This is a genomic window from Devosia oryziradicis (assembly GCF_016698645.1).
Lineage (GTDB): Bacteria > Pseudomonadota > Alphaproteobacteria > Rhizobiales > Devosiaceae > Devosia > Devosia oryziradicis.
This window is the reverse complement of the sequence record NZ_CP068047.1, coordinates 2,101,727-2,211,869: the sequence shown is the minus strand read 5'-3', so window position 1 is coordinate 2,211,869 and position 110,143 is coordinate 2,101,727. Positions and strand designations below refer to the sequence as shown.

Here is a 110,143-nt window from a genome sequence, read left to right as displayed (position 1 = left end):
ATCGATCACCCACGACCGCGCCAGCGGGGTGCCGCCGATCTCGCCGAGATCGAAGGGCGTCTGCTCAAGGGCATTTTCAAGTAGGAGGCGACGATGTTTCCCCTGTTCGGTATTCTCGACCCCGGTCCGGTCCCCGCTGTTGAAACCGAGGACGCCCCGCGCAAAAAGTCATTCTTTGGCCGATCGCTTGTCCCGGTCGAAGCGACGGCAGGACGGGACACCACCCTTGATGACGACCAAGCCGGCGACAACCGGCCAATTGCCCGGCGCCTGCGCCAGATCGGCAAAATGCTCACGCACCTGTTAGGGAAACGCAGATAGGCCGCGTGCATTGTGCTTCCATAGACCCGCGCCACGACGCGGGGCCCAGGGTGAAAGCCCCGAAATGCGAGGGAGGAAGGGCCAAAAGCTCGCCTCCCCCGCGCATTTTGGGCGTCCAGGACGAACTCAGTGCAGCCGGACGTCCGTCACCCCATCGAGCGCCTTGATGCCGCCGGCGACTTCGGCGGTGATGCGATAGGCGCCGGGGAGTTCGATCTCGTATTCCCGCGCCCCGCCATCCCGGATGACCACGAAGTTCACCTTGCCCTCGCCCCCGCGCTTGAGCTGGGCGCTGATGGAACCGAGCGCCTTGGCGTCTGCGGCAAAGACCGTGAGGCGGCGTTCGATCGTGTCTTCGATGCCATCGATGGCCTGGGCCGACAGCAATCGCAGGCTGATGCCCTCGGCGCGCTCGTCGGCCCCAACCTGGAGTATGACGGACTTGCCCGGCTGCAGCAGGGCACCGAACTCGTTGATCTGCTCTGAAAAGGCAACGATTTCGAAGCTGCCGCTCTGGTCGCTCAGCGTAAGAATCATCATCGGCGTACCCTTGCGGGTGCGCCTGTCCTGCCGGGCGCTGATCGTGCCGGCCAAGCGGCCAGCAGAGGCCCCGTCCTTGACCGCGCGCTCGAAATCGCTCCAGCGCTGCACGCGCAGCTTCTCGAACAGGTCCGAATAGGCATCCAGCGGGTGGGCCGAGAGGTGGAAGCCAATGGCACTCAGCTCGCGATCAGCCCGTTCCGTGGTCGTCCAGGGCGGCACGCCAGCCGGCAGGCGCACCGGCTCGGGCTCGCCCATGTCGAACATGTTCCACTGCCCCTCGTTGCGCTCGGCAGTCAGCGACTGGGCCATGCCCATGACCGCCTCGATTGCCGCAAAGGCCACTTCGCGGCGCGGCACGATATCGTCGAAGGCTCCGGCATTGACCAGGGTTTCCAGCGTCCGCTTGGAGAGGATGCGCGGATCGACCCGCCGGGCGAAATCGCCCAGGTCCTTGAACGGCTTGTCGCCGCGCGCCTCGACGATATGCTCGGCAACCTGTCGGCCCACGCCCTTGACGGCGCAGAGGCCATAAAGAATGCGCTTGTCCTTGACCGAGAACACCACCTGGGACTTGTTCACGCAGGGCGCAACCAGTTCGATCTTGTGCTTCTTGGCCTCGCTGCGGAACTCGGCCAGTTTATCCGTATTTCCCATGTCCAGCGTCATCGACGCGGCCAGGAATTCGTGCGGGTGGTGCGCCTTGAGCCAGGCCGTCTGGTAGCTGACCAGCGCATAGGTCGCCGCATGGCTCTTGTTGAAGCCGTAATTGGCGAACTTGGCGAGGAGGTCGAAGATGGTATCGGCCAGACTCTGCTTGAGCCCATACTTGACGGCACCCTCGCGGAAGCGCTCGCGCTGCGCGTCCATCTCGGCCTTGATCTTCTTGCCCATGGCGCGGCGCAGCATATCGGCTTCGCCCAGCGAATAGCCCGACAGCAGCTGGGCGATCTGCATCACCTGCTCCTGGTAGACGATGATGCCATAGGTTTCGTCCAGCACCTTGGAAAGATCGGGGTGGGGATACTCCACCTCTTCGCGCCCGTGCTTGCGGTCGTTGAACAGCGGGATGTTGTCCATCGGCCCCGGCCGATAGAGTGCCACGAGCGCAATGATGTCCTCGAAGCGGTCCGGCTTCATGTCGACCAGTGCGCGCCGCATGCCGGCGCCTTCCACCTGGAACACGCCGAACGTGTCGCCCCTTGCATAAAGATCGTAGGTGGCCTTGTCGTCGATGGGGATGTCTTCGATGCGCAGGTTCCCGCCATCGAGGTTCACCATTTCGACGGCATACTGCACCGTGGTCAGCGTCTTGAGACCCAGGAAGTCGAACTTGACCAATCCGGCAGCCTCGCTCCACTTCATGTTGTATTGGCAGACCGGCATATCCGAGCGCGGATCGCGGTAGAGCGGCGCCAGGTCCTGCAGCGGCCGGTCGCCGATGATGATGCCGGCGGCGTGGGTCGAGGCGTGCCGGAACAGGCCCTCGAGATTGCGCGCGATGGCGACGAGGTCGGCGACCGTCTCGTCTTCCTCGGTCATCTGCTTGAACTGCGGCACTTCGTTCATGGTCCGCTCGATGGACCATGGATCGGCCGGGTTGGCCGGCACGAGCTTGCAGATGCGGTCGACCTGGCCATAGGGCATCTGCAGCACGCGGCCGACGTCGCGCAAAACGGCGCGCGCCTGCAGCGTTCCGAAGGTGATGATCTGCGCCACCTGGCTCGTGCCGTATTTGCGTTGCACGTAGCGGATCACCTCTTCGCGGCGATCCTGGCAGAAGTCGATATCGAAGTCCGGCATCGAGACGCGTTCCGGATTGAGGAAGCGCTCGAACAGCAGGTTGTATGCGAGGGGATCGAGGTCGGTGATGGTGGTGGCGTAGGCGACCAGAGAGCCGGCACCCGAGCCGCGCCCCGGCCCTACCGGGATGCCCTGGGATTTCGACCAGCGGATGAAATCAGCCACGATGAGGAAGTAGCCGGGGAACTTCATCGACTGGATGATGCCCAGCTCGAATTCCAGCCGCTCCCAATAGTCCTGTTCCGTCTTGCCCGGCGCGGTTCCCACGGTAGCCAGGCGCTCGCGCAGCCCGTCCTCGGCCATTGTCCGCAAGGCGGCAGCCTCGGCGGCAACCGCGTCGGCGTCGCTGAGATCGGGCGCTGCTGCGAACTTGGGCAGGATCGGATTGCGCGTCCGCGGCCGGTAGGACACGCGCCGGGCGATTTCCACCGTCGAGTCGAGCGCCTCGGGCAGGTCCGAGAACAGCTCGGTCATCTCCGCGCGCGTCTTGAAATAGTATTGGTCGTTGAGCTTTCGCCGCTCCGTCTGGGCCAGCACCGTACCGCCGGCAATCGCCAGCAAGGCATCGTGCGCCTCGAATTCCTTCACCGACTTGAAGAACGGCTCGTTGGTGGCCACCAGGGGCACGCCCTTGCGGTAGGCATAGTCGATCAGTCGCGGCTCGACATTGGCTTCCTGGATGCGGCCATGACGCTGCAATTCGATATAGAAGCGGTCCCCGAACAGCTCGGCCAGCCGATCGAGCCGGCGGATGGCATTGGCATCCTGCCCTTGTGCCAGAGCCATGTCGATGGCGCCTTCGGGCCCGCCACTAAGGCAGATCAGTCCCTCGAGCCGTTCGCGGCTGAGCCAGTCGAGGCGCGCCTTGGCTGCGCCCGAGCCGTCGCCCTCGAGATAGGATTGCGACACCAGTCGCGAGAGGTTGGCAAAGCCCGCCTCGGTTTGCGCCAGCAAGACCACGCTGGATTTGCCGGCCCAGGCGATATGTCCCCGTTCGCTGACCCGCTCCTCGGCTGCCGCGAAGTCGATCGCGAGTTCCACCCCGACCAGCGGCTGGATGCCCTTCTTGCTGGCCTTCTCCGAGAATTCCAGCGCGCCAAACAGGTTGCCGGTGTCAGCAATGCCAAGCGCCGGTTGGTCGTCATCCTTGGCCAGCTTGAGGATCGTTTCGAGCTGGAGGGCTCCCTCCAGCAGCGAATAGGCAGAATGGACGTGAAGATGGATAAAGCCGGGACCGCTCATGGTTGACCTTTAGCATCGGTGCACCGTGATCCCCACATCACGGAAGTGGCAATCCACAGCACGTTGGTCACACCAGCCGCGTGATCACATCCATCCAGGTCAGTGAGCCGATGGTGAAGGCACCGAGCGTAACGAAGGCGGCGAAGTCCTTGATGAAAGTGAGCATCTGCATCTCCCGTGTTGCTATAATGTTCTTATAAGTTCGCTATTTGTTCTTGTCGAGGAGTAAGTACGGGAACAGCGGGGATTGTAGTCTCTTGGTTAGCGAAGTGTTAGGAAAGGTTCGCGCCGCGTTAACGAGCGTGGGCCGTCGCTGCCGCTCTTGCTTCCCCATGGAAGGCTTGCAACTCTTGCTGACCCCCTTCGGAATCACCCATGACGCCCACGCCTCAACTCAGCCTCGGCCTGCTGCTGACGGCGTCGGCTGGGTTTGCCGATGTCATCGGCTTCATTGAACTGGGCGGGCACTTCACTTCGTTCATGAGCGGCAATACCACCCAGCTTGGAGCCGGGATGGCCAATGGTGGTTGGCCGGTAATCCTGCTGCCGGCATCGTTGGTCGCACTGTTCTTTCTGGGCAGCGTGTTGGGATCGCTGCTGGCGCTGCTGGCGGGTCCACGCTGGGGGGCCAGCGCCGTCACAGCTTTCGTCGTGGCCAGTTTTGCGGCAACGCTCGGCCTCGCTCTGGCCGGTTTTGCCCCCAGCCAGTTCATGCTGATTCTGGCCGCAGGTGCCGGCGCCCAAAACGCCATCCTGCCATCGACAGGATCTGTGCGGCTGGGCACGACCTTTGTCACGGGCACCCTTTTTGCCGCCGGTCAGGATCTGGCGCGCGCCCTGCGGGGAGTGGCTCCACCTTGGCGTTGGGCTCAGCATATGCTGGTCTGGGCCTCGCTGCTTGTCGGCGGCCTGCTGGGCGGCTGGGGCTATGGCGTGGCCGGCGTGAATGCGCTTTTGCTGCCGACCGCCCTCTACGCCGCCTTTTGTCTTGCTTTCATACTGCGCCGACCGGCGCGCGTGATTCCAGGCTGACCAACGCTCGGCTCGTCGCGTTCGGCCTTGAACACCAACCCAAACTGGGCTCTAGTAGCGTGAGGTACGTACCTCACAACATGAGGCGACCGACGGGAGGACCAAATGTCCGAGTTTCAGCTCGATCCGAAGTTCGCCATTGCAGACGAGCAGTCGCTACGCAGCTTGTTCGAGGCCACCCACGCCCTGGCCATCCAGAAGTTCCAGAGCGCACTGGGCGAGCACGCCCAGGCCTTTATCCGGCGCTCGCCTTTCCTCTGCCTGGGCACGCAAAGCCCCGACGGCCGGGCCGATGTCAGTCCACGCGGCGATCCGCCGGGCTTTGTGCAAATCCTTGATGCCCGCACCCTGGCCATCCCCGACCGACCCGGCAACAACCGGCTCGACAGCCTCTCCAACATCATCGCCAATCCCAGCGTGGCCTTGCTGTTCATCATCCCGGGCTTCGACGATACCCTGCGCGTAAACGGCCGGGCCAGTCTCACGACCGATCCGGCGATCCTCGAAAGCATGCGGGTGAACAACCGTGTGCCCACCCTCGCCATCATCGTGCGGGTCGGCGAGGTGTTCATGCACTGCGCCAAGGCATTTCGGCGATCGCATCTTTGGGACCCCAACCACTTCCAGGATCGCACCGAAATGCCCTCGCTCATCAAGATCATCCTCGAGGAAACCTCCGTCGCCCCCGCCGATGACGAAATGCGCAAGATCGATGATGGACTGGAAGAGGACTACAAGCGGACGCTGTACTAGGAATGCATCGCCGCAGGAACCGAATGCTGGCTACGCTTGCTTGAGGCGTGCGCCGGAATAGTCGTAGGCGATGGCCGTCTTGAAGCCTTCGATCCTGGCCAGGACGAGGTCGCGGTAGTCGGCGAGCGATATGCTTCGGTCCTCCACACGGCTCAAGCCACGGGACACCGGGACCAAGAGATCGCCGGGCGTATTGCCCCGCAGCGAATGGATGGCGGCCGGATCGCCGCCCTGCGCGCCGAGGCCTGGGGCCAGGATAACCGTGCGTGGCAGCAATTGCCGCAGCCGACGCCCTTCCTGGGGTACGGTGGCGCCAATCACGGCGCCGACGACGCCCAGCGCCGACGAAGACGGGTCGCCCTTGCCATAGCCACCGATGAGATCGGCCAGGCGATCCGAGATCAGGCGATTGCCGGCCATCCTGTCCTGCAACCAGCTGGCGCCGGGATTGGAGGTGCGGCACAGGACGAAAAGCCCCTTGCCGAAGCGGGTCGCGCAGTCGACGAACGGTTCGAGCGTGTCCGGCCCCATCAGCGGATTGATCGTGAGGCAGTCGGCCTCGAAGTCGCCGCTGCCGCCCTCCGATACCGGGGTCAGGTAGGCGCGGGCATAGGCGGCGGCGGTGGCGCCGATATCGCCGCGCTTGGCATCGAGGATGACGGCGATCCCTGCCTCCCGCGCGCGTTTCATGCCCGCGGAGAGTGCCGTCAGGCCCGCAAGGCCGCTTGCCTCGAAGTAAGCCGACTGAAACTTCACGAACCCGACCTGCCCTTCGACTGCGTCGAGGGTGAAATCCACGAAGTCAGAAATCCAGGACTCGGCAGCGCCGAAGACCTTCGGAATATCGGCCAAGGCGGGGTCAATGCCTGCGACCAGATCGCCAAAGTGCTCGACATTGTTCTGGACTAGGTCACTCCAGCTCGAACTATTCATGCGTCGACTCCCTTGGGGTGAGCGGCCAGCTAGGCCCTTGACGGTCTTGTCACATTCCGCCGGATGAATAAAAGGCCCGGATCGCTCCGGGCCTTTTGCGTCAGTTCTTGTCGGCGGTTGCCTTGGGCTTCTTCGGCTTGGGCAGGGCCTTGGGCTTGGCCGGACGCGGTGGCACCGCGATCAGCTCGAGCTTGGCTTCGCTGCCTTCGCCGACCACCGCTACGGTGACCGTGCCGCCATTGACCAGCTCGCCGAACAGCACCTGGTCGGCCAGCGGCTTCTTGATGTGCTCCTGGATCACCCGGCCCAGCGGGCGGGCGCCCATGCGTTCATCATAGCCGCGCTCGGCCAGCCAGTCGGCGGCTTCGGGCAGCAGGTTGATTGTGACGCCACGTTCGGCCAGCTGACCTTCGAGCTGCAGCACGAACTTCTCGACCACGCGACGCACGACTTCGCGCGGCAGCGGGGCAAACGAGATGATCGCGTCGAGCCGGTTGCGGAATTCGGGCGTGAACAGGCGGTTGATCGCCTCCTCGTCATCACCCTGCTCGCGCTTGCGGCCAAAGCCGATCGGCGACTTCTGCAGCTCCATGGCGCCCACATTGGACGTCATGATCAGGATGACGTTGCGGAAATCCACCGACTTGCCGTTGTGGTCGGTCAGCTTGCCGTGGTCCATCACCTGCAACAGGATGTTGTAGAGGTCCGGATGGGCCTTTTCGATTTCGTCGAGCAGCACCACGCAATGCGGATGCTGGTCCACGCCATCGGTGAGCAGGCCCCCCTGGTCGAAGCCGACATAGCCCGGCGGGGCGCCGATCAGCCGGCTGACCGTGTGGCGTTCCATATATTCGGACATGTCGAAGCGCAGCAGTTCGACGCCAAGCGTGTCGGCGAGCTGCTTGGCGACTTCGGTCTTGCCGACGCCGGTCGGGCCGGTGAACAGGTACGAGCCGATCGGCTTTTCCGGTTCGCGCAGGCCCGCACGGGCCAGCTTGATCGCCGAAGTCAGCGCCACGATGGCATTGTCCTGCCCGAACACCACGGTCTTGAGGCTCTGCTCGAGTCCAGCAAGCAGCTCGGCATCGGACTTCGAGACCGACTTGGGCGGGATGCGCGCGATGGTGGCGATCGTGGCCTCGATGTCCTCGACATCGATCACCTTCTTGCGCTGGTCCTCGGTCACCAGCATCTGGCTGGCGCCCGTCTCGTCGAGCACGTCGATCGCCTTGTCGGGCAGCTTGCGGTCGTTGATATACCGCGCGCTCAGCTCCACCGCCGCCTTGAGGGCATCGTCGGTGTACTTGATCTTGTGGAACTCTTCGAAATACGGCCGCAGGCCCTTCACGATCTCGATCGCATCGGGAACGCTGGGCTCGTTGACGTCGATCTTCTGGAAGCGACGCACCAGCGCCCGGTCCTTCTCGAAGAACTGGCGATATTCCTTGTAGGTGGTCGAGCCGATGCAACGGATCGCCCCGCTCGCCAAAGCCGGCTTGAGCAGGTTCGAGGCATCGAGCGCGCCACCCGAAGTGGCGCCCGCACCGATCATGGTGTGGATCTCATCGATGAACAGCACTGAATTGGGGAGCTTTTCGAGCTCCTTCATCACGGCCTTGAGGCGTTCCTCGAAATCACCGCGATAGCGGGTGCCGGCCAGCAGCGAACCCATGTCGAGCGCGTAGATCACCGCTTCCTTGAGCACTTCGGGCACGTCGCCCTCGATGATCTTGCGGGCCAGGCCCTCGGCAATGGCCGTCTTGCCCACGCCGGCATCGCCGACATAGATCGGGTTGTTCTTGGAGCGGCGGCACAGCACCTGGATGGTGCGGCGCAGCTCGGCGTCACGGCCGATCAGCGGGTCGATCTTGCCCTGGCGGGCCTTCTCGTTGAGGTTGACGCAGAAATCGGCCAAAGCCGAACTCTTCTTGGCCTCGGCACCGCCTTCGCCATGGTTCTCGCCATCCTCGGCACCACGCACCTTGCGCTCCTCGCTGGGACCGGACTTGGTGATCCCGTGGCTGATGAAATTGACCGCGTCCAGCCGGCTCATGTCCTGCTGTTCGAGGAAGTAGGCGGCGTGGCTCTCGCGCTCCGCAAAGATCGCAACGAGCACATTGGCACCCGTAACCTCTTCGCGACCCGACGACTGCACGTGGATCACCGCGCGCTGGATCACGCGCTGGAACGCGGCGGTCGGCCGCGCATCCTGGCCGGAGGCCACGATCAGGCTGTCCAGCTCTTCGTTGATGAAATCTTCGAGGTCGCTCTTGAGCGCGTCGATATCGACATCGCAGCCGGTGAGCACGGCGATCGTCTCGCGGTCGTCGGTCAGGGCCAGCAGCAGGTGTTCGAGCGTAGCGAACTCGTGGTTGCGCTCGCGCGCCAGGTTCATCGCCTGATGCAGAGCCTTTTCAAGTCCGCGGGAAAATGAGGGCATATGATGTTCCTATTGCTTTTCCATCACGCATTGCAGCGGATGCTGGTTCTTGCGTGCCGTATCCATGACCCGTGTGACCTTGGTCTCGGCCACTTCGTATGGATATACGCCGCACTCACCCACCCCCTTCTGGTGTACGTGCAGCATGATCTGCATGGCGTCTTCGCGCGATTTGTTGAAGACATCCTGCAAGACCAGAACGACGAATTCCATCGGCGTGTAGTCGTCGTTGAGGAGCAGCACCCGATAAAGGCTCGGGCGCTTGGTCTTGGGACGCGTCTTGGTGATCGTCCCGGTTTCGGTGCCGCCTTTGCCGTCCCCACCCTTGCCCGGATCATCCTCCTTGGGCCCCGCATGGGCGGGCACAGGCACCAGCCGCAACACGGCCGGGGCCTCATCGGTCAAAGCGAGGAGGTCATTGGCAATCATGGAAGACATCTGTCGTAGAGGAAAACGAAGCAGCATGGTGAGGACCATTATGTAGGCAAAAGATCGCCCGTGTTAAGGGGCAATGGTTCTCGATTTTGTGACCCGCACAAAGCACCGGGAATGTTGGGCGCAGCACGCCACCGGCTCTGCACAATCCTAGCCTCGATCGTCACCCTCGGGCTTGACCCGAGGGGTCTACACTGACCGAGCGCGTCGTAGTGTAACGCCCTCGGGTCAAGCCCGAGGGTGACGGCCGGTGGGTGGGTACCGCGGCGTCTTCTCGCCCCTCACCCATCCGTGACCATCCTTCCACACCCTCGCCAAATTCGCTCGCATTTTACGGAATGGTAACGGCGGGTCCGTATTCTCCCAGCGTTAGTGGATCGTCCGGGCGCGTGGGGCTCACCTGGATTTCCATCCTTCGTAGTTGCGTACGGGCACAGAAGTGCCCGGGTAAAAAAGTTGGAGTACCGGGTGGCTTCCCAGGCGAAAACCCCATGGCGCGTCGTATTTTCCCGCGCCTTTGCCGCAATCGTCATCGCCCTCGCGGTCAGCGCCCATACGGCAGCGCCCGCCCAGGCCATCGAAAATCTCCGCAAATATGCCGGCATCGTGGTCGACGCCAAGTCGGGCCAGGTGCTCTATGAGGAAGCCGCCGACAGCAAGCGCTACCCGGCCTCCGTCGCCAAGGTGATGACGCTCTATGTGCTGTTCCAGGAGCTGAACGCCGGCAATCTCAAGCTTTCGACCAAGATGACCGTGTCGCGCCATGCCGCCGCAGCGGTTCCCACCAAGCTGGGCCTGCGCGCCGGCGCCGAAATCACGGTGGAAGACGCCATCAAGTCGCTGGTGACGCTTTCGGCCAATGACATGGCCCGCGTCATCGCCGAGCACATTTCCGGCTCGGAATCCAAGTTCGCCGAGCGCATGACGGCCACTGCCCGCGCCCTGGGCATGCGCAACACCACCTATCGCAACGCCTCGGGCCTGCCCGATGGCGGCCAGGTGACCACCGTGCGCGACCAGGCGATCCTGGGCATCGCCATCTACCAGCACTTTCCGAACTACTACGAATTCTTCCAGACCCGCAGCTTCAGCTACGGCCGCAATACCTACGGCAACCACAACCGCGTGCTCGGCTATATGGGCGCCGTGGACGGCATCAAGACCGGCTACATCAACGCGGCCGGGTCCAACCTGTTGACCGCCGCCCGCAAGGATGGCCGCCACATCGTCGTGGTCGCGTTCGGTTTCAATTCTGCCGGCGCCCGCGACCAGAAGGTGCGCGAGCTGGTCGCCGCCTATCTGCCGGAAGGCCGGCGTGGCGACTACGTTGCCATGATCCCGGTGCCGGGCCGGCAGGGCAGCGGTAACGTGCAGGTTGCGGTTGCCCAGCCCAGCCAGCCGGTCTTCGTCATGCCCATGCCCCTGCCCGGCTTCCGCCTAGCCCAGCTCGTCGCGGCCAATGGCGCACAGCCGCAGGCCCCGGCCATCCAGCCGATGCCCGAAGTCGTCGTGGCCAGTGCTGCGCCGCAGCCGGTCCCCATGCCGGCCGATCTGGGCCTGCAGCCGGCGGTACAGGCGGCCAATATCCTGGCTGCCCCCTCGCAGGCGCCGCAGCCGGCCTATCCCAGCCAGGACATTATCGGCGCCTGGCTTTCCGAGAGCTACAATCTGGGCGCACCGCCCGCCGCCCTTGGCCAGACCGCCCCATCGGCTCCGCTCGGCTTCGTGCCGCCGCCCGCCGACGTCGGTGCCCAGCAGGGTGGCCAGCCGGTCGACCTGATGACATCAGGCGCCGTCGACACGGCCGATGCCGGCGCGACGCCCGGCGGCTGGATCGTCCAGATCGGTGCCGGTCCGTCAGAAGACAGCGCGCGCAGCATGCTGGCCGATGCCGCCGGCAAGGTCGGTACGCTGGGCGACTTCCGTTCCTACGTCGAGCGCTTCGAAAAGAACGGCCAGGTCTTCTTCCGTGCCCGCTTCGTCGGTTTCGGCGGACGCGATGACGCTACGGCCATGTGCAACCAGCTCAAGCAGCAGGATATGACCTGCCTGGCCTTGCAGAGCTAGCCAGCGTCACCAGGAACCGGTTTTCCGGTGCGGTAACGCGACTAGGAGACGACACGACAAATGAGCCGACGCCACGAGCGCCGGCCGCCCGGGGAAGCAAATTGGCGCCTGTGTTTGGAGTAGCCCAATGAGCGAAAATACTGCCCTTATAGAGCTGGCCAATTTCGTCGGCCGCTCCAGCCTTGCCTCCCCCGATATGGCGGTGCGCAATCGCGCCCTGTCGGGAATTACCCAGCGTATGCTGCCACGCAAGCGCAGCGTCGGCGATCTGCTGGGGGTGGTGCTGGCACTGTCGGCCCGTACACGCCGGATGGTGCAGGACCCTGTGACCATCGACATCGACGTCTTCGCCCCCGGCGGCGCCCGAGCGGTCGACCTGATCTTCGGCGAACGGGACGCCTAGGATTCAGACTGCATCATGTGAATGAAGCGCCGGGTCGAATCCATGGGATCGGGCGCTGCCTTGGCCTGTTGTGCGGCAGCGATTTCAGCGGTCGGCAAGTGCAGCGCCGCCACCAGGCTCCGATACTCCTGCCGCGCACTCATATGCGACATCGATGGCAGGCCCCCGAGCAGATCGTCGTCCAGCGGATCAAACACCGTCATTCCGGTCGGAAACAGCGAGCGGAAGATGACCCGCTCGGCAATGCCATCGGCAACCCGGCAGCCCAGCCGCAACGCCACCCGCTCCAGCATCGTCTGCACCTGCCGCATATTGCGGGACGACAGCATGGAGATGCGGTTGCGCACCAGCACCCAGTCGATGGTCTTGCCGTCGATCGACATCCGCTCCGACCGGGCGCGCTGCACCAGGCGCGCATAGTGGCTCATCTCGGTGGGATCGCCGGTCACCGGGTCGAACCGCGCCATCACATTGAGATCAATGAGGCTGTCGTTGACCGGCGTCACCAGCGTGTCGGCCAGCGAATGCGCCAGCCGCGTCAGGTTGGTATCGAATCCGGGCGTATCGATGACCAGGAAGTCGGCGTCGTGCTCGACCTCCGAGATCGCCTGCCGGAACAGGTCGAATTCAACACGGTGGTTCTCGCGGATGGAATCGCCGCGTGAAAGCGGCAGGTGGAAGTGGGTGGTGTGGGGAATGCGCAGACCACGGCTGCGCGCCCATTCGCGCCGGTTGCGCACATAATGCGTCAGGGTCTGCTGGCGGCTGTCCACGTCGATGGACGCCACCTTGAAGCCTTCGTAGAGCAGGTGAATGGCCAGATGAAAGGCGGTGGTCGATTTGCCCGACCCGCCTTTCTCATTTCCAACCACGATGACATGCACGCCACGCCGAGGCATCGTCCACCCTTTGTCGTTGCGGCGGACTGTCGGTGGTTACGCGAATACTGGCAAGGTGCTCATGGTGATTAATTTGTTAATGCCTTAACGGGCCGCAGACGCGTCATGCCTCCGTCAGCATCGCCCCGCTTTCGCGCAACCGCGCGATGTCACGCAATGGTGGCGCACCAAACATGCGGGCATATTCGCGGCTGAACTGGCTGGGGCTATCATAGCCGACATTGTGTCCAGCCGTCGCCGCATCGCAGGTCTTGGTGAGGATCAGCCGTCGCGCCTCCTGCAGGCGCAGCTGCTTCTGGTACTGCAGCGGGCTCATCGCCGTCACGGTCTTGAAATGCTGGTGCAGGGCCGAGGCGCTCATACGGGCCTCCTCGGCCAGTGCATCCATGGAGAACGGCTGGTCGAAATTGCGCCGGATCCAGCCGATGGCGCGGTTCACCTGCTGCATGCGGCTGCCGCCCCAGGCGATCTGGCGCAACGCCGCGGCCTGCGGACCGCGCAGCAAGCGATAGAGCAGTTCACGCTCTAACAGCGGAGCCAGTACACGGATATCTTCGGGTGAGCCCAGCAACCGAACCATGCGGGTGGCGGTCTCGACGATCTCGACCGTGGCATCGGCAACCGTCAGCCCTTCGGTGGCGCCATACGCATCGCCACCCAGCAATTCAGGCCCCACATCGAGCAGTACCGAACCGAGCAGCGTCAGGTCCAGGTCAAGGCGAATGCACAGATACGGTTCCTCGGGGCTGGCGACCATCACCTGCCCGATCACGGGGACGTCCACCGAGACGACGAAGCTGTTGCCGGCGCCATACTGGAATTGCCGATCGCCCAGCAGCACCTGCTTGCTGCCTTGGGCGATGATGCAGATGGTCGGGTTCTGCACGGCATGCAGCGGCAGCGTGGGCTGGCTGGTGCGCACCAGTGTCATGCGTGGCACAGCCGTTGCATGAACACCATCTCCGTCGGAGAATTGAACAATTGACCTGGCAAGTTCAGCAAGCACATTTTGCATGGGAACACCTCATTTCGTGGCTCCATACATACCGCCCGTAAGACCCAGCGACCAGGAGAAAATTGGGTCCGAGTAGGATTGTGCAATAATTCCGGAGGTCCATTCTATCGCCCGGGTGCTCTTGGGGTGCATAAGGTCTCCACACCGACACGGAAGGAGACCTCAAATGCCCAAGGCAATCACCGCACTCGCCAAGCTGGTCCAGCCTCTCTCGGTCGTGGTCCAGTTCTTCACCGCCGATGATGGCTACCAAATCAACAGTCGCCCCCGCCGCGCGCAGCGCGGGCGCCGGAGCCTCAATGGCTGAGGAGGATTAGGCCTCGTCAGGCGGAAAGCCGCACCGGCTCGGCGGCGTGGCCGCGCAGCGGCAGGTTTAGCGCCGCCACCAGGTTGCGGTATTCCTGCCGCGCGCTCACATGCGACACCGACGAGGATTCGCCGCTCCCCTCTTCGTCCAGCGGGTCGAACACCGTCGTCCCGCTGGCGAACAGCGAGCGGAAGATAACGCGCTCGGCGATGCCGTCGGCCATGCGACAGCCGAAGCGCGCCGCAATTCCCTCGAGCGTGGCGTGCACCTGCTTGGCGTTGCGCGATGCCAGCATGGAAATGCGGTTGCGCACCAGCACCCAGTCGATGGTTTCACCACCCACGGCCATGCGTTCCGACCGTGCCCGCTGTACCAGCCGGGCATAATGGCTGGTCTCGACCGGTATGCCGGTCTCGGCGTCGACCCGCGCCAGCACGTTGATGTCGATCAGGCTGTCATTGACCGGCGTGACCAGGGTGTCGGCCATGGAATGCGCCAGGCGCGTCAGGTTGGTATCAAAGCCGGGCGTGTCGATGACGAGGAAATCCACCTTGTTCTCGACCTCTCCAACCGCACGGCGGAACACGTCGAATTCGGCCTTCTGGTTTTCCTTGATCGAGTCGCCCCAGGCCGACGGCAGGTGAAAATGCAGGGTGTTGGGCAGGCTGCGCCCGCTGTCGCGCGTATGGGCCCGCCGGTTGCGCACATAGTGCGTAAGGGTCTGCTGGCGTCCGTCCACATCGATGGTCGCGACACGGTGACCGGCATAAAGGAGGTATATGGCCAGGTGGAAGGCCGTGGTCGACTTGCCCGACCCGCCCTTCTCATTGCCCACCACAATGACATGCGCCCCGTCACGCGCCATCGCCGCCCCCCAAATCAGTGAAATGCACCACTGCTGCTAACAAGGGCCGCTATGGTTAACAGGGGCTTAACACCCGGTGCTTGTCAGGACCGCAGCAGCCGGTCGCGTGCCGCATTGATCTTGGCTGCCAGGTAGCTCGAGCCACCGCGGTCAGGATGAACGCTTTTCAGCAGCTCGTGATGGGCAGCGCGGATATCCGCCTCGCTGGCACCCGGCTGCAGGCCGAGTATGGCATAGGCCTCGGCATCCGAGCCCTCTTGTGGCTGCTGCTGCTCGTCTGCAGTTTCGGCGAAATATTCGCGCCAGCCGCGGCGGTTGGCATCCAGCCAGCTTTCGAGAAGGCTCATGCTGTCGGTATCGCCGTCGACTTCGGCAATGAGCAGCCGTGTGTCCATTTCACCCAGATCCATCAGGTCGGCACCGGCAAACTGCCCCGCCAGCACCTTCCCCACCACCGCCCCTGTATCGTGGTCGAGCTCCATGGCGAAATACCGGCTCCGGATGCGCGACACATTGCCCTGCGCCGGCCCGATGCTGTCGAACGAAAATGGACCCAGCCGACCCGAGCGCAGGATCGAGATGGCAGCGGCTCCGGCAAAGAGCGCAATGTCATAGCGCCGCACGAGAAGCAGCAAGCCGGCAACCACTGCAGCCGCGCCACCCGCGATCCACCGCAGGCTGCGCCGTAGCCGGCTCGGATTTAGGCGGCGGAACCACTGGTAGGATGCCAGCGCGGCCAGCAGGGCCAACCCCGCGACAAAAACATAGGTCATCGCGGCAATTGCGCCAGGAGCGCCTGCGCCGGCCCGCTACCTTGAACTTTCAGCAGGTCTCGCCCACCACTGGCATAAGCGGCAACGGCTCTGAGCAAGGCTGCCAGTTCCTGTGGCGCGTAGGCATCGAACCGGGCATAGGCGCCCTCGGTCAACCGCGCGAAGTCCCGGAATGCGGCCTCGACGCGACTGTCCCGACCTTCCTGGAACAGGAATATCGGGCAATTGAACAGCCCCAATTGCCCCGCTTTCTCGGCCAGTTCGTCGACACTTTCTTCGATCGCATCGCCCACATAGACCACGGCATTGATGCGCCGCTTGCCATGTTCAGTCCGTGCATGGGCGAAGACTTTGCCGATCTGGGTATTGCCGCCCCGGCAGTCGATGCCAGTCATCAGCCGTGCCAGATCAGAGGCATCGGCCACCCATTTCGAAGCCCGGCACTCACCGAAGCCGCGGAAATAGAGCAGTTGAACCTGGAGCGCCGCCTCCTTGGGAATCGCCTTGAACATTTCCGCCTGCAGCGAACAGGCCAGGTCCCAGGTCGGCTGCCGGCTCATGGTGGCATCGAGCGCAAAGAGCAGCCGTCCATCCTGCGCTGCATCGGGTCGCGCCACGGCCGCGACCTTGCTGACGAAAGCAGCCACATCGGCGCTGACCTTGCCTTGCCGCGGCACGCCGCCGGTGGTTCGGGCAATTGGATCCTTGTTTCCCATCGCCACAATATGAGTGCCGTGGGCATGCCCGGCAAGTGGCAGCACCTTGCGCCTCACTCACCCGGTCGGCGGCCTAGATCAGTCCTAGCTTGGCCAGGTCCGCCGCCAGTGCCAGCGACTCCGCATTCTCGTTTGCACCAAGATCGGGCGGCGCATCCTCCGGGCGCAGGTAGCGCCAGCCCTGGAAGGGTCGCTTGGGATAGGGCACAGTGCGCACCATGTCGGGCGCCATTATGATATCGCAATAGTCGATGCCTTCGGCATTGGTGAACCTGGCGAGCCGCAGGATGGGCTGGCGGCACACCACCTGCCCCGATATCACCCAGTAGATCGATGACACCCCTTCCATCTCCGCCGCGCGCTTGGGCATCATGCGGGTGCGGTGGACATGTACGTCCTCGCCGTAATCGGCGTCCCACCAGTGGGCCCGCTCGTCGCGATAGTCTTCGAGCTCCTGCAGGGTCGCCACGCCGACGCAGAGCTTGATCATATGGATCATGCAAGCGTCCCCGGCTTGACGCGGCCCTGGATCACATCAATCTCGTCATCGTCAACGATCCAGGGTTCATGCCGCGCCTGGGTCAACCAATCCTGGAAGGCGGGCAATGCGTAGATCGCGTCGACATAGCCGGCGGCCAGGTCCGATACCGGCAGTTCATAGGTGCGTATCCGTGTCGCCACCGGGGCGTACATTGCGTCGGCAGCCGTGAAAGCCCCGAACAGGAAGGGGCCGCCTGACCGCCGCAGCAAGTCTCCCCATAGAGTTTCGAGCCGGTGCAGGTCCTTGGCTACCGCGTCGATATTAACCTTGCCCGGATGGGATGCGCGCAGGTTCATGGGCGCGTGGTTGCGCAGCGCCTGGAACCCGGAATGCATCTCGGCCGCCGCAGCTCGTGCCAGGGCGCGCTGGCCAATATCTGCCGGCCAGATGGCTTTGTCGGGGAAGCGATCGGCAAGATATTCGATGATGGCGATGGTCTCGACGACGACCAGATCCCCGTCCTGCAATACCGGTACTCTTCCGCTAGGCGAGCGCTGCGGCAGCACGTCACGAAAGCCCTCGCCTTGCAGTTGCAGCACTTCGTCCTCGAACGGAATGTCGAAGTGCTTGAGGACCAGCCAGGGTCGCAGAGACCATGAGGAATAGTTCCGGTTACCGATCAGAATCTTCAAGCTGTATCTCCCGGGAAAGAAGAAGGGCGCCCCAGTGGCCCGGGCGCCCTTCCGAATTGCTGTTAGTGAAGAACTCTAGCGTTTCAAACTAAACGCCAGCAACGACGGAGAAAACCAGTCCCATTGAGAGCAGGCAGACCAAGGTCCAGGTCGCTGCTCGCCACATCGTGGCGGTGGTCTTCGGTTGACTTCGCATGATCGCTCCTTGTCAGCCGTTCACTCCGGGCCCGAGCGGTGTACCCCACCTGCCGCACCCGGTAGCAAATCGTTAACCGCGTCATAAATGCTTTGCAAGCGGCGAAGTTGCCACAGTCCACAACAGCGTGATCGCCCAGCCCTAACGTCAGGTCACCACGGAAGCTCGCATTTTACCGGCCTAGAACAGCCCGAACCACAGCCCCGCGATGCCCAGGAACGCAAAGAAACCCACCATGTCGGTGACGGTGGTCACAAACACGGCCGATGCGATGGCCGGATCGGCCTTGAACTTGTCCAGCATCAACGGAATGAGAATACCTGCCGTGCCGGCAACGATAAGGTTGATGACCATGGCGAGGGCAATGACGATGCCAAGCTGGACGTCGTTGAAACGCAGCCAGGTCACCACGCCAATCAGGATGGCAAAGATCACGCCATTGGCGCAGCCAACCACCATTTCGCGTGTGATCAGCCGGCGCAGGCGGCGCCCATCCAGTTCGCGCATCGCCAGGGCACGCACGGTCACCGTCATGGTCTGCGTACCGGCATTGCCGCCCATCGAGGCAACGATGGGCATCAGCACCGCCAGGGCCACCATCTGGTCGATGGTTGCGCCGAAGAGCCCGATGACGAAGGAGACCGCCACTGCCGTGATCAGGTTGATCACCAGCCACGGCACGCGGCTGCGCACCGTATCGACCGTGGAATCGGAAATATCCTCGTCGCCCACGCCGGCGAGCAGCTTGATGTCCTCGTCGGCTTCCTCGTGAATGACGTCGACGATGTCGTCGATGGTCAGCACGCCCACCAGCCGCTTGCTTTCATCCACCACGCCGACTTCGACAAGGTCATAGCGCTCGAAGTCGCGGGCCGCTTCCTCCTGGTCCTCATTGGCGTCGACCAGCACGAAATTGGTGTTCATCAACGCTTCGATCGAGGTCGCCCGCGCCGCGCGAAGAAACTTGTCCAGCGCGATCGTGCCGAGCACCTGGTATGACGCATCGACCACATAGATCTGGAAGAATTCGTCGGGCAGGTCCGGCTCGCGCCGCAGGTAATCGATGGTCTGCCCCACCGTCCAGAAAGGCGGAATGGCAATGAAATCGGTCTGCATCCGCCGCCCGGCGGAATCCTCGGGAAAGTCGAGGCTTCGCTTGAGGCTGAGCCGCTCGAAGGTCGGCAGCTTGGCCAGGACCTCGTCGCGGTCCTCCTGCTCCAGGTCCTCCAGGATTGCCACGGCGTCGTCATTGTCCAGGCCGGCGACGCCGCGGGCGATCGCGGCATTGGGCAGCTCGTCCATCAGCTCGACGCGAACCGACTCGTCGACTTCGGTCAGCGCCGAATAGTCGAAGCGATCCCCGAGCAGCTGAACCAGGTGCAGCCGCTCCTCGGCATCGAGCGATTCGAGAACGTCACCCACGTCGGCCGCATGCAGCGGCCCCATGACGGTGGCGACATCGTCATCCCTGCCCGCAGCCAGATAGGCACGCAGCCGCTCCAGCCAGAGCGGACTGATCCGGTCTTCTGCGTCGCGTAGCGCGTTGACGTCGATCCCGGCGTCTTCGCCGGGCACTGTCTCGGGATCTGTGCTCATCGGGAGCCCTTTGTGTGTCCGGGGTTTCGGGGGCGGTTCAGCTGTAGCCAATCGGGTCGGGATGCGCCAGACTGCAAACGGGATTTGCGTTGATTAGGCACACAAGATGGCGACCGATCTCGACCAGATATTCAGCCGCATTGAACAACTGGCGGCCGCGCGCGGCCTGCCCGAGGTGAAGCGAACCACCAAGCTTGGTACGCCCGCGCTCCAGGTGCGTGACCAGTCCTTCGTGCGGCTCAAGGACGCCGATACCCTGGTGATGCGCTGCCCGCCCGAGCAGAAGACGCTGTTGATGGAGATTTCGCCCGACATCTACTTCGAGACCGACCACTATGTCGGCCATGCCGCCGTGCTCATTCAGCTGGCAGTCATCTCCGATGAGGAACTATCGTTGCGTCTCGAAGACGCCTGGCGCTTCAAGGCTCCCAAGCAACTCGCCGCACAGCGACCGACGGCAATACCGGACCCTGACTGAACTCATGCGTATTACCATCGCCCTGCCCTTGCTGCTCGCGCTGGCAATGCCGGCCTTTGCCCAGAGCACGAGCATCGACCTGACCGACAATGTGCCCGGCGCAACAGGCGTGACCTATCTCGATCTCGCGCGCGCCATTGCGCCCGATCTGGAAGCATCGGACGGTCTCTACGGCGGTACCCTCGCCATGGCCGTGCGTAACCTCGTCTTTGCCGAAGACCCGCCGGTCAGCCACCTTCCCCTGTCCTTCTACAGTGCCAGCGCCGTGGCATTCACCAGCGGCGGCGCCGAACTGGTCGCGCTGCTGCTGGATGCCGACGCCGAAACAACCGGCGCCCTCGGCGCTTCGGTCCTGGCCATCTTCGATCCCGCCCATCCCGAGGCGCCGGTCGACATCGCCGACGTGGCAAGCGACCAGCATACCAGCTTCGACGAAGCAGCCCTGCTACCCCTGGGGACCGGCGACGATGCTCTGGTGGTTTCCAGCAGTCACTTCAACTCCAGCCAGGGCTACCGCAACACGTCCGTGCTGGCGATGCTGGATGGCAAGCTCGTCGAGCTGGCATCGATCTTCACGCTGAACGAAAGCTATTGCGGCCTCGAGCGCGAACAGATCCCCGCCCTGGCGCCGGTACCGGCCGCCGGAACTGATCGCTGGGCACCGTTCACCGTCACGGTCACGGAAACGACCAGCCTGGAAACTGCTGAATGCGATTTGCCCGGCGTCACCGCCGGGACGCGTGCGGCATCTGCCACCTTCAGCTGGAACGCGGCCACCGGTGGCTATGAGCCTGATTCCACCGCGCTTGAGGATCTCATGGCTGAAACCGAGGCGCGCTTCTGAGCGAGAGCGGCAGCCCTATCTTTGCCCCATTGGGGCTCTTAGTTCACAGGTGTTTGAAGACCAAGATCAATCAATGGTTCGATCCAAAGGAGATCCCATGTCCCGAATCCTGCTTGCGCCGCTGGCCATCGCCCTGACGCTCGCCTTGGCCGCCTGCGGTGGCAGCACCCCCGATAACAGTGCGGCCCCGCCCGCCGACAGCGCCCCGGCCGATCCGGCTGCCCCTGCCGACCCGGCGGCACCACCCGCCACCTAAGACAAAAGGCCGTCCCGAGGGACGGCCTTTTCTGTCTCATCCAGAAGATGAATGGTGCGGTCGAGAAGACTCGAACTTCCACGTCTTGCGACACAGCGACCTCAACGCTGCGCGTCTACCAATTCCGCCACGACCGCACGCTTTGGTAGAGCCACGCCCGGAGGCGAAGCGAGTGGGGATGTAGCAAAGGTCTACCGCAACCTCAAGCGCTTAAATCGAGATTTGCGAAAGGCTGTAGAGAGGCCTCGACGCCGACCCCCCCGGACGCCCCTAGCCCCTCCGGAACACCTTCTCGGTAATCAGCACCCGCAGGTGCCCGTCCTCGACGCTCACTTCGCCATGGGCGATCATGGTATTGTTGGCATAGATGTTGAGCGGATCGTTCTCGTTGGCATCCAGCTCGATTACCGCGCCGCGGCCCATGCGCAGCAAATGGTGGATCGGCATGGTGGTGGCACCCAGCTCGACCGTGATGTCCACTTCAATATTGTCTAGAGTGTTCATAGATAGATAGCGAACCTCGACCCGGCCGACAGGATGCGGCCGCTGAATCTTTCAACGGTAACTCTCTGGCAAGCATGGTTATGGAAGCGTTAACTTTGGACGGTGATGCGTGCGAAACCAGTAACAAACTGATACGTGCCGATGCCCGTCCGGTGGAATGGATCATTTCAGCCGATCCCGTGCCCTACCCATTCGCGCTCGAAGCCATGCGCACCCGCGCGGCGGCGATTGCAGCGGGCGAGGCTCCCGAGGCAATCTGGCTGCTCGAACACCCACCGCTCTATACGGCCGGCACCTCCGCCCTGCCGCAGGACCTGCTCTCGGATCGATTCCCGGTCTACGACGCCGGGCGTGGGGGCCAGTATACCTATCATGGCCCCGGGCAGCGGGTGGCCTATGTCATGCTTGACCTGACCCAGCGCGGCCGCGATATCCGTTGCCTGGTCAGAGGGCTTGAAGGCTGGGTCATCGACACGCTGGCAGCCCACAACATTTCCGGCGCACGCCGCGATGGCCGCATCGGCGTCTGGGTCAAGCGCCCCGACAAGGGCCCGCTGAAGGAAGACAAGATCGCCGCCATCGGCGTGCGCGTCTCCAAGTGGGTGACATTCCATGGCATTTCGCTCAACGTCATGCCCGATCTCGGCCACTACGACGGCATCGTCCCCTGCGGCATCACCGATCAGGGTGTCACCAGCTTCGAGGATTTGGGACAGCTCGTTTCCATGCCGGAGGTCGATTCCGTGCTCCGCCGCGCCTTCGAGGGCCGCTTCGGCCCTACGGTTTCTGCATCGGAGGAAGGCCTTGTCAGCTCTGGTGCGCATAGCCAAGTTGCGTAACTATCGAATCGAGCCTCGGAGGACGCGATGACCCTGGACGACCTGAAGCGCCTGTTCACCCGCCAGACCCTGTTCCGGCTCGACGCAATCCTCTCGCCCCGCCTGGTGCCCATCCTCTACGCGCTGGGTCTGGCCGGCATCCTGCTGTGGGCGGTGAGCCACCTGTTCTGGAGCTTCGGCTTCGGCTTTGGCACCGGCCTTTGGGGCCTGCTCGAAATCCTCGTCTTCGGCCTCTTGTCGCTGATCGGGCTGCGCATCGTCTGCGAGGCCCTGCTGGTGTGGTTCAAGGCGCATGAACAAAGCGGCGAGACGGTCAACCGCTCGCGCTACTCCGCCTCGTTGCTCGACGAAGTGCGCGAGGCCATCAGGGACCTGGCCGAGGAAGGCGACGACCTCGACTATGCCGAGGCCGACGAATACATCACGCCCGCGACCGAACCAGCGCCCTATGTGCCGCCGGTAACCGATGCGCCACGCAGCCCCGCCACTGCATCCGGGGAAGTCTTCAAGGCTCCTCGCCGCACCGCCAAGCGCACGCCACCCCCCAAGTCCGTGACCTGAACCAAACAAAAGGGCCGCCGAAGCGCATTCGCCGGCCCTTTCGATTTTGGGGTCAAGATTACTGCTTGTTGACGCTCCAGGCACCCGGACCGGCAAAGACCAGGTAGCCAAAGATGAAGCAGAACAGGATTGCCGCATCGCCGAAATTGGCGACCGGCCAGACGCCCATCGGCGCATGAACCATCCAGTAGGCGACGGCCATCATGCCGCACAGGACGAATGAAACCGGGCGGGTGAAGAACCCGATGAGGACCAGCAGGCCGCCCACGACCTCGAGTATGCCGGCAACCAGCATCAGGCCTTCGGTAGCGCCATCCGCGGGAACCGGGAAGCCGAACAGCTTTTGCGTGCCATGCTCAATGAACAGCAGCGCGGTGACGATGCGCAGCACGGCAAGGGCCTGCGGCGCATAGGCGGAGAGACGATTGAACATGTGTGCTCCTTGGGCTTGAGACGCGGCGCCGCTTCAGCCGGGCACCGGGCGATCTGACCTAGGACAATCCATTGAGACGCAAAACCGTTCACTTGCGCACACACTGTTCGCAAAATCGCGCCTCCGCGCGCCCCGCCTTCGCCACAAACGCGATCTCGGCCCGCTCTCGCACACCTGACCCGCGCTATGCGGGAGGCAGTAACATTGCGTAACCGTCAAACTTTCTGTATGACGCCGCCAACAAAGGTGCGCTGAGGTTTTCGTCAGGGTGCGCCGAAAACGGTGTTTTCCGAGAACCGGCGCGCAGCGTACGTTTGGTACGTGAGCACCGGAAGCGCAGGAAAGCGCCGTTTGCAGGCCGACCTGACGGAAACCTCGAGCACCGTCATCCAACATTGGAATTCCCGCTCTCATGAGCCAAGCGCCAAAAATTGGCCTCGTCAGCCTCGGCTGCCCCAAAGCCCTCGTCGACAGCGAGCGCATCATGTCGACCCTGCGCTCGCAGGGCTATTCGTTCAGCCGCGACTATGCCGGCGCCGACATCGTGCTCGTCAACACCTGCGGCTTCCTCGATTCCGCCAAGCAGGAATCGCTCGAGGCCATTGGCGAAGCCCTCAATGAAAACGGCCGCGTGATCGTGACCGGCTGCCTGGGCGTCGAAGAAGAGCTTATCCGCCAGACCCATCCGTCAGTGCTCGCGATTTCCGGCCCGCATCAGTACGAAAACGTCGTTAGCGCCGTGCACGAGCACCTGCCGCCCGTGCCGAACAAGTTCGTCGACTTGGTGCCCGAAACCGGCCTCAAGCTGACGCCGCGCCATTACGCCTATCTCAAGATTTCCGAGGGCTGCAACAACCGCTGCTCGTTCTGCATCATCCCGCAGATCCGCGGCGACCTGGCCTCGCGCCCGGCCGCCGGCATTCTTGGCGAGGCCGAAGGCCTGATCCGCTCCGGCGTCAAGGAACTGCTGGTCATCAGCCAGGACACGTCGGCCTATGGCGTCGATATCAAATTTGCCGAGTCCATGTATCGCGGCCGTCCGGTCAAGGCGAAGTTCTACGACCTGGCCAAGGAACTGGGCCAACTCGGCGCCTGGGTCCGCCTGCACTACGTCTATCCCTACCCCCATGTCGACCAGGTGATGGAGCTGATGGCCGAGGGCCTGGTCCTGCCCTATCTCGACATTCCCTTCCAGCACGCCTCGCCCAAGGTGCTCAAGGCCATGCGCCGCCCCGCACACCAGGAAAAGACGCTGAATCGCATTCTCGACTGGAAGCGCCAGGTCCCTGACCTGACTGTGCGCTCCAACTTCATCGTCGGCTTCCCCGGCGAGACCGAAGAAGATTTCGAGATGATGCTCGACTTCATCGAGGAAGCCGAGATCGACCGCGCCGGCTGCTTCAAGTACGAGCCCGTCACCGGCGCTCCGGCCAACGAACTCGAAGGCATCGTCCCAGACGACGTGATGCAGGACCGTTGGGAGCGCCTCATGGAAGTGGCCCAGAACGTCTCCACCGGGCAGCTCGCCAAGAAGGTCGGCCGTACCATCCAGGTGCTGGTCGACGACGTGCAGCCGGAGGCCAACAAGGCGATCGCCCGCTCCAAGTGGGACGCGCCCGAGATCGACGGCCAGGTGATCATCGCCAATGCATCGGGGATCAAGCCGGGCGACATGCTCGACGTGCTGGTCACTTCAAGCGACGAATACGACCTCTTTGCTGAACCGGTAAACGCTGCAAAATCAGCAGCTTGATGGATTTTCTGGAATCTGACTGAGAGGGCGCCGCACCAACGGCGCCCTTTTCTTTCTGCGCCGCCTAGAGCTCGGACTTCGCCGCCACCGCGAACATCGCCGCCATCACGTCCGATTGGGTCACCATGCCCACCAGGTGCCCTGCCTCGTCCACGACCGGCAGGTGGTGCAGCCCGGCATCGGCCATGAACGGCACGATCTGGGCGATGTGGGTGTCTGGCCGTGCCGCCTTGACGGGCGCGCTCATGATATCCTCCACCTGCCCCTTGAGCCGGCGGTCCGAATTGCTGATCGAGCGTAGCCGCCAGCCAAGACCGGAGCCCGTGGCCGACATGCCCCAGTCCGCTTTGTCGAGCAGATCGGTCTGCGTCAGGATGCCGATTACCCTGTTGTCCAGGTCAACGACTGGCAGTGCCTTGATGTGATGCTCGCGCAGGTGCCGCAGGGCCTCGCGCAGGCTGGTCTTGGGCCCCACCGACTGCACATCGCGGCTCATGATATCGGCACAGGTCACTCCGCCCGAGCGCCGATCATAGGCGCGAACCTCGGCGCGATGCAGGATGTCCTCGAGATCGTCGGTAGCCACCGGCAGCACGATGTCATACTGCGCCAGAACGGCCCCGATATCTTCGGCCGTCACGCCCAATCGCCCGCTCGGCAGCGGATCGGCCGTCTTGTGTGGATTGCCGGGCACCGGCGCCAGGTGCGGATAGCGTCGGCCCGTGAGGTTGTTGAACAGCAGCGCCGCAACCAGCAGCAGCACCGAATTGACTAGCACGGGCCAGACCACGAATCCGTAGCCCGCCGCCTGGATCGCCGGGCCGCCCAGCACCGCGGTCAATGCGACGGCCCCGCTGGGCGGATGCAGGCACCGCAGCGCCATCATGACCGCAATGGCCAACCCCGCCGCCAACGCGGCGGCCAGCATCGGGTCGCCGATATAGCGTGCACAGGTCACCCCGATCAGCGCCGCGATCGTATTGCCGCCGATGATGGACCACGGCTGCGCCAGTGGGCTCGTCGGCACGGCAAATAGCAGCACTGCCGAGGCACCCATGGGCGCGATCAGCAGCGGCACATCTGATGACCCACCCAGCGCCAGCCCGGCCACCGCTCCGGTAACCAGAATGCCGATCAGCGCGCCAATGGACGCCCGCAGCCGCTCGCCCAGGCTGACCGGAGCCAGGCCAGGCACGAAACGTTTGATGAAGGGAAAGACCGAGGACATCGCACGCCGATGTATCAGGCCGCCCAGGGCCAGCCAACGGCCTGCGCGCGCTGGACATTCCGAAGAAGCCCGCTCCACTGGAATTTTCTTGCTTAGACCTTGCCTGGCCGCACTAGCGCGCAAAAGCCTCGAACGGATTGATCTCGGTCAGTTGCCGAATGACACGCTCTTCGACACCCGCCGCTCGCAGCTGGGGCAATATGCTCGCCACCAGATGCGTGTAGGGCCGCGGCTCACCGCCGCCGGGCTTGGCTGGATCGAACCAACCCATATCGTGGCTGAGCAGCAATTGCCTTTCGAGGCCTGCCTCCAACGCCCTCAGGATCAACGGCACGCTCTCCTCGTCCGGCACCCAGCCCAGATTGTCGTATTCGATCCAGGCCCCCCGCGCCGCGACAGCCCTGTGCATTTCGAAGTCCGGCTCGGCCTGCGTGTGAATCGAGATGAACCGGCTGGCCGAATATCCTTCGCCCTCGATGATATCGAGCTGGTCCATCACCACCCGCCCCTTGATTGTGTGGGAGCCGATTACCGCGCCCGTGGCCCTGGCCGCGCGCGCCGCGGCCCGCAGGATGCGAGCTTCAATCGGCGTAATCCCATCATCTCCCGCGCTGACCTTGATCCAGGCCGCCTTGACCCCGGTATCGCCGACCCCCACGGTCAAGTCGTGCAAGAATGCCGCCTCGAGCTCGGCTTCGTCAGCCTTGCTCACCCAGTCCGGAATCCACGGCTCACGGTAATTGCCCGTCGGCACCACGATAGGGAAACCTGTGGCCTGGGATACGGCTAGGTCGAGGTCCACCCGCAGGCCCACGCCGCCGGTCGAGCATTCCACCAGCGCCGTGATTCCCTGCGCCTTGATCGCCTCGATCTGCGGCGCCATCAGCGCCACCACATCTGCGGCCTCGGCCTGGGCATAGCCAGGCTGGTCCGGTGTACGCAGGTCGACAAAGACATGTTCGTGCGGAAGGATCATACCCAGATCGCCCTTGGAGCGCGGCCCCAGCGTGGTGAAAAGCTGCTTCATTCGGTCTCCTCCGCCGTTCGGCGCGATTTTGCTTTGGTTCCATACCCATAACGACAAAGACGCGATTTTGGCACTTGCCGATACGACCCGTTCTGCGTTGTGTTGCGTGGCGCCAAGCGTGGAACCTCGATGACCCTGCCTCAAATCTTCGTCTTCCTGACAATCGGTCTCATGATGCTGGCCTTCATCTGGGGACGATGGCGTTACGACGTCGTCGCCGTCGGGGCCCTGATCGCAGCCATCGCACTGGGAATCGTCCCGCCCGCCGAAGCCTTCACCGGCTTCTCCGACGATATCGTGATCATCGTCGGCAGCGCCTTGGTAGTCAGCGCCGCAGTTTCCTATTCCGGCATCATGGAAGCGGCAGTCCGCAGGTTCGCGCCAGGTGTCAGTTCACCCCGCGCCCAGCTCATCCTGCTGGTGATAACGGTCACGGTGCTGAGCGCCTTCGTCAAGAATATCGGCGCCTTGGCGATCATGATGCCCATCGCCTTCCAGATGGCACGCAGGTCGGGCGTTTCGCCGTCGCTCTTCCTGATGCCCATGTCGTTCGGATCGCTGCTGGGCGGGCTGATGACCCAGATCGGCACCTCCCCCAACATCATCGTGTCCCGCATCCGCGAGGAAATGACGGGGCAGGCCTTCGCCATGTTCGACTACACGCCCACCGGCCTGGCCCTTTCGGTGGTGGGCGTCGTCTTCCTCGGCCTCTGCTACCGGCTGCTGCCTGAGCGCCAGCGGCAGGAGACCGGCATGGATAGTGCCATCGAGATCAAGAACTACACCACCGAGGCGCGCGTCGCGGAGGATTCTCCTGCCATCGGCAAGACGGTGGCAGACATCCAGCGCAATGCCGATGGCCGTGCCATGGTCATCCGCATTCTTGGCGCGTCCGGCCAGCGGCGGACACCCCTGCCCGACATGAAGCTGCGGCTTGGCGATATCCTGGTGATCGAGGGCGCAGCGGACGCGCTGGACAATATGGTGAGCCAATCGGGCCTGGTCTTTTCCGAACGGCGTGGCGCCGCAACCAAGGACGCCGCCGATATGGGTACCATCGAGGCGGTCATCGGCGAAAGTTCGGCGCTGATTGGCGCCACGGCGCGGGAACTCACCCTGTTCGACCGGACGGGCCTCAACCTGCTGGCGGTCAGCCGGCGCGATCAGCGCTTCACCGAGCGGCTGGGTCAGATTCGCTTCCAGAATGGCGACGTCATCCTGCTGCAGGGGCACATGAACCGCCTGCCCGAACTGCTGCGCGAGTGGGACTGCCTGCCGCTGGTCGAGCGTGGCCTGCGGCTGGGCAGCGTGCGCAACGGCCTGGTGCCACTGGCCATCTTGCTGGTTGCAATGGGCGCCACGGCCTTCGGCGTGGTGCCGGTCGCCTCCGCCTTCTTTGCCGCCGCCGCCGCCATGGTGATCAGCCGCTCCATCCCGCTGCGGGACGTCTACTCGGCGCTCGACGCGCCGATCCTCATCATGCTGGCCTGCCTGATCCCAGTCTCGGATTCGCTGCGCAGCTCGGGCGGCACCGACCTGATCGCCAACTGGCTGTCGGCCACTGCCGCCACCATGCCCGGTTGGGGTGCCCTCGCACTCATCATGGTAGCCGCCATGGCGGTGACGCCGTTTCTCAACAATGCCGCGACCGTGCTGGTCATGGCGCCCATCGCTGCCACCTTTGCTACCGATCTCGGCTACGCCCCCGAGGCTTTCCTCCTTGCCGTGGCCATCGGCGCCGGCTGCGATTTCCTCACGCCGATCGGCCACCAATGCAACACCCTCGTGATGGGGCCAGGCGGCTACAAATTCGGCGACTATTGGAGGCTCGGCGCGCCCTTGTCGCTGCTTGTCGTGCTGGTTGGCGTCCCGATGCTCATGCTGGTGTGGCCGTTCTAGCCAGCACAACCTCCGTCATGGCTTGCGCCGCTCCGCACAATCGGTAGACCTCTTGGTGAGCCTGCCGAACCATGAGGTCGTGCCACCATGCACACCCAGCACACCATTCCCCTGCCCGGTCGCGCGCCGTTGACCTTTGGCCAAACGCCGCTGGTCATGGGAATTCTCAACGTCACGCCCGACAGTTTCTCCGATGGTGGCCAGCACAATCTTGTCGACAGCGCCCTCGCTCATGCCCGGCAGATGATTGCCGAAGGTGCCGCCATCATCGACGTGGGCGGCGAAAGCACGCGACCCGGATCGCAACCGGTGGGAGTGCAGGAAGAACTCGATCGCGTCATGCCGGTCATCGACGCCCTGATCGCCGCTGGCATCGAGGTGCCCCTTTCCATCGACACCTACAAGCCCCTGGTTGCCGACCAGGCCATCCAGGCCGGCGCTTCCATCATCAACGACGTTCATGGGCTGCAAGGCGCGCCCGAAATGGCCGAGGTCGCCGCCCTGCACCAGGTTCCGGTCATCGCCATGCACTGGCAGAAAGACCGCGACCACCGCACTCCCTTGCTCGATGATATGGTCCGCTATTTCCAGGCCAGCGTCGCGCTGGCCGAACGGGCTGGGCTAGGTCGCGACCGCCTCATCCTCGATCCCGGCTTCGGCTTTGGCAAATCACTCGCCGAAAACTACCAAGTCCTGCAGCAACTCGCCGGCATTGGGCAAGCAATCTCCCGGCATGCTTGCCCTATTCTTGTCGGCACGTCGCGCAAGTCCATGATCGGCAAGCTGCTCGACAACCAGCCCGCCGAACGCCTCGCCGGAACCATCGCAACAACCATCATTGGTTACATCAATGGCGGCCACGTCTTCCGCGTCCACGACGTCAAAGCCAACCGCGACGCTCTTCGCGTCGCCCAGGCGACCCTGTATGGTCTGCCCGAGGACCGTTAGGGAGGAGAGTGGAAGTGGGTCAGAATTTCACGGGCGACCGTATCATTTTGAAAGACCTCGGCTTTTATGGCTACCACGGCGTATTTGCCGAAGAGGCCAAGCTGGGCCAGCGATTCTTCGTCGACCTGGAACTTGGCGCCGACCTCTCCGCCACTGCTACCACCGACCGCCTCAGCACCGGCATTTCCTATGCCGACATCTACGACGTGGTGAAAACCGCCTTCGACTCTCGGCGCATGAAATTGATCGAGGCCGTGGCGCAGAACATCGTCGACGAGATCTTCGACAAATTTCAACGGGTAGAGTGGGTCATCATTCGCATCCGCAAGCCGGAGGCGCCCATTGCCATGGTGCAGGGTGAGGCCGGCGTGGAACTGCATCGGCAGCGGAAAGCCCAATGACGTCAAAGGCCTGGCTAAGTCTTGGCGCCAATCTGGGAGACCCGCCGACGCAGCTTGCCGAAGCGGTGCGGCGCATAGGCGACCATCCGGCAATCACGGTCATCGCCCAGTCCGGCATCTTCGCTACCAAGCCTTGGGGCAAGACTGATCAGCCCGACTTCGCCAACATCGCCATCGGCATCGAAACCACGCTCAAGCCCATTGAATTGCTTGATGTTTTGCTCGCCATCGAATTGGCGATGGGCAGGGTACGCACCGAGGTCTGGGGCCCGCGCCTGATCGATATCGACATGATCGCCTATGATCGGTTCGAGATCAAAACCGCCAGGCTGACCCTGCCCCATCCCTATGCACACGAGCGCGACTTCGTGCTCGATCCGTTGCGACAGATCGCTAAGGATGTGGCCGATTGGGTCGTCATGTGCGCGGCCAAGCCGCGTTAGGCGCGCAGCGCGTTCAGCACCGAGACAGCTGTATCGAACTCGGCCCGACGCTTGGCGCGACGCTCTGCGGCTTCCTCGTCCTCGCCCCACTGACCGATCTGGTAATCCTCGTCGACATGCGCCGCCTTCCACACGCGGTCGGGCGAAAACAGCTTGTGCCACAAGCCCATGGCGAGAAGTCCTGATCCAGTTAGTCCAGTGATCGAGACCAGCGCCGTCAGAACGAACAGATTCTCTCCCGACAGCGCATCAGCCAGCCGATCAAGCGTCGCCTTGGGCTGGGACTGGTGCATGATGCCCATCGTGGGCTGGAAGGTGACGCCAAAATGGCCTGCAAGAGTGGTAAGCGCGCTGTCCCAGGCCAGCTCCTGCTCGGAAACCAGTTCCTGCGGACTCTCGGCGCGATAGAGCAGGAGGTCGCTGCTGGCGAACTTCACCACCTCTTCGCGAAAAGCCGGAATCATCTCCTCGCCGCTTTCGACTGCAGAGTTGATCAGCCGCACCATGGGCATGGTCGAGGGGTCGATGAACTCGCCCTGCGCGGCCCACTCGGCCGCCATGGCGGTGGCGATAGGCGCAGCCGGGACGACAACAGCCAGCTTCTTGCCCGGTGTCCGCACCGGCCTGCCGTCGAGCGTTACCACGAACCCGCCATCGACCGGCCCCGCGGCCACGTCCTTGTAGAAGCGCTTGGGCAGTTCGACCCTATTGAGATGCTGGGCCCTGCCATAGCCGTCATCGCGATGCTGGTGGGCTTCCTCGAGCTGATCACGCATGGGCTTTGTCCTCCAGCAGGGCATCGATGAGGTCGTAGAGATCCTCGAAGCGGGTAACGGTGGCCGTGGCTCCCGCTGCCGCCAGGTCCTCGACCGGCTGCAGGCCCCAGGCGACACCGATAGACCGCACGCTGGCGGCCTTGGCCATTTCGATGTCGAAGACGGCATCGCCTATCATCAACGTATTATGCGGCAGTGCACCGCAGGCCGCCATGGCCGAATGCAGCATGCCCGGATGCGGCTTGGACGGGTTGGTGTCCGGCGTTTGAAGGCTGGCGAAATAGGACGTCATGTCATTCTGCGTCAGCGTCTTGTCGAGGCCCGCCCGTCCCTTCCCGGTTGCAATCGCCAATTGGGTATCGGGCCGAGTTTTCAGTCGCTCCAGCAAGCCGCGTGCACCATCGAACATCGGCATCTGGCCGGGCGGCGAGGCGGCGGCGGCCGCCCGATACGCGTCGAACAGTGCCGAGATCACCTCGGGGTCATCACTGCCGGACACCGCGCTGAGGTAGATCGGCAGCGACAGTCCGACATTGGCGCGAATGGTCTCGCGCGACGGCGCCGGTAGGCCTACCGAAGCAAAGGCCTTGAGCACGCGCGCGGTGATCTCGGCGCCGCTGTCGATCAGCGTGCCATCCATGTCGAAGACGACCAGGCTCACGCCCCGTCCTCCGGATCGCCGCTGACATCGTAGCGATCGGGATCGAAGCCCAGGGCCTCGAAGCTCTGCCGTATATGCGGTGGCAAGGGCGCGGAAATGTCGAGGCGCTTACCGTTGCGCAGCGGAATGGCGATGCGGCGGGCATGCAGGTGCAGGCCTTCGCTGAGGCCCGGCGCGCCCTGCCAGTTCTCGATGTTGAAATAGCGCGGGTCGCCGATGATCGGCGTGCCCAGCTGCGCCATATGCACGCGCAACTGGTGGGTGCGGCCGGTCACGGGCTTGAGCGTCACCCAGGCAAAGCGCCGGCTGGCGGTGTCGGTGGTCGAATAGTAGCTCATCGAATGCTGCGCGCCGGGCGTGCCGTTCTTGACCACCACCATCTGCTCGCCATCTTCGGTGCTCTGGCGCGCGAGGAAGCACGAGATTTCACCCTGCTGCGGATGCGGATTGCCGGCGACGATGGCCCAATAGATCTTGCGCGCCGAGCGTGAGCGGAACACCGTGCCAAAGTGGCTCGCTGCTGCCTTGGTCTTGGCGACGACCAGACAGCCCGACGTATCCCGGTCCAGCCGGTGAACCAGGCGTGGCGGCTCGCCCTTTTTGTTGGGCAGGCTCTTGAGCATCCCGTCGATATGGCGCTTGGTGCCGCTGCCCCCTTGCACCGCAAGACCATGCGGCTTGTTGAAGACATAGATGTCGTCGTCTTCGTAGAGGATCAGCTCCCGCAGGAACTGGGCATCCGCCTCACTGACCTTGGGCGGGCGCACCACGTCGGGGTCGTCGATGGGGGGAATGCGCACGGTCTGCCCACCGACCAGACGGGTGCTGGTGGTCACCTTGGCCTTGTCGACTTTGACCTCGCCGTTGCGGATCAGCTTTTGCAGGCGCCCGAAGCCGAGCTGGGGGAAATGGGTCGCAAACCAGCGATCCAGACGCATGCCGTCTTCATCGCTTTCCACTTGCCGCTGTTGAACGCCACTCATGCCACGCCTCGGGTCACCAAAAGCCCGAGATAAAGCCCTATGAGGCAGAGCACAACCGACAACAGCACATAGGCGCCAGCCGCAACCACTTCGCCGCGCTCGATCAACACGATCGTATCCAGCGAGAAGGTCGAGAAGGTCGTGAAGCCGCCCAGGATGCCCACGGCGACGAACAACCGTGCATCGCTTTGCCAGGTTGGGAGCCAGCGGGCCATCAGCCCGACGAACAGACCCATGGCGAGCGAGCCGACGAGGTTGATCAGCAGCGTGGCGAGCGGGAACGACATCGGCCACAAACGGCCGATTATCTGCCCCACGCCGAAACGTGCCATGGCGCCCAGCGCGCCACCCAGGCCGACGAGAAAGAAGGGATACATCTAGCCTTCTGCCTCGTCTCGCTTGGCTGCCCGCAGCCGTTCGAAATAGTCGATGCGCTTTCTCAGGTCCCGCTCGAAACCGCGCTCGACCGGATGGTAGAATTTCTTCCGACCGATCTTTTCGGGAAAGTACTCCTGCCCGGAAAACGCTTCCGGCGTATCGTGGTCATAGATGTAACCCTCGCCATAGCCCGAGCCCTTCATCAATTTGGTCGGGGCGTTGAGGATCACCATGGGCGGCATCGGCGAACCGGTTTCCCTCGCTACGCTCATGGCAGCCTTGAAAGCGGTGTAGACGGCGTTTGACTTGGGCGCCAAGGCCAGATGCACCACGACCTGGGCCAGCGCCAGTTCGCCCTCTGGCGAGCCGAGCATCTGATAGGCATCGCGCGCCGCGACGGCCATGGGCAGCGCCTGCGGATCGGCCTCGCCAATATCCTCGGAGGCCATGCGGATCAGCCGGCGCGCAAGAAACAGGGGATCCTCCCCAGCTACCAGCATGCGGGCGAAATAATAGAGGGCGGCGTCTGGGTCGGAACCGCGGATCGTCTTGTGCAAAGCCGAGATCAGGTTGTAGTGCCCGTCCTGCGCCTTGTCATAAATCGGGGCCCGGCGCTGCACCACGGTGAGGAGCCCCGCCGCGTCGAGCACTTCACCCGCCTTGGCTGAAGCCAGCACTTCCTCGACAAGGCCAAGCAGCGCGCGCCCGTCGCCATCGGCCAGCGTCAGCAGCGTCTGTCGCGCCTCGGGCGCGAGTGGCAGTGCCGCGCCGGTCAGTGCCTCGGCCCGCTGGACGAGCTTTTCGAGGTCGTCGAGGCCAAGGGACTCGAAGCGCAGCACCTGGCTGCGCGACAGCAGAGCCGCGTTGAGCTCGAAGGAAGGGTTCTCGGTGGTGGCGCCAACCAGCACCACGGTGCCATCTTCCATCACCGGCAGGAAGCCGTCCTGCTGCGCGCGATTGAAGCGATGGATTTCGTCGACAAACAGCAGCGTCCGATGACCCGACAACCGCTGGAAGCGGGCCTTCTCGAACACCTTCTTGAGGTCGGCCACGCCGGAAAACACCGCCGAAATCTGCTCGAACGTGTACCCGATCTGGTCGGCCAGCAGCCGCGCCACGGTGGTCTTGCCCGTGCCTGGCGGGCCCCACAGGATCAGCGAGCCCAGCCGGCCACTGGCAATCATCCGCCGCAGGGTGCCATCGGGCCCCAGCAGGTGCGGCTGGCCGATCACCTCGTCCAGCGAACGCGGGCGCAACTGATCCGCCAGCGGGCGGGCAGTATCGTTGTCGGCGGGATCGGCGGCGAAGAGGTCGGACATGAGAGCGTTCTAGCGGTAATCGACAGCGTCAGCAAACTAGGCTCTAGTCAGAGCGAAACCTGTCAGGATGCCTTCATGTCGATGTTTCGCTTCGCCGCCGCCGCCGCTATCGCCCTTGGACTCATCGCGCCCGTCATGGCACAGGAGAAAGTGGAACGTCTCGGCATCCCTGGCCCCATTATCTTTGAGGGCACCAAGTTCGAGCTCGCCTGGACCAGCCACCCGGCGCCGACTTACTACAAGCAGGAATACGTGCCGGCAGGACAGGTCGTGGAATCCTATGACGAGATGTTCATGGTGGACCTGCTGACCGAAGGACAGGATCCGGAAAGCGCCGCGGCGACCATGATCGCAGGGTTGGACGAGCGCAAGGCGGGCGGCGACCCGGTGGTCAACTACGACATGATCTCCAACGAGGCGACCGGCGAACTCATCCTCGATTTCCTGCTCAGCGATACCAGTAGCGGCCAAATCATCGTCGAATGGAATGCCTACCGTTACTCGCCCACCGCGGATGGCGCGGGCGTCACTCTGTTCGCCATCAGTCGTCGCGGCTATGGCGAGGACGGTGCAACGCAGTTCCTGGAGAGGCTGACTACTTGGCGGCAGACATCCATCCAGGAATTGGCCGTGATGGAACTGCCGCCGGTCACGGTAGCGGCCGAATAGGTCAGTAGCAGCTGTCCACCAGCTCGTCGATGCGCAGCGTCGTGCCCTCTTCCTCCATGATCAGGTCACCACGGATAACCCAGCACATAGGTCCGTCGGCGAGGTTTTCCATCGCCGCAAGGATTTCTCTTGAGGCAACAATCTCAGGGGGGATTTCGTCGCTCCAGACGACGACGCCATCCGCCGTGGGGGTATCGGCGGCGAGCACGAAGTAGTTCGGGCATGGCGCGGTCACGCACTGAACCGCCTGGAACTCATAGCGCAGATATTGCGGAGCATCCAAGGCGACCGACCTAATCTCGCCATCCGCATTGACGTAGACAGTTGCGTCCTCGGCCATGGCTGGCTGCGCGACGCCGGCAAGGGCGATGATGATGGCGATCCGTCTCATGAGGTGTCTCCGCAGATGCAGTTCCCGATCACCCACATGTAGGGCGTGTGGATGTACGCAGGCTGAACGGGCCGCCGCCCTAGCCGCTGACGATGCTGCGCGTCACCCGCCCGTCCCGCTGCAGGATGATTTGCCATGTCCGCACGCGGTTGGACGCCGTGTCGGCGAAGGCCCTTGCCGTGTCCATCGGCTTGTCGTTCAGCGACAGGATGACGTCGTCGACACGCAGGCCCATCTGGTCGGCCGGTGAGCCCGGCTCGACGGCGGTAACGATGACGCCCTTGGCGTCGTAAGGCAGTCCCTTGGCTTCGGCCAGTGCAGCATCGATCTGGCGCACACTGGTGCCGGCAAAGCGCGAATTGCCCGATATGGACGCGACAGCATCGTCGCCAACCGCCGGTGCAGCCTCGACTTGAAGGCTGACATCTTCGGTAACGCCCGAGCGCTGCCGGGACAGCACCGTGGTTTCCCCGATCGGCTTGGTGGCAAGGCGGAAATTGAAGGCGCTGGGGTCATTCACGGCAGTGCCGTCGACCGCCAGGATCACGTCGCCGGATGCAAAGCCAGCCCGGGCGGCCGGGCCATCGGGCGCCACCTCGGTGATGAGCGCACCATGCGGAGCCGCCATGCCCAGGCTCGCGGCGATATCGGAATTGACCGCCTGCATCTTTGCGCCGAACCAAGGCCGGATGATCTCCCCGCCCTTGACGCCAGCATCGGCGACGAGGCGCGCCATATTGGCCGGGATGGCGAAACCGATACCGACCGAGCCACCGGTCTGCGAATAGATGGCGGTGTTGATGCCGACCAGCCTGCCATCGAGATCGACCAGGGCGCCGCCGGAATTGCCGGGGTTGATGGCGGCGTCCGTCTGGATGAAGAACTCGTAGTCCGAGCTCTCGACCCCTGTGCGCGCCAAAGCCGAAACGATGCCAGAGGTAACGGTCTGTCCCACGCCGAAGGGGTTGCCGATGGCAAGGACGAGATCACCCACCTGCAGGGCGTCGGAGTCCGAGAACGTGATGGCGGGGAAGTTGGTGCTGCCGGGATCGCGGACACGCAGCACGGCCAGGTCGGTCTGCGCATCCTCAATGACGATATCGACGGCGAACTCGCGACCGTCGGAAAGGGCGATACGGACATCGGTGGCGCCCTCGATGACGTGGCGATTGGTGAGGATCACGCCGCCGGCATCGACAATGACACCGGAACCCAGCGACCTGGACTCCCGGGGCCGGGTTTGCAACTGGCCCTGGCCGAAGAAGCGCGAGAAGAACGGATCATTGGCAAAAGGCGAGGCCTGCGCCTGCTCGATCCGGGTGGCATAGACGTTGACCACCGAGGGCGACACGGCCTTGACCACCGGAGCGAAGCTGAGCTTGACCTGCTCGTCGCTCCGGGGAACGACGCGGGGCGCGGGCTGCGGAGGGGCAACCGCCACGGCGACCTGCGCCTGGCTAGGCCCATTCCATGGCGAGAACGCCAACGTGCCGCCAATAGCCAGGGCAGCAACAGCGACACCTGCCAGAACCAGTGTGCGCATCGACATCGAACCTACCTCCGTCTGGCGCGTTGAATGCCGAAACCGGTCCACGCGCGGACGAGAGGCAAACGCCCGGATTCTGGCGCGAAAATGGCGTCACGCAGCCGTCGCAATTAGCCGTCAAATAATCGTTTGCGCGAGGGGTTGCATGGCCCTATATGCAGCGCTTCTTTTCCGCATTCTTAGCCCCGAAAGGCCAGTCGTCGATGACCACCGAGCCGAAGCACGTCTATCCGAACACCTCCGCCCTGATAGCGGCGGAAGAGCCGGACTTTCCGGCATTCCTGTTCTCCGAGCGCGAGCTTCACAAGGCTACCAAGGTCTTCCGGAAGGGCTTTGACGGGCTGCTGACCTATGCCGTCAAGTGCAACCCGTCCCCGCACATCATCGCCCAACTGCACCGCGAGGGACTCAAGGCCTTCGACGTTGCCTCCAATACCGAGATGGAACTGGTGCGCGACCACGCCCCCGGCGCGGTGATGCACTATAACAACCCCATCAAGAACAAGCGCGAGATCGAACGCGCCTACGAAGAGTTCGGTGTCCGCAGCTTCACTATCGACCATCCGCAGCAGCTCGACCAGCTTGCCGCCGTGGTGTCGCCCAGCCGCGACGTGGAGGTAACGACCCGCTTCAAGGCCGGCAAGGCGCTCAAGTCCTATGACTTCGGCATCAAGTTCGGCGTCATGGAACAAGGTGCGGCCGAAATCGTCAGCGCCGTCGAGGCCATGGGCTTCACGCCGAGCCTCTGCTTCCATGTGGGCAGCCAGTGCGAGGATGCCTACGCCTATGAGCGCCACATCGCCGCCGCCGCGCGCATCGTCGAAGAAGCGGGCATCGAATTGAAGCGCCTCAATATCGGTGGCGGCTATCCGGCCCCCTACCCGACCAGCGAGGCGCCGCCGATGGACTACTATTTCGAGACCATTGCTACGGCCGTGTCGGACCATTTCGGCGACAAGAACAAGCCCGAACTGATCATCGAGCCCGGCCGAGCCCTGGTGACTTCGTCCACCTCGCTGCTGCTGCGCGTCAAGCATCAGCGCGGCGGCCAGTCGGTTTATGTCAATGACGGCGCCTATGGCAGCCTCATGGAAGTCAAGTTCATGCACTTCACCCCGCCGGTCCGCGTCTGGCGCGGCCCCCGTGTGCACGACAACAACCAGGAATTCTCCGAATTCACCATCTGGGGACCCACTTGCGACAGCTATGACGTGCTGCCACAGGTGTTCACCCTGCCCGCCGATATCGATGAAGACGACTGGATCGAATTCGGCCTGATGGGCGCCTATACCCAGGCGTCCCTGACCCCGTTCAACGGCTTCGACCGCCGCGACCAATACTGGGTCGAGGAAGTCTACACCGGCAAGGACCAGCAGCCGGAATAGAGCTTACGGACACTCGCAACAGCGCGGCCACCCTCGGGTGGCCGCTATTGTTTGGAGATGGTCGTGGTCGGCCGGAGATATCCTGTCGGCTTACGCCCGTTTGGACTTCAGCAGACCCAGCCTGATCGCACTTTCCGCTGACGCCAGGATCGCATCCCGCCCCGATATGAATGGCCGACCGAGCAGCGCCTCGCCCTTCTCCCGCGAAAAATGCTTTTCGTTGCCGATGTCGTTGATGATCTGGCGGGTCGGTCCGCCAAAGCGGGCAAGTAGCTTGATGATCCAGTCCGGCACAATCTTGTTGGTGATCTGGCGGTCGGGATAGGCGTCGGCCAGCACCCGCGCCACCTGCGGGAATGGCACGTAATCCGAGGTCGCCAGATAGCGATGTCCGATGGACGTCGGCTGCTGCAAAGCAGCGACATGCAACGCGGCCACGTCGCGGACGTCGATGACCGAAAAGCCGTTGCTCGGCATGGCCGGCGTGGACCCGTCAAGAAGGCCGGTGACCATGCCCAGCGAGATGCTCGCATCCTCGTCGAGAGCTGGGCCCAGGATGGCGCCGGGATGGATCGTGGTCAGTTCCAACCCTTCCGAGCGTGCATAGGCCCAGGCAGCCTGTTCGGCCAAGGTCTTGCCGACACAATACGCCCAGGTGAAGCGCATGCCGTCGAGGTCGGTAAAGTCATCCTCTGTGTAAATGCGCTTGCCCCGATCGTGCCCCAGCCCATAGCCGACGGTCGCGATCGACGATGTCATGACGACGCGCCTGACCCCGCCAGCGACCGCATGGCGCAACACCCGCTCCGTGCCCTCGACGGCCGGGCCGATGACCAGTTGCGGATCTTTGGGCTCTTCGGCCACGATCTGCGCCGCCACATGGGCAACCGCCGTTACGCCTTCCATGGCTTCCAGCCAGCCGCGGTCCTGCATCAGGTCCAGTCGGACGAAGCTCAATCGCGTAAGAGCAGCATCACCCAATTGTCCTGCCACCGCAGAACGTACGGCTTCCGCCCTGCCCTCGGACCGAACCGTGCCACGGACGTCGAACCCGGCCCGCAGAAGTTCGATGACGGTCCACTTGCCGACAAAGCCATTGGCGCCGGTAACCAGAACCAGACCCGTCTGCATCGCTATTCCCCCAGCCACAGCGTTCCGGAATGAACCGCAGCGCGCGGCAAATGTCCACTGGGGCCAAATCGGTTGGCACCAGACATGCGAAAAGGGCGGCCGCTTGAACAGCGACCGCCCTTTTCAAAAAACAGATGAAACCCGCGCTTACGCGGCTTCGGATTCGTCCTGCACCTGCACCGGACCGCTGTCCTGGCCCTTGGCATTGACGTCACGATCAACGAACTCGATCACGGCCATCGGCGCATTGTCGCCATAGCGGAAGCCGGCCTTCATGATGCGGATATAGCCGCCCTGGCGTTCCTTGTAGCGGGGACCAAGCACGGCAAAGAGTTTGGCAACCTGGCCTTCGTCACGGATCTGGGCGATTGCCTGACGGCGAGCGTGCAGGTCGCCGCGTTTGCCCAGCGTGATCAGCTTCTCGACGATCGGACGCAGGTCCTTCGCCTTGGGCAGAGTGGTAACGATCTGCTCGTGCTTGATCAGCGCGGCGGACATGTTGGCGAACATTGCCTTGCGGTGCGAGGCGGTTCGGCTGAGCTTGCGGCCGGAATTACCGTGGCGCATGGTAGTCTCCTAAAAGCTTGGCAGCGCGGGATCAGTAGTGATCTTCGTAGCGCTTGGCGAGGTCATCGATATTCTCGGGCGGCCAATTGGCCACGTCCATCCCGAGATGAAGCCCCATCTGTGCCAGGACTTCCTTGATTTCGTTGAGCGACTTGCGGCCGAAATTCGGCGTCCGCAGCATCTCGGCTTCCGTCTTCTGGATCAGGTCGCCGATATAGACGATGTTGTCGTTCTTCAGGCAGTTGGCCGAGCGGACCGAAAGTTCGAGCTCGTCGACCTTCTTGAGCAGAGCCGGGTTGAAGGCCAGCTCCGGAACGGCATCCTGTGCCTTTTCCTTGCTGGGCTCTTCGAAGTTCACGAATACCGACAGCTGGTCCTGGAGAATGCGAGCGGCGAAAGCCACGGCATCTTCCGGCGACAGCGCGCCGTTGGTCTCGACCTGCAGGGTCAGCTTGTCCTTGTCCAGGCTCTCGCCCGCACGGGTCGCATCGACCTTGTAGCTGACGCGACGAACCGGCGAGAACAGCGAGTCGACCGGAATGAAGCCGATCGGCGCGTCTTCTGGACGATTCTTGTCAGCCGCGACATAGCCCTTGCCGGTGTCGACGGTGAATTCGATATTGATCTCGGCGCCGTCGTCGAGGTGGCAGATGACCAGCTCGGGGTTCAGCACTTCGATATCGCCGGTGACCTTGATGTCGCCGGCGGTGACCGCGCCCGGGCCCTGACGGCTGAGGGCAAGGCGCTTCGGACCCTCACCGCCCATCTTCAACGCGATTTCCTTCACGTTGAGGACCAGGTCGGTGATGTCTTCCCGCACGCCCGGAAGCGAGGAGAATTCATGCAGGATGCCGTCAATCTGGATTGCAGTCACTGCCGCGCCCTGGAGCGACGACAGCAGCACGCGACGCAGGGCGTTACCAAGGGTAAGCCCGTAACCGCGCTCAAGCGGCTCGGCAACCACCGAGGCCACGCGCGCGTTGTCGCTGCCCGAAACAATCTCCAGCTTGGTCGGCTTGATCAGTTCTTGCCAGTTCCTCTGGATCGTCACGGTAATGTCCTTTCAAAATCGCGGCTCCAGCCCGAGCCGCTCCGCCGCAAACGCAATAAGACTCCCGGCCCATTCAATCGGCCGGGAGGCTCGTCAGTCGGTCTAGATTAGACGCGGCGCCGCTTGCGCGGGCGGCAGCCATTGTGCGGGATCGAGGTCACGTCACGGATCGAGGTGACATTGAAGCCAGCGGCCTGCAGGGCGCGGAGCGCCGATTCACGGCCCGAACCCGGACCGCGCACTTCGACCTCGAGGGTCTTCATGCCGTGTTCCTGCGCCTTCTTGGCGGCATCTTCAGCAGCAACCTGGGCTGCGTACGGGGTCGACTTGCGCGAACCCTTGAAACCCATGACACCCGACGAGGACCACGAAATCGTGTTGCCCTGCATGTCGGCGATGGTGACCATGGTGTTGTTGAACGAAGCGTTCACGTGGGCGACGCCAGACGTGATGTTCTTGCGTTCCTTGCGCTTTACGCGCGCGACTTCAGCTTTAGCCATTATATTCCTCTAGACGATATCAGCGCTACCGTTAGCCGGGCGGCCCCAGTAGCTACATCGAAGAACCCCAAGCGGGTTCTTACTTCTTCTTGCCGGCGATCGGCTTGGCCGGACCCTTGCGGGTGCGGGCATTGGTGTGGGTGCGCTGGCCACGAACCGGCAGGCCACGACGGTGGCGCAGGCCACGGTAGTTGCCCAGGTCCATCAGGCGCTTGATGTTCATCGCCACGCCACGACGGAGGTCACCCTCCACGACGTAGTCGCGGTCGATGGTCTCACGGATCTGGATCACTTCGGCGTCGGTGAGCTCGTTCACACGGCGCTCAGCCGGAATGCCAACCTTGGCGCAGATATCCTCGGCGAACTTGTCGCCGATCCCGTGGATATACTGCAGCGCAATGACAACGCGCTTATTCGTCGGGATATTGACGCCAGCAATACGAGCCACGTCTGCTCTCCTTCATTCAGCGCGAACCGTCACGGCTGGCGCCCTTATAACAACAAGGGACCGAATTCGACCCCCACTATGTGGAACACCGAATCCAGCCCAATAATCCATGAGACTGGCGCGGTTATTAAGGGCTGGATTCCGAGGAGTCAACCTCGAAGTCAAGTCCGAATTTCAGTTGGTGATTGCCGCCTTGATGGCTGCCGTCACCTGCTCGACCGGCGCCATGCCGTCGACCGTCTTCACCAGGCCCCGCTTGCGGTAATAATCCACCAGCGGCGCGGTGTCGTTCTTGTAGACTTCAAGGCGCTTGCGGATCACCTCCGGATTGTCATCCGGGCGGTTGCTTTCCTTCGCGCGGTTGATGACCCGGGCAACCAGCACTTCGGCGTCCGCAGTCATCTCGATGACGGCGTCGAGCGCCATGCCTTTGTCGGCCAGCATGCCGTCGAGGGCCTCGGCCTGACCGATGGTGCGCGGAAAGCCGTCGAGGATGAACCCGGCCTTGCAGTCCTCCGCATCAAGCCGATCGGAGACAATGCCGTTGACGATGTCGTTGGACACCAGGTCGCCACGGTCCATCACTTCCTTGGCCGCCAGCCCGAGGGGCGTGCGGTTCTGGATAGCCGAGCGCAGGATGTCGCCGGTTGAAAGCTGCGGGATCCCATAGGATTCCACAAGGATCTTGGCCTGGGTCCCCTTCCCCGCCCCCGGCGGTCCGAGCAGAATCAACCTCATCGACGCTTGCCTCCCCCAAGACGGGACTTCTTCACGAGCCCCTCATACTGTTGCGCGATCAGGTGCGATTGTATCTGCGACACCGTGTCCAGCGTCACCGTCACCATGATCAGCAGCGAGGTGCCGCCGATGAATTGGCTGATGGCAAGCTGGCTGAACAGCACTTCCGGAATAAGAGCCACGACCGTCAGGTAGAGGGCGCCGATCAGCGTAATGCGCGACAGCACGTAGTCGATGTGCTGCGCAGTGCGCTCGCCCGGCCGAATACCCGGAATGAACCCACCGGAACGCTTGAGGTTGTCAGCAGTCTCGGCCGGGTTGAACACGATCGAGGTGTAGAAGAAGGCGAAGAAGATGATGAAGAAGGCAAACAGTGCCAGGTGGAGCGGCTGACCGCGGCCCAATAGCGCCGTCACCACCTGCAGCCACTGCGGAGCATTGCCCTGCGCCGCAAAGGACGCAATGGTTGCCGGCAGCAGCAGCAGCGAGGAGCCGAAGATCACCGGGATAACACCCGACGTGTTCAGCTTGAGCGGCAGGTGCGAGCTGTCGCCCTGGAACATCTTGTTGCCGACCTGGCGCTTCGGATACTGGATCAGCAGCCTGCGCTGGGCACGTTCGAAGAACACGATTGCCGCGATCACCACCAGGGCCAGGATCGGCATGGCGAATCCGGCAATGGCCGGAATAGCGCCAGTGCGGGCCAGCTCGAGCGTCTGCACGAAGGTGGTCGGCAGGTTGGCAACGATGCCGGCGAAAATGATCAGCGAGATGCCGTTGCCGACGCCGCGCGAGGTGATCTGCTCGCCCAGCCACATCAGGAACATGGTGCCGCCAACCAGGGTAATCACCGTGGAGACACGGAAGAACCAGCCCGGGTTGAGCACGACGCCCTGGCTCGCCTCGAGACCGACGGCAATGCCATAGGCCTGCACGGCGCAGAAGACGACCGCGAGATACCGAGTGTACTGGTTCATCTTGCGGCGACCAGCCTCGCCACCTTCCTTCTTCAGCGCTTCCAGGCGCGGCGAGGCGGTGGCGACAACCTGCACCACGATCGAGGCGGTGATGTAGGGAATGAGATTGAGGGCAAAGATCGCCATGCGCTCAACGGCGCCGCCGGCGAACATGTTGAACATGCCCAGAATGCCCTGCTGGCTCTGTTGGAACGTCTGCGCAAAGGCATCGGGATCGATGCCAGGCACCGGAATGAAAGTACCCAGACGATAGACGAGCAGCGCGCCCAGTGTGAACCAGATGCGCTGCTGCAGGGCCTTCGCCTTGGAAAAGGTCGAGAAGTTGAGATTACGTGCCAGCTGTTCGGCTGCGGACGCCATATATCGCTCCTATGGCTTCAAGGCCAGGTGCGCTCGGAGCGCTTCACGGGCAGATGCATCGGCCCCAAAACGCAACAAACCAAAAACAGCGCACCCGACCACTCGGCCGGGTGCGCCATGCCGATGCTTAACCGGCGTATGGGGTCTTCTTCCACGGCGCCTTGGCCGGGATGATATCGATCTTGCCACCGGCAGATTCAATAGCGGCAGTGGCACCAGCAGTGGCGTAGTTGACGTTGAACGTCACCTTCTTGGCCGTAAAGCCGGTCGAGCCGATCAGGCGCACGCCATCCTTGGCGCGACGGATCACGCGGGCGGCGATCAGGGCCTGAGCGTCGATGACGCCCTTGGCATCGAGCTTGCCGCTGTCGATATAGGCCTGGATGCGGTCGATGCGGACTTCATTCCAGTTGCCGGGGTTGAGCGCGTTGAAGCCGCGCTTCGGCATACGCATGTGAAGGGGCATCTGGCCGCCTTCGAAGCCGTTGATGGCAACGCCCGAGCGTGCCGTCTGGCCCTTGCCGCCGCGACCACCGGTCTTGCCCTTGCCCGAGCCGATACCACGGCCGATGCGGACGCGGACCTTGTTGGCGCCGGGATTGTCGCGAAGTTCGTTCAAACGGGTCATGTGATCGACTCCCTACTTACTCGCCGACGACGCGGACGAGGTGCGGAAGCTTGTTGATCATGCCGCGAACTTCGGGCGTATCGATCAGCTCGCGCTGCTTGTTCATCTTGTTGAGCCCGAGACCGATCAGGGTCGCGCGCTGCACCTTGTCGCGGCGGATCGGCGAGCCGATCTGCTGGACAATAATGGTCTTCTTGTCAGCCATGATTTATCTCCTGACCGGCGATCAAGCTTCGACCGCAGTCTCGCCGCGGCGAGCCTGGAGTTCAGAAACCTTCAGGCCGCGGCGCGAAGCAACCGAGCGGGGGCTGTCGACGCGCTTGAGCGCATCGAAGGTGGCCCGCACCATGTTGTACGGGTTGGCAGTGCCCTGCGACTTGGCAACGATGTCGTTGATGCCAAGCGTCTCGAACACGGCGCGCATCGGACCGCCGGCAATGATACCGGTACCCGGAACGGCGGCACGCAGGATCACCTTGCCGGCACCGTGGCGACCCTGCACGTCGTGGTGCAGCGTGCGCGCATCGCGCAGCGGAACGCGGATCATCTGGCGCTTGGCCTGCTCGGTAGCCTTGCGGATCGCTTCTGGCACTTCACGGGCCTTGCCGTGACCGAAACCAACGCGGCCCTTCTGGTCGCCGACAACCACGAGGGCTGCGAAGCCGAAGCGACGACCACCCTTGACCACCTTGGCCACGCGGTTGATGTGGACCAGGCGATCGACGAATTCGCTTTCGCGCTCTTGAACGTCTCTGCTCATATTACTTTCCTCGCCGCGTTAGAACTGCAGGCCGCCCTCACGGGCAGCGTCTGCAAGGGCCTTCACACGGCCATGATAGATGTAACCGCCACGATCGAAGACGACCTCGGCAACGCCGGCCTTGGTGCCGCGCTCTGCGATCAGCTTGCCGATCGTAGCAGCGGCTTCCGAAGTACCGCCATTCTTGACGGTTGCCTTGACGTCCTTGTCGAGCGTCGAAGCGGCAGCCAGCGTGCGGCCGGTCGCATCGTCGATGATCTGGGCGTAGATATTCTTGTCCGAACGGAAGACCGACAGACGGGGACGACCGAAGGCACGAGCCTTGAGCGCCTTGCGGACACGAGCCTTGCGGCGTTCCGCACCTTTTGCACTGATAGCCATTGCAGGCGCTCCTTACTTCTTCTTGCCTTCTTTGCGGAAGACCTGTTCGTTTGCGTAACGAACACCCTTGCCCTTATAGGGCTCCGGCTTGCGCCAGGCGCGAATGTTCGCGGCAACCTGGCCAACCTGCTGCTTGTCGATACCGGTGACGACGATTTCAGTCGGCGCCGGCACAGCCAGGGTGATGCCCTTGGGGGCTTCGTAGATCACTTCGTGGCTGAAACCAAGCGACAGCTTGACGTCCTTGCCCTGCATGGCAGCGCGATAGCCAACGCCCTGGATCGCCAGCTTCTTCTCGAAGCCGGCCGAAACGCCGGTGACCATGTTCTGGATCAGAGCACGGGTGGTGCCCCAGGCGGCACGTGCTTCACGGCTGTCGTTGGCCGGAGTGATGACAACGCCATCGGCGCCGCTCTCGGCATTGACAATATCCATGAGCTCGATGCTCAGTTCGCCCTTCGGGCCCTTGGCGGTGACGGTACGACCGTTGATCGTGACCGTTACGCCGCTCACCGGTGCAACCGGTTTCTTGCCAGTACGTGACATTCTAGTTCAATCCTTGAGTAATCGTCTTACCGCGGATCCTAAGGACAGACCTTAGAATACGCGGCAGAGTACCTCGCCACCAACGTTGGCAGCCTTGGCTTCGTGGTCGGCCATCACACCCTTGGGGGTGGAGAGGATCGAGACACCCAGGCCATTGGCAACCTGCGGAATATTCTTGACGGAGGCATAGACGCGACGGCCGGGACGCGAAACGCGCTCGATCGTGCGGATAACGCCTTCGTTGTCCGAGTACTTGAGTTCGATCTCATACTCGGAAGCACCGTTCTCGAACTTGGTCTCCGAATATCCGCGGATGAAACCCTCGGACTGGAGCACGTCCAGCACGCGACCACGCAGGGTCGATGCCGGAGTCGAAACGGAATTCTTGCGACGCATCTGGGCGTTGCGGATACGGGTCAGCATGTCGCCGATGGGATCGGAAAAGCTCATCTGATGTTTCTCCTTACCAGCTCGACTTCACGAGACCCGGGATCTGGCCCAGGTTACCAAGCTGACGCAGAGCGATACGGCTCATCTTCAGCTTGCGGTAGAAGCCGCGGGGACGACCCGAGACTTCGCAGCGGTTGCGCACGCGGACCTTGGCGGAGTTGCGCGGCAGCTCGGCCAGCTTCAGCTGGGCTGCGAAGCGCTCGTCCATGGGGAGCGACTGGTCCTTGGTCTTTGCCTTCAGAGCGGCGCGCTTGCCAGCAAACTGCTTGGCCAGCGCTGCGCGCTTGTTGTTCTTCACGATGGAGCTGGTCTTTGCCATATCCTGATCCTTTGTCCCTTCCCTGTCCGCTTACTGGCGGAAGGGGAAGTTGAATGCCTTGAGCAGCGCGCGAGCTTCATCATCGGACTTAGCGGTCGTGGCGATCACGATGTCCATGCCCCAAACCTGATCGATCTGATCGTAGTTGATTTCGGGGAAAATGATGTGTTCCTTGATACCCATGGCATAGTTGCCACGACCATCGAAGGAGTTCGGGTTCAGCCCACGGAAGTCGCGAACGCGCGGCAGTGCGATGTTCACGAGACGGTCGAGAAACTCGTACATGCGGGTCTTGCGCAGCGTCACCTTCACGCCCAGGGGCATGTTCTCACGCACCTTGAAGCCGGCGATCGACTTGCGAGCGTAGGTGATGACCGGCTTCTGGCCAGCAATCTTCTCGAGCTCGGCAGCAGCCGTCTTGACCTTCTTGGTGTCGTTCACCGCTTCGCCGACACCCATGTTCAGCACGATCTTCTCGAGCTTGGGCATCTCCATGACGTTCTTGTAGGAGAACTGCTCCTGCAAGACCTTGCGGATGTTGTCTTCGTATTCGTTACGAAGACGCGGAACGTAAGCTGTCTCAGCCATCGATCGAATCTCCGGTCGACTTGGCGACGCGCGTCTTCACGCCGTCCTTGATCTGGAAACCGACGCGAGTGGGCTTGCCATCCTTGTCGGCGATCGCGAGGTTCGACAGGTGGATCGGCGCTTCCTTGGTGAAGATGCCGGCATCGGTCGACGCGGTCTGCTTGGTGTGGCGGCGGACCAGGTTGATACCCTGGACGACAGCCTTGGTTTCGGTCGGGATCACCGACAGGACCTGGCCAGTCTTGCCTTTGTCCTTGCCAGCCAGGACGACGACCTTATCGCCCTTCTTGATCTTGGCAGCCATTACAGCACCTCGGGTGCGAGCGAAATGATCTTCATGTGGTTCTTGGCGCGGAGCTCGCGCGGAACCGGCCCGAAGATACGAGTGCCGATCGGCTCTTTCTGATTGTTGATCAGAACCGCGGCGTTCTTGTCGAAACGGATCACGGTGCCATCGGGGCGACGGATGTCGAAAGCGGTGCGAACGACCACGGCCTTCATGACCTGGCCCTTCTTCACGCGACCGCGCGGAATGGCATCCTTGACGGAGACGACGATGATGTCGCCCACCGAAGCGTACTTGCGGTGCGAACCGCCCAGCACCTTGATGCACATGACCCGCTTGGCGCCGGAATTGTCGGCGACATCGAGATTGGACTGCATCTGGATCATGGCGTGGTGCCTTCCTGCTGAGCCGCACCCTGAACCAGCGTCCAGCGCTTGTTCTTGGAAATCGGCGCACATTCTTCGATCCAGACCACCTGCCCGACCTTGGCCACGTTGGCTTCGTCATGGGCGTGGTACTTCTTGGACCGGCGAACGGTCTTCTTCATCACCGGATGCGTGAAACGGCGCTCGACGCGCACCACGACCGTCTTATCATTGGCGTCGGAGACCACGGTCCCCTGCAAAACGCGCTTTGGCATGGTCGCGGCTCCTTACTTGGCTGCGTTCTTTTCGCCGAGGATCGTCTTGATCCGCGCGATGTCGCGGCGGACCTTCTTGACCTGGGCGGGCTTTTCCAGCTGCTGGGTAGCGCGCTGGAAACGCAGGTTGAACTGTTCTTTCTTGAGGTCGACGAGCTGGTCCTTCAGTTCGTCTGCGGTCTTGCTCCGCACATCACTGGCTTTCATGCTCATCGTCCTTAGTCGGCAATGCGGGTCACGACCCGCGTCATGATCGGAAGCTTCATCGCGCCGAGGCGGAGAGCTTCCTTGGCGACGTCCTCGGGGACGCCGTCAATCTCGAATACGATGCGGCCCGGCTTGACGCGGGCTGCCCAGTATTCCACCGAGCCCTTGCCCTTACCCATACGCACTTCGGTCGGCTTCTTGGAAACCGGCACGTCCGGGAATACGCGGATCCACACCCGGCCCTGGCGCTTCATCTCGCGGGTGATCGCGCGGCGGGCCGCTTCGATCTGGCGAGCAGTCACGCGCTCGGGCTCGGTTGCCTTGAGGGCATACTGGCCGAAAGCCAGCTCGGTACCGCCCTTGGCAACGCCATGGATACGGCCCTTGTGGGCCTTGCGGAACTTGGTCTTCTTAGGTTGCAGCATAATGAACTAACCTTCTTATGCGCGTTCGCGGTCACGGTCGCCGCGCTCACGGCGCGGTTCGCGCTCTGCGCGCTGGCCACCCATGTCGGCGCCTTCGGTGGCGCGACGCTCATGGGCAGTGGGATCGTGCTCGAGGACTTCGCCCTTGAAGACCCAGACCTTGATACCGATGATGCCATACGTGGTTTCGGCTTCGGCAGTGCCGTAGTCGATGTCGGCACGCAGGGTGTGCAGCGGCACGCGGCCTTCGCGGTACCATTCGGTACGAGCGATGTCGGCGCCACCCAGGCGGCCACCAACATTCACGCGGATACCGCCGGCGCCCATGCGGATCGCCGTCTGCACGGCGCGCTTCATGGCGCGACGGAAAGCCACGCGGCGTTCCAGCTGCTGGGCAATGCCCTGGGCAACCAGGGTCGCATCGGTTTCCGGCTTGCGCACTTCAACGATGTTGATGTGCACTTCGCTGTCGGTGAACTTCTTCACCTTGGCGCGGATCTTGTCGATGTCGGCGCCCTTCTTGCCGATCACGATGCCCGGGCGGGCGGTGTGGATCGACACGCGGCACTTGCGGTGCGGACGCTCGATGACGATCTTGGAGACCGCGGCAGCCTTGAGGTCTTCCAGCAGCATCGTGCGGATCTTCAGGTCTTCCTGAAGCAGGGAGCCGTATTCGCCCTTGTTGGCGAACCAGCGGCTGTCCCACGTGCGGTTGATGCCCAGGCGGAAGCCGATTGGATTGATCTTCTGGCCCATTATGCGGCCTCCTCAACTTGCCGGACGATGATCGTCAGATGCGCGAACGGCTTTTCGATGCGCGACGAACGACCACGACCACGTGCGGTGAAGCGCTTCATTACAAGCGAATTACCAACAAAAGCTTCAGCAACGACGAGAGCGTCGGTGTCGAGACCATGGTTGTTTTCGGCGTTGGCAATGGCGCTTTCGAGCACCTTCTTGACCTGGCCGGAAATGCGCTTGTGGCTGAATTCGAGTTCGGCCAGAGCCTTCTCGACCTTCTTGCCGCGGATCAACTGGGCCAGAAGGTTGAGCTTCTGCGGGCTGATGCGCAGCATGCGCAGCACAGCCTTTGCCTCGTTGTCCTTGAGCGCGCGCTGGGTTTTTGGCTTGCCCATCTTACTTCCTCTTGGCCTTCTTGTCGGCCGCGTGACCGTAGTAGGTACGGGTCGGGGCGAACTCGCCGAACTTGTGGCCGATCATGTCTTCGGTGACGCTGACCGGAATGTGCTTCTGGCCATTGTGCACGCCGAAGGTGATACCCACGAACTGCGGCAGGATGGTCGAACGGCGGCTCCAGATCTTGACCACGTCGTTGCGGCCGGACGCGAGGGCCTTCTCGGCCTTCTTGAGCATGTAGCCGTCGACGAACGGCCCCTTCCAGATTGAACGGGTCATGGCTTACCTGCCCTTCTTCACGTGACGCGAGCGAACGATGAACTTGTCCGTCGCCTTGTTGCTGCGGGTCTTCTTACCCTTGGTCGGCTTGCCCCACGGGGTCACCGGGTGACGGCCACCAGAGGTACGGCCTTCACCACCACCATGCGGGTGATCGATCGGGTTCATGGTCACGCCGCGGTTGACGGGCTTGCGACCCAGCCAACGGCTGCGACCGGCCTTGCCGAGCGAGGTGTTGGAGTGATCCTGGTTCGAGACGGCGCCAACGGTGGCCAGGCACGAACCATGGACACGGCGCTGCTCACCCGAATTGAGGCGCAGGATCGCCCAACCCTGGTCACGACCGACATACTGGGCATAGGCACCAGCCGAACGGGCAACCTGGCCGCCCTTGCGGGGCTTGAGCTCGATATTGTGCACGATCGTGCCGACCGGCATGCGCTCGAGCGGCATGGCATTGCCCGGCTTCACGTCGACGGTCTGCATCGAGGAGACGACCTTGTCGCCGGCCGACAGACGCTGCGGCGCCACGATATAGGCGAGTTCGCCGTCTTCGTACTTCACCAGAGCGATCCAGGCCGTGCGGTTCGGATCATATTCCAGGCGCTCGATCGTTCCGACCACGTCGAACTTGACGCGCTTGAAGTCGATCATGCGGTAGGTGCGCTTGTGACCGCCACCGCGATGGAACGAGGTGATACGACCACGATTGTTGCGACCACCGGACTTGGAGAGGCCTTCGGTCAGGGTCTTGACCGGCTTGCCCTTCCAGAGCTCCGAACGATCGGTCGTCACGAGCTGACGACGGCCTTCGGAAGTGGGGTTGTAAGTCTTTAGAGCCATTTTGCTGTCTCTTATCCCTTAGAGGCCGGTCGAAATATCGATCGACTGGCCGTCGACGAGGGTCACGACCGCCTTCTTGACGTCGTTGCGCGTGCCAAGCTGACCACGGAAGCGCTTCACCTTGCCCTTGCGGACCAGGGTGTTCACTGCCTTGACCTTGACCGAGAACAGCTGCTCGACGGCAGCCTTGATGTCGGTCTTGTTGGCATCGATCGCCACGTCGAAAACGACCTGGTTTGCTTCCGAAGCCATCGTCGACTTTTCAGTCACGACGGGGTTACGGATGATGTCGTATGCGCTGAGCTTGTTCATGCGAACCTCGCTTCCAGCGCTTCGAGCGCTGCCTTGGTCAGGACGAGCTTGTCGCGCTTGAGGATCGAAACAACGTTGATCCCCTGCACCGGCAGCACGTCGATATGCGGGATGTTGCGAGCGGACAGAGCGAAGTTCTGATCCACTGCCGCACCATCGATGATCAGCGCGTTGGTCCATTCCAGCTTGCCGAAGGTCGCCAGCAGACCTGCGGTCTTGGCTTCCTTCTGGGCAACGGTATCGACCACGATCAGCGAACCCGACTTGGCCTTGGAGCTCAGCGCATGCTTGAGAGCAAGCGCACGGACCTTCTTGGGCAGGTCGATGGCATGGCTGCGCGGGGTCGGACCGAACGCACGACCACCACCACGGAACTGCGGAGCCTTGCGATCGCCATGGCGAGCGCCGCCCGAGCCCTTCTGCTTCACGAACTTCTTGCCCGTGCGCGAGCCTTCCGAACGATGCTTGACATCGTGCGTGCCGGCCATGGCCTTGAGCTGCTGGTAGCGAACCATGCGGTGCAGGATGTCCTGGCGGACTTCCAGACCGAAGACGTCGTCAGCGAGCTGGATCGAGCCAGCGGCCTTGCCGTCGAGGGTTGTGACCTTGAGTTCCATTTAGTTACCTTCCCCCGCGACTTCAGCGGCGGCCTTGAACGAGCCCGGGAAGGCAGCGCCCTTGGGGGCCGGCTTCTTCACCGCGTCCTTGATCATGATCCAGGCGCCCTTGGCGCCGGGAACCGAACCCTGGATCATGATCAGGCCACGTTCCACGTCGGTCTTGACGACCTTGACGTTCTGCGTGGTGATGCGACGATCGCCCATGTGGCCCGGCATCTTCTTGTTCTTGAAGGTCTTACCCGGGTCCTGACGACCACCGGTAGAACCGATCGAGCGGTGCGAAACCGACACGCCGTGCGATGCACGCAGGCCGCCGAAGTTCCAGCGCTTCATACCGCCGGCAAAACCCTTACCGATCGAAGTACCGGTGACGTCCACCAGCTGGCCTTCGACGAAATGGTCGGCCTGGAGCGTCGCACCGACCTCGATGAGGTTGGCTTCGTCGACGCGGAATTCCGCGACATGGCGCTTGGGCTCGACCTTGGCAACGGCGAACTGGCCGCGCTCGGCCTTGGTCGTGTTCTTGACCTTGGCCTGGCCTGCGCCAAGCTGCAGGGCGACATAGCCGTCCTTGTCAGCGGTCCGCTGGCCCACCACCTGGCAGTTCTGCAGCTCCAGCACCGTCACCGGGACGTGCGAGCCGTCCTCGGCGAAAATGCGGGTCATGCCCAGCTTCTGTGCGATCAATCCAGAACGCATCGGTTATTACCTTCTCTCTTGGCGCAGTACCGGGTCATGGTTTCAGAGGACCCTCTATCTGGTACGCGCGGAAACTCGTTGTCTTAGAGCTTGATTTCGACGTCGACGCCGGCGGCGAGATCGAGCTTCATCAGTGCATCGACCGTCTGGGGAGTCGGGTCCACAATGTCCAGCAGGCGCTTGTGGGTCCGGATCTCGAACTGCTCGCGCGACTTCTTGTCGATGTGCGGCGAGCGGTTGACGGTAAACTTGTCGATTCGCGTCGGCAGCGGGATCGGACCGCGAACCTGCGCGCCCGTACGCTTGGCCGTCGACACGATCTCGCGCGTCGAGGCGTCGAGAACGCGGTGGTCAAACGCCTTGAGGCGGATGCGAATATTCTGACCGTTCATGTTGTAAATCCTGGCGAAAATGGATCGCGGCGCGCGTAATCGCGCGCCGCGAATGTCTCAGTGAGGCTTACTTCAGGATCTGGGCGACAACGCCCGAACCAACGGTACGGCCACCTTCACGGATAGCGAAGCGGAGCTTCTCTTCCATAGCGATCGGCACGATGAGCTGAACGTTGATGTTCAGGTTGTCGCCAGGCATCACCATCTCGGTGCCTTCCGGCAGCGTCACGATGCCAGTCACGTCCGTGGTACGGAAGTAGAACTGCGGACGGTAGTTGCCGAAGAACGGGGTGTGACGACCGCCTTCTTCCTTGGTGAGGATGTACACCTCAGCCGTGAAGTCGGTGTGCGGGGTCACGGAACCGGGCTTGCAGAGCACCTGGCCGCGCTCGACCTGCGTACGGTCGATACCACGGATCAGCGCACCGATGTTGTCGCCGGCCTGGCCCGAGTCGAGCAGCTTGCGGAACATTTCGACACCGGTAACGGTGGTCTTCTGGGTCGCCTTGATGCCGACGATCTCGACTTCTTCGCCAACCTTGACGATACCGCGTTCGACACGGCCGGTGACCACGGTGCCGCGGCCCGAGATCGAGAACACGTCTTCGATCGGGAGCAGGAACGGCTGGTCAACCGGACGCTCCGGCTGCGGGATGTATTCGTCAACGGCGCGCATCAGCTCGAGAACGGCGTCGTGGCCGAGCTTCTTGTCGCTGTCTTCGAGGGCGGCCAGGGCCGAACCCTTGATGATCGGAACGTCGTCGCCCGGGAATTCATAGGACGACAGCAGTTCACGGACTTCGAGTTCGACGAGCTCGAGCAGTTCCGGATCGTCGACCATGTCGCACTTGTTCAGGAACACCACCAGGGCCGGCACGCCAACCTGACGGGCGAGCAGGATGTGCTCACGGGTCTGGGGCATCGGGCCGTCGGCAGCCGACACGACCAGGATCGCGCCGTCCATCTGGGCAGCGCCGGTGATCATGTTCTTCACATAGTCGGCGTGGCCGGGGCAGTCGACGTGAGCGTAGTGACGGTTCTGCGTCTCGTACTCGACGTGGGCGGTGTTGATGGTGATGCCGCGTGCCTTCTCTTCGGGGGCAGCGTCGATCTGGTCATACGCCTTGAACGTCGCGCCACCGGTTTCAGCCAGGACCTTGGTGATCGCTGCAGTCAGCGAGGTCTTGCCATGGTCAACGTGACCGATGGTGCCGATGTTGCAGTGCGGCTTAGAGCGGGAAAACTTTTCCTTCGCCATCGCTTTTCTCCGTATTCGTTAGCCCGGGGGCCAACCTTGCGTTTCAGTTTCTTGTTTAGGCGTATTTGGCCTGGACTTCGTCGGCGACTGCCTGCGGAACCTGCTCGTAGTGATCGAACGTCATCGTGTACTGTGCACGACCCTGGCTCATGGAGCGCAGCGAGTTCACATAACCGAACATGTTCGCGAGCGGGACGAAGGCATTCACGACCTGGAGGATGCCACGGCTTTCGGTGCCCTGGATCTGACCACGCCGGGAATTCAGGTCGCCGATGACGTCGCCCATGTAATCTTCAGGCGTGACAACTTCAACCTTCATGATCGGCTCGAGGATCTTCGGAGCCGCTTTGCGCAGGGCTTCGTTGAAGCCCGCACGACCGGCGATTTCGAAGGCCAGAACCGAGGAGTCGACATCGTGGTAGGCGCCTTCGGTCAGCGTCACCTTCACGTCAACGATCGGGAAGCCGATCAGCGGACCAGCGGACATAACCGACTTCACGCCCTTTTCGACGCCCGGGATATATTCCTTGGGCACCGAGCCGCCGACGACGGCATTGACGAATTCCAGACCCTTGCCGACTTCCGACGGCTCGACGGTCAGCTTGACACGCGCGAACTGGCCCGAACCACCCGACTGCTTCTTGTGGGTATAGTCCACATCGGCCTTGCGGGTGATGGTTTCGCGATAGGCCACCTGCGGCTGACCGATATTGGCCTCGACCTTGAACTCGCGACGCATACGGTCGACGAGAATGTCGAGGTGCAGTTCGCCCATGCCCGAAATAATGGTCTGGCCGGACTCTTCGTCGGTCTTGACGCGGAACGTCGGATCTTCGGCAGCCAGGCGGTTGAGGGCAAGGCCCATCTTTTCCTGATCGGCCTTGGACTTCGGCTCAACGGAGATGTCGATAACCGGCTCAGGGAACACCATACGCTCCAGGATAACCTGCGCGTTCTGCGGGCAGAGGGTATCACCGGTGGTGGTATCCTTGAGGCCGACGATGGCGACGATGTCACCAGCAAACGCTTCCGTAATCTGCTCGCGGCTGTTGGCGTGCATCTGGAACAGACGACCAACGCGCTCGCGCTTTTCCTTGACGGTGTTCTCGAGCATCATGCCCTGCTCGAGCTTGCCCGAGTAGATGCGGCAGAAGGTCAGCGTACCCATGTGCGGGTCGTTGGCGATCTTGAACGCCAGCATGGCCAACGGCTCGTTATCGTCGGCGTGACGCTCGATCGGCTCTTCGGTGCGCGCATCGATGCCCTGGATGGCCGGAACGTCGCCCGGAGCCGGCAGGAAGTCGATAACGCCATCGAGCAGGGGCTGAACGCCCTTGTTCTTGAAGGCCGAACCAGCGAACACCAGGAAGAACTTGGTGTCGATGCAGCCGCGACGCAGCAGGCGGCGGATGGTGTCATTGTTCGGCAGTTCGCCGTTCAGATAGGCTTCCATCGCGTCGTCGTCGAGTTCGACGGCGGCTTCGATCATCTGTTCGCGGTACTTCTCGGCCTTGGCCTTGAGGTCTTCCGGAATCTCGACGACGTCCCACTGAGCGCCCAGTTCTTCATTGCGCCAGACCAGAGCGTTCATCTCGATCAGGTCGACGACGCCCTTGAACTCGTTCTCGGCGCCGATCGGCAGCTGGACGGGAACGGCACGGGCGCCAAGGCGCGAACCGATCATCTCGACGCAGCGATAGAAATCGGCGCCGATCTTGTCCATCTTGTTCACGAAGATCAGACGCGGAACGTTGTACTTGTCGGCCTGGCGCCAAACGGTTTCCGTCTGGGGCTCAACACCGGCATTGGCGTCCAGCAGAGCGACGGCACCGTCGAGCACGCGCAGCGAGCGTTCGACTTCGATGGTGAAGTCCACGTGGCCGGGCGTGTCGATGATGTTGAAGCGGTGCATCGTGCCGTCACGACCCTTCCAGAAGGTCGTGGTCGCAGCCGAAGTGATGGTGATGCCGCGTTCCTGCTCTTGCTCCATCCAGTCCATGGTCGCGGCGCCGTCGTGGACTTCGCCGATCTTGTGGGACTTGCCGGTGTAGTAGAGGATGCGTTCGGTCGTGGTCGTCTTGCCAGCATCGATGTGAGCCATGATGCCGAAGTTACGATACAGCGGAATTGGATATTCACGTGCCATGGTGCGCTCCTACTACCAGCGGTAGTGCGAGAAGGCACGGTTGGCGTCAGCCATACGGTGCGTATCTTCGCGCTTCTTGACGGCCTGACCGCGACCATTGAGGGCGTCCATGAGTTCGCCGCTGAGGCGTTCACGCATGGTGTTCTCGCCGCGCTTGCGGGCAGACTCGATGAGCCAGCGGATGGCCAGGGCCTGCTGACGGTCAGCACGGACTTCGACCGGAACCTGGTAGGTTGCACCACCAACACGACGCGAACGAACTTCAACCGACGGGCGGATGTTTTCGATGGCGGTGTGGAACACTTCCACGGGGTTCTGCTTGACCTTGGCTTCCACGATGTCGAAGGCACCGTAGACGATGCTTTCGGCAGCCGACTTCTTGCCGTCCTTCATGAGCGAGTTCATGAACTTGGTCAGCACGAGATCGCCATACTTGGCGTCCGGAATAACTTCGCGTTTTTCAGCGCGGTGACGACGGGACATATCTCGATCTCCTTACTTCGGACGCTTCGCGCCGTACTTCGAACGGCGCTGCTTGCGGTCCTTGACGCTCTGCGTGTCGAGAACGCCGCGGAGCACGTGATAGCGAACGCCGGGAAGGTCGCGAACGCGGCCGCCACGGATCAGGACCACCGAGTGCTCCTGCAGGTTGTGACCTTCGCCCGGGATATACGAGATGACTTCGCGCTGATTGGTCAGGCGAACCTTGGCAACCTTACGCAGTGCCGAGTTCGGCTTCTTCGGGGTCGTCGTATAAACGCGGGAGCAAACACCGCGCTTCTGCGGATTTGCTTCCATGGCCGGAACCTTGTTCCGCTTTGGCTTGCTGGCGCGTGGTTTGCGGATCAGCTGATTAATGGTGGGCATTGCGCTCTTTCCATCGTCCAAAATTCGTTGCGGTCTAGCAAAAGCAAACCAAAACGGCGCTCGCCCGACCCGGTTAGGGGAACGGCGGCGCCTTAATTGCAGCGGACCACCCACCCAAAATGGGCAGTCATGCGCACAAGGATTTGCTTCGTCTAGTTACCCGACAGTGTGTTTGAGTGTCCTGGATGCCCGCACGAGATGGCAGGAACCCGGTGTGACAATCACGACCGACCGCTTAGGTAGGCGCTGTTTAGAGCCGACTCTCCGGCGCGTCAAGGATTCTTTCGTGAAATATCCGCGAGGGAGCCATGCGTCGGCCTGCAATGGTTTGTCTTGTTTTGAAGTGGCGCGGCAAAGTCATCCCCCTGCCCCGCCAGCGACCGAACTGCCCAGCTACCCATTTGTTGCCCCGATCGAATTGTGTAGGATCGGCTCCAAGACCGGGCCAATGATGGCAATACCGGCGCAAGATCAAGTCGGGAAGGATCACGTTATGAAGCTCAATACCCTATTCGTCGCCGGCGCAGTCTCGCTTGCCCTCACCCTCTCGGCCCAGGCACAGACCGTTATCACCGGGGCCGATACCGATGAAATCCTCAATGCCGCTCGCGGGTATGGCGCAGCCAACCTGACCACGCAGAGCAACGGTGACCCCCAGATCACCGGCAAGATCGAAGGCATCACCTATCAGATCTATTTCCGCAACTGCACCGATGGCAAGGATTGCGAAGACCTCAACTTCTATCTCGGCTTCCTCGACATCAAGCCGACCCTCGAGGTGATCAATGACTGGAACTTCAACAAGCGCTTTAGCCGCGCCTATATCGACGGTGACAAGGACGCCTGCGTGGAAATGGACCTCGATCTGGTCAAGGGCGTTTCCGCGGAATACCTCGACTCCCAGTTCGGCCTTTGGGCCATGGTGGTCGGACAGTTCGCCGAGCATGTCGGCTATAAGTGACCGGTTCAGCAGGTCGAAACGTTGAGGGGCCCGTTTGGGCCCCTATTCATTTCTTGCCGGATCGTAGCGCTTCCATCACCTTGTCGATGCGTCTGGAGCGCGTTTCGGGTGTCTTGGCATCTGTTATCGATAGCACATGCCGCTGTTTGTTGCTGTGGGACAGCGTATCGAAAAACGCCTTGGCCGCCGCATCGCCCGCCAGAGCCAGGGCCAGGTCGTCCGGTATCGCGACATCTCGGGGCTGGGTGTCGAGCGCCAGTTCGACCTCCACGGCGTCACCACCTTTGATCCCGGATTGGGCGCGTCGTTCAGCGCTGAGCGAAATAAGAAACTTGCCACCCATCACGGCGATAGACGATCGATAGCCATAGTCACCGATGGTCACGATGACCGCCGGCTTTCTGCCGCCACCCAACCCCTCGACGACTTCTGCGGGAACCTCGATGCCGGTATTGTTGCCGGTCTGCAAAATGCTGGTCTTGAACTTCATTTCAGCGCCTCCGCCCGAATTGGTAGGAGAGGGCGAGCTGGCCTGCAAGCCATCGACACCAACCTGGACTCTCCCAAACCCGTCTACCCGACACCACGCTGGACGACTACGCACGACCCATGCCAACCTTGCCCGGTTCCATGGCCGGAAGAATAGAAGTGTCTTCCCGAGCCCTCCCACCCAGATAAGGCTGCGGCGCGCAACGAGTAGGCTCGTTCGCCCGTTGCGTGCCATCACGCCCAGGAGGCGCTAATGACTTTATCGCAAGACATTTTGCTCAATGACGGCAACCGCATTCCCCGCCTTGGTTTTGGAGTCTGGCGCGTGCCCGACGCCGAAGCACCTGCCCTGGTCGGCGCCGCCATAGCGGCCGGCTACCGTCACATCGACACCGCTCAGGGTTACGACAATGAGCGGGGCGTCGGTCGGGCGGTGCGCGAAGCGTCCGTCCCCCGTGACCAGTTGTTCATCACCTCCAAGCAGCGGACCAGCCACCAGGGCCGGGATAGTACCTTCCGTTCGTTCGACGAGACTATGGAGAGGCTGGGCCTGGAAACACTCGACCTCTTCCTCATTCACTGGCCGGTTCCCGCGCAAGGCCGCTATGTCGAGACCTGGCAGGCCTTTGTCGAACTGCAGAAGCAGGGGCGCGTCCGGTCTGTCGGCGTCTCCAACTTCCTGCCAGAGCACCTGGAACGGATCATCGGCGAGACCGGCGTGGCCCCAGCGGTAAACCAGGTTGAGCTGCATCCCCGTTATCAGCAGCACGATCTCGTCGCCTGGCATGGCACCCATGGCATCGTGACGGAAAGCTATAGTCCGCTTGGCGGTAATGGTGCCGAGCTGCTGCGCGAAAAGGCGATCCAGGATATTGCCGAGCGCGCTGGCAAGACACCGGCACAAGTGGTGATCCGCTGGCACCTGCAGCGCAACCTCGTCGTGCTGCCCAAGACCAGCAATCCCCAGCGAGCTGCCAGCAACCTTGACGTCTGGGACTTTGAACTCAGCGACCAGGATATGGCGGAAATTGCCGCCCTGGACCGGCCCAACGGCAAGACCCTGCCGGGTCCACAGGCCATGAACAACCTGTTCTAGTCAAAAGAAAGGGGCCCGAAGGCCCCTTCCCAATCACATATTTCCCAAGGCTCACTCGGCGGCCGGTGCCGGGATCTGCACGGTCGACGCCTGGCGGCGACGTTCGTCCAGGATCAGGTCGTCGCGCTTGGACGCGATCAGCCTTGCCGAAGAGATGCCGGCGCCGGTACCAGCCGGGATCAGGCGGCCGACGATGACGTTCTCCTTGAGACCCTCGAGCAGGTCGGCCTTGCCGGAAACGGCCGCTTCCGTAAGGACGCGAGTAGTTTCCTGGAACGAGGCAGCCGAGATGAACGAGCGGGTCTGCAGCGAAGCCTTGGTGATGCCGAGCAGCACCGGGTTGGCCGTCGCAGGCTTCTTGCCTTCGCTGACCAGCGCGTCGTTGAGCTCGTCGAAGTCCAGCTTGTCGAGCTGCTCATCCTTGAGCAGGCCCGAGTCACCTGGATCCACGATCTCGACCTTCTGCAGCATCTGGCGAACGATCACCTCGATGTGCTTGTCGTTGATCAGCACGCCCTGGAGACGATAGACCTCCTGGATTTCATTGACGAGGTAACGAGCAAGCTCTTCCACGCCCTTGATGGCCAGAATGTCATGCGGCGCCGGGTTGCCGTCGAGGATGTACTCGCCCTTTTCAATGGCGTCGCCTTCCTGCAGGTGGAACGGCTTGCCCTTGGGGATCAGGTACTCGACCGGATCTGCACCTTCCTCGGTCGGCTCGATGATGACGCGACGCTTGTTCTTGTAGTCGCGGCCGAAGCGGATGGTACCATCGATCTCGGCGATGATGGCGTGATCCTTCGGACGACGCGCTTCGAACAGCTCGGCCACACGCGGCAGACCGCCGGTGATGTCCTTGGTCTTGGCGCTTTCCAGCGGGATACGGGCCAGCACGTCACCTGGCGAAACCTTCTCGCCTGGCTCGACAGCGATAACCGCGTCAACCGAAAGCAGGTAACGGGCGTCGCCACCACGTTCCACCTTCTGGACGGCGCCGCCACGGGCAATGGCGATTGCGGGCTTTAGGCCCTCGCCACGCTGGTTGCCGCGCCAGTCGATGACCACGCGCTTGGTGAAGCCCGTCGCCTCGTCGGTGTTTTCGGCAACCGAAGCACCGTCGACCAGGTCCTCGAACACCACCTCGCCCTCGACTTCGGCGAGAACCGGGCGGGTATAGGGGTCCCATTCGGCCAGACGCTGGCCGCGGCGAACCTGATCGCCTTCCTTGACGAGCAGCTTGGAGCCGTAGGTCACCTTGTGGGTGGCGCGTTCCTTGCCTTCGGCGTCAAGAATGGCCAGCGACACGTTACGGGCCATGACGACCAGCTTGCCGCCTTCGACCTTGGCCAGGTTGGGGTTACGGATGGCGATCTTGCCTTCCGCGCCCGCTTCCAGGAACGAGGAGTCGACCACCTGTGCAGTGCCACCGATGTGGAACGTACGCATGGTGAGCTGAGTACCGGGCTCACCGATCGACTGCGCAGCGATAACGCCCACAGCTTCACCCATGTTCACGGGCGTACCGCGAGCAAGGTCACGGCCATAGCAGGCCGCGCAGGTGCCCTGGCGCATGTCGCAGGTCAGCGGGGAGCGGATGCGGATCGACTGGATCCGGGCTTCCTCGATGATGTCCACATGCTTTTCTTCCAGCAGCGTACCCTTGGTGGCGATGATGTCGCCAGTCAGCGGGTGGAAGATGTCGTCGGCGGCCGTACGGCCCAGCACACGCTGGCCGATGGACGCCACAACCTGGCCCGCATCGACGATCGGCTCCATGGTCAGGCCACGCTCGGTGCCGCAGTCAGCCGACACGATGATCGCGTCCTGTGCCACGTCCACCAGGCGACGAGTGAGGTAACCCGAGTTCGCGGTCTTCAACGCCGTATCCGCGAGACCCTTGCGGGCGCCGTGGGTGGAGTTGAAGTACTCGAGAACGTTGAGGCCTTCCTTGAAGTTAGCCGTGATCGGGGTCTCGATGATCGAGCCGTCCGGACGAGCCATCAGGCCGCGCATGCCGGCAAGCTGCTTCATCTGGGCCGGTGAACCACGAGCGCCCGAGTGGGACATCATGTAGACCGAGTTGATCGGCTTCTGACGACCGGTCTCCTCGTCGATCTGCACCTTGCGGATCGCGTCCATCATCTCTTCGGCGACCTTGTCACCGCACTTGGCCCAGGCGTCGACGACCTTGTTGTACTTTTCGCCCTGAGTGATCAGGCCGTCATTGTACTGCTGCTCGAACTCTTCGACCTGCTTACGGGCGGCTTCCACGATCGTGTACTTGGAGGCCGGGATAACCATGTCGTCCTTGCCGAACGAAATGCCGGCATCGCACGCATTCTTGAAGCCGAGCTGCATGACGCGGTCGCAGAAGATCACGGTCTCTTTCTGACCGCAGCCACGGTAGACCGTGTCGATCATCTTGGAGATCATCTTCTTGGTCATCAGCTGGTTGGCCGTCGAGAAGGGCACCGCCGGGTTCTTCGGCAGGATCTGGCCGATCAGCATACGACCGGGGGTGGTCTCCACGATCTCGGTCGTCTCGTTGCCGTTTTCGTCGAACGCGGTCACGCGGCCTTTGATCTTGGTGTGAAGAGTCACGACCTTGTTGTCGAGCGCGTGTTCGAGTTCCGCATAGGAAGCAAACGCCATGCCCTGCCCCGGCTCACCCTCGTTCATCAGCGAGAGATAGTAGAGGCCCAGAACGATGTCCTGGCTCGGCACGATGATCGGCTGACCGTTGGCGGGGTGCAGGATGTTGTTGGTCGACATCATCAGCACGCGCGCTTCCAGCTGCGCTTCGAGCGACAGCGGGACGTGCACGGCCATCTGGTCGCCGTCGAAGTCGGCGTTGAAGGCCGAGCAGACGAGCGGGTGCAGACGGATTGCCTTGCCTTCGATCAGGATCGGCTCGAACGCCTGGATGCCCAGACGGTGCAGCGTCGGAGCACGGTTCAGCAGAACCGGATGCTCGCGGATCACTTCGTCAAGGATATCCCAGACCTCGGGCTTTTCCTTCTCGACCAGCTTCTTGGCCTGCTTCACCGTCGAGCTGAAGCCCTTGGCTTCGAGGCGCGAATAGATGAACGGCTTGAACAGCTCGAGCGCCATCTTCTTGGGCAGACCGCACTGGTGCAGCTTGAGGTTCGGGCCCACGGTGATGACCGAACGACCCGAATAGTCGACGCGCTTGCCGAGCAGGTTCTGACGGAACCGGCCCTGCTTGCCCTTGAGCATGTCACTGAGCGACTTCAGCGGACGCTTGTTCGCACCGGTGATGGTGCGGCCACGGCGGCCGTTGTCGAACAGCGCGTCCACGGCTTCCTGCAGCATGCGCTTTTCGTTGCGGATGATGATGTCAGGCGCGCGCAGCTCGATCAGGCGCTTCAGGCGGTTGTTGCGGTTGATCACGCGGCGGTAGAGGTCGTTGAGATCCGACGTCGCGAAGCGGCCACCATCCAGCGGCACCAGCGGGCGCAGCTCGGGCGGAATGACCGGAATGACGGTCATGATCATCCATTCGGGCTTGTTGCCCGACACGATGAACTGCTCGACGATCTTGAGGCGCTTGGCGAGCTTCTTCGGCTTAAGTTCCGTGGTGGACTCGGCAATTTCCACGCGCAGGTCGGCCGCGATCTTCTCGAGATCGAGGGCGAGCAGGATGTCGCGGATGGCTTCGGCGCCGATCTTGGCGGTGAAGCTGTCGGCACCATACTCGTCCTGGGCGTCGAGATACTGCTCTTCGGTCAGCAGCTCATGCGTCGTGAACGGGGTCAGGCCGGCATCGAGAACGACGTAGTTCTCGAAATACAGGATGCGCTCGATGTCCTTGAGCGTCATATCGAGCAGCAGCGCGATACGGGAAGGCAGGGACTTCAGGAACCAGATGTGGGCGACCGGGGCGGCCAGTTCGATATGGCCCATGCGCTCGCGACGGACGCGGCTCAGGGTGACTTCCACACCGCACTTTTCGCAGATGACGCCCTTGAACTTCATCCGCTTGTACTTGCCGCACAGGCACTCATAGTCCTTCACAGGGCCGAAGATGCGCGCGCAGAACAGGCCATCGCGTTCGGGCTTGAACGTACGATAGTTGATCGTCTCGGGCTTCTTGATCTCGCCATAGGACCAGCTGAGAATCTTCTCAGGGCTCGCGATGGAGATCTTCATCTGGTCGAAGGTCTGCACCGGGACGGCCGGGTTGAACGGGTCCATGACGTGGGAATGATGATTCATCAATTCTCTCCTCTTTCCATCCGGAGGGGCCGCTGGCCCGCTCCTTCAGGAAGTGAATGGGGGTAGGAAGTGCCGGATTATTCCGCCGCTTCCTGAGGAGGTGCGAGCTCCGCTTCGGCCTGGCCGGTGTCGTCCCCGCCCACGTCGCGCATGTCGAGTTCGACATTGAGACCGAGCGAGCGGATTTCCTTCACCAGAACGTTGAAGCTCTCGGGGATGCCCGCTTCGAACGTGTCGTCGCCGCGAACGATGGCTTCGTAGACCTTGGTACGACCAGCAACGTCGTCCGATTTGATGGTGAGCATTTCCTGGAGCGTATAAGCCGCGCCATAAGCTTCCAGAGCCCACACTTCCATCTCGCCGAAGCGCTGACCGCCGAACTGGGCCTTGCCGCCCAGCGGCTGCTGGGTGACCAGCGAGTACGGGCCGATCGAGCGGGCGTGGATCTTGTTGTCCACCAGGTGATCGAGCTTGAGCATATAGATATAGCCCACGGTCACCTGGCGATCGAACTGCTCGCCGGTACGGCCGTCATAAACGGTCGACTGGCCCGAACCCTTGAGCCCGGCACGTTCCAGCATCGTGACGATATCGGCTTCCTTGGCACCGTCGAACACCGGGGTCGCGATCGACACGCCCTTGGAGAGGTGTTCGCCAAGGCGGATCAGGCCGTCGTCGTCCAGATCGGTAACCGTCTCGTCACCATCGAAGAGCTCGCCGATTTCCTTGCGGAGCGGCTTGAGGTCGCCCTTCTGCTGGTAGATGCGGACCATCTCGTCGATCTTCTTGCCCATGCCGGCGCAAGCCCAGCCCAGGTGCGTCTCGAGGATCTGGCCCACATTCATGCGCGACGGCACGCCCAGCGGGTTCAGCACGATGTCGACCGACGTACCGTCTTCAAGATACGGCATGTCTTCCACCGGAACGATGCGCGAAACCACGCCCTTGTTGCCGTGACGGCCGGCCATCTTGTCGCCCGGCTGGATCTTGCGTTTCGTTGCGATGAAGACCTTGACCATCTTCATCACGCCCGGCGGAAGTTCGTCACCGCGCTGCAGCTTGTCCACCTTGTCGATGAAGCGCTGCTCGAGCAGACGGCGGCTCTCTTCATACTGAGCATGAAGAGCTTCCATCTCGGTCATGACCTTGTCGTCATCGACCGCGAACTGCCACCACTTCGAACGGGGCTGGGCCTCGAACATCTGGTCGTTGAGCTTGGTGCCCACGACATAGCCCTTCGGGCCAGCCGTAGCCGCCTTGCCGAACAGCATTTCCTTGAGACGCGCATAGACGTTGCGATCAAGGATCGACTGTTCGTCGTCACGGTCCTTGGCGAGGCGTTCGATTTCCTCGCGCTCGATGGCCATGGCGCGCTCGTCCTTGTCGATGCCGTGGCGGTTGAACACGCGCACTTCAACGACAGTACCAGCATCGCCCGGCGGCACGCGCAGGGAGGTGTCACGAACGTCGGAGGCCTTCTCGCCGAAGATGGCGCGGAGGAGCTTTTCTTCCGGCGTCATCGGCGATTCACCCTTGGGGGTGATCTTGCCGACCAGAATGTCGCCCGGTGCCACTTCAGCGCCGATATGGACGATACCGGCTTCGTCGAGGTTCTTCAGCGCTTCTTCCGAAACGTTCGGAATGTCGCGCGTGATTTCTTCCGGACCGAGCTTGGTGTCGCGGGCCATCACTTCATATTCCTCGATGTGGATCGAGGTGAAGACGTCCTGCATCGCGATCTTTTCGCTGAGCAGGATGGAGTCTTCGAAGTTGTAGCCATTCCAGGGCATGAACGCGACGAGCACGTTGCGGCCCAGGGCCAGATCGCCCAGTTCGGTCGACGGGCCGTCGGCGATGATGTCGCCGGCGTTGACATGGTCACCCACAACCACCAGCGGACGCTGGTTGATGCAGGTCGACTGGTTCGACCGCTGGAACTTCATCAGGTTGTAGATGTCCACGCCCGACTTCGACGCATCGGTTTCTTCCGTTGCGCGAATAACGATACGGGTGGCGTCCACCTGGTCGACGATGCCCTTGCGCTTTGCGACGATGGCAGCGCCCGAGTCACGCGCCACGACAGCTTCCATGCCGGTGCCGACGAAGGGCGCATGGGCGCGCAGCAGCGGCACGGCCTGACGCTGCATGTTCGAGCCCATCAGAGCACGGTTGGCGTCGTCGTTCTCGAGGAACGGGATCAGCGAGGCAGCAACCGACACCATCTGCTTGGGGGAAACGTCCATCAGGTCGACGTTTTCCTTCGGGGTCAGGCCGTTGTCACCAGCATGGCGCGCCACGACCAGGTCGTCCTTGAGCGTGCCGTCCTTGTTGAACTGGACGTTTGCCTGGGCGACGTAGTGCTTCGCCTCTTCCATGGCGGAGAGGTAAACCACTTCATTGGTCAGCTTGCCGTCCACGATCTTGCGGTACGGGGTCTCGATGAAACCGTACTTGTTGACGCGGGCAAAGGTCGACAGCGAGTTGATCAGACCGATATTGGGGCCTTCCGGCGTCTCGATCGGGCAGATGCGGCCATAGTGGGTCGGATGCACGTCGCGGACTTCGAAGCCCGCGCGCTCGCGGGTGAGACCACCCGGCCCAAGCGCCGAAAGGCGACGCTTGTGGGTGATTTCCGACAGCGGATTGGTCTGGTCCATAAACTGCGACAGCTGCGAGGAACCGAAGAACTCACGCACGGCAGCAGCAGCCGGCTTGGCGTTGATCAGGTCCTGCGGCATCACGGTGTCGATTTCCACCGAGCTCATGCGCTCCTTGATGGCGCGCTCCATGCGGAGCAGGCCAAGGCGATAGGAGTTTTCCATGAGTTCGCCGACGGAGCGAACGCGACGGTTGCCGAGGTTGTCGATGTCGTCGATTTCGCCGCGGCCATCGCGCAGGTCGACCAGGGTGCGGACGACCTCGACGATGTCTTCCTTGCGCAGGGTGCGCATGGTGTCGGGCGCATCGAGCTCGAGACGCATGTTCATCTTGACGCGGCCGACTGCAGACAGGTCATAGCGCTCGCTGTCGAAGAACAGCGACTGGAACATGGCTTCGGCCGTGTCGACGGTCGGCGGCTCGCCCGGGCGCATGACGCGGTAGATATCGAACAGCGCATCTTCGCGGGTCTCGTTCTTGTCCACGGCCAGCGTGTTGCGGATGTAGGCACCGATCGTGATGTGATCGATGTCGAGGATCGGCAGCTCGTCGAAGCCCAGGTCAACCAGCTTGGTCAGCACCTTTTCGTCGAGCTCGTCGCCGGCCTCGGCGTAGATCTCACCGGTCTTGAGATTGACCAGGTCCTCGGCGATGTACATGCCGTAGAGATCTTCGGTAACGGCCAGCAGGTGCGTCAGGCCGTTCTCAGCCAGCTTCTTGGCCTGGCGAGCACTGAGCTTCTTGCCACCTTCATGGACGACGTCACCAGTCTTGGCGTCGATCAGGTCGTGGGTCGGCTTGGCGCCCTTCCACTTGTCGGCATCGTAGGGAACGCGCCAGCCCTTGTCGGTCTTCTCGTAGGCGAGCGTGTTGTAGTAGGTGCGCAGGATTTCCTCGGCATCCATGCCGAGGGCCTTGAGCAGCGACGTCACCGGGATCTTGCGGCGGCGGTCGATGCGCGCATAGACGATGTCCTTGGCGTCGAATTCGATATCGAGCCACGAACCGCGATACGGAATTATGCGGCCGGCGAACAGCAGCTTGCCGGACGAGTGGGTCTTGCCCTTGTCGTGGTCGAAGAACACGCCAGGCGAGCGGTGCATCTGCGAAACGATGACGCGCTCGGTGCCGTTGACGATGAAGGTGCCGTTCGACGTCATGAAGGGCATGTCGCCCATATAGACGTCCTGCTCCTTGATGTCCTTGACCGAGCGGGCGCCGGTTTCCTCGTCCACTTCGAACACAATCAGCCGCAGCGTCACCTTGAGCGGGGCAGCGAACGTGATGTCGCGCGCACGGCACTCTTCGATGTCGTACTTGGGCTGCTCGAATTCGTACTTCACGAATTCGAGAGATGCCGTGTTGGAAAAGTCGGTGATCGGGAAAACCGAACGGAAGACGGATTGAAGCCCTTCATCGGGACGGCCACCCTTGGGCTCGTCCACGAGGAGGAACTGATCATAGGAGGCCTTCTGAACCTCGATCAGGTTGGGCATCTCCGTGACTTCGCGAATGGAACCGAAGGACTTGCGTACCTTGCGGCGGCCGTTGAACGTGGTAGCCATGAAAGCTCCTGTTTCTTTGCGATTTGTCTCGGAGGCAGATATCCAAAAATCCGACCATCAGCCGTCGGGTCTCGGGATATTTGCCCTTGATTAGGCAGTGCATTCGGGCTCAGCGATGCTTGAAACCTTCCAGAGCCAGGGGAAGGCGGACAAGAAAACGTCAAACACCCCATGGTCGACAAACCATAGGGCCACGTGGACGTCAGCGTGCCTCAGACATCGAAATCGTCATATATTCCGCAAATTGGCGCCAGGGACCCATTCAATCGGTCCGGCGAATCGTCTCGTGAAAACGAGGATGCGAAATGGCACATAAAGCGCCATTTCGCAAATTTCAAGGCAGAAGTCGAAATTACTTGAGTTCGACCTTGGCGCCGGCGTCTTCCAGCTTCTTCTTGATGTCTTCGGCTTCAGCCTTCGAAGCGCCTTCCTTGACGGCCTTCGGAGCAGCTTCAACCAGAGCCTTGGCTTCGCCCAGGCCCAGACCGGTGATGGCACGGACTTCCTTGATGACGTTGATCTTGTTGTCGCCGAACGAGGCGAGGATCACGTCGAATTCAGTCTTTTCTTCAGCGGCAGCGGCCGGAGCGCCGGCAGCACCGCCAGCAGCGGCAACAGCAACCGGAGCGGCGGCGGAAACGCCCCACTTTTCTTCCAGGAGCTTCGACAGTTCGGAAGCTTCCAGGACGGTCAGGGCAGAAAGGTCGTCTACGAGCTTGGCGAGATCAGCAGCCATTTTTGTACTCTCTTGATAGGGTTCAGGTTCGATTGGTTAGAAGAGGCCTTACGCCGCTTCGCTCTTTGCGTGAGCCGACAGGACGCGGGCGATACCTGCGCCCGGCTCCTTGACGATGCGGGCAATGTTGGCCGCAGGCTGCACGAGCAGTCCGGCCAGCTTGGCACGCAGTTCGTCCAGGGACGGCATCGTGGCCAGCGTCTTGACGCCATTGGCATCAAGGGCGGTTGCACCCATGGCGCCGCCGAGAACCACGAACTTCTGGTTCTTTTCGGCGAAGGCAGCTGCGATTTTCGGCGCAACCACTGGGTCTTCCGCGTACGCAATAACCGTCGGACCCTTGAACAGGTCCGCGATGTCGGCAACGTCGGTTTGCTTCAGAGCGAGCTTGGCAAGGCGGTTCTTGGCGACTTTGACCTGTCCGCCAGCCTTCTTGACCTGCACGCGCAGGTCAGTAAAGGCAGCGACGGAGAGGCCGGAGTTCTGGGCAACGACGATCGATCCAGCGCCACCGAGGGCAGCCTGGAGCGAAGAGACGAGCTCAGCCTTTTCCGCTCTTTCCATTGCAGTCTCCACGAATTGACCCGGAACATTCCGGGCCATTGCCAAATGTCGGTCCCGGTGGTCTGGGATCGACGACTAGAGTGCCTGCCAACCTCGTGCCCGAAGGCAGTTCGGCCTAGGATCGAACCGTCCCCTGCCCGTTCGGGCAAAATCCGGTTTGTCTCCCCATCTATGCTGGCGCCTCGCGGCATTAAGCTGGCCATATGGGCAGCACCGGCAGTCTCGGACAGGACTTTTTCAACCGTGGGTGGATCGCTCCACTTCTGGCTGAATTACCGGGCGAGCAAACCCGCCCGGAATTTCATCAGAGAGCCGAAGCCGGCTCCACATGCACGCCCGGGCCCATGGTCGAGGACACCGCAACGCGCTTGACGTAGGTGCCCTTGGCGCCGGCGGGCTTGGACTTCTGCACGGCGTCAGTAAACGCCTTGATGTTCTGCAGCAGGGCTTCTTCCGAGAAGGAGACCTTGCCGACACCGGCATGCAGGATACCGGCCTTTTCGACGCGGTATTCCACGGCGCCGCCCTTGGCAGCCTTGACGGCGCCGGCAACGTCGGGGGTAACCGTGCCAACCTTGGGGTTCGGCATCAGGTTGCGCGGCCCGAGGATCTTACCCAGGCGGCCGACCAGCGGCATCATATCAGGGGTGGCAATGCAGCGATCGAAATCGATCTTGCCGCCCTGGATGGCTTCCATCAGGTCTTCGGCGCCAACGATGTCGGCACCGGCCTTACGAGCTTCGTCGGCCTTGGCATCCTTGGCGAACACGGCCACGCGCACGGTCTTGCCCGTGCCGTTGGGCAGGTTCACGACGCCACGAACCATCTGGTCGGCGTGACGCGGATCGACGCCCAGGTTGATGGCGATCTCGACGGTTTCGTCGAACTTGGCCGAGGCGCGCGCCTTCACCATCTTGATGGCTTCGTCGAGCTTGTAGAGCTTGTTGCGGTCGATGCCCTCGCGGGCCTTGGTGATCTTCTTACCAACGTTTGCCATTCAATCAGCCCTCGACCTGAATGCCCATGGAGCGGGCAGAGCCGGCGATCATCGACACGGCGGCGTCGATATTGTCGGCGTTGAGATCCTTCATCTTCTTCTGCGCGATATCGCGCAGCTGGGCGACCGTGATGGTGCCAGCCGATTCCTTGCCCGGGTTCTTCGAACCGGACTTGAGGTTGACGGCCTTCTTGATGAAGTAGGTGACCGGCGGCTGCTTCATTTCGAAGGTGAAGCTCTTGTCGGCATAGGCGGTGATCACGACCGGAATGGGCGAGCCCTTTTCCATTTCCTGCGTGGCGGCATTGAACGCCTTGCAGAATTCCATGATGTTCAGACCGCGCTGACCCAGGGCCGGGCCGATCGGCGGGGAAGGCGTTGCGGAGCCAGCCGGCACCTGCAGCTTTACGTAGCCAACGATTTTCTTTGCCATTTTCTATCCTCTGTTTGCCGGGATCGGCAGTTGAGCCGTGGTGCGGTTTCCTGATGCCGGCAAAGCACCATCACCTGCCACGGGTTTTCTCCATGCATGCCGCAAGATTTCTTGCTGCTTGCCTGAAGTTTCCGGTCAGACCTTTTCGACCTGACCGTATTCGAGCTCCACCGGTGTGGGACGCCCAAAAATCGACACTTCCACCTTGAGGCGGGCGCGCTCTTCGTCGACCTCTTCCACCACGCCGTTGAAGCTGGCGAAGGGACCGTCCGACACACGCACATTCTCGCCCACTTCGAACGAGACGGAAGGCTTGGGATGCTCCACGCCTTCCTGCACCTGCTGCAGGATGGCCTGGGCTTCCTTTTCAGAGATCGGCATCGGCTTGTTGTCCGAACCGAGGAAACCGGTGACCTTGGGTGTGTTCTTGATCAGATGGAACGCCTCGTCGGTCATGTCCATCTTCACCAGCACGTAGCCCGGGAAGAACTTGCGCTCGGCATCGACCTTGCGACCGCGACGAACCTCCACGACCTTTTCGGTCGGCACGATCACGTCTTCAAACAGGTGCTCGAGCTTCTTCTGCGCAACCTTCTGGCGAATGTCTTCCGCCACCTTGCGCTCGAAGTTGCTGTATGCCTGAACGATGTACCAGCGCTTGGCCATAAAGCGTCGCCGCTCCCAGAATATAGTGTCCGTTACCGCCGCTCAGCGGATCGAAAGCATCAGCCCGACCAGCCAGGAAATAACCTGGTCGGCCAGCAGGAAGAACAGGCTCGCCACGATAACCAGCACGAGAACCATGACCGTGGAGATCAGGACTTCGTTGCGGCTCGGCCAGGTAACCTTGGCTGTTTCCTGCCGGACTTGCTGCAGGAACTGGATCGGGTTCGTACGGGCCATAGGCGAATCTACTCTTGGGTTTTGGTGCAAAACCAAAGGCCGCGCAGGAATCCCGCACGGCTGGAATGCCGCTATCTAGAGAAACTTGCCGCCAATTGCAACAGGGCAGCGTCCACAATGATGGCCGCACCGGCGACTCGACATGGATCATTTCATTAACGATCCATTAACAAGACTAAGAATCCGGCTTGCGCCCGCTCGCGCAATGGCATTTGATCCAATTGTGACCGAAAGGCGGCAGCGGGAGGGCTGTGCATGTCTTCGAGCGGGGCGAGTTTTGAGGTTAAGGGGTGCGAGGTCCGCTATTACGGGCCGCACAAGACGATTGCCGGCCGCGTGACCGGCGTCGTCCGCGTGATCATCGAGGAGCGCTTCATGGGCAACCTGTCGCGCTACCACCTCGACCTCAAGGTCAAGGCCGACGTGGGTTCGGTCAGCGCCAACCAGGTGCGCACCGCCCTGCTGGCACACGCCGCGCATCAGCTTAACCGCCTCAAGTCCCGCCACACGGACAAGCTGCCGCTGGCGGCGGAATAGCCGCCTTTCCGGACGGCCGGGCCTTTGCTAGCCTCCCATATATTTGAGGAGGTACTTTGATGCACGTGGTCATTACCGGCGCCAGTGGCAATCTCGGCGGCAAGCTCACCGCCCATTTGCAAACCATGTCGTGGTGCTCTGCGATCACCGGTATCGATCCCACGCCCATTGCCAGTAACGGCAAGTTTCGCGCCGTCGCTGCGGACCTGCGCGATCCGATGGATCGAAGCTGGATCGATCCGGTCGAGGCGGCCGATGCGGTGGTTCATTTCGCCGCCCAGAGCCCAGCGCCGGATTCGAACTGGACCGAAGCAGCCCAGAGCCTTGATATGACGCTCAACCTGCTCGAGCATGTCGGGCACAAGGCCTGCCGCTTCGTCTTCGCCTCTTCAAATCATGTCATGGGCGGTTACAAGGACGAACCGCTGCCGCAAGGCGAGACCCTCACTTGGGATACGCCGCCGCGGCCCGGCACCCGCTACTTCGACGGATACGAATATCGCACCCCCACTGCCTATGGCGCATCCAAGCTCATGGGGGAGCGGGCCGTTGCGGCACGCTGTGCGGCTTCGGCACTGACGGGAGTGAACGTCCGCATCGGCTGGGTTCAACCTGGCGAGAACCGCCCCCAAACCATCGATCTTCGCGGGGCCGGGCGGCGAATTGGCCCGACCTTGCCCGACCAGCAGGAGATGGACCGCGGCCTGGCATGGTTCCGCGGCATGTGGCTTTCCAACCGCGACTTCGCTGCGCTGATGGAAAAGGCCCTGACTGCGCCCGCAGACGCGTGGCCGAGCCGGGCCATTCTCGTCAACGGCATGAGCCGCAACACTGGCACTGTGTGGAATCTCGACAACGGCCGCAACTGGCTAGGCTACGAGCCGGCTGACGATATAGCCGCGGGTTAATTCTGCCCGGTATGTCAAAGTTAAACGTGGCCCCACCGGTCCAGGTGCTAACCGCCCGCACCTGGACAAGGATTCTGCAATGGCCATCACCTATCGGGTGGTCGATATACGTGGCGACGTCATCGACCCCAAGGAAACCCTCATCACCGGCGCTCGCACCCCCGAAGACGCAGTGCGCGAAGCCCTCAAGCTCGAGGTCGTGCGCAGCGGACAGCGCAAGGACATGGTCGCGCGCGTCTACTGGCAATTGCCGGGCGAGCAGATGAACATGGTCCGGCTCTATCGCCGGATCGCCGGCTAGCGAACCAGAAATAGCGCCGGCGCGCCACAGCGCCACAAACGTGGCTACCATGATCATGGATATCAGCAGGTTCCAAAAGTGTCCTACCGGGCCCCGAACGAACCGCCGCGCATTTACATCGCGCCGGCATCTCTGACCGCGCTCCGGAGGCACGGAGTTTACCAAAGCCGGTGCGTAACTATCACGTCGGTCGAACGTTGTCGTTGTAGTTCCATGTTTGGCCCGGCGCAAGTTCCACCCTGCGTAGGGCGCTAGACTGGGGGGAAGCATCCCCTGTCAACTCTGTGAGGCTAAAGCTCTGATGTTGCTCAGTGCCGAAGACGTCTATCCATGCAAGTGTGCACCAAATGAACGTGTGACGCCGTTCACCTGACAGAACCGTTGCAAAGATCTCTTCGGGCAACTCGGGAAACGGACCAGTTGTCCCCGTAAATGCTGGCATTGCTGCATTGTTGAACCAGTGAGTGCTTTCTTCGGCGCTTCCCGCGGCTATCGCGGGCCGCGTTGACGTAATGGCTTTGAAACTGACGTCGGACCGTCGTGGGGCGGGCAGGGTCACGTCCAGACGGACCCTTACGCGAAGTGCTGGCGACTGCCCCACGTTCTTCACTCTGAACCGATAGAAGATTGCTCTCTCTCCTACCTCGATGCTGCCCCCCTCGACCGTGAGGTATGCTCGGGTTTGGGCTCGACCAATGCGTCTGGTTTCCTGGAGCGTTCCAAGCAACAAGAAAGCGGCCCAAGCCGCAATTATCAGGGACAGCCCGCCAAAGAGGGTGCCCAGCCACTCAGCGAATGTAGCTTTGTGTGCTTCCGGCTGAAGCAGGGGCAGGTACTCAAGGTACTGAACGAACAAGATGCCGGCGACTATTGCGACCAGAGCCAGCAGCGCCCCGCGATCTCGTCTGTCCATCGTTCATCCAAATCTGGTAGTTGGCTCATGCAGCATCGCCGGAGACGCCAATGAATATCAAGGCCATCTCCACGGTGTTGACGGCAAACTCGGCAGAGCAGATGGTCGAGAGCCACCTCGCGCGCGAGGTGGCGGAGCCGGTTTAAGTCGTGGCTCAGTGGTATCTCCAGTGGCCGAGGAAGAAGACCTGGATGGCATTCCCGCTCGGTTTGTCGCCATACCGTTGCGATGAACTCGGCTGGCCAGCCAGTCACAGTCACGCCCGCTATCGGTGCTCCTGGCTGGCTTGTCGGATCTACCCATTCGTTTTAAGCGGAGTCAATTTCGCCAACGATCGCTCATACAGCATGGGCTATGACGTCGCGGCCATAAGTAGGCTAACCCGTCGGTTAGCGGTGTCTAACCGAAACCGCTTGTTCCGCACGACGGTAGTCCCGTAAACAACAGCAAATCTAGGAAAAACGCCTGGCAGGGGCTGGGGGACTCGAACCCACGACCCTCGGTTTTGGAGACCGATGCTCTACCAACTGAGCTAAACCCCTTCAGGCGAGGGTCTGTCTAATGGCAATAGGCGCGTTTCGCAAGAGCCTTTGCACCTAGCTCCAGAGATGGGGCAAGAGCGGCACGGCAAGCAGTAAATTGCCAAGCAGGCTGATCAGAAAACTGACAGATCTCCAGGGCGTAAGCCCCTGCATGTAGCAGTAGAGATGGGCCACCCGCGCCACCAGGTACAGCGCGCCGCCTGCCAGGGACAGCCAACCCTGCTCGCCCAGCACAATGGACAGGATCGCCAGGGTCAGAAAGACCGGCAGCGTTTCCTGCAGGTTGCCCAGCGCCCGCCTCGCACGCGCCAGTTCGCGGCTCGGCTCGGGCAAATCATCACGAGGCCCCATTTGCGCGTCGTTTCCTACCTGGATCGCGAGGTAGCGGCCCGGCAGAGCGACCTGAACCAGCAACAGGAAGAGCACGGCAAAAATGATCAGCAACAACACGAATACCCTTATACTTTCGCGGCGTAGCGCCGCTTCCTATCCAACTAACGCGCGACGGCGCCATCAGGATCACCATTTACAATTGGCAATGCGCGGCCAATAAATGGATTTGCGAGTTCAGGGAAGTTCGGCGGCACCGACACGATCACTCAGGGGCGAAGGGCCCCGGAAGGATGAAGATGCGTCTTTTGCTGGCACTGGCCATTCTGCTTGGCTCCCCCGGCCTGGCCTTCGCCCACACCGGAATCGACCATGGCGCCGGGTTCTTCCACGGCCTCGAGCACCCGATCGGTGGCATTGATCACATCCTGGCAATGGTCGCCGTCGGCGTTTTTGCCTTTGTGCTGGGTGGCCGGGCGCTCTGGCTGGTACCGCTGAGCTTTGTCGGGATGATGATCGTCGGCTTTGCCTTGGGCGTCGCTCAGGTCGACATGCCGTTCGTTGAATTGGGCATCGCGCTGTCGAGCATCGTCATCGGTGGAGCCGCCGCCCTGGGCCGCCCGATGCCCGTTGCGGCCGCTATGGCGCTTGTCGGCGTTTTCGCTGTCTTCCATGGGCACGCGCATGGCGCGGAAATGCCCAGAGCGGCCGGCGGACTGACCTATGCCTTGGGTTTCGTCGCTGCAACCGCCCTGCTCCACCTCGCCGGCCTTGCCGCAGCTTTCGGCGTCGCAGGACTGACTGCTCGCTTCGGCAAGACAATGGCCCGCTTTGCCGGCGCCGCCTTCGCCCTTGGTGGCGCGGGCATCCTGGCAGGCTGGCTCTAGCCCCATTCCGGTCAGGCGACGGCCACTCGCTGACCCACAATTCTGTGGTGCCGAGGGGTTGTCAGCCCGGACTATGACGGGCTATTGGCTAACGCGTCGGTCACCGACCGGGCGGGTATAGCTCAGTGGTAGAGCAGCAGCCTTCCAAGCTGAATATGCGGGTTCGATTCCCGCTACCCGCTCCACTCCCCTACTTTTTGATGCGTTTCCCCTCGCCTGATCGCGGGTACTTCCGCATGCCGTCGGCCCCTTAGCCAGACGGACGATTTTCCAACAACGACCGTTGCGACAGCAACGCGGTCCGAATAATTAATATCAATGATAATTCGCTTGATGAGCGAACCTGCCGGGCTTAATGCTAACGCCATTCAGCGCGGCGATATCGGGGCACAGAGGGAAAAATGCTGCCGAAAACCGACATCGCTCCGGAGGGCTGAACGTTCTGGGAGGAAACCGATGAAATCGTCTGCACTGCTCAAGCTCGTCAGCGGCACGGCCGCCGCAATGGTGCTGTCCACGGCACTCAGCACCGTGGCAATGGCCGAACCAGCCATTGTCGCCGGTCCCGCCACCGATCCCGAATGCCATGTGCCATGGGCGGAAGACACGCAGTTCTTCCAGTTCCCAGCCAAGGAGGGCCCGTTCCGGGTAGCGCTGGCCAATGGCTACATCGCCAACACCTGGCGCATCCAGATGATCCAGACGGCCAAGGCCTACGCCGCGCAGCCCGACGTCGCGGCGCTGTTGTCCGAATTCAAGGTGGTGTCCACGGGCGAAGACGTTGCCGCGCAGATCTCGGCCATCAATAACTTCATCGACAGCGGTTACGACGCCATTGTCGTCAATGCACAGAATCCGGAGGCCTTCGCCCCCGTTATCAAGCGTGCCAAGGAAGCCGGCATCGTGCTGGTCGCCTTCGACAACATCCTCGACACCACCGACGCCATCAACGTCAACGTGGACCAGAAGGGTCTCGGCGAACTCTGGGCAAACTGGCTGATCAAGCATCTGCCGGACGGCGGCAAGGTGCTCGAAGTGCGCGGCGTGGCCGGCACATCGGTCGATACCGATCGCCACAACGGCATCCACGAGACCCTGGATGCGAGCGGCAAGCCTTTCGAAGTGTTCGAGGTTGTCGGCAAATGGGATGACGGCACCGCCCAGAAGGCCACCGCCGACGCCATTGCCGTCCAGGGCCAGTTCGATGGCATCACTGCCCAGGGTGGCGATACCGGCGTGGTGCAGGCCATGATCGACGCCGGCCATCCCTTCGTGCCTTTTGGTGGCGAAACCGAGAACGGCTTCCGCAAGTTCTGCGCCGCCCATGCCGCCGAGGGCCTCAAGTGCTCGTCCGCAGGCACGGGCCCGGCCCAGGTGGCCGTTGCCATCAAGACGGCGCTCGACGCGCTCCAGGGCAAGGTCGTGCCGCAGTCGGTCAAGCTGCCGCTGGCCATCGTCGAAGATCCCGACTTCAAGGATGGCGAGAACTTCTACGCCGACCAATCCGACAACTTCTTCGTCGGCAACGCCTTCCCCACCTGCGGCATCAATTTCACGGCGCAGGAAATCATGGGACAGACGGAAGCCAACCAGTAAGCTGGATGCGACAGACGGCCGCGGGAATTTTCCGCGGCCGATCGGCAGGGGTATCGGTATGGACGACGAAGTTCCGCTTTTCCGCATGGAAGGCGTTTCCAAGCGCTATGGCGGCGTGCATGCGCTCGACAAGGCTGACCTGGTGGTTCGAGCCGGCAAGGTGCACGCCATCCTGGGCGAAAACGGCGCCGGCAAGTCCACCCTGATCAAGATCATGTCGGGCGTGGTGGCGCCCGATGAAGGGCGAATGATGCTCGATGGCCGCGAGGTCAGCTTCGCCGACCCGGCCGCAGCCAATGCCGCCGGCATCGTCTGCATCTTCCAGGAGCTCTCGCTGATCCCCGACCTGAGCGTCGCCGACAACATCGTCATTTCCAACCCGCCCACGCGGTTCGGCATGATCGACCGCAAGGCGCAGCAGGCCATCGCCCGGGAGGCGCTGGAGCGCGCCGGCGGTGGCGACATTCACCCAATGGAGCTGGTGCGCAACCTGCCCCTGTCGCGCCGCCAGATTGTCGAGATCGCCAAGGCACTGGCGCGCAAGCCACGCGTCCTGATCCTCGACGAGGCCACGTCGGCCCTGACGGCGGCCGATGTCGAGACGGTTTTCGGCGTCCTCAAGCGGCTCCGCAGCGAGGGCATCGCCCTGCTTTACATTTCCCATCGTATGCACGAAATCACCGAATTGGCCGACGATTGCACGGTCTTCCGCAATGGCCGCAAGATTGCCACCTATCCGGCCGGCAGCAAGACCGACGACGAGGTCGTCCAACTCATGATCGGGCGCGAATACAGCTCGGTATTCCCGCCCAAGACCAGCAATGTCGATCCAGCCGCGACGCCGGTCCTGGAAGCGCGCAACCTGAGCTGGCTGCAGCGGCTAAACGGCGTATCGATCACGGCGCGCGCCGGCGAAGTTGTCGGCCTGGGCGGCCTTGACGGACAAGGGCAACGAGAACTGCTGCTGGCGCTGTTCGGCGTGCTGCGCGGCGTGTCCGGCGAGGTGCTGATTGACGGCAAGTCCCGCGCCATCAACGGCCCGCGCAAGGCCAAGGCCCCCGATATCGGCATGGCGCTGATCCCCGAGGACCGCAAGACCGAGGGGCTGATGCTACCCATGTCGGTGCGCGACAACCTCTCCTTTGCTGCAATGAGCCAGATCTCGCGTGCGGGAATTGTCGATCAGCGCGCCGAAAGTGCCGCGATCGACCGCATGATCAAGTTGCTGGCAATCAAGACGGCGAGCCCAGCTGCCGCGGTCGGGTCCCTGTCCGGCGGCAACCAGCAGAAGGTGGTGATCGCCAAGTGGCTGATGGTGGGACCGCGCATCATCCTGCTCAACGATCCCACGCGCGGCATCGATGTGGGCACCAAGCAGGAAATCTACGCGCTGCTGCGGCAGCTCGCGGCGGAAGGCGCGGCGATCATCCTCTATTCGACCGACTATGACGAGCTCATCGGCTGCTGCGACCGCGTGGTGGTGCTCTATGACGGCGCCGTCAAGCGCGAGCTGGTCGGGCCCGAGGTCACCGAGCACGCGCTGATCGCTTCGGCGCTCAATATCGACCTTCGGGAGGCCGTGGCGTGAACGGGTTGCGTTACAGCTTTGCCGAGCAGCGCGGCATGTTGCTGGCCTTGGCCATCTTCATCATCATGTTCGCCCTCTACCTGGCCAACCACCCCGCCGGTTTCACGCCCAACGTGGTACAGACCGCCGCCAACAAGGGCGTCCTGCTCGCCCTGGTCGCCATGGCCCAGACCTTTGTCGTGCTGACCGCCGGCATCGACCTGTCGGTGGGCATGATCTTCATCCTTGCCAATTGCCTGGCGTCCTACCTCCTGGTCGGCACGCCGGTGACAGTAGCGCTCGGTGTCGGCGGCGTATTGCTGACCGGCCTGGCCTGCGGCGCGCTCAATGGCCTCCTGGTCATTTATGGCAGGCTCCAGCCCATCGTGATCACCATTGCCACCGGGGCAGTTTTCTTCGGTATTGCCTTGTGGATCCGCCCCTACCCCGGCAGCGCCGACGGTTTTTCCGCCGAGCTTGCCGATGCCCTCACCGGCAAGGTCTTTGGGGTGTTTCCGGCCAGCCTGCTGTTCCTGATTGCCCTGGTGCTGCTGGTCTGGCTGCCATTCCGCCGCTCGGTGATAGGCCGGGCCGTCTACGCCGTGGGCTCGTCGGAACCTGCCGCCTACATGTCGGGCGTACCGGTCATGCGCGCCAAGTTCGTGGCTTATGTCCTCAGCGGCCTCTTCGCTGCCATGGGCGGGCTGTTCATGACCTTCTTCACCTATTCGGGCGAGGCCTCGCTCGCCAATGGCAATACCTATACGCTGAGTTCGATTGCGGCCGTGGTTCTGGGCGGCGTGTCGCTGTTTGGCGGTCGCGGCAGCGCGGTCGGCGCCATATTCGGCGCCCTGGCCTTCCGCGCCATCGGCGACCTGCTGTTCGTCTTCGATTTCGACCCCTTATGGCAGCCGCTGTTCCAGGGCGTCGTCCTGCTGCTGGCTGTGTCGCTGGGCTCCGCGCGCCTGTTCCAGGTGCGCAACCGGCTCGATCTGTTTACCTGAGGCGCTGATGACCACCGACAAGCTCGACGCCACTACCCCTCCCCGCCCCCGCTGGACCAGCCGCATCGACATGCCTGTGGCCACCGCATTCGGCTGCATCCTGGTCCTGCTGCTGATCGGCAGCCTTTACTCACCCAATTTTCTCTCGCCCGAATACCTGCTGCAGCAGCTCAAGGTGGGCGCTTTCCTTGGCGTTATCGCCACCGGCATGATGCTGGTCATCCTGCTCGGCCAGATCGACCTGTCCGTGCCATGGGCCGTGACCCTGGGTGCCATGATGGCTTCGGCGGCCACCGCCTATGGGCCCATGGGCGAAATCTTCGCCATTCCCTTTGGCGTCCTGTGCGGGGTGCTGATGGGTCTGGTCAACGGAATAGGCGTGGCCTATCTGCGCATCCCGTCGATGATCATCACCCTCGCGGTCAACGCTGTCGCCCAGGGGCTGATGGTGGCCTATACCGGCGGCTTCGCGCCGCAGGACAGCGCCTCGCCGGCCATGCGCTACCTGGCCGCCGGCAGTGTGCTGGGCGTACCCAATGCCGTCATCGTTTGGGCCATCACGGGTGTGGTCGCCGTGTTCCTGCTGGGCCGTACGACCTTCGGCCGGGCCATCTACGGCATCGGCAACAAGGAGGCGGCGGCCTATCTCTCGGGCATACCGACGCAACGCGTCGTCATGATCGCCTTCGCGCTGTGCGGCGGACTGGCAGCGTTCGGCGGGGTATTGCTGGCTGGCTATGCCGGCAAGGCGGCCCAGTCGATGGGGGATGCCTATCTGCTGCCGGCCATCGCCGCCGTCGTCCTTGGCGGGACGTCGATCCTGGGTGGGCGGGGCAACTATCTGGGCACGATTGCGGGCGTGATTCTGATCACGCTGCTGCAATCGATCCTGTCGGTGATGCAGATCGCCGAATTCGGTCGCCAGATCATCTATGGTGCCGTCATCATCGTGATGCTCCTCCTGTACGGAAGGGAGAAATCCGGCCGTTAGGCTGGGCCGATTGTCCTTTTCTTGCGGGCGCGGCCAAACGGGTGTTGACACCATGTCATCAGACCACCATAAACCGCCCCGACGAAGCGCCCAGGCATTTCGTTTTCCTACCCGGACGATGCTGTAGTGGAGGGGTGGGAGAGTGGTTAAATCCATCAGACTGTAAATCTGACCGCTTAGCGTACACTGGTTCGAATCCAGTCCCCTCCACCATCGCCGCCCCCTGAGCCTCAAGGCCGGCAGGCTTCCTGACATTGCCTAACCGCGTCGGCCGCGGCGTAGTTATCAGGCTCCCACGCACATCATTTGGCCGCGGGAACGCCAAACCCCCGATGTCGTTTGAGTACCCGTGAAAAACCATGGGTATAGCAATGGACTATCGTTTTGGGGCATTAGCCGACGCTGAGGCCACGACCTTTCGCCTTTGGGCACCCAGTGCCAACGCCGTTTCCGTCGTCTTCAAGGACGGCGACCCGGTTCCACTTCGCCGTGTCGATGAGGGCTTTCTCGAAGCGGTCGTTCCGTCCTGCCCACCCGGCACCGCATACATGTTCCGCATCGATGGCAAGGACGTGCCCGACCCGGCATCGCGCCAGCAGGAAAGCGACAGCGACGGCTGGAGCCTTGTCACAACCCGGCTCACGCCTACCGGTCGGGACGAGCCGCTGCGACCGTGGTCGGAAACGCTGCTGTGCGAGGTTCATGTCGGCACAGCGTCGCCTGAGGGAACCTTTGCCGGACTGATGCGCCGGCTCGAGCACTTCCGCGATGCGGGCTACAACGCGCTCGAGATCATGCCGGTGAACGAATTCCCCGGCAATCGCGGCTGGGGCTATGACGGCACCCTCATCTTCGCGCCGGAAGCCGCCTATGGCACGCGCGACGACCTGCGTGCGCTCGTCGACAGAGCGCACGAGCTCGGTCTCTGCCTGATCCTTGACGTGGTCTACAATCACTTCGGCGACGAGCAGAACTTCATGAAGGACTATGCGCCCGAGTGGTTCGACCCTGAGGTTGAAACGCCATGGGGTCCGGGCATCGACTTCACCCAGCCCATGGTGCGCCAGTTCTATTACGAGAATGCCTGCATGTGGCTGTCGGAGTTTGATTTCGACGGCCTGCGCTTCGACTCGGTGCACGAGATGAAAACCGAAGCGCGCGAACTGTTTCTCACCGAACTGGCGGCGACCGCCCGCAAGGACAAACGCGGGGCCAAGCTGATCGTCGAGAACATGAAGAACATCGCCTCGCTGCTCGAGCGTGACGAGAACGACGAGCCTTTGAAATATTCGGCACAATGGAACGACGACATCCACCATGTGCTCAACTTTCTCGTAACCGGCGAGGATATGAACGGCTACGAGGACACGAGCAGGGACGCCATCGCCGACCTGGAGAAGGCCCTTGCCGACGGCTTCGTGCATGATGGCGAGGCAGGTGATGACAGTGGCGGCTATACACGCAACGAACCTGCCAGCCGGCTCCCACCAGACGCCTTCGTGTCCTTTGTGCAGAACCACGACCAAATCGGCAACCGCGCCGATGCCAAGCGCCTGCCGGACCGCATCGGTGCCGACAAGCTCGATTTCCTGCATTTCGTCGTTATGCTGGCGCCGCAGATCCCATTGTTTTTCATGGGCGAGGAGGCGCACGTCACGTCGCCCTTCCCGTACTTCATCGACATGGACAAGGACGTGTCGCAGGCCAAGAGCGATGACCGCTACAAGCAGATGCGCGAAATCTTCAAGCAGGACGTCAAGGATGGGGACCTGCCCGACCCGAACGACATCGCAACCTTTCAGTCTGCCAAGTACCCGTGGGGCGAGTTGGGACGGCAGGATCGTCGCGACGCCATGCGGCGCTTCCAGACACTGGCGGGGTATCGTCTCGAGCTGGTCTGCCCCTTGCTCCAGTCGGTCTGCCTGGACGCCAAAAGCACGCGGCATGGCAGCGCCATCATCGTCAATTGGGTGTTCGAGAAGGGCACGCTGTCCATGGCACTCAACCCGGCGGACCACCCCACCGACATCGGCTGCGTCATCACCGCGGCGCCCGTGAGTAGTGGGGAGTTTTCCCAGCATGGCGAAGTACTGCGACTGGCAGCATGGTCCGCGGTGGTCTGGGCGTCGCCGGAACGAAGTTGAGCACCGCCCGTTGCCGACCTACACTTAACCACCCGGCCTCCACCCATGCTCTCTCGTGACATCCTTGGCGCCATTCCCCATGGCGGCGGCACCCGCTTTGCACTCTGGGCCCGGGAGCGGCAATCCGCCTCTGTTGAGATCGAAGGGCGAGGAACCTTCGCGCTCGACGACCTCGGCGACGGCTATTTTGGCGCCGACGTGCCCGATGCCCATCCCGGCGACCGCTATTGGTTTCGCATCGAGGACGGTCAGCGTTTGCCGGACCTGGCTTCGCGCTGGCAACCGGAGGGCAATGATGGTCCTTCAGTGATCGTGGACAACACCTTTGCCTGGACCGACCAAGGCTGGCGCGGGGTCAGCCGTCAGGACCAGGTGATCTACGAGCTGCATATCGGCACCTTCACCCAGGAAGGCACCTGGCGGGCGGCCACAGGCAAGCTCGACCATCTGGCAAACCTGGGTGTGACCCTACTCCACATCATGCCCATCGGCACCTTCAAGGGGCACTTCGGCTGGGGCTATGACACCACCCTGCCTTATGCACCTTTTGCGCCCTACGGCTCCGCCGACGACATCCGCGCGTTCATCGACGCTGCCCATGCTCGCGGCATCGGCGTCATCCTGGACGTGGTCTACAACCATGTCGGCTTGGGCGATCACTATCGCGCCTACAGCGAGCACTATTTCACCGACCGATACGAGAACGAATGGGGCGCCAGCTTCAACTATGACGACGATGGCGCCCGCGGCGTTCGCGACTTCATCATCGGCAATGCCGTCTACTGGATTCGTGACTTCCACTTCGACGGCCTGCGGCTGGACGCGGTGCAGGCCATGTTCGACTCCAGTGAGCAGCACATCGTCGCCGAGATCACCCAAGCGGTCCGAGAGGCGGCTGGCGGTCGCCAGGTCTACGTGCTGGTCGAGAACCAGCCGCAGGAACACCTGATGATCGATCCGCCGGACCGCGGTGGGTATGGCGTCGACGCGATGGTCAGCGACGACTTCCAGCACGCGGTGCGCGTGGCGGTGACCGGCCACAACGACTTCTACTACCGTGACTATCAAGGTTCGCCGCAGGAACTGGTTTCAGCCCTGAAGTACGGCTTCCTGTACCAAGGCCAGCGCTCCGACATGCGCGACAAGGCCTACGGCACTTACAATCTGTCGACGCCATCCGAGCACTTCGTGCATTTTCTCGAGAACCACGACCAGGTAGCAAATTCCGCCCGTGGCTTCCGCCTGGCTACGCTCGCGTCCCCCGCCCGGGTCCGAGCCGTAACCAGCCTGTTACTGCTCGGGCCGCAAACGCCTTGCCTCTTCCAGGGCCAGGAATTCGGCGCCACCAACCCGTTCGTCTATTTCCTCGGCCTCGAAGGCGACGAGGCGAAGGCCGGAGCCGAGGGGCGGCGGCAGTCGGTGAGCAACTTCCCCAGCGTCGCCGATCCCGTGATGCAGGAGCGGTTGCCAGTCCCCGCTGACCCGCAAACCTTCGCCTCCAGCAAACTGGACTGGGCGGAAGCTGAGCTGCATTCTCCCATGCTTGCCCTTCACCGCGATCTGCTGGCCATGCGCCGCTCCGACCCCGCCTTTTCCCACGCCAGCGGTCGCCGCATCGACGGGGCGGTGCTCGGCGATGCCGCATTGCTGGTTCGCTATTTCATGGCAGAGCCGTCCGGCCATCGCCTGCTCCTCCTCAACCTGGGTCGTGATCTGCAGTTCGGCGTGATGGCCGAACCGCTTCTTGCCCCACCGCCGGGACATCGCTGGACCGTCGCCTGGTCGAGCGAACATCCCGACTATGACGGGGCCGGCCGGCGCCCGGTCGACCCGGCGCAGTTCTGGATATTGCCAAGCGATTGCGCGCTCGTATTTGCCCCCGAGGCGTTGGCATGACCTCGATCCGAGCCACCTATCGCCTGCAGCTGAACAAGGACTTCTCCTTCGCCGATGCACAGGCGCTCGTGCCCTATCTGGATAGCCTCGGGATCAGCCATGTCTATCTGTCGCCCATCCTGCGCGCCCGGACGGGCAGCACCCACGGCTATGACACGGTCGACCACTCGACAATCAATCCCGAACTGGGAACCGAGGCAGAGTTCCGCGCCCTGGTTTCCGCACTGCAGCAGCGGGACATGGGCGTCATTCTCGATTTCGTGCCCAACCACATGGGGGTTGGCGGCGCCAACAACGCGCTCTGGCTCGATGTGCTCAAGCACGGCCCCCAAAGCCGCTATGCGGAGTGGTTCGACATAGACTGGCATCGGCAAAGGCCCGGAATGGAAGGCAAGCTGCTGGTGCCGTTCCTGGGGTCCAGCTATGCCCAGGCACTGGCAGCGGGTGACCTCCGACTCAAGGCGGACAGCGATGGCTTTGCCGTTTGGGCCTATGACGGCGACAAACTGCCGATCCGGCCGCAAGACGAGCTGGCACTGCTCGAACGCTACGGCAGCGCAGACGCCGCGATAGCCGCGCTCACCGGACAGCCCGGTCATGCCGGCAGCTGGGCGGCACTCGACAGTCTCATCGCTGGCCAGCACTGGCGTTTGGCGCATTTCGCCGTCGCCGCCGACGAGATCAACTATCGGCGCTTCTTCATCAACAGCGACCTGGCAGGCATCCGCATCGATCGCCCAGACGTATTCGAGCATGCCCATAACCTTATCTTCGCGCTGATCGCCGATGGCCTGGTGGATGGTCTGCGCATCGACCACGTCGATGGCCTCCTCGATCCCAAGGGATATCTTGAGATGCTGCGCGAACGGACGCCGCGGCCGATCTACCTGGTGGTAGAGAAAATCCTCGCACCGCACGAACAGCTCCGAGCCGACTGGCCTGTCGACGGCACGACCGGCTACGAAATCGGCGCCCAGCTGACCAGGCTCCTGACGCCCGCCAGGGCCGAAGCCGCGGTTACCGCCGCCTACCGGGACTTCGTTGGCGACGGCCCTGAGCCCGGCGAGGAAGCATACCGCTGCAAGCTACGCGTCATGGACAATGAGCTGGCGGCGGAACTCTCGGGACTGGCTCGCCTTTTCGCGACGGTGGCCTGGTCGGCAGGCGCGACGAGCGACCTGACCGAACTCGGCCTTCGCCGGGCCTTGCGGGAGACTCTGGCCCAGCTGGCGGTTTACAGAACCTACGTCGATGACAAGGGTGGAGCGCCACGCGACGGGCGCGAAATCGCGCGAGCCGTGGCAATGGCGCAGCGCAGCCAGCCCCAGATCCAGCCTCCCGTGTTCGATTTCGTCCGGGCCCTGCTCTGCGGGTCGCTGAGCACCGGCTACGACCCGCGCGCCATCGCCAGTGCCATCGGCCGGTTCCAGCAGCTTTCCGGTCCCGTGATGGCCAAGGGCCTCGAGGACACTGCACTCTATCGCCATAACCGCCTGGTCGCGCTCAATGAGGTAGGTGCTCATCCAGATCGCTTCTCGCTCTCCATCGCCGCCTTCCACGACAGCAACCGGCGACGTCTGGGCTCCCATCCACAATGCATGATCGCCACCTCGACCCACGACACCAAGCGTGGTGAGGACACCAGGGCAATCATCAGTGCCATCGCCGATGCGCCGGATGTGTGGCGAAGCGCGGTTGAGCAATGGCGGTCCGACCTGGCACCGCACGGCGATCGCATTCACCCCAACGATCTCTATCTGCTGTTTCAGCTAGTGATCGGCGGATGGCCGATCGCAGGGGCGGCCGATGCCCTGGCTGACCGCCTCAAGGGGGCGATGGTCAAGTCGCTGCGCGAGGCCCGCGAACGCAGCGACTGGGGCGTCAATGCCACCGATTATGAAGCGACAGTCAGTGAATTCATCGACCAACTGTTGGCCGATGTGGGTTTTTTCGAGCATTTCCATGCTACGCGCCGGCACCTGCAGGATATCGGCCGGCGCAAGGGCCTGATCCAGGCGGCCTTGAAGCTCACGATACCCGGCATTCCCGATATCTACCGCGGCGCCGAGGATTGGGAGCAGAGCTTTGTCGATCCCGACAACCGCCGTTACCTGGATTTTGGCGCACTGGCAGCAAGGCTTGCCGAGCCCGTCACTGGGCGAGACGACAAACTGCTGCTGACCCGGGACCTGCTTGCGCTGCGGCGCCGGCTCCAACGGCTCTTTGCCCACGGCAGCTACGAGCCGCTGGACTGCGGGCCGGAAACCCTTGGATTTCGTCGGCGGTACGGTACTGACCAGCTTCTGGTATTGGCCGATCTGTCCGCAGGACACACTTCGCCGATAGCGCCGCTTGCGACCGATCTACGAACGGTCATCGGTTCTTCCGAGGGGCCGGTATGGGTTCTGGCGACGCCATGACTGTGGCTCGGAACCGATTTTGGCGACGGCCATTTCCCGCACACCCGAGCCGTTGCGGCCGGTGGGCGAGGGTTCCATGGGCGAGTTGACCGGGACACACACGGCACATCTTTGCATCGACATGCAGCGCATGTTTGCCGAGCCGACCGAGTGGCACGCGCCGTGGCTGCTCTGCATCCTGCCGGCCATCGAAGCGATCGTGGATCGCCTGCCGGCACGGACCATCTTCACCCGCTTCATTCCGCCGGCCTCGGCCGAAGAGGCGGTCGGGGCGTGGCGGGACTACTATCGCAAATGGGCTTCGATGACGCGAAGCCGGCTGCCGCCAGAACTGCTGGAGCTGGTTCCCAGCCTCGCACGCTATGTGCCGCCCGCCCGTGTCGTCGACAAGCCCGTCTACTCCCCTTGGTTCAATGCCGATCTCGTGGGCGCGCTGCGCGGCGCCGAAATCGATACCATCATTGTCTCCGGCGGCGAGACCGATATCTGCGTGACCGCAGCCGTGCTCGGCGCCATAGACCATGGCTTCCGCGTTGTTCTGCCCACCGATGCGGTCTTCGGCTCTGCCGATGAAACCCATGACGCCATGCTGCGGGTGTTCGAAAGCCGCTTTGGCTTGCAGCTCGTCACCTGCACCACCCAGGACCTCCTCGACGAATTGAGATACGCTTCATGACGACGATCGGCTTCCACGCCTCGCACGAGCAGTTCGCTCCCAGCGCCCTGCGGGACCTTGCCATTCTGGCCGAACAGGCCGGCTTCCAGGCGATCAAGACGTCCGACCACTTCCATCCGTGGAGCGAAAGGCAGGGTCAATCCGGCTTTGCCTGGTCGTGGCTGGGCGCTGCGATGCAGGCGACAACCCTGCCCTTCGGCGCTATTTCCGCTCCAGGCTACCGCTATCATCCCGCAGTGCTGGCCCAGGCGGCCGCGACCTGCGCAGAAATGTTTCCCGATCGGCTGTGGCTTGCGCTGGGCAGCGGGGAGGCCATCAACGAGGCCATTACCGGCGACGCCTGGCCCGAAAAAGCGGAGCGCAACGCCCGGCTGGCCGAATGCGCAGCGGTTATGAGAGCCCTGTTTGACGGAGAAACCGTCACTCATCGCGGCCGCATCACCGTGGTCGAGGCCAAACTTTACTCCCGGCCGGAGCGTCCGGTGCCCCTGTTTGGCGCTGCCATCACGCCGCAAACTGCGGCTTTCGTGGCAGGCTGGGCGGATGGCCTGCTGACGGCTTCCGGAGGAGACATCGCCGCAACGCGGGAGGTCGTCGCGGCCTTCAGGAAGGTGGCGGGTGATAGCAAGCCCATCTACTTGCAGCACGCCTTGAGCTGGGCGGAAACCGAGGACGAAGCCCTCGGCCAGGCGCTAGATCAATGGGGACCTGTCATCGCCGGCGGCGAGGTGAACTGGGACCTTCGCCGCCCTGCTGATTTCGACAGCATCGGCAAGTTGGCCGGTCCTGATGACCTCGCCCGCTGCCTCAAGGTATCCTCCGATGTGTCTCGACATCTCGGTTGGCTTGGAGAATTGATGGAGTTGGGCGTCGATCACATCTACCTGCACAATGTAGGGCGCAACCAGCGGGCGTTCGTCGAACGGTTCGGCCCGGAACTTGCGCAGCTGGCGTGGACATCGACCAAGCGGAGTTAGCCATGGATCAGGCCATTATGGCGCTCGACTTGAAGCGCATGTTGTTTGGGGATGAGTCGCCGCTTTTCCTGCTCGAAATCGCGATACGCACGGCCATTATCTATGGGTACACCCTGCTGCTGCTGCGCTGGCTGGGCAGCCGTACCGTCGGCCAATTGTCGACCGTCGAATTTCTGCTCGTCATCGCGCTGGGCTCGGCTGTCGGCGACGCGATGTTCTACGCAGATGTACCGCTCATCCACGCCATGCTGGTCGTGACGCTGGTCGTGGTCGCAAACAAGCTTCTGGACGTCGTGATTGCAAAGAGCGCGCCCGCTGAGCATTTCCTCGACGGGGAGCCGCGCGAGGCCGTGCGCGATGGGGTAGTGGTGCGCGACTTTCTCGACCAGGCGTCGATCAGCCGGCAGGAGCTGTTTCAGGAACTGCGCGAAAATGGCATCGAACAGCTTGGGGAAGTGCGGCGCGCCTATATCGAGAAAGACGGCAAGGTCACCGTCTTCAAGTTCAGCAAGGACCATGGTGCGGGACTGCCCATCGTGCCGCCGCCGCAAATCGAGCCGCCTGAACTGGTATCACCGCGCGCGGCCGAAGGCGGCGCTAAACTGGTCTGCATCACCTGTGGCGCCGCGCACCAGGGTTCCGACGCCTGTGCCAACTGCGAGCGAACGGAGTGGACACACGCAGTCGACTAGGCTCAGGTCTTGGATGGCTTGGTCTTGCCGGGTTGCTCCAGCTTGGTTCCATCCTGCTTGCGACCCAGGTCGTCGATGTTGTCGTCTTTCTGTTCGCCGGGCTCGGTTTCCAGCGGCGCCGGCTTCGACTTTTCCGTACCCATGTCAGGTCACCACTTTCTGGGTTGGCGGCGGATTGGCCTCCAGCCGCTCCAACGTAAATCCAACTCGGCGCGCGACCTCGAGGTCGAAGTCATGATCGGGACTGGTGCGCTCGTAGTCCCGAAGTTCTTCGGTGGTCACGCCAGCCTCGCGCGCAAACTCGTCAGGGTCGAGCCCAAGGGCAAGGCGTCGATTGTGGTCGCCCTTTGGCTGGCGCTGGCTCGGATCAATGGGAAAGCTCATAGCTGTCTCCTGTCCTGAAAGACTATGGCTATGCAATCGCCCGCCCCCATACTTGGTTCCGGTGCGCAATTCGCCCCAGCCCCAATTCCGGGAAGCGCCCGCTCCGGAACGGTCAAAATCGAGCAAGCCGCTATCGGCATGTCGGGCCGGAGAAAAACATCCATCCAAGTGGTTGAAAGCGTCCGTCGCCAGGCGCAATTTCCACCTCAATTCCGGCCCGCGAGAGGTGACCGGTCGAATATGGAGACACCAATGAAATTCTCGAAGCTGTTGCTCGCACTGGGCATCGTGGCCGTTGCCGCTACCCCGGCTCTGGCCCAGTCGGCCCTGGACCAGATCAAGGAAGCTGGCGCCCTGCGCATCGGCACGGAAGGCACCTACGCGCCTTTTACTTACCACGATGATACCGGTGCACTGGTCGGCTTCGACGTCGAGATCGGTCGCGCCATCGCCGAGCGCCTTGGCGTGGAAGCCGAATTCGTCGAGGGGCCATGGGATGGCCTGATCGCGGGTATCGACGCCAACCGCTATGACGTCGTGATCAACCAGGTTGGCATCAACGAAGAGCGCCAGGCCAAGTACGATTTCTCCGAGCCCTATATTGCCTCCAAGGCTGCCCTGGTGGTCCGTGGCGACAACACCGACATCACCAGCTTCGAGAGCCTCTCCGGCAAGAAGGCTGCACAGACGCTGACCAGCAACTATGGCAAGCTGGCCGAAGGCTATGGCGCCGAACTGGTCCCCACCGAAGGCTTCGACCAGTCGATTGCCCTGGTCGTGCAGGGCCGCGCCGACGCCACCATCAATGACAGCCTGTCCTTCTTCGACTTCAAGAAGCAGCAGCCCGATGCCGATGTGAAGATCGTCGCGACCGAAGCCGATGCCGATTTCTCCGGCGTGTTGCTGGCCAAGGGCAAGCCTGAACTGCTGGCCGCCATCAACGAGGCTCTTGCCTCGATCAAGGAAGATGGCACCTACGCTGAAATTTCGCAGAAATACTTCGGCGAGGACGTCTCGCAGTAGTATCGCGCTGCCGACTGGCTTAGATGGATCGGCCGACACGTTCGGCCGATCCTTGTTTTACGGAATCGCCTGATGCCGCCCTGGCTGTCCCTGATGATCGACTCGCTGCCCTCCCTGTTGTGGGCCTGCCTTGTCTTCACGGTACCGCTCACGCTTCTGTCCTTCGTCCTTGGCCTCGCCGTGGGCTTCATCGCGGCCATTACACGGCTCTTCGCACCGGCGCCCATCGCAGCCATCGTGCGCTTCTATGTCTGGATCATCCGCGGCACGCCGCTGCTGGTACAGCTGTTCCTGATCTTTTATGGACTGCCCAGCGTCGGCATCGTGCTCGACGCGTTTCCGGCCGCGTTGATCGGCTTCACGCTCAATGTCGGCGCCTACACCTCCGAGATCATCCGCGCCGTGCTGGTCTCCGTTCCCAAGGGACAATGGGAGGCTGCCTATTCCATCGGCATGACCTGGGCCCAGGCCATGCGTCGCACCATCCTGCCGCAGGCGACCCGGGTCGCCGTGCCGCCGCTGTCTAATACCTTCATCTCACTGGTCAAGGACACCTCTCTTGCCGCCGCGATCACGGTGCCAGAGCTGTTCCGCGCCGGGCAGCGCATCGTCGCCACCACCTATGAACCGCTGATCCTCTATGTCGAGGTAGCCCTGATCTACCTGGTGGTGAGCTCGGTTCTCTCGAGCCTGCAGGCCCGCGTCGAGAAGCGTTTTTCGCGCTACGGCGGCTTCATCGAGGCCGGATCATGATTGCACTCGAAAATATCCACAAAAGCTTTGCCGACAACCATGTGCTCAAGGGCGTAAGCCTGGTCGTGCCCGAGGGCGGCGTCACCGCATTGATCGGCGCCTCCGGCAGCGGTAAGAGCACGCTGCTGCGCTGCGTCAACTTGCTTGAAAAGCCTCAATCGGGGCGCATCCGCATCGACGATGCCAGCGCCGAATTCAGCCCGGGTACCCAGATCAGTCGCGATGCCGTGCTGGCCCTGCGCCGCAAGACCGGCATGATCTTCCAGAATTTCCAGCTCTTTCCCCACCTGACGGCGGTGGAGAATGTCATGGAGGGCCTCGTCACCGTGCTTAAATGGCCGCGCGACAGGGCGCGCCAGCGGGCGCTCGAACTGCTCGCGACCGTGGGCATGAGCGCCAAGGCGGATGCCTGGCCTGCCAACCTGTCGGGCGGCCAGCAGCAACGCGTCGCCATTGCCCGGGCCCTTGCACCCTCGCCGAAGGTCCTGCTCTGCGACGAGCCGACCTCGGCGCTCGATCCACAACTGGCCACCGAGGTCGTCGAGGTCCTGGCCCAGCTTGCCCGCGACGGCACCACCATGCTGATGGCAACCCACGACCTGCGTCTCGCCGCGACCATTGCCAGCAACGTGGTCTATCTGGACGCGGGCGAGATCGTCGAAGCCGGTCCGGCCCGGCAGGTATTCGCTGCCCCAATGCAGGACCGGACCAAGCGCTTCATCTCGACCCTGACGGCCCATGCAGCGGCGCCCGTGCCCTAACGCTTGCCGCCCCGGTGCAAAGGCGATACGCCTCCCCCATGAGCTTCAACAAGTTTCCGCCCAAGCCGAAATACGATCCCGATACCGGGCCGGTCTATCTCTATGGCCTGCATACGGTACGCGCCGCGCTGGACAACAAGAACCGCATCAAGAAAGTGTTGCTGGCCACGCCAAACGCGCTGATGCGGCTCAAGGAAACCGGCGAAATCGGCAAGGTACAGGTCCAGGAGACCACGCCCAAGGAGCTCGACCGGCTGCTGGGTGCCGACGCCGTGCACCAGGGTGCAGCCCTCGAGGTCGATCCGGTCAGCCGCTTCGGGCTCGATGACATCAAGCCGCTGAAGCTCGTCGTGGTGCTCGACCAGATAACCGACCCGCACAATGTCGGCGCGATCCTGCGCACTGCCTGCGCCTTCGGCGCCGATGCCGTCATCACCACCGCCCGCCACTCGCCCCGCGAGACCGGCGTCATGGCCAAATCGGCCTCCGGCGCGCTGGACCTGGTGCCGATGATCGAGGTGCGCAACCTCGGTGATGCACTGGAAAAGCTCAAGTCCCGCGGCATGTTAGTACTGGGCTTTGATTCTGAATCGGAACATCAGCTCAAGCCGCGCTCGGGCGATCAACCTCTGGCCATCGTCATGGGTGCCGAGGGCAAGGGCCTGCGCCAGCGCACCCGCGAACTCTGCGACGAGATGGTCAAGCTCGACATGCCCGGGCCGATCAAATCGCTGAACGTTTCCAACGCCGCCGCCATCGCGCTGTTCGCGGCCACCGCAGGACGATCCTGATGAGCCAGTTCGAGCCCTTCGCCATGGCGCTGCGCCTGTCGGGCGTTACCGTCGGCCAGTACGACCTTGATGCCGCCCTCAAGCAGCTGACCAGTCGCTATGAAGCCGAAGACGCCGAAGGCAGCTTCTACGCCCAGGTCGATATACCGACCAAAAATCCGGTCCGCGCCCTGCTGGAACTGGCAGAACGCTCTGGCGCCGCCATCTCGGCCATGCTCGAGGATCGCCGCATCGGCAAGGCGGTACTCGATATCGCATTCGACTATCCCGAGCATGGCGAGGCCATGTCGGCCCGACTGCCGGCCCATGCCGCGGCAGCGATCGCCGGTTGCGGTATCGACATTGAGGTATCGGTCTACCTGACCGACGTCGAAGAAGACGATGAGGACGATTGACGCGAACATGGCCGATCGACCGCAGAACTGGGCCGGCAACATCGTCTTCAGCACGGGACACGTCGAGCGCCCGGCCAGCGTCGAGGAGTTGCAGGACGTCCTGCACCGCGCGGACAAGGCCAGGGTGCTCGGCTCCGGACATTCATTCAACCCCATCGCCGACACCGATGGCGTGTTGATCTCGCTGGCCGCGCTCACCGGCATTCGCAAGATCGACCATGCCGCCCGCACCGTAACCATCGAGGGCGGCACGACCTATGCCCAACTCCTGCCCGCGCTGCACGCGGCCGGCTACGCGCTGGAGAACCTGGCATCGCTGCCGCATATAACCGTGGCCGGCGCCGTAAGCACGGCGACACACGGCTCCGGCAATGGCAACAGCAACCTCGCTGCCGCCGTCGCCGGGCTGGAACTCGTCACGGCCAATGGCGAGATCATCCGCCGGCAGCGCGGCGACGCCGATTTCGATGGCATGGCGGTAAGTCTCGGCGCCCTGGGCGTAGTCAGTGCGCTGACGCTCGATGTCGTTCCGGCCTTCGATATCCGCCAGACGGTTTATCTCGACTTGCCGCTCGAAACCCTGCTGGCCAATTTCGATGCCGTTACCGGCGCCGCCTATAGTGTGAGCCTGTTCACCCGTTGGCAGGGTGATCACATCGATCAGGTCTGGGTCAAGGCGCTGGCGACGGCTGGCGAGCCTTCTGAAACGCTGTTCGGCGCGCCCGCTGCCGATGCCCCTAGACACCCGCTCCCCGGCATGGATCCTGGCAATTGCACACCACAGATGGGCGTGGCCGGCCCCTGGCATGAACGCCTGCTTCACTTTCCAATCGGCTTTCTTGCCTCGGCCGGCGCCGAACTGCAGTCGGAGCATTTCGTTTCCCGGACGGTCGCCACCCAGGCGATCCAGGCCTTGCGCGCGGTTCAGGCACGTTTTGCGCCCGCCCTGTTTGCCTCTGAAATCCGCACCATAGCCAGCGACACGCTATGGCTGAGCACGGCACAGGGTCAGGACGCCGTCGGCTTTCATTTCACCTGGAAGCCGGAATGGGAGCGCACCCTTGACGCCGTGCGCTGCGTGGAAGAGGCCCTGGCGCCATTCGCACCGCGACCACATTGGGCCAAAGTGTTCACCCTGCCCGCCGATATGGTCCGAGCCCGCTACCCGCGATTGCCGGATTTCGTGGCACTGGCCAATCGGCTCGACCCTGGCGGCAAGTTCCGCAACCGCTTCGTTGACGACCTGCTTTTCGGCTGAACGACCTAAAGCGTGCCGCGCAGCAATGGTCCATCGGCCGTAATCAGGTCACGGCCGAAGACGCCGTTGTCCTTGGGCACGAGCCGCACCACCGTGTAGCCCTTCTCTTCCAGTTGCGCCAGGAACAGCGGCAACGTGTCGACCGTGCGCTGATGGATATCGTGGAACAGGATGATACCGCTGCCGCGCGCCTCCAGGCGGTCCATCGTGCGCGACACGATCGTTGCCGGGCTGTCCTTGTAGTAGTCCTTGCTGTCGATATCGACGTCGAGCACCACCATGCTGCCCTGGATCAGGTTGGTGCGCAGGAACCCCGTTTGCGACAGGTAGGGAAAGCGGAAGAAGGGCGAGAGCGTCTGGCCGCCGCCTGCCAACGCCAGCCGCACCGCACGCTCGCCCTTGGCAATTTCATCCAGCGCCGCCTGCCGGCTGAGATTGCCGAGGTCGACATGGCTGAAGGTGTGGCTGCCCACGGTATGGCCGCTGGATGCGACCTGCTGGGCCAGCCCGGGATTGGCCTGCGCTGCCGAGCCCAGCATCAGGAACGTTGCCTTGACCCCAAAATCGTCGAGCGTGGCCAGAATGGAAGGTGTCTTGCCCGCGCGCGGGCCGTCGTCGAATGTCAGGACGACTTCACCCGGTCGCAGCACGATGTCCGCCGTTGAGGCGACGGCGAGGGTGCGCCCGGCCAGGTGTCCGCCGGAAAAAATGCGCTGCGGCATTGGCTGTTGGGTAATCGGCTGCGAGGCCGGCAGAATGCTGTTGGTGATGAGTGGCGACGTGCCGGCAAGTTGCGGCGATAGCGCCTGGGAGGCTGGCGGCTTCGCACATCCGGCCAGTGCAACGCCCGCAATCACAAGACTCATAACAAAACGCGAAAGCGACACGGGACTGAACTCAGCGCCATTACAACTGCGCCCAGTTTTCAGCGATTATGGTTAACATTCCCCTCGCGAATGCTTAAGAACTACTTACTCGCCAATGATTTAGCCCTACGCCCCAGCGTGTCGAGCGCGCTGAGGAAAGCTGAGCGATCCGCCGGCCGGAAGCCGGCATTGTAGCCCTTGATCTCGCCGGTCTCCCGCAGATGCTGCTTGAGGTCGCGCATTGCCAGCGCCATGCCAATGGATGCGGGCGTGAACGGCTTGCCGGTAAAACCCAGCACGTGGCAACCCTTGTCGATGGCGCGGCTGGCCAGCGGGATGTCTGCGGTCAGCACGATGTCGTTGGCCACGGCATTTTCGACGATCCAGTCATCGGCTGCGTCGGCTCCCGCCGGCACCACCACCACCCTGATCATCGGGTCGCGCGATGGCCTGATGCCGCCATTGCTCACCAGCATCACCACCAGCCCCAGTCGCTCGGCCACCCGCATCGCCTCTTCCTTGACCGGACAGGCATCGGCATCGACGAAAATGGTGGGATCAGGCATGGGCGATGACTTCCCTCACGAAGGCCAGCCGTTCGGCGACATCAGCCTTGGGCAGTTCGACGATGTGGTAGCCCAGTTCCACATAGACATCACGCATAGGGTCATAAATGCGCTGGGCGTGTTCCCAGCCCTCGGTCCGCTCGGCGTCGTCGGCATAGATTTCCCGCCAGGGCGGCGCAAAGAAGACAGTGGCATTGTAACGGTAGAGCATGGAGGCCCTGGCGAAATGCTCCGCCTGGGGCAGCTTGAGCATGCGGCCATAGGCCACCAGGTCGGGAATGCCCCGGTCGCACAGTACCGAACCAACCACAGTCCGCAGCGCCTGCCAGCTCTGGATATCCCGATCGAGCATCAACTCGGCAAACATGGCCGGGTTGCGCCATTGCACCGCAGGACCATCAATAGCGGCCTGCGACTGGATCACGGCCCGCGCCGCCTCCTGGCCGACGGCCATCCCAGCAGCCGATGCAGCATTGAGCAGGGTCGTCTTGCCGGCGCCTGGCGCGCCGGTCACGATAAACAGATTGTCGGCGCGCTCGATCACGCTGCGACCTCGGGCGGGCTCAGTACACCACCACGCTGCGGATACTTTCGCCCGAATGCATCATGTCGAAGCCCTTGTTGATCTCCTCGAGGCGCAGCGTATGGGTAATCATCGGGTCGATCTCGATCTTGCCGTCGAGATACCAGTCGACGATCTTGGGCACATCGGTGCGCCCCTTGGCGCCACCGAACGCCGTGCCCATCCAGGTGCGGCCGGTAACGAGTTGGAACGGGCGGGTCGAGATTTCCTTGCCCGCGCCGGCGACGCCGATCACTACCGACTTGCCCCAGCCGCGATGGCTGCATTCGAGCGCCTGACGCATAACCTGCGTGTTACCGGTGCAGTCGAACGTGTAGTCGGCCCCGCCGATCAGGTCGCCCCGCCGCTTGGTGAGGTTGACCAGATACGGCACGACATCGCCCTCGATCTCGGTCGGATTGACGAAATGCGTCATTCCGAAACGCTCGCCCCACTCCTTCTTGGCATTGTTGATGTCGACGCCGATGATCATGTCGGCGCCGGCCAGCCGCAGGCCCTGGATCACGTTTAGCCCGATGCCGCCCAGGCCGAACACTACGGCCGTGGCCCCGACCTCGACCTTAGCGGTATTGATCACCGCACCAATGCCGGTGGTGACGCCGCAGCCGACATAGCAGACCTTGTCGAAGGCTGCCGCGGCATCGATCTTGGCAACCGCGATCTCGGGCAGCACGGTGAAATTCGAAAAGGTCGAGCAGCCCATATAGTGGTGAATCGGCTTGCCTTCGAACGAGAAGCGCGACGTGCCATCGGGCATCAGCCCCTGCCCCTGCGTGGCCCGGATGGCCGTGCAGAGATTGGTCTTGCCAGAGCGGCAGGAATAGCATTCGCGGCATTCGGGCGTGTAGAGCGGAATGACGTGGTCGCCCTTCCTTAGGCTGGTCACCCCGGGCCCCACATCGACCACCACGCCCGCGCCCTCATGACCCAGGATCGCCGGAAACAGCCCCTCGGGATCGGCGCCCGACAGGGTAAAGTCGTCGGTGTGGCAGATGCCCGTCGCCTTGATCTCGATCATCACCTCGCCCGCCTTGGGACCATCGAGGTCCACCTCGACGATCTCGAGCGGCTTGCCGGATTGGAAAGCTACGGCGGCGCGGGTCTTCATGGGGGATTCTCCTCGAACGGTCTTTGCCAACCTGTGGCATGCAGACCGCCTTCAGGGCAACCGCTACGCGCCGCCCACCGCGACCACGACATTGACCGTACCAGCGACAATCAGCGTATTGAAGAAATAGGCGAAGGTGGAATGCAGCAGTACGATCTTGCGCATCTTGCCCGACGTGACACGGATGTCCGAAACCGCAAAGGCAGTACCGATCACATAGGCGAAATAGATAAAGGCCAGCCCGTCCGGATTGTCGCCCTCGGGAAAGTCTAGGCCGCCTGAAATCGCGCCTCCCTCGGTCTCGTAATACTCGTAGGCATAGTGCAGCGCGGCCATGGTCTGGATCGTGAACCAGCCCAGCAGCACCGAAGCGACACTCAACACCAACTCGTTGAGCAGCGGCCCCTCGTCCCTGCCATTGAGCGCCATGAACAGGCTCACGCAGCAGACGCCGACGATGGCGACCACCGTAGCGAAAATCAGAACCGTGGGCGTATCTGCCCGATCGGCGCGGGCGCGCAGGAACCCAGGAGTGAGCACCGGCAGCATCAGACCCACCAGCCCGAGATAGATGACAAAGGTGGCAATGGCCCCGATCGGCGCGGCAAAGGCCGGCCACCACCACAGCGCGATGAGAAAGGCCAACACCCCGCCGGCAAGCCCGATAAAGAACGTGCCGTGCCGCGGCAACCGCATCGCGGCGATGCGCAGCGCGATGGCTTCGCGCCGCCCGGGTTGTTTCTTCGTCCGGTTGCGTCCTGTCGCCATGATCCCCCCGCCGCAGCCTAGTGGCCGCACGCTGCGGGCGCAACGGCTACCCGGCTATGGCGCCCGGGCCGGGCGTCGCACCCGCGGGCACCTTGCCCAGGATGATCATGCCCAGCACTTCGTCCTTGGTGACGTCCGCGGTGCGCGCGCTGCCCACCACCTGGCCGTTCTTCATGACCACCACGCGGTCGGCAAGGTCGAAGACGTCATGGATGTCGTGGCTGATCAGGAAAATGCCGATCCCATCGGACTTGAGCTGCTTGATGAGATCGCCCACCTGCGCCGTTTCCTGCGGGCCGAGCGCCGCGGTGGGCTCGTCCATGATCAGGATGCGGGCATTGAACAGGATGGCGCGGGCAATGGCCACCGACTGGCGCTGGCCGCCCGACAGGGCCTTCACCGGCTCCTTGAAGCGGCGGAAGTTCGGGTTGAGCCGGCCCATCACTTCGCGGGCCTTCGACTCCATTGCTGCATCGTCCAGCGTGCCGATCGGCGTCGTGATCTCGCGACCCAGGAACAGATTGGCAGCGGCGTCGACATTGTCGGCCACGGCCAGCTGCTGGTAGATCGTCTCGATGCCATAGGCCTTGGCGTCGCGCGGATTGTTGATGGCCGCATCTTCGCCATTGATGCGGATCGAACCGGCATCGCGCTTATAGGCACCCGACAGGATCTTGATCAGCGTCGACTTGCCCGCACCATTGTGGCCGAGCAGGCCCACGACTTCGCCGGGGAATAGATCGATCGAGGCGCGATCCACCGCGCGGATACCGCCGAAGGAGATCGAGATGTCGTTCATCTCGACGAGAGGCGTTCTGGTGTCCAGCATGACAAGGACTCCCTAGTGTTTGTTACGGCGGTAGAGCGTGTCGAGCCACACCGCAAAAACGAGAACCGCGCCGACCACGATGGACTGCAGCGGGCTGTCGAGGCCCATCAGCACCATGCCCGACTGCAGCGACTGCATGACCAGCGCACCCAGTAGCGCACCGGCAATGGTGCCGACGCCGCCGGCCAGCGACGTGCCGCCGATCACCGCCGCGGCGATGACATAGAGCTCGTCCAGCGTGCCCAGCGCATTGGTTGCCGCGTTGAGCCGGGCGGTCGAAATGGCGGCCGCGATGGCGCAGAGGGCGCCCATCAGCATGAAGATCTTGACCGTGACCCAGCGCGTATTGATGCCGGCGAGTTCGGCGGCTTCAGGGTTGCCGCCCATGGCGAATACATAGCGCCCGAAGCGGGTCCGGGTGGCAATGAATGTCATGACGACGCCGACGCCCAGCGCAATCAGCACCGGCACGGCAATGCCATGCGAGATGAAGAGGCCACCTTCCGGCACGGCGATGCCATTGGCCTCGGCATAGTTCTCGGCAATCCGGCGAGGCCAGGGATAGGCATTGGCCACCCAGACCGCCCCGATGGCAAGGCCGCAGCCGATGGCCCCCAGCGCTGCCTCCGCCCAGACCGGGCGCAGCGGGAAATTGAAGCGGCGACGCTGCCGACGGCCCCAATACAGTCCGATCAGGATCGCTGCGCAGGCAAGCACGGCCACCACCCAGCTCCACAACTGGCCGATCGAACCGGCCGGACCGCCGCCCATGAGCTGGAATGTCGGGTCCATTGGCGCCACGGTGCGCCCCATGGTGACCCACCAGGCGGCCCCGCGCCACACCAGGTATCCGCCCAGCGTGACGATGAAAGCCGGGACTCGCAGATAGGCGATGATCGTCCCCTGCAATGCCCCAATGCCGACGCCCACGACAAGGCCAGCCACCAGCGACAGCACCCAGATCAGCGGATTGCCAAGCCCCAGGCCCAGTTGCGACGGCAGGATATCGGTCTGCATCACGCCCATCACCATGCCGACCAGGCCCAGGATGGAGCCGACCGACAGGTCGATATTGCGGGTGACGATGATCAGCACCATGCCGGTGACCATCACGGCCACCGAGGCAGTCTGGACGGAAAGGTTCCAAAGGTTGCGGGGCGTCAGGAACAGGCCGCCCGAAAAGATATTGAAGCCGATCCAGATGATTGCCAAGGCGCCGATCATGCCCAGGAGGCGCGTGTCGAGTTCGGTCGCCATCAGGAAGCGCTGCAGCGGGTTCTGCACGAACCGGCTCGGATGGATGTTGGTCGGAATGGCGTGCTGTTCTGCCAAAATGGTCTCTCCCCCGCTGGGCTGCGCCACGAGCGGCGGCGCGGTCCCGTCACGACGGTGCCGCAGCGCGAACGCCGCGGCACCCTCTGGTCAGGATATTATGTTTGCGTCTTAGTTACACGCGGCAACCGAGCCAGCGGCAACGCCGGCGCAGACCACATCCTTGGTAACCCAGCCGGCGTCGATGACGACGTCGAGGTTATCCTTGGTGATGGCGACGGGGGCGATGAAGAAGGCATTCATTGCCACGCCCTTCGGGCCACCGGCGAAAGGCACGACGCCGGTGACTTCGCTCAGCGCCTTGCCACCTGCCAGTTCCAGGGCCACTTCGGCGGCCTTCTTGCCCAGTTCGCGGGCGTCCTTCCAGACCGACACGGTCTGGGTGCCCAGGGCAATGCGGTTGAGGGCGGCATGGTCGCCGTCCTGGCCCGACACCGGCACCGAGCCTGCCAGGCCCTGCGCAGCCAGCGCAGCAATCGCGCCGCCGGCAGTGCCGTCGTTCGAAGCGACAACGGCGTCGACTTCGTTGTTGTTGGCGGTCAGGAACTGTTCCATGTTCGCCTGGGCGACTTCCGGGTTCCAGTTATCGGTATAGGCTTCGCCGACGTTGACGATCTTGCCCGCATCGATGCCGGCCTGCAGCACTTCCATCTGGCCTTCGAACAGGAAGTCGGCGTTCGGATCGGCCGAGTTGCCCTTGATGAAGACATAGTTGCCTTCGGGCTGGACGGCGGCGACGCCGGCAGCCTGGAGACGACCGACTTCCTTGTTGTCGAAGGTCAGGTAGAACGCATCTGGATTTTCGATCAGGCGATCATAGCCGATGACCGGAATGCCTTCGGCGACAGCCGCAGCAACGGCGGGACCGACAGCTTCGCTGTCCTGGGCCAGCACGATGATGGCATCGGCGCCCTGCGAGATCAGGCTTTCGATGTCCGTCAGCTGCTTGGAGGCCGAAGACTGGGCGTCAGCCGAGATATAGGTCGCACCGGCGGCGTCCAGCACGGCCTTGATGGCGGCTTCGTCGGTCTTCCAGCGTTCTTCCTGGAAGTTGTTCCACGACACGCCGACGGTGATGCCGTCCTGCGCAAAGGCGGCGATACCGGCCGTGCCGGTAATGACGGTCGAGCAAAGCAAGACCGCTAGAAACTTGTTCATGTCTGTCCTCCCTGGGCGGGCAGTCCTCTACCCGCATACGTGCCGGTGGCTTTGCCCCAGCGGGCACCCTCCACCAGCGCCCTGAGCATTAATTTCACTGCTCGAAAAAAGGTGTGCCACGGCGTGGCGCGACAAGTCAACTTCAATTTCGGAACTCGAAATAAATACCGATTGCGATTATCGCGGAGGAGTGGTGTGTTGCGTCCCGGAGTGAGGAGTAAGTTGTTGGCGCGCAACGTCAGCGATAGTGACAGTGTCCGGCGGCAGAACCGGGGCCTGGTGCTTGGCGCCTTGCGTGTGCAGGGTTCGCTCTCGCGCACCGCGCTGGCGAGCGGCACCGGCCTGAGCCACGCCAGCATTACCGCAATCACCCATGACCTGATCGCGCAACAGGTCATCACGGAACTCCAGTCCGAGGAAAAATCTGACGGTCGCGGTCGTGGCCGTCCGGCGACGCTGGTCGGCTTCAACCGCCATATCGGCGCGGCAGCACTGTTCGAGGTCGACGTAAACCGTTCACGGCTCTCCCTCGTGGATTACGGTGGCGTGCTCGTGGATCGAATCGAAACACCGATCACCCCCATCACCTTTGCCGAGGCGCCTCCGGCGGTCTTCTTCGCCCAGAGGCTGCGCCAGCTGCAGGCGCGTAATCCCGGCGTGGCTGGCGTGCTCCGCCGCGTGGCAATTTCGGTGCAGGGCATCCTCGACCGCGATGGCCTTAGCCTTAAGTGGTCTCCGATTGCTCACCTGGCAAACCGCCCCTTCGCGGCGGAGCTCGCCGAAGCCTTCGCGGTGCCCGTCGCCCTGCACAAGCGCGGACGATTGCTGGCCGAGGGGGCGCGCTGGCTCGATCCGGCTTTGCACGATGCGAGCGTCGCGACCGTCTTCGTCGGCTCGACGGTTGCCATGGGCATGACCTTTCGCGGGCAGATCATGGGCCGCGGCGACGAAGGCGCCACCGAATTCGGCCACATGAACCACCAACCCAACGGCGCCCTGTGCCGCTGCGGCATGCGTGGCTGCATCGAGGCCTATGCTTCCGATTATGGCGTGTTGCGTACAGCCTACTCCGTGCCCGAAACGGCCGCCCCTGCCCCGGCCGTGCCGCAACATGAATATGATGGCCTGATCGCTCGCGCCGAAGCCGGCGACCGCGCGGCCACCCATGCCTTCAACCTGGCCGGCCGTGCCGTCGGCTTTGGGCTGAGCCGGATGATGGCCGTGTTCGACCCGTCCCACATCCTGATCGTCGGCCCCGGCGCACGCGCCTTCGCCCTGATGCAGTCTGAAATAAAGACCGCACTGGCCAGTGCCCTGGTCTGCCGCATCAACGGGATGCCCAAGATCATCGCACACCGCGACGAAAAGGAGCCCATCTTCAAGGGACTCCTGATGAAGACCCTGAACGAGATCGATCAGGATGTCTTTGCGGGCATGACCTGACCGTTACAGCTTCAGCCAGTCATGCAGTTTGTCGGCCAGCGCGGTCGGCTCTTCCTCGGCACCATGCAGCACCAGGTCGGGGTTGGCAGGCGGCTCGAACGGAGAGTCGATGCCGGTGAAGTTCTTGATCTCACCGGCACGAGCACGCCGATAAAGTCCCTTGGGGTCGCGCGCTTCGCAGACGGCCAGCGGCGTATCGACGTAAACCTCGGCAAAGTCGACGTCGCCGGCAATTTCACGCGCCAGGCGGCGTTCCTTTTCGAAGGGCGAGATGAACGACACCAGCACGATCAGGCCCGCATCTGCCATGAGCCGCGCGACTTCAGCCACGCGGCGAATATTCTCGACGCGTGCCGCCTCGGTGAAGCCGAGATCCTTGTTGAGACCGTGCCGGACGTTGTCGCCATCCAGGATATAGGCATGGCGCCCCTCGGCCGTGAGCCGCTTTTCCAGCAAGTTGGCGACCGCCGACTTGCCCGACCCCGAAAGGCCGGTGAACCAGACGATCGAGGGTTTCTGCCCCTTCATCTGCGCGCGCACGTCGCGGTTCACGTCAAAGGACTGATAGCTGAGGTTCTGCGCCCGGCGTAGACCATAGTCGATCGTCCCGGCTCCCAGCGTCGCATTGGACAGCCGGTCGACCAGAATGAACCCGCCAGTCAGCGGATTGGCGAAATAGGGATCGAAGGCGATCGGCTTGTCGGTCGCGATGGTAACGGTAGCGACTTCGTTGAGATCAACCTTGGTGGCAGCCGTCTGCTCCAACGTATTGACATTGGTGCGGAACTTGAGGTCGGTGATCGTCGCCGGTACCAGTTGCGAGCCGACCTTGAGGAGGTAGGAACGCCCTGGAAAGGCCGGCTCCTCGCTCATCCAGATCAGACGAGCCTGGAACTGGTTAGAGAAATCTGGCGTCTCGCCGGGGCGCGACAGCACATCGCCGCGCGAAATATCGACCTCGCGGTCGACAAGCAGCGTCACCGCCTGCCCCGCATTGGCCCGCTGCAGGTCGCCATCCATGGTGACGATACGCTTGATGATTGCCGGCTTGCGCGATGACGCGATCAGCACATCATCACCCACGGCGATGCTGCCGGATGCGACGGTGCCCGAAAAGCCCCGAAAATCGAGATCGGGCCGGTTGACCCACTGCACCGCGAAGCGGAACTTATCCGCAGTGCGATCCTCACTGACCTCGATCGTCTCGAGGTAAGGCACCAACGCGGAGCCGGAATACCAAAGCGTCCTCTCGCTCGGCGCCAGGATGTTATCGCCGCGCAGCGCAGAAACGGGGATCGTCGCCAGCGTCTTGAAGCCCAGCGGCTCGGCGAAGGCCTTGTATTCGGCCACGATGCGGTCAAACACCGCCTGGTCATAGTCGACCAGGTCGATCTTGTTGACCACCAGCACCACATGCTTCACGCCGATCAGCGACAGGATGAAGCTGTGCCGCCGGGTTTGTGTGAGCACGCCCTTGCGCGCATCGATCAGCACCAGCGCCAGGTCGGCATTGGAGGCGCCGGTCGCCATGTTGCGGGTATATTGCTCGTGGCCGGGCGTGTCGGCGACGATGAACTTGCGCTTGTCGGTCGAGAAGAACCGATAGGCCACGTCGATGGTGATGCCCTGCTCGCGCTCGGCGGCCAAGCCGTCCACCAGCAGCGAGAAGTCGATGCCCTCGTCCCCGGTCGTCCGGTTGCGGCTTTCCTTCTTGAGGCTGGCCAACTGGTCGTCCAGGATCAGCTGGCTGTCATAGAGCAGCCGGCCGATCAGCGTGGACTTACCGTCGTCGACGCTGCCGCAGGTCAGGAAACGCAGCAGCGACTTCTCGGTCTGCTGCGCGAGCCACAGCTCGATATCGGTATCCGGCGTGATCATCGGCAGGTTCATCAGAAATACCCTTCCTGCTTCTTCTTTTCCATGGAACCGACGCTGTCGGTGTCGATCAACCGGCCCTCGCGCTCGGAGGTACGGCTGGCCTGCATTTCCATGATGATTTCCGGCAGGGTTGCGGCGGTCGAGCGGATCGCTCCGGTCAGCGGGTAGCATCCAAGCGTCCGGAACCGCACCATTTCCTCGCGCGGCTGTTCGCCCGGATTGAGCGGCATGCGCTCGTCATCCACCATGATCAGCGTGCCCGAACGCTCCACCACTGGCCGTGGCTTGGCGAAATACAGCGACGGGAGCTCGATCCCCTGATCGTAGATGTAGGTCCAGACATCCAGCTCGGTCCAGTTGGAGATCGGGAACACCCGCATGCTCTCGCCGGGATTGAGCCGGGTGTTGAACACGCGCCAGAGCTCCGGCCGCTGGTTCTTCGGATCCCAGGCGTGATTGGCATTGCGGTGGGAGAAGATGCGCTCCTTGGCGCGGGATTTCTCCTCGTCGCGCCGCGCGCCGCCGATAGCAGCGTCGTATCGCCCGGCATTGAGCGCCTGCCGCAGCGCCTGCGTCTTCATGATGTCGGTGTAGCGCGACGAGCCATGGTCGAACGGATTGATGTTGTTGGCCAATCCCTCCGGATTGGTATGGCTGATCAGGTCGAAGCCATATTTTTCCGCCATGCTGTCACGGAAGGCGATCATCTCCCGGAACTTCCAGGTTGTGTTCACATGCAGCAGCGGAAATGGGATTTTGCTCGGATAAAAGGCCTTCCGTGCCAGATGCAGCAGGACGCTGGAATCCTTCCCGATCGAATACATCATCACCGGACGTTCGAAGCTGGCAGCGACTTCGCGCAAGATCTCGATGCTCTCGGCCTCGAGGCTTTGCAGATGCGTCAACGAACTGGTGGTCACTCGATCGATACTCCGCCGGCACGGTGAAAATGCAGGTATTTGCTGCTCGTCAGTAAGGCCGGTATGGGCTTCCCATCAAGTGCGAAAAGTGCCCGAAATGCCCGTCTGACAGGGCTCCGGGCATATTTGTCTCCCCCCGCCCCGCTTGCGGACATCCTCCTGCCGCCGCGCCTTTTGCCTTGCGGCTGAAAATGCGTGTTGCGGCCATTGCGCGGAAAAAAAGTTCAAGCCTCTCCCGGTGGTGGCTCCGGTGCGTACGTCTCAGCGTGACGCAACCGTTGTGACAAGCTTAACCACCTGAAAAAATGGAAGGAACCGTTGCGCCGCAGCCGTATTCATCCTGCCGTCAGCGGCCTGTATGCTCGGCGCAAAGAGGACAACCTGCAATGACCCAGATCATCGTACCGGTCATCCTGGCCGGCGGCCAGGGCACCCGGCTCTGGCCAATGTCTCGCGCTGCGCGCCCCAAGCAGTTCCTCCCGCTGACTGGCCCTACGAGCCTGTTCCAGAACGCCTTGCAGCGTGTCGCCGATACCGCGCGCTACGCGCCGGCCATCGTCATCACCAATGCCGACTATCGCTTCATCGTTGCCGAGCAGGCGGCCGAGTTGGGGATGAAACTGTCTGGCATCCTGCTTGAACCGGTAGCCCGCAACACGGCCGTCGCCATCGCCGCGGTCGCCGAATATGCCAAGGCGCATTTCGGCCCCGAGGCCATCCTTCAGATTTTGCCTTCGGACCACGACGTGGCCGTAGACGAGGGCTACTGGGCCGCCGTAGCGGAAGCTGCCAGCGCCGCCATGGCCGGACAGCTCGTAACCTTCGGCATTATGCCGACACACCCTGAAACCGGCTTCGGCTACATCAAGGCAGATGCGACGGTCGGCGGCGGTGCCCGTCCCGTCGACCGCTTCGTCGAGAAGCCCGATGTTGAGAGGGCGACCCAGATGCTGGCCGAAGGCGGCTACTTCTGGAATTCGGGCATGTTCATGATCGGCGCAGCGGCTTTCCTGCGTGAATGCGAATATCTGGCGCCCCAGACACTGCAAGCGGCCCGGCAGTCGGTGGCCCAGGCGGTTACCGATCTCGATTTCATCCGCCTCGACGAGGCAGCCTTTGCCACCGCGCCCAATATTTCGGTCGACTACGCCATCTTTGAAAAGACCGACAAGGCCGCGGTCGTCGCCGTCGACTTCGGCTGGTCCGACTTGGGCAGCTGGGACGCGATCTGGAAGAATGCCGACCGCGACGCGGCTCAAAACCTCACACAGGGGCCGGTCACACTCGCCAATGTCACCAATTCCCTGGTCATTTCCGACCAGGCTCATGTGGCGGTCAGCGGCCTCGACGACGTCGCCGTCATCGCCACCAATGATGCCATCTATGTCGGGCGGCTGTCCGAAGCGCAGAAGGTTGGCCAGATGGTCAAGACACTGCGATCCGACAAGGACACAGCAGGCCTCACCGAAATTCATCGCACCGCCTATCGCCCCTGGGGCGGCTACTCATCGGTGCTGAACGG

Annotated in this window: 120 protein-coding genes and 4 tRNA genes (2 of these 124 cut by a window edge); 45 read left to right on the top strand and 79 right to left on the bottom strand. The window is 62.7% G+C overall.

The genetic code is table 11. From position 1 onward, the window contains the following. Both JI749_RS11105 and JI749_RS11100 read left to right on the top strand, forming a co-directional pair. On the top strand, positions 1-84 hold the final stretch of the coding sequence (locus JI749_RS11105; protein WP_201653536.1) for an ABC transporter ATP-binding protein. 732 nt of this gene lie to the left of the window's left edge; the window shows 84 of its 816 coding nt (coding positions 733-816); its start codon lies off the left edge, out of view; it ends in the stop codon at positions 82-84. A 9-nt stretch (positions 85-93) separates the two neighbouring features. Further along, the gene (locus tag JI749_RS11100; RefSeq protein WP_201653533.1) at positions 94-321 is read left to right on the top strand and encodes a hypothetical protein; all 228 of its coding nucleotides are present in this window, start codon (positions 94-96) and stop codon (positions 319-321) included. A 126-nt stretch (positions 322-447) separates the two neighbouring features. Here the strand turns inward: JI749_RS11100 and dnaE are convergent, their stop codons facing one another. Next, complete coding sequence (gene dnaE, locus JI749_RS11095; protein ID WP_201653530.1) at positions 448-3,906, bottom strand: DNA polymerase III subunit alpha; 3,459 nt, start codon at positions 3,904-3,906, stop codon at positions 448-450. Between the two features lie 375 nt (positions 3,907-4,281). On the opposite strand from dnaE, the gene JI749_RS11090 reads away from it, so the two are divergent. Both JI749_RS11090 and JI749_RS11085 read left to right on the top strand, forming a co-directional pair. Further along, entirely contained in the window at positions 4,282-4,938 is a 657-nt protein-coding gene (locus JI749_RS11090; RefSeq protein WP_201653526.1) for a YoaK family protein, read from the top strand. Between the two features lie 105 nt (positions 4,939-5,043). Further along, complete coding sequence (locus JI749_RS11085) at positions 5,044-5,691, top strand: pyridoxamine 5'-phosphate oxidase family protein (RefSeq protein ID WP_201653523.1); 648 nt, start codon at positions 5,044-5,046, stop codon at positions 5,689-5,691. A 30-nt stretch (positions 5,692-5,721) separates the two neighbouring features. Here JI749_RS11085 and pyrF read toward each other — a convergent pair whose 3' ends face one another. From pyrF to clpS, 3 genes are all read right to left on the bottom strand, one after another. Beyond that, positions 5,722-6,624 (bottom strand): orotidine-5'-phosphate decarboxylase, encoded by a 903-nt coding sequence (gene pyrF / locus JI749_RS11080; RefSeq protein ID WP_201653520.1) that lies wholly within the window; start codon positions 6,622-6,624, stop codon positions 5,722-5,724. Between the two features lie 100 nt (positions 6,625-6,724). Then, positions 6,725-9,064 (bottom strand): ATP-dependent Clp protease ATP-binding subunit ClpA, encoded by a 2,340-nt coding sequence (gene clpA / locus JI749_RS11075; protein WP_201653517.1) that lies wholly within the window; start codon positions 9,062-9,064, stop codon positions 6,725-6,727. A gap of 9 nt (positions 9,065-9,073) precedes the next feature. Then, positions 9,074-9,493 carry an ATP-dependent Clp protease adapter ClpS gene (gene clpS / locus JI749_RS11070; protein WP_201653514.1) on the bottom strand — a complete coding sequence of 140 codons (420 nt, stop codon included), beginning with the start codon at positions 9,491-9,493 and terminating at the stop codon, positions 9,074-9,076. Positions 9,494-9,967: 474 nt separating this feature from the next. Between clpS and JI749_RS11065 the strand changes: the two genes are divergently transcribed. Together JI749_RS11065 and JI749_RS11060 are read left to right on the top strand one after the other, a co-directional pair. Then, positions 9,968-11,566 carry a serine hydrolase gene (locus JI749_RS11065; protein ID WP_201653511.1) on the top strand — a complete coding sequence of 533 codons (1,599 nt, stop codon included), beginning with the start codon at positions 9,968-9,970 and terminating at the stop codon, positions 11,564-11,566. A 127-nt stretch (positions 11,567-11,693) separates the two neighbouring features. After that, the gene (locus JI749_RS11060; protein WP_201653508.1) at positions 11,694-11,969 is read left to right on the top strand and encodes a hypothetical protein; all 276 of its coding nucleotides are present in this window, start codon (positions 11,694-11,696) and stop codon (positions 11,967-11,969) included. Here the strand turns inward: JI749_RS11060 and JI749_RS11055 are convergent. Together JI749_RS11055 and JI749_RS11050 are read right to left on the bottom strand one after the other, a co-directional pair. Beyond that, the gene (locus JI749_RS11055; protein ID WP_201653505.1) at positions 11,966-12,868 is read right to left on the bottom strand and encodes a division plane positioning ATPase MipZ; all 903 of its coding nucleotides are present in this window, start codon (positions 12,866-12,868) and stop codon (positions 11,966-11,968) included. The genes JI749_RS11060 and JI749_RS11055 overlap by 4 nt on opposite strands. A gap of 103 nt (positions 12,869-12,971) precedes the next feature. After that, entirely contained in the window at positions 12,972-13,799 is an 828-nt protein-coding gene (locus JI749_RS11050; RefSeq protein WP_233280735.1) for an AraC family transcriptional regulator, read from the bottom strand. Between the two features lie 250 nt (positions 13,800-14,049). Between JI749_RS11050 and JI749_RS11045 the strand changes: the two genes are divergently transcribed. Beyond that, the gene (locus JI749_RS11045; protein ID WP_201653500.1) at positions 14,050-14,190 is read left to right on the top strand and encodes a hypothetical protein; all 141 of its coding nucleotides are present in this window, start codon (positions 14,050-14,052) and stop codon (positions 14,188-14,190) included. A 16-nt stretch (positions 14,191-14,206) separates the two neighbouring features. Here the strand turns inward: JI749_RS11045 and JI749_RS11040 are convergent, their stop codons facing one another. The 6 genes from JI749_RS11040 to mgtE form a co-directional block, all read right to left on the bottom strand. Further along, on the bottom strand, positions 14,207-15,055 hold the full coding sequence (locus JI749_RS11040; RefSeq protein ID WP_201653497.1) for a division plane positioning ATPase MipZ: 849 nt from the start codon (positions 15,053-15,055) through the stop codon (positions 14,207-14,209). Between the two features lie 83 nt (positions 15,056-15,138). Further along, positions 15,139-15,828: a DnaJ domain-containing protein gene (locus JI749_RS11035; RefSeq protein ID WP_201653495.1), complete on the bottom strand. Its 690-nt coding sequence runs from the start codon at positions 15,826-15,828 to the stop codon at positions 15,139-15,141. Next, entirely contained in the window at positions 15,825-16,544 is a 720-nt protein-coding gene (locus tag JI749_RS11030; protein WP_201662757.1) for a VWA domain-containing protein, read from the bottom strand. The genes JI749_RS11035 and JI749_RS11030 overlap by 4 nt, the downstream gene beginning before the upstream one ends. A 73-nt stretch (positions 16,545-16,617) precedes the next feature. Further along, positions 16,618-17,043: a DUF1489 family protein gene (locus JI749_RS11025; RefSeq protein WP_233280733.1), complete on the bottom strand. Its 426-nt coding sequence runs from the start codon at positions 17,041-17,043 to the stop codon at positions 16,618-16,620. Then, positions 17,040-17,717, bottom strand: a complete 678-nt coding sequence (locus JI749_RS11020) for a glutathione S-transferase family protein (RefSeq protein WP_201653492.1) — start codon at positions 17,715-17,717, stop codon at positions 17,040-17,042. The genes JI749_RS11025 and JI749_RS11020 overlap by 4 nt, the downstream gene beginning before the upstream one ends. 376 nt (positions 17,718-18,093) lie before the next feature. Next, positions 18,094-19,509 carry a magnesium transporter gene (gene mgtE, locus JI749_RS11015; RefSeq protein ID WP_201653489.1) on the bottom strand — a complete coding sequence of 472 codons (1,416 nt, stop codon included), beginning with the start codon at positions 19,507-19,509 and terminating at the stop codon, positions 18,094-18,096. 106 nt (positions 19,510-19,615) lie between these two features. Here mgtE and JI749_RS11010 point away from each other — a divergent pair, with 106 nt between their 5' ends. From JI749_RS11010 to JI749_RS11000, 3 genes are all read left to right on the top strand, one after another. After that, a complete protein-coding gene (locus JI749_RS11010) occupies positions 19,616-19,987 on the top strand; it encodes an MmcQ/YjbR family DNA-binding protein (protein WP_201653486.1) in 372 nt (123 codons plus the stop codon). A 4-nt stretch (positions 19,988-19,991) separates the two neighbouring features. Beyond that, the gene (locus tag JI749_RS11005) at positions 19,992-20,831 is read left to right on the top strand and encodes a hypothetical protein (RefSeq protein ID WP_201653483.1); all 840 of its coding nucleotides are present in this window, start codon (positions 19,992-19,994) and stop codon (positions 20,829-20,831) included. 97 nt (positions 20,832-20,928) lie between these two features. Then, positions 20,929-21,087 (top strand): hypothetical protein, encoded by a 159-nt coding sequence (locus JI749_RS11000; protein ID WP_201653480.1) that lies wholly within the window; start codon positions 20,929-20,931, stop codon positions 21,085-21,087. A gap of 52 nt (positions 21,088-21,139) precedes the next feature. Here JI749_RS11000 and JI749_RS10995 read toward each other — a convergent pair. Continuing rightward, positions 21,140-21,224, bottom strand: a tRNA-Leu gene (locus JI749_RS10995). 133 nt (positions 21,225-21,357) lie between these two features. After that, a complete protein-coding gene (locus JI749_RS10990; RefSeq protein ID WP_201653476.1) occupies positions 21,358-21,591 on the bottom strand; it encodes a FliM/FliN family flagellar motor switch protein in 234 nt (77 codons plus the stop codon). 80 nt (positions 21,592-21,671) lie between these two features. Between JI749_RS10990 and lipB the strand changes: the two genes are divergently transcribed. Beyond that, complete coding sequence (gene lipB, locus JI749_RS10985; protein WP_233280732.1) at positions 21,672-22,430, top strand: lipoyl(octanoyl) transferase LipB; 759 nt, start codon at positions 21,672-21,674, stop codon at positions 22,428-22,430. Between the two features lie 27 nt (positions 22,431-22,457). After that, complete coding sequence (locus JI749_RS10980; protein ID WP_201653470.1) at positions 22,458-22,991, top strand: DUF4282 domain-containing protein; 534 nt, start codon at positions 22,458-22,460, stop codon at positions 22,989-22,991. Positions 22,992-23,049: 58 nt separating this feature from the next. On the opposite strand, the gene JI749_RS10975 is transcribed toward JI749_RS10980, so the two are convergent. Further along, positions 23,050-23,424: a DoxX family protein gene (locus JI749_RS10975; RefSeq protein ID WP_201653467.1), complete on the bottom strand. Its 375-nt coding sequence runs from the start codon at positions 23,422-23,424 to the stop codon at positions 23,050-23,052. Positions 23,425-23,836: 412 nt separating this feature from the next. Here JI749_RS10975 and rimO point away from each other — a divergent pair, with 412 nt between their 5' ends. Further along, positions 23,837-25,177: a 30S ribosomal protein S12 methylthiotransferase RimO gene (gene rimO / locus JI749_RS10970; RefSeq protein WP_201653464.1), complete on the top strand. Its 1,341-nt coding sequence runs from the start codon at positions 23,837-23,839 to the stop codon at positions 25,175-25,177. A gap of 64 nt (positions 25,178-25,241) precedes the next feature. On the opposite strand, the gene JI749_RS10965 is transcribed toward rimO, so the two are convergent. Together JI749_RS10965 and JI749_RS10960 are read right to left on the bottom strand one after the other, a co-directional pair. Next, entirely contained in the window at positions 25,242-26,405 is a 1,164-nt protein-coding gene (locus JI749_RS10965) for an HPP family protein (RefSeq protein ID WP_201653461.1), read from the bottom strand. A gap of 112 nt (positions 26,406-26,517) precedes the next feature. Beyond that, positions 26,518-27,432 carry a phosphotriesterase family protein gene (locus JI749_RS10960; RefSeq protein ID WP_201653458.1) on the bottom strand — a complete coding sequence of 305 codons (915 nt, stop codon included), beginning with the start codon at positions 27,430-27,432 and terminating at the stop codon, positions 26,518-26,520. 129 nt (positions 27,433-27,561) lie between these two features. On the opposite strand from JI749_RS10960, the gene JI749_RS10955 reads away from it, so the two are divergent. From JI749_RS10955 to folK, 4 genes are all read left to right on the top strand, one after another. Then, positions 27,562-29,331, top strand: a complete 1,770-nt coding sequence (locus JI749_RS10955) for an SLC13 family permease (RefSeq protein WP_201653455.1) — start codon at positions 27,562-27,564, stop codon at positions 29,329-29,331. 87 nt (positions 29,332-29,418) lie between these two features. Then, positions 29,419-30,279 (top strand): dihydropteroate synthase, encoded by an 861-nt coding sequence (gene folP / locus JI749_RS10950; protein WP_201653452.1) that lies wholly within the window; start codon positions 29,419-29,421, stop codon positions 30,277-30,279. Positions 30,280-30,293: 14 nt separating this feature from the next. Then, on the top strand, positions 30,294-30,680 hold the full coding sequence (folB, locus tag JI749_RS10945) for a dihydroneopterin aldolase (RefSeq protein WP_201653449.1): 387 nt from the start codon (positions 30,294-30,296) through the stop codon (positions 30,678-30,680). Next, positions 30,677-31,123, top strand: a complete 447-nt coding sequence (folK, locus tag JI749_RS10940; protein ID WP_201653446.1) for a 2-amino-4-hydroxy-6-hydroxymethyldihydropteridine diphosphokinase — start codon at positions 30,677-30,679, stop codon at positions 31,121-31,123. Before folB ends, folK begins: the two co-directional genes overlap by 4 nt. Here folK and JI749_RS10935 read toward each other — a convergent pair. The 5 genes from JI749_RS10935 to JI749_RS10915 are packed head-to-tail and all read right to left on the bottom strand — an operon-like array spanning position 31,120 to position 35,240. Then, positions 31,120-31,899: an ATP12 family chaperone protein gene (locus JI749_RS10935; protein WP_201653443.1), complete on the bottom strand. Its 780-nt coding sequence runs from the start codon at positions 31,897-31,899 to the stop codon at positions 31,120-31,122. The genes folK and JI749_RS10935 overlap by 4 nt on opposite strands. Next, on the bottom strand, positions 31,892-32,560 hold the full coding sequence (locus JI749_RS10930) for an HAD family hydrolase (protein ID WP_201653440.1): 669 nt from the start codon (positions 32,558-32,560) through the stop codon (positions 31,892-31,894). Before JI749_RS10930 ends, JI749_RS10935 begins: the two co-directional genes overlap by 8 nt. Continuing rightward, complete coding sequence (locus JI749_RS10925; protein WP_201653437.1) at positions 32,557-33,543, bottom strand: RluA family pseudouridine synthase; 987 nt, start codon at positions 33,541-33,543, stop codon at positions 32,557-32,559. The genes JI749_RS10930 and JI749_RS10925 overlap by 4 nt, the downstream gene beginning before the upstream one ends. After that, entirely contained in the window at positions 33,540-33,920 is a 381-nt protein-coding gene (gene crcB / locus JI749_RS10920) for a fluoride efflux transporter CrcB (protein ID WP_201653434.1), read from the bottom strand. The genes JI749_RS10925 and crcB overlap by 4 nt, the downstream gene beginning before the upstream one ends. Beyond that, complete coding sequence (locus JI749_RS10915; protein ID WP_201653431.1) at positions 33,921-35,240, bottom strand: replication-associated recombination protein A; 1,320 nt, start codon at positions 35,238-35,240, stop codon at positions 33,921-33,923. 75 nt (positions 35,241-35,315) lie between these two features. On the opposite strand from JI749_RS10915, the gene JI749_RS10910 reads away from it, so the two are divergent. Next, positions 35,316-35,909, top strand: a complete 594-nt coding sequence (locus tag JI749_RS10910; protein ID WP_201653428.1) for a hypothetical protein — start codon at positions 35,316-35,318, stop codon at positions 35,907-35,909. A 1-nt stretch (position 35,910) separates the two neighbouring features. Here the strand turns inward: JI749_RS10910 and JI749_RS10905 are convergent, their stop codons facing one another. Then, a complete protein-coding gene (locus JI749_RS10905) occupies positions 35,911-36,300 on the bottom strand; it encodes a hypothetical protein (protein WP_201653425.1) in 390 nt (129 codons plus the stop codon). Between the two features lie 79 nt (positions 36,301-36,379). After that, positions 36,380-37,849, bottom strand: coding sequence for a Do family serine endopeptidase (locus tag JI749_RS10900; RefSeq protein WP_325166738.1), 1,470 nt, complete (start codon positions 37,847-37,849; stop codon positions 36,380-36,382). A gap of 200 nt (positions 37,850-38,049) precedes the next feature. On the opposite strand from JI749_RS10900, the gene JI749_RS10895 reads away from it, so the two are divergent. Further along, on the top strand, positions 38,050-39,231 hold the full coding sequence (locus tag JI749_RS10895) for a type III PLP-dependent enzyme domain-containing protein (protein ID WP_201653422.1): 1,182 nt from the start codon (positions 38,050-38,052) through the stop codon (positions 39,229-39,231). Between the two features lie 90 nt (positions 39,232-39,321). Here the strand turns inward: JI749_RS10895 and JI749_RS10890 are convergent, their stop codons facing one another. The 32 genes from JI749_RS10890 to rpsL all read right to left on the bottom strand — a co-directional run bounded on the left by JI749_RS10890 (position 39,322) and on the right by rpsL (position 58,786). Further along, positions 39,322-40,362: an NAD-dependent epimerase/dehydratase family protein gene (locus tag JI749_RS10890; RefSeq protein WP_201653419.1), complete on the bottom strand. Its 1,041-nt coding sequence runs from the start codon at positions 40,360-40,362 to the stop codon at positions 39,322-39,324. Between the two features lie 147 nt (positions 40,363-40,509). Next, on the bottom strand, positions 40,510-40,929 hold the full coding sequence (gene rplQ, locus JI749_RS10885; protein WP_201653416.1) for a 50S ribosomal protein L17: 420 nt from the start codon (positions 40,927-40,929) through the stop codon (positions 40,510-40,512). A 31-nt stretch (positions 40,930-40,960) separates the two neighbouring features. Continuing rightward, a complete protein-coding gene (locus JI749_RS10880; protein ID WP_233280930.1) occupies positions 40,961-41,986 on the bottom strand; it encodes a DNA-directed RNA polymerase subunit alpha in 1,026 nt (341 codons plus the stop codon). A 101-nt stretch (positions 41,987-42,087) separates the two neighbouring features. Next, positions 42,088-42,480 (bottom strand): 30S ribosomal protein S11, encoded by a 393-nt coding sequence (gene rpsK, locus JI749_RS10875; protein ID WP_201653410.1) that lies wholly within the window; start codon positions 42,478-42,480, stop codon positions 42,088-42,090. A 79-nt stretch (positions 42,481-42,559) separates the two neighbouring features. Then, the gene (gene rpsM, locus JI749_RS10870) at positions 42,560-42,928 is read right to left on the bottom strand and encodes a 30S ribosomal protein S13 (protein ID WP_201653407.1); all 369 of its coding nucleotides are present in this window, start codon (positions 42,926-42,928) and stop codon (positions 42,560-42,562) included. A gap of 174 nt (positions 42,929-43,102) precedes the next feature. Continuing rightward, positions 43,103-43,666 carry an adenylate kinase gene (locus JI749_RS10865; RefSeq protein WP_201653404.1) on the bottom strand — a complete coding sequence of 188 codons (564 nt, stop codon included), beginning with the start codon at positions 43,664-43,666 and terminating at the stop codon, positions 43,103-43,105. Next, complete coding sequence (gene secY, locus JI749_RS10860) at positions 43,663-45,003, bottom strand: preprotein translocase subunit SecY (RefSeq protein ID WP_201653399.1); 1,341 nt, start codon at positions 45,001-45,003, stop codon at positions 43,663-43,665. The genes JI749_RS10865 and secY overlap by 4 nt, the downstream gene beginning before the upstream one ends. Before the next feature lie 127 nt (positions 45,004-45,130). Continuing rightward, positions 45,131-45,631, bottom strand: a complete 501-nt coding sequence (gene rplO / locus JI749_RS10855) for a 50S ribosomal protein L15 (RefSeq protein ID WP_201653396.1) — start codon at positions 45,629-45,631, stop codon at positions 45,131-45,133. A 16-nt stretch (positions 45,632-45,647) separates the two neighbouring features. After that, a complete protein-coding gene (gene rpmD / locus JI749_RS10850; protein ID WP_201653393.1) occupies positions 45,648-45,836 on the bottom strand; it encodes a 50S ribosomal protein L30 in 189 nt (62 codons plus the stop codon). Positions 45,837-45,857: 21 nt separating this feature from the next. Next, a complete protein-coding gene (gene rpsE / locus JI749_RS10845; RefSeq protein ID WP_056232660.1) occupies positions 45,858-46,391 on the bottom strand; it encodes a 30S ribosomal protein S5 in 534 nt (177 codons plus the stop codon). Positions 46,392-46,409: 18 nt separating this feature from the next. Then, positions 46,410-46,772, bottom strand: coding sequence for a 50S ribosomal protein L18 (gene rplR, locus JI749_RS10840; protein ID WP_201653390.1), 363 nt, complete (start codon positions 46,770-46,772; stop codon positions 46,410-46,412). A gap of 12 nt (positions 46,773-46,784) precedes the next feature. Next, positions 46,785-47,318 (bottom strand): 50S ribosomal protein L6, encoded by a 534-nt coding sequence (rplF, locus tag JI749_RS10835; RefSeq protein WP_201653387.1) that lies wholly within the window; start codon positions 47,316-47,318, stop codon positions 46,785-46,787. A 51-nt stretch (positions 47,319-47,369) separates the two neighbouring features. Next, a complete protein-coding gene (gene rpsH, locus JI749_RS10830; protein WP_201653384.1) occupies positions 47,370-47,768 on the bottom strand; it encodes a 30S ribosomal protein S8 in 399 nt (132 codons plus the stop codon). A 13-nt stretch (positions 47,769-47,781) separates the two neighbouring features. Further along, complete coding sequence (rpsN, locus tag JI749_RS10825; RefSeq protein WP_201653381.1) at positions 47,782-48,087, bottom strand: 30S ribosomal protein S14; 306 nt, start codon at positions 48,085-48,087, stop codon at positions 47,782-47,784. Positions 48,088-48,117: 30 nt separating this feature from the next. After that, positions 48,118-48,675, bottom strand: a complete 558-nt coding sequence (rplE, locus tag JI749_RS10820) for a 50S ribosomal protein L5 (protein WP_201653378.1) — start codon at positions 48,673-48,675, stop codon at positions 48,118-48,120. Next, complete coding sequence (gene rplX / locus JI749_RS10815) at positions 48,668-48,979, bottom strand: 50S ribosomal protein L24 (RefSeq protein ID WP_201653375.1); 312 nt, start codon at positions 48,977-48,979, stop codon at positions 48,668-48,670. Before rplX ends, rplE begins: the two co-directional genes overlap by 8 nt. Further along, positions 48,979-49,347: a 50S ribosomal protein L14 gene (gene rplN / locus JI749_RS10810; RefSeq protein ID WP_046138380.1), complete on the bottom strand. Its 369-nt coding sequence runs from the start codon at positions 49,345-49,347 to the stop codon at positions 48,979-48,981. Before rplN ends, rplX begins: the two co-directional genes overlap by 1 nt. Then, a complete protein-coding gene (rpsQ, locus tag JI749_RS10805) occupies positions 49,344-49,601 on the bottom strand; it encodes a 30S ribosomal protein S17 (RefSeq protein ID WP_201653372.1) in 258 nt (85 codons plus the stop codon). The genes rplN and rpsQ overlap by 4 nt, the downstream gene beginning before the upstream one ends. Before the next feature lie 12 nt (positions 49,602-49,613). Further along, positions 49,614-49,808 (bottom strand): 50S ribosomal protein L29, encoded by a 195-nt coding sequence (gene rpmC / locus JI749_RS10800; RefSeq protein WP_201653369.1) that lies wholly within the window; start codon positions 49,806-49,808, stop codon positions 49,614-49,616. Between the two features lie 11 nt (positions 49,809-49,819). Next, positions 49,820-50,233 (bottom strand): 50S ribosomal protein L16, encoded by a 414-nt coding sequence (gene rplP / locus JI749_RS10795; RefSeq protein ID WP_201653366.1) that lies wholly within the window; start codon positions 50,231-50,233, stop codon positions 49,820-49,822. 15 nt (positions 50,234-50,248) lie between these two features. Then, positions 50,249-50,989, bottom strand: a complete 741-nt coding sequence (gene rpsC, locus JI749_RS10790; RefSeq protein WP_201653363.1) for a 30S ribosomal protein S3 — start codon at positions 50,987-50,989, stop codon at positions 50,249-50,251. Then, positions 50,989-51,369 (bottom strand): 50S ribosomal protein L22, encoded by a 381-nt coding sequence (gene rplV / locus JI749_RS10785; protein ID WP_056232639.1) that lies wholly within the window; start codon positions 51,367-51,369, stop codon positions 50,989-50,991. Before rplV ends, rpsC begins: the two co-directional genes overlap by 1 nt. Before the next feature lies 1 nt (position 51,370). Beyond that, positions 51,371-51,649, bottom strand: coding sequence for a 30S ribosomal protein S19 (rpsS, locus tag JI749_RS10780; RefSeq protein WP_137152192.1), 279 nt, complete (start codon positions 51,647-51,649; stop codon positions 51,371-51,373). A gap of 3 nt (positions 51,650-51,652) precedes the next feature. Further along, on the bottom strand, positions 51,653-52,492 hold the full coding sequence (gene rplB, locus JI749_RS10775) for a 50S ribosomal protein L2 (protein ID WP_201653360.1): 840 nt from the start codon (positions 52,490-52,492) through the stop codon (positions 51,653-51,655). Between the two features lie 18 nt (positions 52,493-52,510). Next, entirely contained in the window at positions 52,511-52,804 is a 294-nt protein-coding gene (locus tag JI749_RS10770) for a 50S ribosomal protein L23 (protein WP_201653357.1), read from the bottom strand. Next, complete coding sequence (rplD, locus tag JI749_RS10765; protein WP_201653354.1) at positions 52,801-53,421, bottom strand: 50S ribosomal protein L4; 621 nt, start codon at positions 53,419-53,421, stop codon at positions 52,801-52,803. The genes JI749_RS10770 and rplD overlap by 4 nt, the downstream gene beginning before the upstream one ends. After that, positions 53,422-54,123, bottom strand: coding sequence for a 50S ribosomal protein L3 (gene rplC, locus JI749_RS10760; protein WP_201653351.1), 702 nt, complete (start codon positions 54,121-54,123; stop codon positions 53,422-53,424). It lies immediately after the preceding gene. A gap of 83 nt (positions 54,124-54,206) precedes the next feature. After that, entirely contained in the window at positions 54,207-54,515 is a 309-nt protein-coding gene (rpsJ, locus tag JI749_RS10755) for a 30S ribosomal protein S10 (protein WP_056232628.1), read from the bottom strand. A gap of 67 nt (positions 54,516-54,582) precedes the next feature. Then, positions 54,583-55,773, bottom strand: a complete 1,191-nt coding sequence (tuf, locus tag JI749_RS10750; protein ID WP_201653348.1) for an elongation factor Tu — start codon at positions 55,771-55,773, stop codon at positions 54,583-54,585. Positions 55,774-55,828: 55 nt separating this feature from the next. After that, complete coding sequence (gene fusA, locus JI749_RS10745) at positions 55,829-57,919, bottom strand: elongation factor G (protein ID WP_201653345.1); 2,091 nt, start codon at positions 57,917-57,919, stop codon at positions 55,829-55,831. 12 nt (positions 57,920-57,931) lie between these two features. Further along, positions 57,932-58,402 (bottom strand): 30S ribosomal protein S7, encoded by a 471-nt coding sequence (gene rpsG, locus JI749_RS10740; protein ID WP_201653342.1) that lies wholly within the window; start codon positions 58,400-58,402, stop codon positions 57,932-57,934. A gap of 12 nt (positions 58,403-58,414) precedes the next feature. Then, the gene (rpsL, locus tag JI749_RS10735; protein WP_035080811.1) at positions 58,415-58,786 is read right to left on the bottom strand and encodes a 30S ribosomal protein S12; all 372 of its coding nucleotides are present in this window, start codon (positions 58,784-58,786) and stop codon (positions 58,415-58,417) included. Positions 58,787-59,279: 493 nt separating this feature from the next. Here rpsL and JI749_RS10730 point away from each other — a divergent pair, with 493 nt between their 5' ends. Further along, positions 59,280-59,747 (top strand): YbjN domain-containing protein, encoded by a 468-nt coding sequence (locus JI749_RS10730; RefSeq protein ID WP_201653339.1) that lies wholly within the window; start codon positions 59,280-59,282, stop codon positions 59,745-59,747. A 46-nt stretch (positions 59,748-59,793) separates the two neighbouring features. On the opposite strand, the gene JI749_RS10725 is transcribed toward JI749_RS10730, so the two are convergent. Next, positions 59,794-60,237 (bottom strand): YdeI/OmpD-associated family protein, encoded by a 444-nt coding sequence (locus tag JI749_RS10725; RefSeq protein WP_201653336.1) that lies wholly within the window; start codon positions 60,235-60,237, stop codon positions 59,794-59,796. A gap of 252 nt (positions 60,238-60,489) precedes the next feature. Here JI749_RS10725 and JI749_RS10720 point away from each other — a divergent pair, with 252 nt between their 5' ends. Then, positions 60,490-61,332 carry an aldo/keto reductase gene (locus JI749_RS10720; RefSeq protein ID WP_201653332.1) on the top strand — a complete coding sequence of 281 codons (843 nt, stop codon included), beginning with the start codon at positions 60,490-60,492 and terminating at the stop codon, positions 61,330-61,332. 51 nt (positions 61,333-61,383) lie between these two features. On the opposite strand, the gene rpoC is transcribed toward JI749_RS10720, so the two are convergent. The 8 genes from rpoC to secE all read right to left on the bottom strand — a co-directional run bounded on the left by rpoC (position 61,384) and on the right by secE (position 73,424). Then, positions 61,384-65,568, bottom strand: coding sequence for a DNA-directed RNA polymerase subunit beta' (gene rpoC, locus JI749_RS10715; protein WP_201653328.1), 4,185 nt, complete (start codon positions 65,566-65,568; stop codon positions 61,384-61,386). Between the two features lie 77 nt (positions 65,569-65,645). Beyond that, entirely contained in the window at positions 65,646-69,791 is a 4,146-nt protein-coding gene (rpoB, locus tag JI749_RS10710) for a DNA-directed RNA polymerase subunit beta (RefSeq protein WP_201653325.1), read from the bottom strand. Positions 69,792-70,143: 352 nt separating this feature from the next. Continuing rightward, a complete protein-coding gene (gene rplL / locus JI749_RS10705) occupies positions 70,144-70,527 on the bottom strand; it encodes a 50S ribosomal protein L7/L12 (protein WP_201653322.1) in 384 nt (127 codons plus the stop codon). Between the two features lie 48 nt (positions 70,528-70,575). Then, positions 70,576-71,091 (bottom strand): 50S ribosomal protein L10, encoded by a 516-nt coding sequence (rplJ, locus tag JI749_RS10700; RefSeq protein WP_201653319.1) that lies wholly within the window; start codon positions 71,089-71,091, stop codon positions 70,576-70,578. Positions 71,092-71,395: 304 nt separating this feature from the next. Beyond that, positions 71,396-72,088 carry a 50S ribosomal protein L1 gene (gene rplA / locus JI749_RS10695; protein WP_201653316.1) on the bottom strand — a complete coding sequence of 231 codons (693 nt, stop codon included), beginning with the start codon at positions 72,086-72,088 and terminating at the stop codon, positions 71,396-71,398. A 4-nt stretch (positions 72,089-72,092) separates the two neighbouring features. Beyond that, on the bottom strand, positions 72,093-72,521 hold the full coding sequence (gene rplK / locus JI749_RS10690; protein WP_201653313.1) for a 50S ribosomal protein L11: 429 nt from the start codon (positions 72,519-72,521) through the stop codon (positions 72,093-72,095). A 135-nt stretch (positions 72,522-72,656) separates the two neighbouring features. Further along, positions 72,657-73,187: a transcription termination/antitermination protein NusG gene (gene nusG / locus JI749_RS10685; RefSeq protein ID WP_056251191.1), complete on the bottom strand. Its 531-nt coding sequence runs from the start codon at positions 73,185-73,187 to the stop codon at positions 72,657-72,659. A gap of 42 nt (positions 73,188-73,229) precedes the next feature. Further along, complete coding sequence (gene secE / locus JI749_RS10680; protein ID WP_201653310.1) at positions 73,230-73,424, bottom strand: preprotein translocase subunit SecE; 195 nt, start codon at positions 73,422-73,424, stop codon at positions 73,230-73,232. Positions 73,425-73,679: 255 nt separating this feature from the next. On the opposite strand from secE, the gene JI749_RS10675 reads away from it, so the two are divergent. The 3 genes from JI749_RS10675 (at position 73,680) to JI749_RS10665 (ending at position 75,170) form a co-directional block, all read left to right on the top strand. Next, the gene (locus JI749_RS10675; protein ID WP_201653307.1) at positions 73,680-73,961 is read left to right on the top strand and encodes a hypothetical protein; all 282 of its coding nucleotides are present in this window, start codon (positions 73,680-73,682) and stop codon (positions 73,959-73,961) included. 59 nt (positions 73,962-74,020) lie between these two features. Then, positions 74,021-74,869, top strand: coding sequence for an NAD-dependent epimerase/dehydratase family protein (locus JI749_RS10670; protein WP_201653304.1), 849 nt, complete (start codon positions 74,021-74,023; stop codon positions 74,867-74,869). 79 nt (positions 74,870-74,948) lie between these two features. Then, entirely contained in the window at positions 74,949-75,170 is a 222-nt protein-coding gene (locus JI749_RS10665; RefSeq protein ID WP_201653301.1) for a hypothetical protein, read from the top strand. A gap of 1,379 nt (positions 75,171-76,549) precedes the next feature. Here JI749_RS10665 and JI749_RS10660 read toward each other — a convergent pair. Both JI749_RS10660 and JI749_RS10655 read right to left on the bottom strand, forming a co-directional pair. Then, positions 76,550-76,625, bottom strand: a tRNA-Trp gene (locus JI749_RS10660). A gap of 54 nt (positions 76,626-76,679) precedes the next feature. After that, the gene (locus JI749_RS10655; protein WP_201653298.1) at positions 76,680-77,075 is read right to left on the bottom strand and encodes an MAPEG family protein; all 396 of its coding nucleotides are present in this window, start codon (positions 77,073-77,075) and stop codon (positions 76,680-76,682) included. 173 nt (positions 77,076-77,248) lie between these two features. Between JI749_RS10655 and JI749_RS10650 the strand changes: the two genes are divergently transcribed. The 13 genes from JI749_RS10650 to JI749_RS10590 all read left to right on the top strand — a co-directional run bounded on the left by JI749_RS10650 (position 77,249) and on the right by JI749_RS10590 (position 91,805). Then, the gene (locus tag JI749_RS10650) at positions 77,249-77,842 is read left to right on the top strand and encodes a HupE/UreJ family protein (RefSeq protein ID WP_201653295.1); all 594 of its coding nucleotides are present in this window, start codon (positions 77,249-77,251) and stop codon (positions 77,840-77,842) included. 111 nt (positions 77,843-77,953) lie between these two features. Beyond that, a tRNA-Gly gene (locus JI749_RS10645) sits at positions 77,954-78,027 on the top strand. Between the two features lie 319 nt (positions 78,028-78,346). Next, positions 78,347-79,438, top strand: a complete 1,092-nt coding sequence (locus JI749_RS10640) for a sugar ABC transporter substrate-binding protein (RefSeq protein WP_233280929.1) — start codon at positions 78,347-78,349, stop codon at positions 79,436-79,438. A gap of 58 nt (positions 79,439-79,496) precedes the next feature. Next, the gene (locus tag JI749_RS10635) at positions 79,497-81,026 is read left to right on the top strand and encodes a sugar ABC transporter ATP-binding protein (protein WP_201653289.1); all 1,530 of its coding nucleotides are present in this window, start codon (positions 79,497-79,499) and stop codon (positions 81,024-81,026) included. 35 nt (positions 81,027-81,061) lie between these two features. Next, complete coding sequence (locus tag JI749_RS10630) at positions 81,062-82,009, top strand: ABC transporter permease (RefSeq protein ID WP_407644910.1); 948 nt, start codon at positions 81,062-81,064, stop codon at positions 82,007-82,009. A 7-nt stretch (positions 82,010-82,016) separates the two neighbouring features. Next, positions 82,017-83,000 (top strand): ABC transporter permease, encoded by a 984-nt coding sequence (locus tag JI749_RS10625; protein WP_201653283.1) that lies wholly within the window; start codon positions 82,017-82,019, stop codon positions 82,998-83,000. Positions 83,001-83,128: 128 nt separating this feature from the next. Beyond that, positions 83,129-83,213 (top strand) — tRNA-Tyr (locus tag JI749_RS10620). A 158-nt stretch (positions 83,214-83,371) separates the two neighbouring features. Beyond that, complete coding sequence (locus tag JI749_RS10615; protein WP_201653280.1) at positions 83,372-85,144, top strand: alpha-amylase family glycosyl hydrolase; 1,773 nt, start codon at positions 83,372-83,374, stop codon at positions 85,142-85,144. A 45-nt stretch (positions 85,145-85,189) separates the two neighbouring features. Then, positions 85,190-87,040, top strand: coding sequence for a malto-oligosyltrehalose trehalohydrolase (gene treZ, locus JI749_RS10610; protein WP_201653277.1), 1,851 nt, complete (start codon positions 85,190-85,192; stop codon positions 87,038-87,040). Then, complete coding sequence (gene treY / locus JI749_RS10605; RefSeq protein WP_201653274.1) at positions 87,037-89,460, top strand: malto-oligosyltrehalose synthase; 2,424 nt, start codon at positions 87,037-87,039, stop codon at positions 89,458-89,460. The genes treZ and treY overlap by 4 nt, the downstream gene beginning before the upstream one ends. Positions 89,461-89,536: 76 nt before the next feature. Beyond that, positions 89,537-90,136, top strand: coding sequence for a cysteine hydrolase family protein (locus JI749_RS10600; RefSeq protein ID WP_201653271.1), 600 nt, complete (start codon positions 89,537-89,539; stop codon positions 90,134-90,136). Then, positions 90,133-91,113: a TIGR03885 family FMN-dependent LLM class oxidoreductase gene (locus JI749_RS10595; protein WP_201653268.1), complete on the top strand. Its 981-nt coding sequence runs from the start codon at positions 90,133-90,135 to the stop codon at positions 91,111-91,113. The genes JI749_RS10600 and JI749_RS10595 overlap by 4 nt, the downstream gene beginning before the upstream one ends. A 2-nt stretch (positions 91,114-91,115) precedes the next feature. Beyond that, positions 91,116-91,805 carry a DUF421 domain-containing protein gene (locus tag JI749_RS10590; protein ID WP_201653265.1) on the top strand — a complete coding sequence of 230 codons (690 nt, stop codon included), beginning with the start codon at positions 91,116-91,118 and terminating at the stop codon, positions 91,803-91,805. 2 nt (positions 91,806-91,807) lie between these two features. On the opposite strand, the gene JI749_RS10585 is transcribed toward JI749_RS10590, so the two are convergent. Both JI749_RS10585 and JI749_RS10580 read right to left on the bottom strand, forming a co-directional pair. After that, a complete protein-coding gene (locus JI749_RS10585) occupies positions 91,808-91,948 on the bottom strand; it encodes a hypothetical protein (RefSeq protein ID WP_201653262.1) in 141 nt (46 codons plus the stop codon). 1 nt (position 91,949) lies between these two features. Beyond that, positions 91,950-92,189, bottom strand: a complete 240-nt coding sequence (locus JI749_RS10580; RefSeq protein ID WP_201653259.1) for a hypothetical protein — start codon at positions 92,187-92,189, stop codon at positions 91,950-91,952. Positions 92,190-92,441: 252 nt separating this feature from the next. Here JI749_RS10580 and JI749_RS10575 point away from each other — a divergent pair, with 252 nt between their 5' ends. The 6 genes from JI749_RS10575 (at position 92,442) to JI749_RS10550 (ending at position 97,170) form a co-directional block, all read left to right on the top strand. Continuing rightward, positions 92,442-93,212, top strand: a complete 771-nt coding sequence (locus tag JI749_RS10575; RefSeq protein ID WP_201653256.1) for an amino acid ABC transporter substrate-binding protein — start codon at positions 92,442-92,444, stop codon at positions 93,210-93,212. Positions 93,213-93,284: 72 nt separating this feature from the next. Further along, entirely contained in the window at positions 93,285-93,965 is a 681-nt protein-coding gene (locus tag JI749_RS10570; RefSeq protein ID WP_201653253.1) for an amino acid ABC transporter permease, read from the top strand. Further along, positions 93,962-94,726 (top strand): amino acid ABC transporter ATP-binding protein, encoded by a 765-nt coding sequence (locus JI749_RS10565; protein WP_201653250.1) that lies wholly within the window; start codon positions 93,962-93,964, stop codon positions 94,724-94,726. The genes JI749_RS10570 and JI749_RS10565 overlap by 4 nt, the downstream gene beginning before the upstream one ends. Before the next feature lie 38 nt (positions 94,727-94,764). Next, positions 94,765-95,517: a 23S rRNA (guanosine(2251)-2'-O)-methyltransferase RlmB gene (gene rlmB / locus JI749_RS10560; protein ID WP_201653247.1), complete on the top strand. Its 753-nt coding sequence runs from the start codon at positions 94,765-94,767 to the stop codon at positions 95,515-95,517. Continuing rightward, a complete protein-coding gene (locus JI749_RS10555) occupies positions 95,517-95,912 on the top strand; it encodes a hypothetical protein (RefSeq protein ID WP_201653244.1) in 396 nt (131 codons plus the stop codon). Before rlmB ends, JI749_RS10555 begins: the two co-directional genes overlap by 1 nt. Then, positions 95,899-97,170 carry an FAD-binding protein gene (locus JI749_RS10550; RefSeq protein ID WP_233280731.1) on the top strand — a complete coding sequence of 424 codons (1,272 nt, stop codon included), beginning with the start codon at positions 95,899-95,901 and terminating at the stop codon, positions 97,168-97,170. The genes JI749_RS10555 and JI749_RS10550 overlap by 14 nt, the downstream gene beginning before the upstream one ends. A gap of 5 nt (positions 97,171-97,175) precedes the next feature. On the opposite strand, the gene JI749_RS10545 is transcribed toward JI749_RS10550, so the two are convergent. From JI749_RS10545 to xylF, 8 genes are all read right to left on the bottom strand, one after another. Continuing rightward, positions 97,176-97,892 (bottom strand): polysaccharide deacetylase family protein, encoded by a 717-nt coding sequence (locus JI749_RS10545; protein ID WP_201653241.1) that lies wholly within the window; start codon positions 97,890-97,892, stop codon positions 97,176-97,178. 245 nt (positions 97,893-98,137) lie between these two features. Beyond that, the gene (locus JI749_RS10540) at positions 98,138-98,602 is read right to left on the bottom strand and encodes a YaiI/YqxD family protein (protein ID WP_201653238.1); all 465 of its coding nucleotides are present in this window, start codon (positions 98,600-98,602) and stop codon (positions 98,138-98,140) included. Further along, positions 98,595-99,146 carry an AAA family ATPase gene (locus JI749_RS10535; protein WP_201653234.1) on the bottom strand — a complete coding sequence of 184 codons (552 nt, stop codon included), beginning with the start codon at positions 99,144-99,146 and terminating at the stop codon, positions 98,595-98,597. Before JI749_RS10535 ends, JI749_RS10540 begins: the two co-directional genes overlap by 8 nt. Before the next feature lie 19 nt (positions 99,147-99,165). After that, on the bottom strand, positions 99,166-100,293 hold the full coding sequence (locus JI749_RS10530; RefSeq protein WP_201653231.1) for an S-(hydroxymethyl)glutathione dehydrogenase/class III alcohol dehydrogenase: 1,128 nt from the start codon (positions 100,291-100,293) through the stop codon (positions 99,166-99,168). Positions 100,294-100,356: 63 nt separating this feature from the next. Then, entirely contained in the window at positions 100,357-101,061 is a 705-nt protein-coding gene (locus JI749_RS10525; RefSeq protein WP_201653228.1) for a DUF1345 domain-containing protein, read from the bottom strand. 46 nt (positions 101,062-101,107) lie between these two features. After that, entirely contained in the window at positions 101,108-101,890 is a 783-nt protein-coding gene (locus tag JI749_RS10520) for an ATP-binding cassette domain-containing protein (RefSeq protein ID WP_201653225.1), read from the bottom strand. A 12-nt stretch (positions 101,891-101,902) separates the two neighbouring features. Next, entirely contained in the window at positions 101,903-103,204 is a 1,302-nt protein-coding gene (locus JI749_RS10515) for a sugar ABC transporter permease (RefSeq protein WP_233280927.1), read from the bottom strand. Positions 103,205-103,333: 129 nt separating this feature from the next. Then, positions 103,334-104,380, bottom strand: a complete 1,047-nt coding sequence (gene xylF / locus JI749_RS10510; protein ID WP_201653222.1) for a D-xylose ABC transporter substrate-binding protein — start codon at positions 104,378-104,380, stop codon at positions 103,334-103,336. 225 nt (positions 104,381-104,605) lie between these two features. On the opposite strand from xylF, the gene JI749_RS10505 reads away from it, so the two are divergent. After that, a complete protein-coding gene (locus tag JI749_RS10505) occupies positions 104,606-105,823 on the top strand; it encodes an ROK family protein (RefSeq protein WP_201653219.1) in 1,218 nt (405 codons plus the stop codon). Positions 105,824-105,826: 3 nt separating this feature from the next. Here JI749_RS10505 and cysN read toward each other — a convergent pair whose 3' ends face one another. Both cysN and cysD read right to left on the bottom strand, forming a co-directional pair. Next, positions 105,827-107,713: a sulfate adenylyltransferase subunit CysN gene (gene cysN / locus JI749_RS10500; protein WP_201653216.1), complete on the bottom strand. Its 1,887-nt coding sequence runs from the start codon at positions 107,711-107,713 to the stop codon at positions 105,827-105,829. Continuing rightward, complete coding sequence (cysD, locus tag JI749_RS10495) at positions 107,713-108,621, bottom strand: sulfate adenylyltransferase subunit CysD (protein WP_201653212.1); 909 nt, start codon at positions 108,619-108,621, stop codon at positions 107,713-107,715. The genes cysN and cysD overlap by 1 nt, the downstream gene beginning before the upstream one ends. A gap of 386 nt (positions 108,622-109,007) precedes the next feature. Between cysD and JI749_RS10490 the strand changes: the two genes are divergently transcribed. After that, positions 109,008-110,143, top strand: the 5' portion of a protein-coding gene (locus tag JI749_RS10490; RefSeq protein WP_201653210.1) for a mannose-1-phosphate guanylyltransferase/mannose-6-phosphate isomerase. 292 nt of this gene lie beyond the right edge of the window; the window shows 1,136 of its 1,428 coding nt (coding positions 1-1,136); it begins with the start codon at positions 109,008-109,010; its stop codon lies beyond the right edge, outside the window.

Excerpts from the sequence above, each read along its gene's own strand:
- JI749_RS11100 (WP_201653533.1), top strand. The coding sequence starts at position 94 with ATGTTTCCCCTGTTCGGTATTCTCGACCCCGGTCCGGTCCCCGCTGTT.
- dnaE (WP_201653530.1), bottom strand. The coding sequence starts at position 3,906 with ATGAGCGGTCCCGGCTTTATCCATCTTCACGTCCATTCTGCCTATTCG.
- JI749_RS11090 (WP_201653526.1), top strand. The coding sequence starts at position 4,282 with ATGACGCCCACGCCTCAACTCAGCCTCGGCCTGCTGCTGACGGCGTCG.
- JI749_RS11085 (WP_201653523.1), top strand. The coding sequence starts at position 5,044 with ATGTCCGAGTTTCAGCTCGATCCGAAGTTCGCCATTGCAGACGAGCAG.
- pyrF (WP_201653520.1), bottom strand. The coding sequence starts at position 6,624 with ATGAATAGTTCGAGCTGGAGTGACCTAGTCCAGAACAATGTCGAGCAC.
- clpA (WP_201653517.1), bottom strand. The coding sequence starts at position 9,064 with ATGCCCTCATTTTCCCGCGGACTTGAAAAGGCTCTGCATCAGGCGATG.
- clpS (WP_201653514.1), bottom strand. The coding sequence starts at position 9,493 with ATGATTGCCAATGACCTCCTCGCTTTGACCGATGAGGCCCCGGCCGTG.
- JI749_RS11060 (WP_201653508.1), top strand. The coding sequence starts at position 11,694 with ATGAGCGAAAATACTGCCCTTATAGAGCTGGCCAATTTCGTCGGCCGC.
- JI749_RS11055 (WP_201653505.1), bottom strand. The coding sequence starts at position 12,868 with ATGCCTCGGCGTGGCGTGCATGTCATCGTGGTTGGAAATGAGAAAGGC.
- JI749_RS11050 (WP_233280735.1), bottom strand. The coding sequence starts at position 13,799 with ATGACACTGGTGCGCACCAGCCAGCCCACGCTGCCGCTGCATGCCGTG.
- JI749_RS11045 (WP_201653500.1), top strand. The coding sequence starts at position 14,050 with ATGCCCAAGGCAATCACCGCACTCGCCAAGCTGGTCCAGCCTCTCTCG.
- JI749_RS11040 (WP_201653497.1), bottom strand. The coding sequence starts at position 15,055 with ATGGCGCGTGACGGGGCGCATGTCATTGTGGTGGGCAATGAGAAGGGC.
- JI749_RS11035 (WP_201653495.1), bottom strand. The coding sequence starts at position 15,828 with ATGACCTATGTTTTTGTCGCGGGGTTGGCCCTGCTGGCCGCGCTGGCA.
- JI749_RS11030 (WP_201662757.1), bottom strand. The coding sequence starts at position 16,544 with ATGGGAAACAAGGATCCAATTGCCCGAACCACCGGCGGCGTGCCGCGG.
- JI749_RS11025 (WP_233280733.1), bottom strand. The coding sequence starts at position 17,043 with ATGATCCATATGATCAAGCTCTGCGTCGGCGTGGCGACCCTGCAGGAG.
- mgtE (WP_201653489.1), bottom strand. The coding sequence starts at position 19,509 with ATGAGCACAGATCCCGAGACAGTGCCCGGCGAAGACGCCGGGATCGAC.
- JI749_RS11010 (WP_201653486.1), top strand. The coding sequence starts at position 19,616 with ATGGCGACCGATCTCGACCAGATATTCAGCCGCATTGAACAACTGGCG.
- JI749_RS11005 (WP_201653483.1), top strand. The coding sequence starts at position 19,992 with ATGCGTATTACCATCGCCCTGCCCTTGCTGCTCGCGCTGGCAATGCCG.
- JI749_RS11000 (WP_201653480.1), top strand. The coding sequence starts at position 20,929 with ATGTCCCGAATCCTGCTTGCGCCGCTGGCCATCGCCCTGACGCTCGCC.
- JI749_RS10990 (WP_201653476.1), bottom strand. The coding sequence starts at position 21,591 with ATGAACACTCTAGACAATATTGAAGTGGACATCACGGTCGAGCTGGGT.
- lipB (WP_233280732.1), top strand. The coding sequence starts at position 21,672 with ATGGAAGCGTTAACTTTGGACGGTGATGCGTGCGAAACCAGTAACAAA.
- JI749_RS10980 (WP_201653470.1), top strand. The coding sequence starts at position 22,458 with ATGACCCTGGACGACCTGAAGCGCCTGTTCACCCGCCAGACCCTGTTC.
- JI749_RS10975 (WP_201653467.1), bottom strand. The coding sequence starts at position 23,424 with ATGTTCAATCGTCTCTCCGCCTATGCGCCGCAGGCCCTTGCCGTGCTG.
- rimO (WP_201653464.1), top strand. The coding sequence starts at position 23,837 with ATGAGCCAAGCGCCAAAAATTGGCCTCGTCAGCCTCGGCTGCCCCAAA.
- JI749_RS10965 (WP_201653461.1), bottom strand. The coding sequence starts at position 26,405 with ATGTCCTCGGTCTTTCCCTTCATCAAACGTTTCGTGCCTGGCCTGGCT.
- JI749_RS10960 (WP_201653458.1), bottom strand. The coding sequence starts at position 27,432 with ATGAAGCAGCTTTTCACCACGCTGGGGCCGCGCTCCAAGGGCGATCTG.
- JI749_RS10955 (WP_201653455.1), top strand. The coding sequence starts at position 27,562 with ATGACCCTGCCTCAAATCTTCGTCTTCCTGACAATCGGTCTCATGATG.
- folP (WP_201653452.1), top strand. The coding sequence starts at position 29,419 with ATGCACACCCAGCACACCATTCCCCTGCCCGGTCGCGCGCCGTTGACC.
- folK (WP_201653446.1), top strand. The coding sequence starts at position 30,677 with ATGACGTCAAAGGCCTGGCTAAGTCTTGGCGCCAATCTGGGAGACCCG.
- JI749_RS10935 (WP_201653443.1), bottom strand. The coding sequence starts at position 31,899 with ATGCGTGATCAGCTCGAGGAAGCCCACCAGCATCGCGATGACGGCTAT.
- JI749_RS10925 (WP_201653437.1), bottom strand. The coding sequence starts at position 33,543 with ATGAGTGGCGTTCAACAGCGGCAAGTGGAAAGCGATGAAGACGGCATG.
- crcB (WP_201653434.1), bottom strand. The coding sequence starts at position 33,920 with ATGTATCCCTTCTTTCTCGTCGGCCTGGGTGGCGCGCTGGGCGCCATG.
- JI749_RS10915 (WP_201653431.1), bottom strand. The coding sequence starts at position 35,240 with ATGTCCGACCTCTTCGCCGCCGATCCCGCCGACAACGATACTGCCCGC.
- JI749_RS10910 (WP_201653428.1), top strand. The coding sequence starts at position 35,316 with ATGTCGATGTTTCGCTTCGCCGCCGCCGCCGCTATCGCCCTTGGACTC.
- JI749_RS10905 (WP_201653425.1), bottom strand. The coding sequence starts at position 36,300 with ATGAGACGGATCGCCATCATCATCGCCCTTGCCGGCGTCGCGCAGCCA.
- JI749_RS10900 (WP_325166738.1), bottom strand. The coding sequence starts at position 37,849 with ATGTCGATGCGCACACTGGTTCTGGCAGGTGTCGCTGTTGCTGCCCTG.
- JI749_RS10895 (WP_201653422.1), top strand. The coding sequence starts at position 38,050 with ATGACCACCGAGCCGAAGCACGTCTATCCGAACACCTCCGCCCTGATA.
- JI749_RS10890 (WP_201653419.1), bottom strand. The coding sequence starts at position 40,362 with ATGCAGACGGGTCTGGTTCTGGTTACCGGCGCCAATGGCTTTGTCGGC.
- rplQ (WP_201653416.1), bottom strand. The coding sequence starts at position 40,929 with ATGCGCCACGGTAATTCCGGCCGCAAGCTCAGCCGAACCGCCTCGCAC.
- rpsK (WP_201653410.1), bottom strand. The coding sequence starts at position 42,480 with ATGGCTAAAGCTGAAGTCGCGCGCGTAAAGCGCAAGGAACGCAAGAAC.
- JI749_RS10865 (WP_201653404.1), bottom strand. The coding sequence starts at position 43,666 with ATGAGGTTGATTCTGCTCGGACCGCCGGGGGCGGGGAAGGGGACCCAG.
- secY (WP_201653399.1), bottom strand. The coding sequence starts at position 45,003 with ATGGCGTCCGCAGCCGAACAGCTGGCACGTAATCTCAACTTCTCGACC.
- rplO (WP_201653396.1), bottom strand. The coding sequence starts at position 45,631 with ATGACCCGTTTGAACGAACTTCGCGACAATCCCGGCGCCAACAAGGTC.
- rpmD (WP_201653393.1), bottom strand. The coding sequence starts at position 45,836 with ATGGCTGACAAGAAGACCATTATTGTCCAGCAGATCGGCTCGCCGATC.
- rpsE (WP_056232660.1), bottom strand. The coding sequence starts at position 46,391 with ATGAGCAGAGACGTTCAAGAGCGCGAAAGCGAATTCGTCGATCGCCTG.
- rplR (WP_201653390.1), bottom strand. The coding sequence starts at position 46,772 with ATGGCTATCAGTGCAAAAGGTGCGGAACGCCGCAAGGCTCGTGTCCGC.
- rplF (WP_201653387.1), bottom strand. The coding sequence starts at position 47,318 with ATGTCACGTACTGGCAAGAAACCGGTTGCACCGGTGAGCGGCGTAACG.
- rpsH (WP_201653384.1), bottom strand. The coding sequence starts at position 47,768 with ATGAGCTTTTCCGATCCCATCGGCGACATGCTGACCCGTATCCGCAAC.
- rpsN (WP_201653381.1), bottom strand. The coding sequence starts at position 48,087 with ATGGCAAAGACCAGCTCCATCGTGAAGAACAACAAGCGCGCAGCGCTG.
- rplE (WP_201653378.1), bottom strand. The coding sequence starts at position 48,675 with ATGGCTGAGACAGCTTACGTTCCGCGTCTTCGTAACGAATACGAAGAC.
- rplX (WP_201653375.1), bottom strand. The coding sequence starts at position 48,979 with ATGGCTGCCAAGATCAAGAAGGGCGATAAGGTCGTCGTCCTGGCTGGC.
- rplN (WP_046138380.1), bottom strand. The coding sequence starts at position 49,347 with ATGATCCAGATGCAGTCCAATCTCGATGTCGCCGACAATTCCGGCGCC.
- rpsQ (WP_201653372.1), bottom strand. The coding sequence starts at position 49,601 with ATGCCAAAGCGCGTTTTGCAGGGGACCGTGGTCTCCGACGCCAATGAT.
- rpmC (WP_201653369.1), bottom strand. The coding sequence starts at position 49,808 with ATGAAAGCCAGTGATGTGCGGAGCAAGACCGCAGACGAACTGAAGGAC.
- rplP (WP_201653366.1), bottom strand. The coding sequence starts at position 50,233 with ATGCTGCAACCTAAGAAGACCAAGTTCCGCAAGGCCCACAAGGGCCGT.
- rpsC (WP_201653363.1), bottom strand. The coding sequence starts at position 50,989 with ATGGGCCAGAAGATCAATCCAATCGGCTTCCGCCTGGGCATCAACCGC.
- rplV (WP_056232639.1), bottom strand. The coding sequence starts at position 51,369 with ATGGGCAAGCCAAAAACCCAGCGCGCGCTCAAGGACAACGAGGCAAAG.
- rpsS (WP_137152192.1), bottom strand. The coding sequence starts at position 51,649 with ATGACCCGTTCAATCTGGAAGGGGCCGTTCGTCGACGGCTACATGCTC.
- rplB (WP_201653360.1), bottom strand. The coding sequence starts at position 52,492 with ATGGCTCTAAAGACTTACAACCCCACTTCCGAAGGCCGTCGTCAGCTC.
- JI749_RS10770 (WP_201653357.1), bottom strand. The coding sequence starts at position 52,804 with ATGAACAAGCTCAGCGCATACGACATCATCCGTAACCCCGTCGTGACT.
- rplD (WP_201653354.1), bottom strand. The coding sequence starts at position 53,421 with ATGGAACTCAAGGTCACAACCCTCGACGGCAAGGCCGCTGGCTCGATC.
- rplC (WP_201653351.1), bottom strand. The coding sequence starts at position 54,123 with ATGCGTTCTGGATTGATCGCACAGAAGCTGGGCATGACCCGCATTTTC.
- rpsJ (WP_056232628.1), bottom strand. The coding sequence starts at position 54,515 with ATGAACGGTCAGAATATTCGCATCCGCCTCAAGGCGTTTGACCACCGC.
- tuf (WP_201653348.1), bottom strand. The coding sequence starts at position 55,773 with ATGGCGAAGGAAAAGTTTTCCCGCTCTAAGCCGCACTGCAACATCGGC.
- fusA (WP_201653345.1), bottom strand. The coding sequence starts at position 57,919 with ATGGCACGTGAATATCCAATTCCGCTGTATCGTAACTTCGGCATCATG.
- rpsG (WP_201653342.1), bottom strand. The coding sequence starts at position 58,402 with ATGTCCCGTCGTCACCGCGCTGAAAAACGCGAAGTTATTCCGGACGCC.
- rpsL (WP_035080811.1), bottom strand. The coding sequence starts at position 58,786 with ATGCCCACCATTAATCAGCTGATCCGCAAACCACGCGCCAGCAAGCCA.
- JI749_RS10730 (WP_201653339.1), top strand. The coding sequence starts at position 59,280 with ATGAAGCTCAATACCCTATTCGTCGCCGGCGCAGTCTCGCTTGCCCTC.
- JI749_RS10725 (WP_201653336.1), bottom strand. The coding sequence starts at position 60,237 with ATGAAGTTCAAGACCAGCATTTTGCAGACCGGCAACAATACCGGCATC.
- JI749_RS10720 (WP_201653332.1), top strand. The coding sequence starts at position 60,490 with ATGACTTTATCGCAAGACATTTTGCTCAATGACGGCAACCGCATTCCC.
- rpoC (WP_201653328.1), bottom strand. The coding sequence starts at position 65,568 with ATGAATCATCATTCCCACGTCATGGACCCGTTCAACCCGGCCGTCCCG.
- rpoB (WP_201653325.1), bottom strand. The coding sequence starts at position 69,791 with ATGGCTACCACGTTCAACGGCCGCCGCAAGGTACGCAAGTCCTTCGGT.
- rplL (WP_201653322.1), bottom strand. The coding sequence starts at position 70,527 with ATGGCTGCTGATCTCGCCAAGCTCGTAGACGACCTTTCTGCCCTGACC.
- rplJ (WP_201653319.1), bottom strand. The coding sequence starts at position 71,091 with ATGGAAAGAGCGGAAAAGGCTGAGCTCGTCTCTTCGCTCCAGGCTGCC.
- rplA (WP_201653316.1), bottom strand. The coding sequence starts at position 72,088 with ATGGCAAACGTTGGTAAGAAGATCACCAAGGCCCGCGAGGGCATCGAC.
- rplK (WP_201653313.1), bottom strand. The coding sequence starts at position 72,521 with ATGGCAAAGAAAATCGTTGGCTACGTAAAGCTGCAGGTGCCGGCTGGC.
- nusG (WP_056251191.1), bottom strand. The coding sequence starts at position 73,187 with ATGGCCAAGCGCTGGTACATCGTTCAGGCATACAGCAACTTCGAGCGC.
- secE (WP_201653310.1), bottom strand. The coding sequence starts at position 73,424 with ATGGCCCGTACGAACCCGATCCAGTTCCTGCAGCAAGTCCGGCAGGAA.
- JI749_RS10675 (WP_201653307.1), top strand. The coding sequence starts at position 73,680 with ATGTCTTCGAGCGGGGCGAGTTTTGAGGTTAAGGGGTGCGAGGTCCGC.
- JI749_RS10670 (WP_201653304.1), top strand. The coding sequence starts at position 74,021 with ATGCACGTGGTCATTACCGGCGCCAGTGGCAATCTCGGCGGCAAGCTC.
- JI749_RS10665 (WP_201653301.1), top strand. The coding sequence starts at position 74,949 with ATGGCCATCACCTATCGGGTGGTCGATATACGTGGCGACGTCATCGAC.
- JI749_RS10650 (WP_201653295.1), top strand. The coding sequence starts at position 77,249 with ATGAAGATGCGTCTTTTGCTGGCACTGGCCATTCTGCTTGGCTCCCCC.
- JI749_RS10640 (WP_233280929.1), top strand. The coding sequence starts at position 78,347 with ATGGTGCTGTCCACGGCACTCAGCACCGTGGCAATGGCCGAACCAGCC.
- JI749_RS10635 (WP_201653289.1), top strand. The coding sequence starts at position 79,497 with ATGGACGACGAAGTTCCGCTTTTCCGCATGGAAGGCGTTTCCAAGCGC.
- JI749_RS10630 (WP_407644910.1), top strand. The coding sequence starts at position 81,062 with ATGTTGCTGGCCTTGGCCATCTTCATCATCATGTTCGCCCTCTACCTG.
- JI749_RS10625 (WP_201653283.1), top strand. The coding sequence starts at position 82,017 with ATGACCACCGACAAGCTCGACGCCACTACCCCTCCCCGCCCCCGCTGG.
- JI749_RS10615 (WP_201653280.1), top strand. The coding sequence starts at position 83,372 with ATGGACTATCGTTTTGGGGCATTAGCCGACGCTGAGGCCACGACCTTT.
- treZ (WP_201653277.1), top strand. The coding sequence starts at position 85,190 with ATGCTCTCTCGTGACATCCTTGGCGCCATTCCCCATGGCGGCGGCACC.
- treY (WP_201653274.1), top strand. The coding sequence starts at position 87,037 with ATGACCTCGATCCGAGCCACCTATCGCCTGCAGCTGAACAAGGACTTC.
- JI749_RS10600 (WP_201653271.1), top strand. The coding sequence starts at position 89,537 with ATGGGCGAGTTGACCGGGACACACACGGCACATCTTTGCATCGACATG.
- JI749_RS10595 (WP_201653268.1), top strand. The coding sequence starts at position 90,133 with ATGACGACGATCGGCTTCCACGCCTCGCACGAGCAGTTCGCTCCCAGC.
- JI749_RS10590 (WP_201653265.1), top strand. The coding sequence starts at position 91,116 with ATGGATCAGGCCATTATGGCGCTCGACTTGAAGCGCATGTTGTTTGGG.
- JI749_RS10585 (WP_201653262.1), bottom strand. The coding sequence starts at position 91,948 with ATGGGTACGGAAAAGTCGAAGCCGGCGCCGCTGGAAACCGAGCCCGGC.
- JI749_RS10580 (WP_201653259.1), bottom strand. The coding sequence starts at position 92,189 with ATGAGCTTTCCCATTGATCCGAGCCAGCGCCAGCCAAAGGGCGACCAC.
- JI749_RS10575 (WP_201653256.1), top strand. The coding sequence starts at position 92,442 with ATGAAATTCTCGAAGCTGTTGCTCGCACTGGGCATCGTGGCCGTTGCC.
- JI749_RS10570 (WP_201653253.1), top strand. The coding sequence starts at position 93,285 with ATGCCGCCCTGGCTGTCCCTGATGATCGACTCGCTGCCCTCCCTGTTG.
- JI749_RS10565 (WP_201653250.1), top strand. The coding sequence starts at position 93,962 with ATGATTGCACTCGAAAATATCCACAAAAGCTTTGCCGACAACCATGTG.
- rlmB (WP_201653247.1), top strand. The coding sequence starts at position 94,765 with ATGAGCTTCAACAAGTTTCCGCCCAAGCCGAAATACGATCCCGATACC.
- JI749_RS10555 (WP_201653244.1), top strand. The coding sequence starts at position 95,517 with ATGAGCCAGTTCGAGCCCTTCGCCATGGCGCTGCGCCTGTCGGGCGTT.
- JI749_RS10550 (WP_233280731.1), top strand. The coding sequence starts at position 95,899 with ATGAGGACGATTGACGCGAACATGGCCGATCGACCGCAGAACTGGGCC.
- JI749_RS10545 (WP_201653241.1), bottom strand. The coding sequence starts at position 97,892 with ATGCCGCAGCGCATTTTTTCCGGCGGACACCTGGCCGGGCGCACCCTC.
- JI749_RS10540 (WP_201653238.1), bottom strand. The coding sequence starts at position 98,602 with ATGCCTGATCCCACCATTTTCGTCGATGCCGATGCCTGTCCGGTCAAG.
- JI749_RS10530 (WP_201653231.1), bottom strand. The coding sequence starts at position 100,293 with ATGAAGACCCGCGCCGCCGTAGCTTTCCAATCCGGCAAGCCGCTCGAG.
- JI749_RS10525 (WP_201653228.1), bottom strand. The coding sequence starts at position 101,061 with ATGGCGACAGGACGCAACCGGACGAAGAAACAACCCGGGCGGCGCGAA.
- JI749_RS10520 (WP_201653225.1), bottom strand. The coding sequence starts at position 101,890 with ATGCTGGACACCAGAACGCCTCTCGTCGAGATGAACGACATCTCGATC.
- xylF (WP_201653222.1), bottom strand. The coding sequence starts at position 104,380 with ATGAACAAGTTTCTAGCGGTCTTGCTTTGCTCGACCGTCATTACCGGC.
- cysN (WP_201653216.1), bottom strand. The coding sequence starts at position 107,713 with ATGAACCTGCCGATGATCACGCCGGATACCGATATCGAGCTGTGGCTC.